General features: G+C 43.1%; 73 protein-coding genes, 1 tRNA gene and 1 other RNA gene. 44 read left to right on the plus strand and 31 right to left on the minus strand.

Features of this window, described 5'->3' with window-relative positions; genetic code table 11:
* The first annotated feature begins 128 nt into the window (after positions 1-128).
* A complete protein-coding gene (locus tag LLW17_RS13955; RefSeq protein WP_228230906.1) occupies positions 129-776 on the plus strand; it encodes a haloacid dehalogenase type II in 648 nt (215 codons plus the stop codon).
* On the opposite strand, the gene LLW17_RS13960 is transcribed toward LLW17_RS13955, so the two are convergent.
* From LLW17_RS13960 to aroC, 5 genes are all read right to left on the minus strand, one after another.
* Positions 773-1,906 (minus strand): phage tail-like protein, encoded by a 1,134-nt coding sequence (locus tag LLW17_RS13960; RefSeq protein WP_228230907.1) that lies wholly within the window; start codon positions 1,904-1,906, stop codon positions 773-775. The genes LLW17_RS13955 and LLW17_RS13960 overlap by 4 nt on opposite strands.
* 126 nt (positions 1,907-2,032) lie before the next feature.
* The gene (locus tag LLW17_RS13965) at positions 2,033-3,484 is read right to left on the minus strand and encodes a dicarboxylate/amino acid:cation symporter (RefSeq protein WP_228230908.1); all 1,452 of its coding nucleotides are present in this window, start codon (positions 3,482-3,484) and stop codon (positions 2,033-2,035) included.
* An 81-nt stretch (positions 3,485-3,565) separates the two neighbouring features.
* Entirely contained in the window at positions 3,566-4,018 is a 453-nt protein-coding gene (locus tag LLW17_RS13970; protein WP_228230909.1) for an RES family NAD+ phosphorylase, read from the minus strand.
* Positions 4,019-4,026: 8 nt separating this feature from the next.
* Entirely contained in the window at positions 4,027-4,440 is a 414-nt protein-coding gene (locus LLW17_RS13975) for an antitoxin Xre/MbcA/ParS toxin-binding domain-containing protein (protein WP_228230910.1), read from the minus strand.
* Between the two features lie 133 nt (positions 4,441-4,573).
* Complete coding sequence (gene aroC / locus LLW17_RS13980; RefSeq protein WP_228230911.1) at positions 4,574-5,638, minus strand: chorismate synthase; 1,065 nt, start codon at positions 5,636-5,638, stop codon at positions 4,574-4,576.
* A gap of 158 nt (positions 5,639-5,796) precedes the next feature.
* On the opposite strand from aroC, the gene LLW17_RS13985 reads away from it, so the two are divergent.
* A complete protein-coding gene (locus LLW17_RS13985; protein ID WP_228230912.1) occupies positions 5,797-6,621 on the plus strand; it encodes a UDP-2,3-diacylglucosamine diphosphatase in 825 nt (274 codons plus the stop codon).
* Here LLW17_RS13985 and LLW17_RS13990 read toward each other — a convergent pair.
* Positions 6,618-7,109 (minus strand): hypothetical protein, encoded by a 492-nt coding sequence (locus tag LLW17_RS13990; protein ID WP_228230913.1) that lies wholly within the window; start codon positions 7,107-7,109, stop codon positions 6,618-6,620. The two genes, LLW17_RS13985 and LLW17_RS13990, sit on opposite strands and share 4 nt — an antisense overlap.
* A 59-nt stretch (positions 7,110-7,168) precedes the next feature.
* Positions 7,169-9,490, minus strand: coding sequence for an ATP-dependent helicase (locus LLW17_RS13995; protein ID WP_228230914.1), 2,322 nt, complete (start codon positions 9,488-9,490; stop codon positions 7,169-7,171).
* Between the two features lie 248 nt (positions 9,491-9,738).
* Between LLW17_RS13995 and LLW17_RS14000 the strand changes: the two genes are divergently transcribed.
* The 6 genes from LLW17_RS14000 to LLW17_RS14025 are packed head-to-tail and all read left to right on the plus strand — an operon-like array spanning position 9,739 to position 15,766.
* The gene (locus LLW17_RS14000) at positions 9,739-10,284 is read left to right on the plus strand and encodes a DsrE family protein (protein ID WP_228230915.1); all 546 of its coding nucleotides are present in this window, start codon (positions 9,739-9,741) and stop codon (positions 10,282-10,284) included.
* Positions 10,285-10,316: 32 nt separating this feature from the next.
* Positions 10,317-11,600, plus strand: coding sequence for an amidohydrolase (locus tag LLW17_RS14005; protein WP_228230916.1), 1,284 nt, complete (start codon positions 10,317-10,319; stop codon positions 11,598-11,600).
* A 12-nt stretch (positions 11,601-11,612) separates the two neighbouring features.
* The gene (locus tag LLW17_RS14010) at positions 11,613-13,229 is read left to right on the plus strand and encodes an FMN-binding glutamate synthase family protein (RefSeq protein ID WP_228230917.1); all 1,617 of its coding nucleotides are present in this window, start codon (positions 11,613-11,615) and stop codon (positions 13,227-13,229) included.
* A 3-nt stretch (positions 13,230-13,232) separates the two neighbouring features.
* Positions 13,233-13,751, plus strand: coding sequence for a DUF7935 family protein (locus tag LLW17_RS14015; RefSeq protein WP_228230918.1), 519 nt, complete (start codon positions 13,233-13,235; stop codon positions 13,749-13,751).
* A gap of 11 nt (positions 13,752-13,762) precedes the next feature.
* Positions 13,763-14,275 (plus strand): DUF3124 domain-containing protein, encoded by a 513-nt coding sequence (locus LLW17_RS14020; protein WP_228230919.1) that lies wholly within the window; start codon positions 13,763-13,765, stop codon positions 14,273-14,275.
* A 24-nt stretch (positions 14,276-14,299) separates the two neighbouring features.
* Positions 14,300-15,766, plus strand: coding sequence for a potassium/proton antiporter (locus LLW17_RS14025; protein WP_228230920.1), 1,467 nt, complete (start codon positions 14,300-14,302; stop codon positions 15,764-15,766).
* A 58-nt stretch (positions 15,767-15,824) separates the two neighbouring features.
* Here LLW17_RS14025 and LLW17_RS14030 read toward each other — a convergent pair whose 3' ends face one another.
* Positions 15,825-16,748: a patatin-like phospholipase family protein gene (locus tag LLW17_RS14030; protein ID WP_228230921.1), complete on the minus strand. Its 924-nt coding sequence runs from the start codon at positions 16,746-16,748 to the stop codon at positions 15,825-15,827.
* Positions 16,749-18,818 (minus strand): M1 family metallopeptidase, encoded by a 2,070-nt coding sequence (locus LLW17_RS14035; RefSeq protein ID WP_228230922.1) that lies wholly within the window; start codon positions 18,816-18,818, stop codon positions 16,749-16,751.
* A 197-nt stretch (positions 18,819-19,015) separates the two neighbouring features.
* Here LLW17_RS14035 and recG point away from each other — a divergent pair, with 197 nt between their 5' ends.
* From recG to LLW17_RS14055, 4 genes are all read left to right on the plus strand, one after another.
* Positions 19,016-21,121: an ATP-dependent DNA helicase RecG gene (gene recG, locus LLW17_RS14040; protein WP_228230923.1), complete on the plus strand. Its 2,106-nt coding sequence runs from the start codon at positions 19,016-19,018 to the stop codon at positions 21,119-21,121.
* 120 nt (positions 21,122-21,241) lie between these two features.
* Positions 21,242-23,668, plus strand: coding sequence for a phenylalanine--tRNA ligase subunit beta (gene pheT, locus LLW17_RS14045; protein WP_228230924.1), 2,427 nt, complete (start codon positions 21,242-21,244; stop codon positions 23,666-23,668).
* A gap of 66 nt (positions 23,669-23,734) precedes the next feature.
* Positions 23,735-24,454, plus strand: a complete 720-nt coding sequence (locus LLW17_RS14050) for a hypothetical protein (RefSeq protein WP_228230925.1) — start codon at positions 23,735-23,737, stop codon at positions 24,452-24,454.
* Positions 24,455-24,958 carry a putative signal transducing protein gene (locus tag LLW17_RS14055; RefSeq protein ID WP_228230926.1) on the plus strand — a complete coding sequence of 168 codons (504 nt, stop codon included), beginning with the start codon at positions 24,455-24,457 and terminating at the stop codon, positions 24,956-24,958.
* Between the two features lie 4 nt (positions 24,959-24,962).
* Here LLW17_RS14055 and LLW17_RS14060 read toward each other — a convergent pair whose 3' ends face one another.
* Positions 24,963-25,502, minus strand: a complete 540-nt coding sequence (locus LLW17_RS14060) for a hypothetical protein (RefSeq protein ID WP_228230927.1) — start codon at positions 25,500-25,502, stop codon at positions 24,963-24,965.
* 45 nt (positions 25,503-25,547) lie between these two features.
* Positions 25,548-27,173 carry an ABC-F family ATP-binding cassette domain-containing protein gene (locus LLW17_RS14065; protein WP_228230928.1) on the minus strand — a complete coding sequence of 542 codons (1,626 nt, stop codon included), beginning with the start codon at positions 27,171-27,173 and terminating at the stop codon, positions 25,548-25,550.
* A gap of 186 nt (positions 27,174-27,359) precedes the next feature.
* On the opposite strand from LLW17_RS14065, the gene LLW17_RS14070 reads away from it, so the two are divergent.
* Positions 27,360-28,772, plus strand: coding sequence for a peroxiredoxin family protein (locus LLW17_RS14070; protein WP_228230929.1), 1,413 nt, complete (start codon positions 27,360-27,362; stop codon positions 28,770-28,772).
* Between the two features lie 91 nt (positions 28,773-28,863).
* On the opposite strand, the gene fsa is transcribed toward LLW17_RS14070, so the two are convergent.
* The 3 genes from fsa to ffs form a co-directional block, all read right to left on the minus strand.
* A complete protein-coding gene (gene fsa, locus LLW17_RS14075) occupies positions 28,864-29,520 on the minus strand; it encodes a fructose-6-phosphate aldolase (protein ID WP_228230930.1) in 657 nt (218 codons plus the stop codon).
* Positions 29,521-29,647: 127 nt separating this feature from the next.
* Positions 29,648-30,451, minus strand: coding sequence for an SDR family oxidoreductase (locus tag LLW17_RS14080; protein ID WP_228230931.1), 804 nt, complete (start codon positions 30,449-30,451; stop codon positions 29,648-29,650).
* 46 nt (positions 30,452-30,497) lie between these two features.
* Positions 30,498-30,597: signal recognition particle sRNA small type (ffs, locus tag LLW17_RS14085), an RNA gene on the minus strand.
* Between the two features lie 88 nt (positions 30,598-30,685).
* On the opposite strand from ffs, the gene LLW17_RS14090 reads away from it, so the two are divergent.
* The 5 genes from LLW17_RS14090 (at position 30,686) to LLW17_RS14110 (ending at position 37,628) form a co-directional block, all read left to right on the plus strand.
* Positions 30,686-31,744, plus strand: coding sequence for a glutaminyl-peptide cyclotransferase (locus tag LLW17_RS14090; RefSeq protein ID WP_228230932.1), 1,059 nt, complete (start codon positions 30,686-30,688; stop codon positions 31,742-31,744).
* Between the two features lie 8 nt (positions 31,745-31,752).
* Positions 31,753-33,300 carry a hypothetical protein gene (locus tag LLW17_RS14095; RefSeq protein ID WP_228230933.1) on the plus strand — a complete coding sequence of 516 codons (1,548 nt, stop codon included), beginning with the start codon at positions 31,753-31,755 and terminating at the stop codon, positions 33,298-33,300.
* On the plus strand, positions 33,301-35,799 hold the full coding sequence (locus LLW17_RS14100; protein WP_228230934.1) for an FIDD domain-containing protein: 2,499 nt from the start codon (positions 33,301-33,303) through the stop codon (positions 35,797-35,799).
* Positions 35,800-35,807: 8 nt separating this feature from the next.
* Entirely contained in the window at positions 35,808-36,140 is a 333-nt protein-coding gene (locus LLW17_RS14105) for a gamma-glutamylcyclotransferase family protein (RefSeq protein ID WP_228230935.1), read from the plus strand.
* 180 nt (positions 36,141-36,320) lie between these two features.
* Positions 36,321-37,628, plus strand: coding sequence for a hypothetical protein (locus LLW17_RS14110; RefSeq protein WP_228230936.1), 1,308 nt, complete (start codon positions 36,321-36,323; stop codon positions 37,626-37,628).
* A gap of 16 nt (positions 37,629-37,644) precedes the next feature.
* Here the strand turns inward: LLW17_RS14110 and LLW17_RS14115 are convergent, their stop codons facing one another.
* On the minus strand, positions 37,645-42,918 hold the full coding sequence (locus LLW17_RS14115; protein ID WP_228230937.1) for a DUF7379 domain-containing protein: 5,274 nt from the start codon (positions 42,916-42,918) through the stop codon (positions 37,645-37,647).
* Positions 42,919-43,154: 236 nt separating this feature from the next.
* Here LLW17_RS14115 and LLW17_RS14120 point away from each other — a divergent pair, with 236 nt between their 5' ends.
* From LLW17_RS14120 to LLW17_RS14150, 7 genes are all read left to right on the plus strand, one after another.
* Positions 43,155-43,856: an HAD family hydrolase gene (locus LLW17_RS14120; RefSeq protein ID WP_228230938.1), complete on the plus strand. Its 702-nt coding sequence runs from the start codon at positions 43,155-43,157 to the stop codon at positions 43,854-43,856.
* A gap of 85 nt (positions 43,857-43,941) precedes the next feature.
* Positions 43,942-44,994 carry a M28 family metallopeptidase gene (locus LLW17_RS14125; protein WP_434084786.1) on the plus strand — a complete coding sequence of 351 codons (1,053 nt, stop codon included), beginning with the start codon at positions 43,942-43,944 and terminating at the stop codon, positions 44,992-44,994.
* 93 nt (positions 44,995-45,087) lie between these two features.
* Positions 45,088-45,690: a GNAT family N-acetyltransferase gene (locus LLW17_RS14130; RefSeq protein WP_228230939.1), complete on the plus strand. Its 603-nt coding sequence runs from the start codon at positions 45,088-45,090 to the stop codon at positions 45,688-45,690.
* Between the two features lie 936 nt (positions 45,691-46,626).
* On the plus strand, positions 46,627-48,921 hold the full coding sequence (gene katG, locus LLW17_RS14135) for a catalase/peroxidase HPI (protein ID WP_228230940.1): 2,295 nt from the start codon (positions 46,627-46,629) through the stop codon (positions 48,919-48,921).
* A gap of 229 nt (positions 48,922-49,150) precedes the next feature.
* Positions 49,151-49,384, plus strand: coding sequence for a putative signal transducing protein (locus tag LLW17_RS14140; protein WP_228230941.1), 234 nt, complete (start codon positions 49,151-49,153; stop codon positions 49,382-49,384).
* 130 nt (positions 49,385-49,514) lie between these two features.
* Complete coding sequence (locus LLW17_RS14145) at positions 49,515-49,673, plus strand: type II toxin-antitoxin system HicA family toxin (protein ID WP_228230978.1); 159 nt, start codon at positions 49,515-49,517, stop codon at positions 49,671-49,673.
* Between the two features lie 57 nt (positions 49,674-49,730).
* Complete coding sequence (locus LLW17_RS14150; RefSeq protein ID WP_228230942.1) at positions 49,731-50,144, plus strand: type II toxin-antitoxin system HicB family antitoxin; 414 nt, start codon at positions 49,731-49,733, stop codon at positions 50,142-50,144.
* A gap of 199 nt (positions 50,145-50,343) precedes the next feature.
* Here the strand turns inward: LLW17_RS14150 and LLW17_RS14155 are convergent, their stop codons facing one another.
* The 4 genes from LLW17_RS14155 to LLW17_RS14170 all read right to left on the minus strand — a co-directional run bounded on the left by LLW17_RS14155 (position 50,344) and on the right by LLW17_RS14170 (position 53,954).
* Positions 50,344-51,513, minus strand: coding sequence for a hypothetical protein (locus tag LLW17_RS14155; protein ID WP_228230943.1), 1,170 nt, complete (start codon positions 51,511-51,513; stop codon positions 50,344-50,346).
* A gap of 153 nt (positions 51,514-51,666) precedes the next feature.
* Positions 51,667-51,742, minus strand: a tRNA-His gene (locus tag LLW17_RS14160).
* A 166-nt stretch (positions 51,743-51,908) separates the two neighbouring features.
* Positions 51,909-52,625 (minus strand): bacillithiol biosynthesis deacetylase BshB1, encoded by a 717-nt coding sequence (bshB1, locus tag LLW17_RS14165; protein ID WP_228230944.1) that lies wholly within the window; start codon positions 52,623-52,625, stop codon positions 51,909-51,911.
* Between the two features lie 153 nt (positions 52,626-52,778).
* Complete coding sequence (locus LLW17_RS14170) at positions 52,779-53,954, minus strand: trans-sulfuration enzyme family protein (RefSeq protein WP_228230945.1); 1,176 nt, start codon at positions 53,952-53,954, stop codon at positions 52,779-52,781.
* 123 nt (positions 53,955-54,077) lie between these two features.
* Here LLW17_RS14170 and LLW17_RS14175 point away from each other — a divergent pair, with 123 nt between their 5' ends.
* The 4 genes from LLW17_RS14175 to LLW17_RS14190 all read left to right on the plus strand — a co-directional run bounded on the left by LLW17_RS14175 (position 54,078) and on the right by LLW17_RS14190 (position 57,457).
* Positions 54,078-54,542: a GNAT family N-acetyltransferase gene (locus LLW17_RS14175; RefSeq protein ID WP_228230946.1), complete on the plus strand. Its 465-nt coding sequence runs from the start codon at positions 54,078-54,080 to the stop codon at positions 54,540-54,542.
* A gap of 111 nt (positions 54,543-54,653) precedes the next feature.
* Positions 54,654-55,454, plus strand: coding sequence for an MBL fold metallo-hydrolase (locus LLW17_RS14180; protein WP_228230947.1), 801 nt, complete (start codon positions 54,654-54,656; stop codon positions 55,452-55,454).
* Positions 55,455-55,612: 158 nt separating this feature from the next.
* The gene (locus tag LLW17_RS14185; protein ID WP_228230948.1) at positions 55,613-56,779 is read left to right on the plus strand and encodes a lactonase family protein; all 1,167 of its coding nucleotides are present in this window, start codon (positions 55,613-55,615) and stop codon (positions 56,777-56,779) included.
* Positions 56,780-56,920: 141 nt separating this feature from the next.
* On the plus strand, positions 56,921-57,457 hold the full coding sequence (locus LLW17_RS14190; RefSeq protein WP_228230949.1) for a Riean_0653 family protein: 537 nt from the start codon (positions 56,921-56,923) through the stop codon (positions 57,455-57,457).
* 150 nt (positions 57,458-57,607) lie between these two features.
* On the opposite strand, the gene LLW17_RS14195 is transcribed toward LLW17_RS14190, so the two are convergent.
* The 3 genes from LLW17_RS14195 to LLW17_RS14205 all read right to left on the minus strand — a co-directional run bounded on the left by LLW17_RS14195 (position 57,608) and on the right by LLW17_RS14205 (position 64,188).
* Positions 57,608-59,242, minus strand: coding sequence for an amidohydrolase (locus tag LLW17_RS14195; RefSeq protein ID WP_228230950.1), 1,635 nt, complete (start codon positions 59,240-59,242; stop codon positions 57,608-57,610).
* Between the two features lie 99 nt (positions 59,243-59,341).
* Positions 59,342-61,093 (minus strand): TonB-dependent receptor, encoded by a 1,752-nt coding sequence (locus tag LLW17_RS14200; RefSeq protein ID WP_228230951.1) that lies wholly within the window; start codon positions 61,091-61,093, stop codon positions 59,342-59,344.
* A gap of 77 nt (positions 61,094-61,170) precedes the next feature.
* A complete protein-coding gene (locus LLW17_RS14205; RefSeq protein WP_228230952.1) occupies positions 61,171-64,188 on the minus strand; it encodes a tetratricopeptide repeat protein in 3,018 nt (1,005 codons plus the stop codon).
* Between the two features lie 224 nt (positions 64,189-64,412).
* Here LLW17_RS14205 and LLW17_RS14210 point away from each other — a divergent pair, with 224 nt between their 5' ends.
* Entirely contained in the window at positions 64,413-65,096 is a 684-nt protein-coding gene (locus LLW17_RS14210; RefSeq protein ID WP_228230953.1) for a cell division ATP-binding protein FtsE, read from the plus strand.
* 84 nt (positions 65,097-65,180) lie between these two features.
* Here the strand turns inward: LLW17_RS14210 and LLW17_RS14215 are convergent, their stop codons facing one another.
* Positions 65,181-66,287, minus strand: a complete 1,107-nt coding sequence (locus LLW17_RS14215) for a hypothetical protein (protein WP_228230954.1) — start codon at positions 66,285-66,287, stop codon at positions 65,181-65,183.
* A 61-nt stretch (positions 66,288-66,348) separates the two neighbouring features.
* Between LLW17_RS14215 and LLW17_RS14220 the strand changes: the two genes are divergently transcribed.
* Positions 66,349-67,281: a glycosyltransferase family 2 protein gene (locus LLW17_RS14220; protein WP_228230955.1), complete on the plus strand. Its 933-nt coding sequence runs from the start codon at positions 66,349-66,351 to the stop codon at positions 67,279-67,281.
* 104 nt (positions 67,282-67,385) lie between these two features.
* Positions 67,386-67,904: a transposase gene (locus tag LLW17_RS14225; RefSeq protein WP_228230956.1), complete on the plus strand. Its 519-nt coding sequence runs from the start codon at positions 67,386-67,388 to the stop codon at positions 67,902-67,904.
* Positions 67,905-68,025: 121 nt separating this feature from the next.
* Here the strand turns inward: LLW17_RS14225 and LLW17_RS14230 are convergent, their stop codons facing one another.
* Entirely contained in the window at positions 68,026-69,036 is a 1,011-nt protein-coding gene (locus tag LLW17_RS14230; protein ID WP_228230957.1) for a glycosyltransferase, read from the minus strand.
* A gap of 111 nt (positions 69,037-69,147) precedes the next feature.
* On the opposite strand from LLW17_RS14230, the gene LLW17_RS14235 reads away from it, so the two are divergent.
* Positions 69,148-70,290 carry a glycosyltransferase gene (locus tag LLW17_RS14235; protein ID WP_228230958.1) on the plus strand — a complete coding sequence of 381 codons (1,143 nt, stop codon included), beginning with the start codon at positions 69,148-69,150 and terminating at the stop codon, positions 70,288-70,290.
* A gap of 2 nt (positions 70,291-70,292) precedes the next feature.
* On the opposite strand, the gene LLW17_RS14240 is transcribed toward LLW17_RS14235, so the two are convergent.
* The 3 genes from LLW17_RS14240 to LLW17_RS14250 are packed head-to-tail and all read right to left on the minus strand — an operon-like array spanning position 70,293 to position 73,643.
* Positions 70,293-71,588 carry an O-antigen translocase gene (locus LLW17_RS14240; RefSeq protein WP_228230959.1) on the minus strand — a complete coding sequence of 432 codons (1,296 nt, stop codon included), beginning with the start codon at positions 71,586-71,588 and terminating at the stop codon, positions 70,293-70,295.
* Complete coding sequence (locus LLW17_RS14245; protein WP_228230960.1) at positions 71,581-72,684, minus strand: DegT/DnrJ/EryC1/StrS family aminotransferase; 1,104 nt, start codon at positions 72,682-72,684, stop codon at positions 71,581-71,583. Before LLW17_RS14245 ends, LLW17_RS14240 begins: the two co-directional genes overlap by 8 nt.
* Positions 72,681-73,643, minus strand: a complete 963-nt coding sequence (locus LLW17_RS14250) for a GNAT family N-acetyltransferase (protein WP_228230961.1) — start codon at positions 73,641-73,643, stop codon at positions 72,681-72,683. Before LLW17_RS14250 ends, LLW17_RS14245 begins: the two co-directional genes overlap by 4 nt.
* 324 nt (positions 73,644-73,967) lie before the next feature.
* Here LLW17_RS14250 and LLW17_RS14255 point away from each other — a divergent pair, with 324 nt between their 5' ends.
* On the plus strand, positions 73,968-74,210 hold the full coding sequence (locus LLW17_RS14255; protein ID WP_228230962.1) for a hypothetical protein: 243 nt from the start codon (positions 73,968-73,970) through the stop codon (positions 74,208-74,210).
* A gap of 2 nt (positions 74,211-74,212) precedes the next feature.
* Entirely contained in the window at positions 74,213-74,488 is a 276-nt protein-coding gene (locus LLW17_RS14260; protein ID WP_228230963.1) for a type II toxin-antitoxin system RelE/ParE family toxin, read from the plus strand.
* Between the two features lie 52 nt (positions 74,489-74,540).
* Here LLW17_RS14260 and typA read toward each other — a convergent pair whose 3' ends face one another.
* Positions 74,541-76,337 carry a translational GTPase TypA gene (gene typA, locus LLW17_RS14265; protein WP_228230964.1) on the minus strand — a complete coding sequence of 599 codons (1,797 nt, stop codon included), beginning with the start codon at positions 76,335-76,337 and terminating at the stop codon, positions 74,541-74,543.
* Positions 76,338-76,853: 516 nt separating this feature from the next.
* Here typA and kdsA point away from each other — a divergent pair.
* Complete coding sequence (gene kdsA, locus LLW17_RS14270) at positions 76,854-77,669, plus strand: 3-deoxy-8-phosphooctulonate synthase (RefSeq protein ID WP_228230965.1); 816 nt, start codon at positions 76,854-76,856, stop codon at positions 77,667-77,669.
* A gap of 202 nt (positions 77,670-77,871) precedes the next feature.
* Positions 77,872-79,785: a TlpA disulfide reductase family protein gene (locus tag LLW17_RS14275; protein ID WP_228230966.1), complete on the plus strand. Its 1,914-nt coding sequence runs from the start codon at positions 77,872-77,874 to the stop codon at positions 79,783-79,785.
* A gap of 76 nt (positions 79,786-79,861) precedes the next feature.
* On the opposite strand, the gene LLW17_RS14280 is transcribed toward LLW17_RS14275, so the two are convergent.
* From LLW17_RS14280 to LLW17_RS14290, 3 genes are all read right to left on the minus strand, one after another.
* Complete coding sequence (locus LLW17_RS14280) at positions 79,862-80,761, minus strand: hypothetical protein (protein ID WP_228230967.1); 900 nt, start codon at positions 80,759-80,761, stop codon at positions 79,862-79,864.
* 17 nt (positions 80,762-80,778) lie between these two features.
* Positions 80,779-81,747, minus strand: a complete 969-nt coding sequence (locus LLW17_RS14285) for a DUF6624 domain-containing protein (protein WP_228230968.1) — start codon at positions 81,745-81,747, stop codon at positions 80,779-80,781.
* A 101-nt stretch (positions 81,748-81,848) separates the two neighbouring features.
* Positions 81,849-82,199: a DUF1801 domain-containing protein gene (locus LLW17_RS14290; protein ID WP_228230969.1), complete on the minus strand. Its 351-nt coding sequence runs from the start codon at positions 82,197-82,199 to the stop codon at positions 81,849-81,851.
* A 359-nt stretch (positions 82,200-82,558) separates the two neighbouring features.
* On the opposite strand from LLW17_RS14290, the gene LLW17_RS14295 reads away from it, so the two are divergent.
* From LLW17_RS14295 to LLW17_RS14325, 7 genes are all read left to right on the plus strand, one after another.
* Positions 82,559-83,230 (plus strand): hypothetical protein, encoded by a 672-nt coding sequence (locus LLW17_RS14295; protein ID WP_228230970.1) that lies wholly within the window; start codon positions 82,559-82,561, stop codon positions 83,228-83,230.
* Between the two features lie 27 nt (positions 83,231-83,257).
* Positions 83,258-83,557 (plus strand): winged helix-turn-helix domain-containing protein, encoded by a 300-nt coding sequence (locus LLW17_RS14300; protein ID WP_228230971.1) that lies wholly within the window; start codon positions 83,258-83,260, stop codon positions 83,555-83,557.
* A complete protein-coding gene (locus LLW17_RS14305; RefSeq protein WP_228230972.1) occupies positions 83,550-84,059 on the plus strand; it encodes a Coq4 family protein in 510 nt (169 codons plus the stop codon). Before LLW17_RS14300 ends, LLW17_RS14305 begins: the two co-directional genes overlap by 8 nt.
* Before the next feature lie 10 nt (positions 84,060-84,069).
* Complete coding sequence (creD, locus tag LLW17_RS14310) at positions 84,070-85,446, plus strand: cell envelope integrity protein CreD (RefSeq protein ID WP_228230973.1); 1,377 nt, start codon at positions 84,070-84,072, stop codon at positions 85,444-85,446.
* A 27-nt stretch (positions 85,447-85,473) separates the two neighbouring features.
* Complete coding sequence (locus LLW17_RS14315) at positions 85,474-86,271, plus strand: DoxX family protein (protein WP_228230974.1); 798 nt, start codon at positions 85,474-85,476, stop codon at positions 86,269-86,271.
* 67 nt (positions 86,272-86,338) lie between these two features.
* The gene (locus LLW17_RS14320; RefSeq protein WP_228230975.1) at positions 86,339-87,016 is read left to right on the plus strand and encodes a DUF1361 domain-containing protein; all 678 of its coding nucleotides are present in this window, start codon (positions 86,339-86,341) and stop codon (positions 87,014-87,016) included.
* Positions 87,000-87,371: a DUF2809 domain-containing protein gene (locus LLW17_RS14325; protein WP_228230976.1), complete on the plus strand. Its 372-nt coding sequence runs from the start codon at positions 87,000-87,002 to the stop codon at positions 87,369-87,371. Before LLW17_RS14320 ends, LLW17_RS14325 begins: the two co-directional genes overlap by 17 nt.
* Positions 87,372-87,930: the final 559 nt, after the last annotated feature.

Consider the following 87,930-nt stretch of genomic DNA (forward strand, 5'->3'; position numbering starts at 1 on the left):
CAACCTGCTCACAGTATGAGAGCCTCTTATTAAAGTATTGCTCATAGTGCCAAATTATAGATTTTTTCGCAATACTAAAGTTCTGCAATAAATTGCAGGGTTTTAAACCCTTACCTGAGACCAATAAAATGCCACAACCCAAACTCCTCCTTTTTGACGTAAACGAAACCCTGCTTGACCTCAAGCCCCTGGCACGGCGAATCAATACCACATTGAGCAACAATCTGGCTTTTGATCTTTGGTTTAGCAGTCTTTTGCATTACTCACTGGTGGAAACGACCACAGGAAATCACGAGGATTTTAGCAGAATTGCCAAGGCAACTTTTGAGATGACCGCTTTAAAATTTAAAAAAGTAGTACCCGAAGAAGAAATCGAGTCCATTTTGGGGTTGATAAAAAAACTACCCCCACATCCCGATACGGTAGAAGCTTTACAGGTTTTGAAGCAAAAAGGCTTTCGGCTGGCTGCGCTTACCAATGGAAATCCAACCGTCGCTCAGGCGCAACTCACTTTTGCAGAAATCAACCAGTTCTTTGAACGTATTTTTAGCGTGGATGAAGCGCGGGCATTTAAACCCAATCCAAAGCCGTATGTCTTCGTTCTCGATCAATTAAAGGTCAAAGCTCAGGAAAGTTTGATGGTCGCTGCGCACGGCTGGATATCACCGGCGCTAAGCGTGCCGGTCTTCAAACCGCATTCATTGCACGGGATGGTAAGTTCAAATATCCACTGGCCGAAGCACCTACCTTTGATTGTAAAGACCTCAAAGATTTAGTTAAACGTTTGTCCTGAATTGATAACTCCCGGGCTTTGGGTATCAGGCCCGTCCCAGTCAAAATCTGCATAGGCATTACCCGTTCCTATTAATTTTAAACTATAGCCTATGGGTACATCACCTGGCATGGAAACACCAATATCTGTAGCCGTCATTCCGGCTGCAGGCCCTGTGGTAGCTGTAAAACTTCCTTCGTAACTCAAAAACTGCATTACATTACCTAAAGGATCAACCAGCGCAATCCCATCAGGACCGTTTTGCATATTAAGCGGAATTTTCATCGTACCATAACCGGCCTGTTGATTTGGGATTGCTCCACTTAAAGCCACGGCTTTTATAATAGTTCCGTTTGAACCGTTGTAATGCACAATTTGATAGCCGCTAACATCTAATGCATTCCCGGCAACCTCAACGAATTCATCGGCAGTAATATCAGAACCCGTATTTTCGTAGCGAAATTCATTGATCCACAATTTCTGATCGTCATCAATGACACCTAATGTATGCGTATTTTGAGAACCTATTTGTGGTGTGCCATCACCCCCGGCTATACTCTCAATCGTAAATACGATGTTTGAATTTCCCTGAATAGCCGTATTGTCTAAATACGAAAAGGCTGAAGAGGTTGTAAAGCTGTCATAGCTACGCGAAACGGTAATAGTAACCGGCCCGTTTTGTACCAAATGGGTATAATCGCTAGCACTCACGGTAAGCACCAGACTATTAAAGGGCGAAGGGTTTTCAATAGAAAATGAAAGCGGGATACCACCGGAATTTTCGAGTATCGTTTGTCTGGCAGTGGTAAAAGATACTGTAGCAGACTCCGAAGAGGTACTTAAACAATAGACATTCTTAAACTGAATCCCATCCCACATTTTCAGGCAGCGCTCTACACCCTCTTCATTGTAAAAAACCACGAGACCAATATCGGCAAGCGTTGCACGTGAAGCAATGTCATTTAAGGCAGCAAGAGTGGAAACCCTTGGCGGCATCAGACCTCTAAAACCTCCGTCTGATGATTCGCTGCTGATCTCAAGCATAGAAGCGGGACTCGGTGTAGTGGTACCAATACCTACCTGAGCCTGAATTGAAAAACTTAATAACGCTAAAACGAGATAAAAAACTTTCATACCTACCTATTTAAGTCAATAAATGGTAAGTCAAGTTTTAAAGTTGTGTAGGGCCAACGTATAGGTAGTTGGGTATCACCAATTTAAAAAATTATTAAATACGAAAATCAGAAATTTTGTGTCTTCCTATTTTTCATTATCAACATCAAAAGCTGCATCAGGTTGTTTATCAGGATTGTAATTAAACAAGCCTTCACCTTTCGCGATTACGGAAGAAACCGTAGCATCACCGGTAACATTTACCACCGTTCTGCACATATCTAAAATACGATCTACAGGAAAGATAATCCCTATCCACGCCGGGTTTAAACCTACAGATTCTAAAACGATAATGAGCATCACCAGACCTGCACTGGGCACTGCCGCAGAACCTATAGACGCAAGAGTAGCCGTTAAAACAATGGTTAATTGCTGCCCTAAAGTCAAATCAATCATATGCAGTTGTGCCAAAAAGACCACGGCAACCGCCTGATACAGGCAGGTTCCGTCCATATTTACGGTAGCACCAATGGGAAGTACAAAACTGGTCACTTTCTTATCAACGCCCAGGTTATCCTCTACACATTCCATCGTAACCGGAAGCGTCGCAGCACTACTCGAAGTCGAAAAAGCAAGCGTTTGTGCTGGTCCCATCGCTCTGAAAAAACCGAAATAGGAAACCTTTCGCACAAATATTTTAAATATGAGCGGATAGATTACAAAAATCATCAGTGCCAAACCAAGAACTACTGTGAGTGAATACCAACTTAAACCTTTAAATATTTCGACCACTTTACCTATATCGTTACCGGCCATTTGACTCACGACACCGGCAAGCAAGGCGAAAACAAAAAACGGCGCTGCCTGCATTGTGAGGTCAACCATTTTGAGGAATACCTCCATAATACCATCAACCGCACGTGTTACGGGAGCCGACTTTTTAGGGTCGATAAACAGCATACTTACCCCGAAAAATAATCCGAAGAAAATCACTTGAAGCATCAGACCGTTATCGGCTAAAGAATTGAAAAAGTTATCGGGAACAATGTCTACCAGCGGTTGAAGGGGTCCGGCATCTTTAGTAGCATTGGCAGTTGCCATCTTATCATTTACTGAGGCATCCTGAAGCTCACTTCGCGAAAGATCTGAAATTTCTTTGGCCCGATCCATAAATTCAGGATCCTGTAAATAGTTGATTCCATCTTTGATCACATAGCCCTCATTGGCAGCCCAAATCTCATAACCAATACGGTTATCAATTCGGCTTTGCTCATCTACCAGTTTCCCGGGACCGATAAGGTTTACCAGAAAAAGTCCCATTCCCACTGCAAGGACGGTAGTAACCAGATAAGCCAGAAGGGTCTTCCCCCCCATTCTACCCAGACTGGCCGGGTCGCCCAGATTTGCAACACCACTTATAATTGAAAAAAGCACAAGAGGCACTGCGATTAATTTTAGCAAATTGATGAAGATTTCACCAAAAGGCGCGATCCAGTCGATGGTAAATTGGCTCCAGCCTAGTTTACTGGAAATTAATGCCCAAATAATACCCAGAACCAGACCTATTATAATCTTCCAGTGCAGTGCAAGTTTTTTCATGAATTGATGTTTAGTGTATTGAATTAGCCTTAAGGCGAAAGATAAACAAAAATCGATTTATTTTAAACCGATGCTTATGGATTAAGCCAATCTTTGATCCCAGAAATAATCTTCGGTCCTGACCAGAGAGACTTTTTTAGAGAATTCCGGGTGTGAGGTATTGATGATAAAATTGTATTCCTGGGGGATCACCGCTGAAGGCACTTTTAAAATCAGGCTGCGTTTAGAACGGTACCATTCTGAGCCCATTTGCTGCAACTGAGGGTAAGCGAATAGTCCGCGCCAGTTTAGCGGAAGCATTTCCTTCTTCAACTCCTCATAAAGCGAACTGTCATCTGCTAAAGAAATGACCATGACCTTGTAATGAGTTCCTGTTTGAATAGCCATACGGTTCACTACAAGCTCCAGAGAAGCCAATGCCCTGCTACCCGAGGTGTAAAGTACATTTTCCCCGGCCCGGTTCCATCGAGCTTCAGCTCCTGAACAGGTTAAAGCATTCGCGTAGTGTTCTGCCGAGATGCGATAGACTTCCATCTCAAAACTTAAACGTTATCCCCAAACTCCATCCCGGTAAGACGGTTGTCAATAAACTTCGTGCCGCTGTAGGTGTTTAAAAAACTGGATGGGGCCTTTTTATCAAAAAAGAAATTAGGCTTTTTAAGCCAATCTGAAAATGCTTCAAATGAACCAAAGACAGCTTTTCCGTGATTGAACAGGGCAATAAGCAATACAATCTTTTCCTGAACGTGATCTTTTATAACTGTATGATTGCTCTTATAATTTCTTAAGGTCTTAACGTTGACATTGAGCCATTCTGCAATTTCCGCCTCATTAAAATGGGCCATTTCCCGAAGTTTATCTAAGGTAGCAACATCAACAACGGTATGCTCCAGATAATATATAACCGCCGCTTCATTGAGCGCTAAGGGTGTTTTATCAAACTCTGTATAGCTCATAATCAACTTATTTACTCAAAAATAGGTATTTTTTCGTATCTATAAAAGCATTTTTACCTAAATAAATTGAACATAAAAAAACCTGAATGCTGCATTGCATTCAGGTTTTAAGGTTTTTCGTTGTCGATTCTAACTAGATCTTAGCCGCTTTGTTAATCAGCATATAATCTGCAAGTACCAGTGCAGCCATAGCTTCTACAATAGGCACCGCGCGTGGCACAACACAAGGATCGTGACGCCCTTTGCCTTGCATTTCGGTTTCGTTTCCTTCCTTATCTATGGTAGGCTGATTCTGCATAATAGTCGCTACCGGTTTAAAGGCAACTCTAAAATAAATATCCATACCGTTACTGATTCCACCCTGAATACCGCCGCTTAGATTGGTTTTGGTGCTTCCGTCTTTATTAAACAGATCGTTGTGCTCACTGCCCAGCATAGAGGCTCCGTGGAAACCGCTACCGTATTCAAAACCTTTCACCGCATTAATCGAAAGCATCGCTTTACCCAACTCTGCGTGTAATTTATCGAAAACAGGTTCGCCCAGACCCACAGGTACATTTTGTATCACGCACATTACCGTCCCGCCAATGGTGTCACCGGCTTTGCGTATTTCCTTGATTTTATCGATCATTTTTTCGGCGAAGGCCTCGTCGGGACAACGCACGATATTTGATTCAATCTTATCAAAATCAAGCTCCTGATAAGGCGTGGTCATACGTATATCACCCACCTGATCTACAAAAGCATTGATTTTGATATTTTTTAAAAATTGCTTGGCAATTGCTCCTGCCGCAACACGGCTAGCAGTCTCCCGTGCAGAAGACCGGCCTCCGCCACGGTAATCGCGTATTCCGTATTTCTGATCATAGGTATAATCAGCGTGAGAAGGACGATACGTGTCTTTTATATGGCTGTAGTCGTGAGATTTTTGATTGGTATTTACGATATTAAAACCAATAGGCGTCCCGGTAGTTTTTCCTTCAAAAATCCCTGAAAAAAAGTTCACACTGTCCGGCTCCTTGCGCTGTGTAACAATCTTAGACTGTCCCGGCTTACGACGTTCCATATCTTTATAGACCAAATCCAGATCGATCTCAACACCGGCCGGACAGCCGTCTATGATTCCTCCTATCGCCTCGCCGTGGGATTCCCCAAAAGTGGTAAGTGTGAATAATTTTCCGAAAGTATTACCTGCCATAACGTGTATTTGAGCGGCGAAATTAAAATGTTTTCAGCTAAAAGCCTTGTTATTAATTGCCTATTTGACCCTAAAAAGCTGAAAAGACTAAAATTATTTAATGCTCCCCTAATACTCAGGTAACACCAAATGAAGTAATTTGTTAAAAATCATATTCTTTGAAACGTAAAGTTGATCTTGTCATCCTCTCTGATGTGCATCTTGGCACTTATGGTTCACAGGCTAAAAACCTGGTAAACTACCTGCAAAGTATCAATCCTAAAACCCTTGTTCTCAACGGCGATATCATTGACATCTGGCAGTTTAGGAAACGTTATTTTCCCAAATCACATCTGCAGGTGATCAAAAAAATCATCTCGCTTGCTGCGAAAGGCACCAAAGTCTATTACATAACCGGCAATCACGATGAGAAGTTGCGCAAATTCAGTCCGGTGGAGCTGGGTAATATTTCGGTGCTTGATAAACTGGTTTTAAATCTGGACGGAAAAAAAGCCTGGATTTTCCACGGAGATGTATTTGATGCTTCGATACAGCACACCAAATGGATTGCAAAACTAGGCGGCTGGGGCTATGATTTTTTAATTGTGCTGAATAGTTTCATCAACTTCTGTTTGGTGCAACTTGGAAGACCGAAATATTCCCTTTCCAAAAAAATCAAGAACAGTGTAAAAAAAGCGGTGAGCTTTATCACCAATTTTGAAGATACCGCCGCCGAACTCGCAATCGAAAACCACTTTGATTATGTCATCTGCGGGCACATTCACCAGCCGCAAATGCGCGAGATAAAGACCGAAAAAGGTTCGTGCCTCTACCTCAACAGCGGCGACTGGATCGAGAACCTCACCGCTCTGGAATACCACAAAAAAACCTGGTCACTGATGGAATATGAAAAGCAAAATCTCGCTTTGGCTCAGGAAGACGAGTCGGTTAATACCGAGATTGACCCGATAAGTCTTTTGGCCTCCATAAAAATGATGAATTAATCCTCAAGTCTGGAATAGATGATTTTGTCAATACAATTTTCGGTTGGCCCACATGGAGGAAAATCGATGGTGAGTAGAGATTTATTTTCAGTAATCTCATAGCCCACAGCCTGGCGCTCTGAGATATCCCGAATATCCAAATCCTCAAGGGCTGGCAGATAAGCCGGTGTTCCTGCTTCTATGTAAAATTGTTTTGTTGTGAAAAAGATAATAGAATCTCTGGTTAACTCATAGTCCCCCGAAACCTTATAATCATAACCCAATAATTCATTGCTTTCTGAATTCCTGAAGGTGCTCACTCCTTCAAAAGTGCCGTCTCCTCTAAAGGTGTAGGTAAATCGATATAAAGTTGCACCTTCATCCAATTCGCTTCCGTTAAACCAGTCCCCTTTAAGATTGGCAGTTTCCGGGTTAATCAGATCCTGATCATCCTGATCGCAAGAGATTATAAATACAGCTAGAAGCGCAATTAAGATTAAATTTTTCATGGGTTGATTGATTAGATGTTCCCCACTTAGATACACGTATTCTCAACAGGTTGCGTAGCCTAGTCTAAAATCTTCAATTTCGCGAAGCGTAATAAAAGCTTCTTGATTCCGCCGGTCTGAAAACGGATTTCTGCCTTTTGATCCTGACCTATACCTTCAATACTCAAGACCTCTCCCTGCCCGAAACGACTGTGCTCCACACGCATTCCTTTAGACAGGTTATCATTCAAATCATCAGTCTGAATACCGGGAGTTGACTGAGGTCTTAATTTACGCAGCTTTTGCAATTGCTCTTCGGTAGGTTTACCCACTGTAGGAGGTGCGCTGCCCACGGGTTTCTTAAGGCGCATTTTACTTTTATCGGGTTCTCCAAAAATATCGCTGTCAATCATCGGCTTATAGCGATACGTATCTAGCGGTGTCTGGATATCCAGAAATTTCTCATCGATCTCTTCAATAAACCGGCTGGGTTCTGCATCGATGAGTTTACCCCAGCGGTAGCGCGATTCGGTATAGGTAAGATACGCCTGTTTCTCAGCACGGGTAAGTGCCACGTAGAATAAGCGACGCTCCTCTTCAAGCTCGCTGCGCGTATTCATACTCATCCCGCTTGGGAATAAATCTTCTTCAAGACCTACGATATATACATACGGAAACTCCAAACCTTTAGCCAGGTGAATGGTCATCAGCGAAACACGGTCCACATCGTCAATGTCTTTATCCATATCGGTCGCCAAGGCTACATCTTCCAGGAATTCCGAAAGGCTTCCGGTGGCATCTGCGATCTCTTTTTGTCCTTCCACAAAATCGCGCATCCCGTTAAGCAGTTCTTCAATATTCTCGATACGCGCAATCCCTTCGGGCGTTCCGTCTTTTTTCAGTTCCTGCAATAAACCGGTTTTTCGGGCAACCTCTTCGGCAACCACAAACGCATCGGCATTTTCCGCAGTAATCTGAAAACTGCGAATCATATTGACAAAGTTGTACAGCTTATTTTTGGTGCTTGAGTTGATTTTAATGTCCAAATGCTGAATATTTTCCATCACCTCAAAAATTGAACGCCCGTATTGCTTAGCAGCAATCACAAGACGATCTATGGTAGTTGCCCCAATCCCTCTCGCCGGATAATTGATGACCCGCTTAATGGCTTCTTCGTCGTTAGGATTGACCAATAAACGCAGGTAAGCGAGGACGTCTTTGATTTCCTTTCGCTGATAAAACGACAAACCACCAAAAATACGATAGGGAATTTCACGCTTGCGCAACGCATCTTCCATCGCACGGGACTGGGCATTTGTACGGTATAAAATGGCAAAATCACTATGCTTCAGCTGGTTGTTCATCTTATTTTCAAAGATGCTGCTGGCCACATAACGCCCCTCTTCCCCATCGGTCAGGGAACGGTGCACGATGATTTTAGGACCCGCATCATTTGCCGTCCAGACCACCTTATCCAGTTTGGTCTTGTTGTGCTCAATCACCGAGTTTGCCGCCTCTACAATGTTTTTGGTGGAGCGGTAATTTTGCTCCAGACGGTACACTTTTACGTCATCATAATCCCGCTGAAAGTTGAGAATGTTATTGATGTTCGCTCCGCGGAAGGCATAAATACTCTGGGAGTCATCACCCACCACACAAATATTCTGAAAACGATCTGCCAGTGCCTTTACAATCAGGTACTGAGAATGGTTAGTATCCTGGTACTCATCAACCAGAATGTATTGAAAACGTTTTTGATATTTTGCCAGAACTTCCGGAAAACGCGCCAGAAGTTCATTGGTACGCAGGAGTAAATCATCAAAATCCATCGCACCGGCCTTAAAGCAACGCTCTACGTACTCTTCATAGATTTGCCCCATACGAGGCTTTTTAGACATCGCATCAGCTTCCTGAAGTTCGGGGTTTTGGAAATAGGCTTTTACCGTAATCAGGCTGTTTTTAAAAGACGAAATGCGGCTGTGCACCTGCTTGTACTTATAAATATCCTTATCAAGTCCCATTTCTTTGATAATCGCCGAAATAAGCCGTTGCGAATCCTGAGAATCGTAAATCGTAAAGTTGGGCGGAAACCCCAGATGATGCCCTTCAATACGCAAAATCTTGGCAAAGACCGAGTGAAAGGTTCCCATCCACAGGTTTTTGGCCTCGCTGTTACCCACGATCGTGCCGATACGGTTTTTCATCTCCCGCGCGGCTTTATTGGTAAAGGTAAGTGCCAAAATATTAAAGGCGTCTACACCTTGTTGCATCAGGTAAGCGATACGCATCGTGAGTACCCGGGTTTTACCCGAGCCTGCACCGGCGATCACCATCATCGCGCCGTCTTTCTGTAAAACCGGTGCGCGCTGCGCGTCATTCAATCCTTCTAAAAGTGCCTCCAAAACATGTTCTTTTTTAAAATTTTTCTGCCTTTTTCGCAGGAGCGGAAAAATAAGGAAACTTCCCATTTTTGCGGTCTCGTTCTACATATAGTTATCAAAAAATTATCAAATAATGTCCGTTTATTTAAATGAAAAACACCGCAATCAGTCAATTGGAAAAAAACTGATTTTTCGTCAGTTCAGAAAATAAGGCTTTTAAGAATGGGTTCCCCACATTTTAAATATCTTTAAATCACTAAAGCACCCATATGCCATTTTACAAATCAACGATTCTCTTGTTTTTTAGTATCGCATTCGCGAAAACAACACAGGCCCAGCAGCTTATTTCAGGTCCATTGATTGAAGGATTTGGGGATACGTTTACGGTACCTGAAGCCAATTTAACTGCCGATCCTGAAAAAGTCTATAATGTCGTTTTTGACATTGCTCAATCTCCGGAAGATCCCGCCGAACTAAACCTGTATTTCAACACCGTTGCCCGTTTTTTAAATATGCATGCGGCTGCCGGTGTGCCTCAGCAAAACCTGAAACCCGTTCTGGTGGTTCACGGTAGCGCTACTTTTGACTTGCTAAAAAATGAGGATTACAGCGAAAAATACGGCGTTGACAACCCCAATCTTCCGCTTCTGGAAGCCTTTTACAAACTAGACATCCCTGTTATCCTTTGCGGGCAAACAGCCGGTAAGCGCAACATCCCTCAGGAAAAACGCTGGGAGCATACGCAAATAGCACTTTCGGCAATGACGGCTTTAATTCATTATCAGGATTTAGGCTATGCCCTAATTTCCTTCTAAATTCAAAAAATCAATTATTTAAAATAACAGATATGAAGAAACTACACCTTCTGGCCTTACTTGGTTTAAGCACGAGTGCTTTTGCCCAGTCTCCCGACAAGGAGCTTATGGCTGCAGCAGAATCTATAGAAGACCAGGTTATACAATGGCGACACGAGATTCATCAAAATCCCGAACTCAGCAATCGCGAATTTGAAACCGCAGCAAAAATTGCGGCGCATCTCAACTCTTTAGGTATAGAAGTACAAACCGAAGTTGCCAAAACCGGTGTGGTAGGTATTCTTAAAGGCGATCATCCCGGCAAAGTGGTTGCGCTGCGCGCAGACATAGACGCCCTACCGGTAACCGAACGCAATGATTTACCCTTCAAAAGTAAAAATACAGCCAACTTTCTGGGGAGTGAGACCGGTGTGATGCACGCCTGCGGGCACGACACACACGTTGCTATCCTGATGGGTACTGCCGAAATTCTTTCAAAACGCAAAGACAAAATACACGGTACGGTAAAATTCGTCTTTCAGCCTGCTGAAGAAGGACCGCCACCGGGAGAAGAAGGAGGTGCAGCTTTGATGATTAAAGAAGGAGTACTAAAAAATCCTGATGTGGATGCTATTTTTGGTCTGCATATCAACAGCGCTACGCCGGTAGGACAAATCAACTACAAACCCGGAGGAACTATGGCGGCTGTAGAGCGTTTCGTAGTAAAAGTAAAAGGAAAACAAACACACGGTTCACAGCCCTGGGGCGGAGTGGACCCTATTTACATTTCTGCGAAAATCATTGACGGATATCAATCAATCATCAGTCGGGAGTCCAATCTTTTGGTAGAACCGGCGGTGATTACTGTTGGCAAAATCACATCAGGTGTTCGCTTTAACATCATCCCGGAAGAAGCGGAACTGATAGGAACCGTACGCACACTTGATCCCGATATGAAAAAACTCATCATTCGTCGTATGACCGAAATGACCGAAGGGCTGGCTAAAACCTACGGAGGCAGTGCGACAATTGAGTTTCAAAATAACACAGCAATTACCTACAACGATGAAGAGCTTACTGCTCAAATGCTACCTACCTTGCAAAACGTGGCAGGAGCCGAAAATGTGAATCTGGTAAAAGCCACTACAGGCGGTGAGGATTTCAGCTTTTTTCAGGAAAAAGTGCCCGGCTTTTATTTCTTTTTAGGTGGAATGACCCCCGGAAACACCACTCCGTATCCGCATCACACTCCAGATTTTATGATAGATGATGACGGTTTGCTGCTGGGTGTAAAAACCATGAGCCAGCTTACCCTTGATTATCTGAATGCGCAGTAACTTTGAAAATGTATGACCGAATTTTTTGACATCCTAAAATCCATACCCTGGTGGGGATGGGTGCTCATCGCACTCGCTGTAATCGCTATACGCGATGTGTTTTTTAATAAGAAGCATATCATCACGCACAACTTCCCCGTAGTTGGGCACATACGCTATATGCTTGAGAGTATAGGCCCCGAGTTGCGCCAGTACATCGTTGCCAATAACCGGGAGGAGCTTCCGTTTAACCGTATTGAACGCGGCTGGATTTATGCTTCCGCTAAAAACCAAAACAACTACGAGGGTTTTGGTACCGATCAGAATATTTACGAAGCCAACTATATCTTCATCAATAACGCGATGATGGGCTTCCGCATTCCGCCCGATCATCCCAATGCCAAAAACCCGTATTTTCTGCCCTCGGCTAAAGTTATGGGGCTTTACAACAAGCGGCGTAAACCCTATCGTCCCGCTTCAATAATCAATGTATCGGCGATGAGTTTTGGTTCGCTTTCGGCACGTGCGATCGAGTCGCTCAACAAAGGTTGCAAACTGGCTCACGCCTATCACAACACCGGTGAGGGCGGACTCTCCCCCTATCACAAACAAGGCGCCGATGTGATTTTTCAGATTGGGACCGGGTATTTTGGGGTACGTGATGAAGCGGGTAATTTTTCGATGGAAAAACTGGTAAAGCTGGTTGAAGAAAATCCGCAGGTAAAAGCCATTGAAGTCAAACTTTCTCAGGGAGCTAAACCGGGAAAAGGCGGCGTGCTTCCGGCATCAAAAATCACTAAGGAAATCTCAGAAATACGCCATGTTCCTATGGGCAAGGATGTCATTTCGCCTGCAACACACACCGCTTTTACAGATGTAGAAAGCCTTGTTGAATTTGTAGAGGCCATCGCCGAAGCTACCGGTCTTCCGGTTGGAATTAAGGCAGCCATAGGTAAATTACACGATTGGGAAAAACTCGCCCAGATTATGGTGAAAACCAATAAAGGACCCGATTTTATTCAGGTTGACGGCGGCGAGGGCGGTACCGGAGCAGCACCACCCAGTTTTGCCGATCACGTTTCGTTGCCCTGGGTGTATGCATTTAGCGATCTCTACAAGATTTTCAAAAAGCACCACCTTACTGAACGCATTGTCTTTATAGGCAGCGGTAAACTTGGGCTTCCGGCGAAGGGCGCTATGGCTTTTGCTATGGGTGCAGATATTATAAACGTCGCCCGCGAGGCTATGCTGTCAATAGGCTGCATTCAGGCTAAAGCATGCCACAATAACACCTGTCCCAGTGGTGTGGCCACGCAAAACAAATGGTTGCAGGCCGGGATCAATATTGAAGATAAGGCGGTACGTACCAATTTCTACTTTAAAAATTTCCGGAAGGAGTTGCTTGAAATTACACACGCATGTGGTTATGAACATCCGTGCCAGTTGACTACAGAAGACGTAGATTTGTCCCTTGGTGATAAAAACCTGACCCAGACCCTGGCCGCCTGCTTCAGCTATAACAAGGTGGAAGTGCCGTTTAAATCGATGCAAGAACTCATTGATTGCCCGCATCTGGGAGGTTGCTACGACCCAAAAACAGGAAAAACTGAAAAAGAAATTCAACAAACACCTGAAAAAGTACGTTATTAATTTATGGACCAAATCCTGGAAATTGCAATTGCTGTAGGACCTGCCATTGTGGTAGGAGTTATCGCCTATTACTTTTTTGATTCTTTCCTGAAAAATGAGGAAGGCCGCCGCCGTTTCTTATTACATAAAGAAACTCAAAAAGACGTGCTCCCTTTAAAACTGCAGGCCTATGAGCGGTTGACCTTATTTTTAGAACGCATAAACCCCACTCAATTGCTCATACGCGTAAAACCGGTAACTGACGATAAGAAAGCCTATGTTGATCTGATCGCGGCAACCATCGAGCAGGAATTTGAACACAATCTTACGCAACAGATTTACCTGTCTTCAGAATGCTGGGGTGTGATTAAATCCTCAAAAAATGCGCTTATACAACAGCTGCGTAAATCTGTGGCAAAAAACGAAATCACCTCAGCCCATCAATTAAGGGAATATCTTATTCAGAATCCGGATGGGCAGGAAAATCCCACACGAGTGGCTCTGGACTATTTAAAAACCGAGGTCCGGGAACTTTTTAACTAAAACCGAAGTCTATGCGCGTTACTTTTTTCTTCATCCCGGTATTGCTTCTGCTTTTAGCCTGCGACAATACTAAACCTACTTCAAAGTCGCTTGATCCCATAAACTGGGAAAATCGCCGCATTGAACTGCCTGAAACCGATTCGCTTACAACCGCCAAAACCTATCTGGGTATTTATTCGGAGATCTATAGCACTTCAGAACACAACACCCACGACCTTACGGTTACGGTAAGCCTGCGTAATACCAGTGAAAAGGATACGGTGATTTTGACCAAAGGAGTTTATTACGATACCGCGGGTAATCCCATACGCACCTATTTTGATTTTCCCATTCAGCTAAAACCACTGGAGACTGTTGAAATCATCATTGAAGAAGGCGACAAAACAGGAGGCACAGGCGGCAATTTTATCTTCGACTGGCTTGATGATCCTGAAGTAACAGACCCGCTTTTTGAGGGAATTATGATCTCAACCCGCGGTACGCAAGGCCTTTCTTTTAGCGTACAGGGAAAACGTATCCAATAAAAAAATCCTTTATCAAGTCTCCAAATGAACCTAACAATAGAAAATATTGTTCTTGTAGGCTCTGTCTTACTATTAATTAGCATCATTGTAGGCAAGACCTCTTATAAATTTGGGGTTCCCACCTTACTGTTGTTCTTAGTGGTAGGCATGCTGGCAGGTTCTGATGGTATAGGCGGTATTCATTTTGACAACCCGCAAATTGCGCAGTTTATAGGCATCGTATCCCTCAATTTTATTCTTTTTTCAGGGGGTTTAGATACCAACTGGTCAACTGTAAAACCCATTCTTAGGGAAGGTCTTGCGCTCTCTACCCTGGGCGTTCTGCTTACAGCGGTTTCTTTAGGCCTTTTTGTGTATTATATCACAGACTTCACCATTTACGAAAGTTTGCTTTTGGGTTCTATTGTTTCTTCCACAGACGCAGCTGCCGTTTTTTCCATTTTACGGTCTAAGAGCCTGGCGCTCAAAACCAATCTGAGACCCACTTTAGAGCTGGAAAGCGGCAGCAATGATCCCATGGCCTACGTGCTTACCATCGCGTTTCTTTCTTTAGTAATCAATGAAGATCAGGGGCTGCTTTCGGTTGTACCCATGCTATTGAGGCAAATGATTTTAGGCGGGATCGCCGGTTTCCTTTTCGGTAAACTAAGCAAACTTATCATCAATAAAATCGAATTGGGTTTTGAAGGATTATATCCGGTTCTGGTAATTGCACTGATGTTTATAACCTTTTCTGCTACCGAATTTATTGGCGGAAACGGTTTCCTTGCTATTTACATCTGCGCAGTTTATTTGGGTAATCAGGATTTAATACATAAACAAACAATCCTTAAAATGTTTGACGGCCTTGCGTGGCTTATGCAAATCGTGTTGTTCTTAACCCTTGGCTTATTAGTATTTCCCACTCAGGTAGTTCCTTTCATTGGGATAGGTCTTATGATTTCCTTATTTCTCATTTTCCTTGCCAGACCCATAGGCGTTTTTATAAGCCTGATGTTCTTTAAAATGAAAATGAGACGCAGGTTTTACATCTCGTGGGTGGGACTGCGAGGCGCAGTGCCTATTGTGTTTGCTACTTATCCGCTGCTCGCGGGTATTGAGAAAGCGCATATGATTTTTAATATTGTATTTTTTATCTCGCTGACTTCAGTTTTAATACAGGGAACTACACTTTCAATTGTGGCCAGGTGGCTTAATGTAGGCCTGCCCGATGAAGAGAAACCAAAGCAAAATATGGCCGGTATGATATCTGAAATTCCTAAAACGGCAATGAAAGAAATCGTCATCAAACCCAGCTGTACTGCTGTTAATAAGAAAATAGTAGAATTGGGATTCCCTAAAAATGCAATCATTGCAATGATTAAACGCAATGATAAGTTTCTTACGCCGAAAGGTGCTACCGTAATTAATGAAGGAGATACTCTTGTCGTACTCTCAGAGGATGAAGAAGGTCTGGATGATGTTGTAAGATGTCTTAACAGCCCGAACTAGATATTATTTCAAAATCCTTCCGGAAAATTGACGCGTTCGGTTTATTCCCGGTCAGTGTTTATTCGGTTTCCGGAATTTGGCGCAACTTATTTTCCTGAGCCTGTTTTGCTTTCGCGGCAGCGTAATCCCAACCCTGCTGCCACCAGCTGCTCATTAATTTTTTGTTGAAAATCAGACTGTTTTCGGTAAGTTTTGAAGGCGTATAATACAGGTTAAGCGGCACATCTCTATTAATCGCAGCCAGCTTGCCCACGATCACATCATGGTATTCTACCTGATCCATTAAAAAGCCAAAGAGATTTACCATCAGCGAAAACGGATTCTTCCCCAGTACCTTGTTGTACTCCATATTCTCAGACTCCAGAATAATCGCGTCAACTTCAGTTGCCCCGCGGCGAATGGCCTCGCGTATAGGCACAATGCACCCAAAACCACCATCGGCATATTCAAAACCGTTCTTATTAACCAGACTCATAAAGGGCACGTAGTTGCAACTTATCCAGATCCACTCACAAAAATCGTCGTACTCCCAGTTTTTAATAGACTTGTATTCTACCGTGTTTTTAGTGAGGTTTGAGACCGTAACCACCACATCTGCGGTTTGCCTTTTAATGTCTTCAAACTCTGCTTTAGATAAATTCTTGCGGATGTTTTTAAGCAGATTTTTGCTTTCACCAAAAGTGCGCTTGCGCTTTATAAACTGCCAGACGGTATTCCAGTAGTTGATAGAAACGTATTCCCGGTCGCCCTTTTTCTTGATATTAAAAGGGTTAACATTAAAAATAGTGTTTTGGTTAACCTGAGTATAGACCTCGTATGCCCGCTTAATGTTATTATTGGCAAGTTGTGAAATAAGCAAACTCCCGGTTGAAGTACCCAGAAACAAATCATACTTATGACCCTGCTCTTCAATAAGATGTTGAGCCACACCACCTGCATAGGCTCCTTTACTCCCCCCTCCGGAAATAACTAAAGCCCGCATTTAGAGTAATTTTTCATTAACCAAAGCCTGCTCTTTTGGATTGTCAAACTTCAATTTCTCCAGTTCTTTGCGATAATCCGGGTTTTTGACCACCTCATCTAAAATCGATTTGCAAGCCTGCGCAAAACGCCAGTTGTGATGAAAACAGGCCTCAACCAGATTGGCCAGACTTTTGGGTTCATACAACTGCAATTGGTATAATTTTTCGAAAGCGTTTAATCGGGTCTCAAACGCATAGCGATCACCCGTAAATCGGGTAAGCCTAAAGAAATGATCGCGTATGTAAGCTTCCTCATAATCTAAAGTAGAAATAGCCAGAGCCAGCCATAAAATTTCAACATTATGATCTGCAAAACCCTGCACGCCTTTCATCTTGTCTAAATACGTGTGACGGTCTGCCGGAAAGGATCTCCACAAATTGAAAAAAGCGTATTCCCGGGTGAGATACGAATCGTCATTGAGCAAACGCTCGTAATTCACTTTCATAAATGCCGGCACATCGGTGATTGTCTCGGCAATAGCCTGCCGTACCCAGGCATTATTCGTATAAAACGCCCGCTCATAAATACGCGCTGCAGATGAAGCCGGCACTTTAGCCAACTGGTAAATAACTTCCCGACCGCTGTACTTATCAGGCAAAGCCAAAAGTTCAAACAACTTGTTCTGTTTTTGACCAAAAGACTGAGCTCGCAGGGCTACCACGCGTTTATAGCGCTGAATCACCGGTGAGTCTTTTAGCAGTTCCTGAGCCTCAGCGTATGGAAACTCGGTTCCCTCAAGCCAGGTCCCGGCAAAATCCATCAGATCTTCACCGCTTGCCGCACGGGCCTCGACCAGAAAATCTTCGGTCTCCACGTTGCTAAACTTATGCTTGTCTAAATAATTTTTTACCGCGGTTTTAAAAGCCTCATCTCCTATTTTATTGCGCAAAGCGAAAAGCGCCCAGGCTCCTTTTTGGTAAAACGTAAGCGAGCTCGCATTGGGATTGAGCAACTTTTCGCCTTTACCCTGCTTGCTAAGCGCCTGAAGCTGCTCTGCAGACTCGTAAAGCTTCCAGTAAAACTCATCATCACCCAGAAATTTTCGCTCTGCGAGTAAAGCATAATAGGTAGCAAAACCTTCCTGAAGCCAGTGATGCATTCCGGAGGTTTCGGTCACATAATCGCCAAACCATTGATGGGCGAGTTCGTGCGCATTTACACTCACATAATTGCGGTCTGTAAAACCGGTACGGTCTACCACATACTGATCGCTAAAAATAGTCGCGGTGGTGTTTTCCATCCCCGCATACAGAAAATCCTTTACCGGAATCTGCTTATAATTGGGCCAGGGATAGGGTACCCCTATTTCCTCTTCGAAATAATCAAAAATATCGTCGCTGTAGCGGTAGGTGGTCATCACCTTCATAGAATCTTCCGGATAATAGTACAGCTCTATCGGAATCCCGCTGTCTGACGCACGCTTTTGCTTTCGGTAATCACCCAGTACAACGGCAACCAGATAACTCGACATAGGCTCAGACATCTCATAATGCCAGATAAACTTCTCGCCGCTTTCTTCCTTTTCCTTTAAAACACCGTTTGCCACGACTTCCTGACCGGGATAGGCCACGATACTCAGGTCAAACTCAATCTTATCGTTCATATCATCGATACTGGGCAGCCAGTTTGAGGTGTATTTGCCCTGACCCTGCGTCCAGATTTGCTGAAAACCGCCGTTATTTACAAAATAAAGAGCCTTGTCCGGTTTAGCGGTGTACTTGAGTTTAAGGTGATAGGTCTGCCCTTTTGCGAAGCTTTCGGTAAAAATGATACGCCCCTCATCGGTATGTGTGCTCACGAGTTTATCGTTAAGCAGCGACTCATAGCGCAGAATATTTTTTGCATCGAGATACACAAAATCGGCATCGTCGAGCATGGTAAATTTGATTTCCAGATCGCCGCTTACGGAAGCTTCGGCAAAATTAAAGTCGAGCAAGGCATAGATACGTTCAAAATCTACTGTTTGCGTTTGCTGGCCATACCCTGTGCTTATCAAAAGCGTGGCGATAAGCGAAAAAAACCATTTCATCAATACATCAATTTATAAATCTGTAACACAGATTGGATTAGACAGGTATTCTTTTACGCAGTTGCGAAAAGCTTCTTAACTGTCATTTTTAGTTAAAACCAGAATTGGCTGCCAAATTAAGGATTTGATTTTAAAAGCGCTTGTTTAATGCGGGTGAATACACGTATAAAATTGAGACGTTTTATATATTCGTTGCGATGAACGCGGGCAAACTACAAACACCTATAGATTACCTGAAGGGCGTAGGCCCCAGCCGGGCCGATTTGCTGCGCTCTGAGCTGGGCATTCACACCTATCAGGATTTGCTCAACCTCTTCCCCAACCGCTACATCGATAAAACTCAATATTATACCATAAACCAACTGCAGCCCACCAGTGCAGATGTGCAAATCATAGGTAAAGTGACCCACATCAAAACCGTGGGCGAGGGCCGCTCAAAACGCCTGGTCGCTACCTACATTGATCAAACCGGAGCGATGGAACTGGTGTGGTTTAAAGGCCTGAAATGGATACGCGAACGCCTTAAAATCAACGTGCCCTATGTGGCTTTTGGCCGGGTACAGCGTTTTGGCAGCACCTACTCGATCGCACACCCCGATCTCGAACTGCTTGAAGAACACGAAAAGGGATTGCGGGCGGCGATGCAACCCGTTTATCCTTCCACCGAAAAACTGAGCAATCGCGGCATTACAAACCGGGTGATGAACGGGCTGATGCAAACCCTGTTTCAGGAAGTACATAAAGAACTGGACGAATCGCTGTCGCCGGGAATTATTGAAACCCTCAAGCTGATGTCGCGCAAAAAGGCTTATCTCAATATTCACTTTCCGCAGAAACAGGAAAATCTGGCACGGGCGCAATTCAGGCTGAAGTTTGAAGAATTGTTCTTCATTCAGTTTCAATTACTGGTTAAAAACCTGCTGCACAAGAAAAAAATCAAGGGCTATGCCTTTGAACATATAGGCGAAAACTTTACCGAGTTTTACAACAAACACCTGCCTTTTGAACTTACAGAAGCTCAAAAACGGGTGGTAAAAGAAATACGCAACGATCTGGGCAAGCCCGCACAAATGAATCGCTTATTACAGGGCGATGTAGGTAGTGGAAAAACCATAGTTGCCCTACTCACCATGCTCATCGCTATAGACAATGGTTTTCAGGCCTGCCTGATGGCGCCCACCGAAATATTGGCTATTCAGCATTATCAGGGACTTAGCGAATTGTGTCAAAAGCTGGACATTAAAATCGCCTTGCTCACCGGTTCGTCAAAAACCAGAGAACGCCGCGTGATCCACGAAAGTCTTGAAGACGGCTCGCTACACATTTTAATTGGAACCCATGCCCTGCTTGAAGATAAGGTGCAGTTTAAAAATCTGGGACTGGCGATTATAGACGAGCAGCACCGTTTTGGCGTAGCCCAGCGCAGTAAACTTTGGCACAAAAACGATTTGCCTCCACACATTTTGATCATGACCGCAACGCCCATTCCCCGCACGCTGGCGATGAGTGTTTACGGTGATCTCGATGTTTCGGTGATTGACGAACTGCCTCCCGGAAGGAAAGCCATTAAAACGGTACATCGGTATGATAACAACCGCCTGAAAGTCTTCGGTTTTATTAGGGATGAAATCAAAAAAGGCCGCCAAATCTACATCGTTTATCCGTTGATTCAGGAAAGTGAAGCGCTTGATTATAAAGATTTGATGGACGGTTATGAAAGCATCAGCCGCGAGTTCCCGATGCCCGATTATCAGATTTCTATCGTTCACGGCCAGATGAAACCCGACGATAAAGACTACGAGATGAACCGTTTTGTAAATGGGGAAACCCAGATTATGGTTGCCACCACCGTGATTGAAGTAGGCGTTAATGTTCCCAATGCTTCGGTGATGGTGATTGAAAGTGCTGAGCGTTTCGGGCTTTCGCAGTTACACCAGTTGCGGGGACGTGTAGGACGTGGTGCAGACCAGAGTTATTGCATTTTGATGACCGGTCACAAACTTTCGGAAGACAGCAAAACCCGTCTGCAAACAATGACCCGCACCAATGACGGTTTTGAAATCGCAGAAGTAGATCTTAAACTGCGCGGTCCCGGCGATCTTATGGGAACCCAGCAAAGCGGAGTTCTCAACCTGAAAATCGCCGATATCGTGAAAGATAACGAGATTATGAAAGCCGCCCGCGGTTATGCTTCGGCCGTTTTGAAAGAGGATCCACAATTACAAAAACCCGAAAACCTGCCCATTCGCCAGACCTACGCAGCCCTGATGAAATTTAAAAACATCTGGAATTACATCAGTTAGCCGGTATTAATTCTGAATTCAGAATTCAGAATTCAGAATTATTTGAGTTCTGTATTTTCGATAACTCAGAGTGCCAAAAAGCGGTGTAAATAGTATATTTGCCCTTTCTAAAACAAAGGCATGCAAATAAGTTACAACTGGCTAAAACAGTTTTTAAATATTGATTGGGAAGCCGAAAAAACCGGCAATCTCCTTACCGATTTAGGTCTTGAAGTTGAAGGTATTGAAGACTTTCAGAGTGTAAAAGGCGGACTTAAAGGTATCGTGGTAGGCCACGTGCTTACCTGCGTTAAGCACCCCAATGCAGACCGTTTAAAACTGACCACCGTTGATATTGGCGATGGCGAACCCGTGCAGATTGTTTGCGGCGCGCCAAACGTTGATGCAGGTCAAAAAGTACCTGTAGCTACTGTGGGCACAACCTTGTTTGATGATAAGGGCGAAGCCTGGAAAATCAAAAAAGGAAAAATACGCGGCGAAGTGAGTAACGGAATGATTTGCGCCGAAGACGAACTCGGACTTGGCGAAAGTCACGACGGTATTATGATTCTTGATGACGATCTTGCCCCGGGCACTCCCCTCTCTGATGTTTTTGAGGTTGAAGATGATTTGGTTTTTGAAATCGGGCTTACGCCTAACCGCGCCGATGCGATGAGCCATATGGGTGTTGCACGCGACCTGCGTGCCGGCCTCATTCAGCTGGGCAAACACCCGGAATTCATTACCCCATCCACGAGCTCCTTTAGAATAGATAACCGCACCCAGAAAGTAAGTGTTGAAGTACTTGATGCGCAAAAGGCTCCACGCTACTGCGGGGTTACCATGACCAGTCTTACCGTGAAAGAATCTCCGCTATGGATGCAAAACCGCCTGAAAGCAATAGGGCTTACGCCGAAAAATAATCTGGTCGACATTACCAATTACGTTTTACACGAACTGGGACAACCGCTTCATGCTTTTGATCTTTCTAAAATCGCCGGAAAACAAATCAATGTAAAGACTGTAGCTTCGGGTACTAAATTTACCACTCTTGATGGCGTAGAACGCGAATTAGATGCAGAAGATCTGATGATTTGCGATGCCGAAAAACCACTGTGTATTGCGGGTGTTTTTGGCGGAGCAAATAGTGGTGTTACCGAAAATACGACGTCCATATTTCTGGAAAGTGCGTACTTCAATCCGGTAAGCATTCGTAAAACTGCAAAAAGACACGGCCTTAATACCGATGCGTCGTTCCGATTTGAACGTGGCATTGACCCAAGCATTACCGAATATGCGCTGATGCGTGCCGTATTGCTCATTAAAGAATTAGCCGGCGGTGATGTAACCAGCGATGTTGTGGATATTTATCCCAAAAAGATTGAAGACCATCAGGTCATCTTAAACTTTGAACGGGCTCAGAAGCTTATTGGGGAAGAAATTCCGAAGGAGACCATCAAGTCTATTCTATCTTCATTAGACATTAAAATCAACAACATCACTGAGTCTGGTATCGGGATGACGATCCCCGCCTATCGTAACGATGTGACCCGGGAAGTAGACGTTATCGAAGAAATCCTTCGGGTTTACGGGTATAATAAAATCAAGTTTAAAGCAAAGTTGAATGCTTCCGTTTCTAAAACCAGCCGTTTTGCCGATCATAAAGTGCAGCAAATCACAGGAAGTTTACTGGCGTCTCTTGGATTTCACGAGATCCTGAACAACTCGCTGACCAATCCGGAATACGCTACTTTAAATGAAGCTTACAAGGAGGAACACAGCGTTAAGATGCTCAATCCGCTAAGTACCGATCTATCGGTAATGCGCCAATCGCTTTTATTTTCGGGTCTTGAAGTGGTTGCCTTTAACAGCAACCGCCGCCAGTCTGACCTCAAGTTGTTTGAGTTTGGCAAAAGCTATCATCAGTTTGGTGACAAGCGTGAAGAATACAAGCATTTAAGCTTGCTTCTGTGCGGAAAACAAAACCCGGAAAACTGGTATCAGCAACAGCAAAACACTACGTTTTTCAACCTGAAAGGAATGGTTGAAGTGGTGCTCAACAGGCTGGGCATAAAAGACTGGCAGGTTAAGCCGGTTAAAAGCAATGAATTCTCGGAAGGTCTTACTTACACCCTTGATAAAAAACCCGTGGTACATTTTGGACTGGTTGCCAAAGCCGTTCGCAATCACTTTGACATTGATCTCGAGGTGCTGTACGCAGATTTTAACTGGGACACGATTTTAGAACTTATTGAGCAAAACAAAATAAGCTACGCGCCTATTCCTAAAAACCCTGCAGTGCGTCGTGATTTTGCACTCCTGCTGGATAAGCAGATCAATTTTGAAGAAATCTATAATGAAGCGTACAAAACCGAAAACAAACTGCTCAAAAAAGTAGCCCTGTTTGACGTGTATGAAGGGAAAAACCTGCCTCAGGGCAAGAAGAGTTATGCGGTAAGTTTTACGCTTCAGGATGAGTACAAAACCTTAACCGATGCGGAAATTGACAAGATCATGAGCAAACTTCAGAAGCGTTTTGAAGATGAACTTCAGGCAGTTCTGCGTTAATACTTTAGCATTTATAAGGTTGTGATTTTGGGTGTTATTGGTTAATTTTAGCATAAAAAGAAAAAGATGCTGTTAAAGAAAACCAATATTCACGATAAACTGTATCGTGAAGAATTTAAGAATGCCGAAAAGGGCCTTATAAGCTGGGTTACCGGTTTTATAAATAAAAGCGAAAGTGAGAACGAGCGCATTTTAAACAATCTTGCATCAGAATCTTCTGAAGATGCCGTGAAGTTTAATTTTGACCTGCTGCAATCGGATCGCATTTTTCACGAAAAGAGCATAAAAAAGATTTGTGTAGACTATCGTCTGCGATTTCTGGATTCCCGATATTTTAAAGGTACATTTCCGCAGGAAGCCCTTTCAGAAATAAGCCGTCTTGAAAACGAACATGAGATAAGCCTGAAGGGTTTTAAAATCATGGCGCCTTCCAAGATGTTTGTTTTGAGTAAAACAGACGATCCCTTACTCTTTGCTCCAATGGGCAACGGCTATTATTACCTTATACACAAATGGGGAAATGATTTACATCCTTTACGCAAGTGGATGATGTGGCCTTTTAAGAACTTTGAAAACCTTATCTTCACGATACTCCTATCCAGTGTCGTGGCTACGCTTTTAGTTCCTGATGGTTTGTTTACCAGAAAACAGGATTTTAGCCAGGATGTGATGGTATTCTTTTTTATGTTTAAATCTATCGCCGCCGTGGTTCTGTTTTATGGTTTTGCTCTGGGCAAAAATTTCAATACAGCAATCTGGCGTTGTCAGTATGATAAAGCCCAGTAAATGATCACAGACTCAAATTATGAACGCGTTTACTCGGGTTCTGAAATCAATGCAAACTACCTTAAAACCTATCTGGAAGACTCGGGGATAAAGAGCATTTTGCGCAATGATAAGGAAAGCGCGTTACGCGGAGGATTTGGAAATTATGAAAGTGAAGTATTGCTTTTTGTTGAAAAAGAAAACCTGATAAAAGCAAAACATCTGGTCGAAAAGGCTTTTGCAGAAGAACAATACAGCGATAGCGAACTTGAGGCTGAAGCATCACAGAGCCGCCTGGAAGAAGAAGGAAACGTAAGCTCAGAAGGAAGACCGCTTATTCAGAAAGGAGAAAAACCACAGCGTTCTAAATGGAATTTGCTTATAAACGCAGCACTTCTTATCTATTCACTATGGAGACTTTACCCACTTACGCAGGGAGAAGAGCTGTCGACTTTCAGGATATTTTTGAGTGGTTTTATTGCTGCGATAAGTGCGTTTGCACTCATCAATCACTTTAGAAAGTAGGTCTTTAATCGTTCAGATTGAGGTACGTCCCCGAATAATTGCCGTAAATGACTTCGTCGTCATTTCGGGTAAAGCTAAAATCAAGGGAAATTTCTGATGCTGTAATACGGTTAATCACCACCTCTATTGCTACTGCCTGTTCTGCAGTTACCTGGTAATTTAAAATCGCGTCACCGCGGCTGTAGCTCCCTTCAGAAATAGTTCCTTCCACAAAGAACTCGTAATCCACCGCGTTAGTGTAGGTAACCGCTTTGATAACATCATCAGTAAGCGCAAAATATATCGCGGTAATGTCATCCAGATCTTCCCCGGAAGTCATTTGAGCCGTAGTTTTATTGAAGAAATTGAAACCTATTTTTGAAGGTTCGTCGCTTTGGGTATTTTCATCAAAAATCCATAAGGTTTGCATATCAAACAAAATCCCGTCAAACACAAATGCATTTACGGGATCTTCCAGATTTTCTTGTGTAGCGGCGTCATCGTCAGATGAACAGGCTATACCTAAAGAAACAACTAAGATTAAAATAAGTAACCTGATTTTCATAATGGCCTTCCTGATTTGGGATCGAGAAGGCCAATATACTAAAATTTAGGCCTCAACAGCATACATTTGGTTACGCTGTTCCTTGATCTTAGGATCGCTCATGTAGTCATCAAATGACATATGGCGGTCTATCACACCTTTAGGCGTAAGCTCTACGATGCGGTTACCAACGGTTTGAGCAAACTCGTGGTCACTTGTCGTAAGCAATATTGTGCCTTTAAAATTCTTGAGACTATTATTGATTGCGGTAATCGATTCCAGATCCAGGTGGTTTGTAGGTTCATCAAACATCAACACATTTGCACGCTGCATCATCATTCTGCTTAACATACAACGCACTTTTTCACCTCCTGAAAGTACATTAGATGTTTTAAGCGCTTCCTCGCCTGAGAAAATCATTTTTCCTAAAAACCCCCTCAAAAATACTTCCTCGCGTTCCTCTTCGGTCTTGGCATATTGACGTAACCAGTCTACCAAAGTCAAATCGTTTTCAAAATATTCCTGATTATCAACCGGAAGATACGATTGGTTTGTAGTTACACCCCACTCGTACTTACCTTCTAAGGCTTTTTGTTTGCCGTTTATGATTTCGTAGAAAGCCGTAGTAGCCCGGCTGTCCTTTGAATACACCACAACCTTGTCGCCTTTAGCCAGATTGAGGTTAATGTTTTTAAACAGAATCTCCCCGTCAATAGATGAAGCCAGTTTTTCAATATTTAAAATCTGATCGCCGGCCTCACGTTCACGTTCAAAAATAATTGCAGGATATCTTCGGCTTGAAGGCTTAATCTCATTTACATTGAGTTTTTCAATCATCTTTTTACGTGAAGTAGCCTGTTTACTCTTGGCCACGTTTGCGCTAAAACGACGGATAAATTCTTCAAGTTCTTTCTTCTTTTCTTCGGCTTTCTTGTTCTGCTGTGCACGCTGACGGGCGGCTAACTGAGAAGATTCATACCAGAAGGTATAGTTTCCGCTAAAATGGGAAATCTTACCAAAATCAATATCTGAAATGTGCGTACAAACCGCATCCAGGAAGTGACGGTCGTGCGATACCACAATCACACAGTTATCGTAGTTTGCCAAAAAGTTCTCAAGCCAGTTGATGGTCTCGTAATCGAGGTCGTTTGTAGGCTCATCCATAATCAATACATCAGGATTGCCAAAAAGTGCCTGAGCCAAAAGCACCCGTACTTTTTGTTTACTATCAAGATCCTTTACGAGATTATAGTGTAAATCTTCGGTAATCCCAAGACTTGAAAGCAATGCAGCGGCATCACTGTCGGCATTCCAGCCGTTCATTTCCTCAAACTCAACCTGAAGTTCTCCTATTCGGTCTGCATTTTCATCAGAATAATCGGCATAGAGCGCATCTATTTCCGTCTTGATTTTAAAAAGGGGCTTATTCCCCATAAGCACGGTCTCCAGAACCGTATGCTCATCGTAGGCGTAGTGATCCTGTTCTAAAACAGACATACGCTTCCCGGGCTCGAGATGCACATGACCACTGGTAGGGTCTTCCTTTCCTGAAATAATTTTTAAAAAGGTAGATTTTCCGGCGCCATTTGCACCTATAATACCATAACAATTACCCTGAGTAAAGGAAACATTAACCTCATCAAACAACACGCGCTTTCCAAACTGAACAGATAAATTAGATACTGATAACATAGTCAAACCTCTTTTTAATTAAGGCCGCAAAAGTACAGCTATTGCCGTAAAAGATGAAAGATTAACTTTTTAATTCTATGTTTTAACTTGTAATTAACAAGGTAAAATCTACAACACGGCTACATTTAGCCTCCAATAGCCATCAAAGTAATTTTTACTATCCCTAAACTCAAGACCTGACTTCCTATGATTGAAAAGTTACTTTTCTTCATACTTATTTTATTATTAGCCGGTTGCGGCAGTGATACTCCTAAAGCTGACACCGGTACGTATCTGGGTGGCGAGGTGGTGAACCCGGTATCGAATCATGTGATTCTATCTAAAGATGGTATTTTTCTGGACAGTATTTCTTTAGATCAAAACAATCGCTTTTTATATCAATTCAAAAACACTCCAAAAGGCATTTATACTTTTGAGCATAATGAAGAGCAGATCGTATATATTGAGCCGGGGGACAGCCTTTTGCTTCGCGTAAATACTTTTGAGTTTGACGAAACCCTGACCTACACGGGTTACGGTGCTTCTGAAAACAACCTGCTTATCGAATTTTTCCTGAAGAATGAGGAAGAAAACAACCTGATGATTCAACGGGAAATCTACCAGCAGGATCCGGCGACTTTTAGCCGAAGTATTCTGAGTTTTAAGAATGAACGTCAGGACATGCTTGATGAATTTTTAAAAAGTCACGATGTAAGCGATGATTTTGAAAGCATAGCGCAAGCCCTTGTAGATTATGATTATTATGCCAGGCTTGAAGTCTACCCGATGTCGCATTTTGGGGTAGATCGCGTTGACTTTATCAAATCCCTACCCAACTCGTTTTACGATTACCGTAAAAAAGTAAACTTCAATGAAGCCAAATTTATAGAGCTTTATCCCTACCAGCGGTTTTTATTCAATTATTTCAACCAGGCTGCCTTTAGAGAATACTTCACAGAAGAAACTTACAATCCGCTGTCGTTTACCCACAACCTGCATAAGCTGCGTCTCATTCAGTCTGAAATCAAAAACGACTCGGTAAAAAGCTTTTTACTAACCCGTACGATCAAAGACTATCTGGCGAACAGCAACGATAAAAAAGGAGGCGAAACGCTATACGAAATGTATATGAATCAAATTCCTTCGGAAGCAGATAAGAAAGAAATTCGCGATTTATACACGGCAAATAAAAAGATCGAAACCGGAAAACGCATTCCCGATGAGCAATTGCTCACGCTGCAACAGGACACGGTTACTTTTGAAACCAGCATAAAGAAACCGGCATTTATTTTCTTTTGGTCAAACAACAATAAAACCCACGCTAAACGCGCCCAGCAACTGGCAGAAAGTTACCTGGAAAAATTTCCGGAATTCACGTTTATGGCTATTAACGTAAACGATGATTACACCAGCTGGAAACGCAGTATTGAGCGCTATGACTTTAAACCTCAAAACCAGTTTCTGTTTACGGGGGATTACAATCAACTGGTAAAGGATCTGGCTTTAAGCTCTACCCTTAAAACCTTTATTGTAGATCAAAATGGTTTTATCATTAATGCGCACACGAATTTGTTCAGCACAACTTTTGAAAGCGAACTGCTTACAGCTTTGAATAAGTAATCCTGAGGTTTTTTAATCTGAATTAACCCAATAAAAAAATCGCCCGTCTTGATTTAAGACGGGCGATTTTTTATTCTGAAAGAATGGCTTTTTAGCTATTCCCTTTTTTATAGTCGGCTAAGAATTTCTCCAGACCTATATCGGTAAGAGGATGACTCAAAAGACCTTCGATTGACGAAAGCGGCCCGGTCATTACATCAGATCCTAACTTGGCGCAGTCAATAACGTGCATCGTGTGACGGATTGAAGCTGCAAGGATTTCAGTCTCAAAAGCATAGTTATCATATACCAGACGAATGTCTGCGATAAGCTGAAGACCATCTGTAGAGATATCATCAAGACGACCTAAGAACGGAGATACATAAGTAGCACCTGCTTTAGCTGCAAGCAATGCCTGCCCTACTGAGAATACAAGAGTACAGTTTGTACGTATCCCTTTATCACTAAAGTATTTTAATGCTTTAACACCATCTTTAATCATTGGTATTTTAACTACGATTTGCTCGTGTAATGCAGCAAGCTCTTCACCTTCCTTAACCATTCCGTCAAAGTCTGTAGAGATCACCTCTGCACTCACATCACCGTCAACAAGATTACAGATGTCAACATAATGCTTAAGAATATTTTCTCTTCCGGTAATGCCTTCTTTAGCCATCAATGATGGGTTCGTGGTTACACCATCAAGTACGCCCAGATCCTGAGCTTCTTTAATCTGATCAAGGTTTGCGGTATCAATAAAAAATTTCATGAGGATATTTTTGGTTTATCAATTGTTTTATGGTCAAAATTAAGCAATTAAAACTTGAATTTTCGTAAAGTTACGTTATTATACAAATTAAGTGTTAATGTTACATTTACGTATTAATTTGGAACTTTTAGAGCTTGTAATGGTTCAACAGCAGTCGCTCATAGCTTTTACCGGGCAACACACCTTTTAAAAAGGTAGAAAAGCGTTGCATAAAAGCCCCCACTTTATAGTCTACCTGTGGTTCTTTGGTATTGATAATTTCGAAAACGGCTTTAGCCATAAGCATAGGATCCTCCCCTTCATCTACGTGCTCGTCCATCAAAGCTAAAGACTTCCCGTAATTGGACGCGTAGTCTGAATCTTCACGCAAAGGAGCGTGATAACGACCGGAAGCGATATTGGTTGCAAAATCTCCCGGCGCCACGTTAGTCAGCTTAACATTAAATTCCCTGAGTTCCATACGCAAAGCTTCGGTGGTTAAACTCAAAGCCCCTTTGGTAGCTGAGTACGCACTGCGATAGGGCAAGCCCATATAACCAGCAATAGAAGTCACATTGATAATTAAGCCCCTGCGTTGTTTACGCATGGTGGGAAGAACTGCTTTCATCACCGCAATAGGACCAAAATAATTAGTCTCAAAAACCGACTTCAATTCCTCTTCCGGGATTTCCTCAAGCGGACCGGTTATACCTTTACCGGCATTGTTTATAAGTACATCAATAGTGCCTTCCTGCTCTAAAACAGTGGCAACGGCAGTTTTTATAGTTTCGGTTTTCGTAACGTCAAGTGCTACCAGATTGACCCCGTTAAGCGTTGAAGATTTTGGATTACGACTGGTACCATAAACGGTAAAACCTTTGGTAACCAAATATTCAGCGATTGATTTACCAATGCCTGAGGAGGCTCCGGTGATCAGGACAACTTTTGACATAATGTGCGTTTAATGGCGAAGAATTTACGCAAATATAAGGCATAAAAAAAGGCAAGCTACCTACATCACACCGCTACGACCATCTACCCTTGCTGCGTTCCCGCCCTGGGGGAATTCGACAGGAGCTGGTTGTGTAGGACTTGCCGGGTGCAAATATACATTACCTATCTGCTTTGCCAAAGGTTTTTTAAACTGAATTTATTGATTTAACTTCATCCCCAAATTCCAAAACACATGCGCATTTCTAATCTTCTCGTTATCTTGTCTTTAGGCATCTTCTTAGTCTCCTGCGGAAACGGAAAAGATCTCACCAAAAGTTTTTCGATCGTTGTTGACAAGCCTTTAGAGAGTTTAAAAAACGGCGAAAACATCACGATAAGCCTTAAACCAAAGGGTGATATTGTGCTTGATTCGGTAGTTTATCAGCTCGACAATACGAGAATAGGCAGCCAGCCGGGACTCGAGGCCCTTTCCTATACCCTTAATGAACAAAAGCTCGGCAAAAAGCAACTGCAGGCAACCTTATACGCAGGCGATAAAACCGCTGTTCTTAACGAAACGCTCATTTTGCTGTCTTCAGAAACTCCCGTGCTGTATACCTACGAAATAGTCAATACCTTTCCGCACGCCAAAGAATCGTATACACAGGGACTTGAATTTCACAAGGACAGCCTTTATGAAAGTATTGGGGAGTATGGTAAATCGGCCCTGCTTAAAACCGATTTGCAAAGCGGAACAATTCTAAAGCGCATTGATCTTGACAAAACGTATTTCGCCGAAGGCTTAACTATTTTAAATGAAAAATTGATACAGCTAACCTGGCGTGAGAAAATGGGTTTTATTTACGATCTCGACAGCTTTAAAAAAACCGGAAGCTTTCAATATGGTCAAAGTAAAGAAGGATGGGGCCTTTGTAATGATGGTAAAAACATCTATAAATCTGACGGTACCGAAAAAATCTGGATTTTAGATCCCGAAACCTATGCCGAGACCGGCTATTTTGAAGTGGTTGACAATAAGAAAGTACGCTCCAAGTTTAATGAACTCGAGTGGGTTGAAGGCAAAATTTATGCAAACAGTTATCAGTTTGACAGCATCACTATAATCAATCCCGAGACCGGTGCTATTGAAGGCGTTGTCGATCTCAGATCACTCAAGAAACAAATAGGCTCTATTACCGATGATGCTAATGAAGTACTCAATGGGATTGCCTATGATTCAAAAAATCAAAAGCTTTATGTAACCGGCAAACACTGGGACAAATTATTTGAAATACGCATTTTCAAAAAATAAATTGAAGCGTGAAAAGTCAATTCGCATTTCTGTATAAGACTTCGCTCTTCCTTGTAGCACTTGTGAGTTTAGCATCGTGCAGAGATGATTTTGAGCCCGAGCGCAGTACAGGAAAACTCGAATTTTCAAGAGACACCCTATATCTCGACACGGTTTTTTCAAATATTGGCAGCAGCACCTATACCCTTAAAGTTTTCAACCGCAGTGACGCGTTTATACGTATCCCGCAGGTAGGCCTGGCCAGGGGTGAAAATTCGGCATATCGCCTCAATATTGACGGCCGTGCCGGAAAAGTTTTTAATGAAGTAGAAATTTTACCCCGCGACAGTATTTTTATTTTTATAGAAACCACGCTAGATGCTCAAAATAATGATCAGCTTATCTACACAGATCAGATTGTTTTTGACGCTGAGCCTTACACCCAGAAAGTCGAACTCGTGACCCTTGTGCAAGATGCTGAATTTCTTTTTCCAGGTAGAAATGCCCAGGGTATTAAAGAGACTTTACAAATAGGGATTGATGAAGCGGGCGAACCCATCCTGATAGAAGGTTTTGTTCTTGCTGACGATCAATTGCGCTTTACCAATGAGAAGCCTTATGTTATTTACGGCTACGCCGGAATCGCTGACGGAAAAACTATGATCATCGAGGCAGGAGCACGACTGCATTTTCACGACAACAGCGGCATTATTGTGGGCAATGGCGGAAGGATTGAAGCTAACGGAAGCTTAAGCACGGACCCGGAAACCTTAGAAAATGAAATTATTTTAGAAGGAGATCGTCTCGAGCCCGAGTATGCTGCTGTGCCCGGACAATGGGGTACCGTCTGGTTTACACCGGGAAGTACCGGGCTTCTGAATTATGTAACCCTAAAAAACAGCAATCTGGGTATCCTGGCAGATGGTAATACCGGCAATGCGGAAGCCGATATCCAATTGAAAAACACGCAAATCTATAACAGCGCTCTGGTAGGTCTATATGCCGTTACCGCTTCTATTGATGCTGAAAACCTGATAGTAGGCAATTCGGGGATTTCCAATCTGTGGATCAGGATGGGCGGTAGCTACAGCTTTACGCACAGTACCTTTGCTAATTATTGGAATCAAAGTTTTCGCAACACCCCGGCCGTACAGATTGACAATTTTTTGGAGACCGAAGATGCCCTGCTTACTTCAGGCCTAACAAAGGCCGATTTTGTAAATTGCATCGTTTACGGTAACAGATCTGAAGAATTGGGATTACGGTCTATTGAAGCAATACCTTTCAATTTTTCATTCAGTAACAGTCTAATTCGGTTTGATGATCGTTTTGGTGAATTTTCGGCTTTGCCAAACTATGACTTTACAGATACAGCTAAATATCAAATGATTAAACGCAGTGAAGATCCTGATTTTGAAAACACAGCAACTAACGGGTATCGTATAGGCTTAAATTCTGCTGCCCGGGCATTGGGTAATGCTACAGGAGCTGCTCGCGTACCCCGGGACATTAGCGGTACAGAACGCAACAACAACCCGGATGCCGGGGCTTATCAGGCTACAAATCTTGACAATTAGATGCTCAAAAAACTAATTTATACCGCCATTTTTACGCTTAGTCTATTAAAAGCGCAGGCGCAGGCTCCGGAGCTTGAAGCTACCGGAGACCAAATCTACTGCCCCGGTTCTGAGATTTCAATCGTCGAAGATTTTACACTGACTAATGCTTCAGGTACGGCAATAAACGCGATTTATGTTCAAATTTCAAGTGGCTATGAGCAGGGCCGTGATTTTTTGCGTTACAATGGGAGTAATACGGCAATAACCCCCAGTTTTACAGCTTCCAGCGGTAAATTACAACTTAGTTTCCCTTCTACTTTGACTCCTGCTGAGATAGAAACAGCCATAAAAAACGTAGGTTATCGCAGTACCAACACCAACGTAAGCGGCATTAAAGAAATTTCGATCACCATTGGCGATGCCAACTATTTACCATCAACCGGACATTACTATAAATACTTTCCGGATGCCGGAATCTCCTGGGATGCAGCCCGTGCTGAGGCTGAGACCGAAGATTATTACGGCTTAACCGGTTACCTCGCTACCATAACAACTCCAGATGAAGCCCAGCTTGCAGGAAAACAATCTAGTGGAAACGGCTGGCTTGGGGGTACAGATCGGGAAACCGAAGGCGTCTGGAAATGGGTTACCGGACCTGAAGGAGCTAACGGCGGTTTGATATTCTGGAACGGAGGAGCTAATGGCTCAACTCCCAATTACGCAAATTGGAACGTCAATCAGCCTGATAATGCTCACGGCGGGGACGGTGAAGACTATTTACACGTTACAGCTCCCAGTATTGGCAACCCGGGGTCCTGGAATGATTTGCGGCTAAATGGTGATCCTTCGGGAGATTATCAGCCTCAGGGATTTGTAGTAGAATTTGGTGGCATGCCTAACGATCCGGTTCTTAAAATAGCTACCTCATCACAAATACGGGTTGCAGCTGTAGTAAGTACTACCGGCGACACCCGTTGCGGTCCGGGCGCAGTAAGCCTGAATGCTCAGGGAACCGGGGGAGAACTTCATTGGTATGACAGTGCCACCGGCGGAAATCTTCTGTTTACAGGGGCCAACTTCACAACCAACATAAACACAACAACCACTTTTTTTATCGCCGCAGAACCCGCGGGCTGCACTTCAGGCAGCAGGCGCTCGGTTCAGGCTCTTGTACTCGAGCCGGTGAATGTTGCTGCCCAAATTGATGTTTTTAATTGTGATGAAGATGGTACTCCTGACGGTTTTACAGTTTTTAACCTCAACACTATTGCCGCAGATATCTCAAATTCATCTTCTGAAACGGTAATTTTTTATACAAATCGCACAGATGCCGAGAATAATGACACTACAACCAGAATCAGTTCTTCAGACTACGACAGCAGCGCTGGCAATACACTTTATGCCCGCACCCAAAATACGAATGGTTGTTTTGGGATAACCCGGGTAAATCTGGAAGTTTCGACCACCTCCTTTCCTTCCGGTTTTGTTTATGATCTTGCTAATTGTGATACCGACGGTGCTATTGACGGCTATTTTGACTTTGATCTCAATGAGGCCACGCCGGCAATGCTGGCCCAGTTTCCGCAAGGCAGTAACCTGAGTGTTTCGTATTACCGCACCCGGGATGAAGCGCTTCTTGATCAAAATGAAATACCTCTTAACAACCCCTACCGCAACGAGACTGCAGATGAGCAGGTTGTTTACGTTCGGGTTGAAGACAATTCCGGCAACCGCTGTTATGGAGTAGGACCCCATTTAAGATTGCAGGTATTACCCGTACCTGAATTTGAAATCTTCAATGAAGGTCGTTTTTGCAGTACCGCTGCCTCATATACTCTCGAAACTATAAATGCACAGGGCTCCTACAGTTACGAATGGCGTGATGAACAGGGTATTTTATTGAGTACCGAATCTTTTGTAGTCGTCACGACTCCCGGAATTTATACCGTTAGCGCCGGCAACGGGGCGTGTGTCTCCGAAACTCAGCAAATTGAAGTCATCGCCTCTGAAGCCGCTACGCTTAGCACCGAAAATATCGAAGTAATCAGCGAGGGCGAATTTAATACCGTACGTATTATTAATAGCGCCAATCTGGGTCAGGGCGATTATGAGTTCGCTCTGGGAGATGAGCTGGGACCCTATCGTGACGAACCCCTTTTTGAACGGGTTACTCCGGGATTTAAAACCCTATTTGTTCGGGATAAAAATGGATGCGGTATCAGCAGTATTGAAATCCCCATACTGGGTTTTCCCAAATACTTTACGCCAAACAACGATGGTTATCACGATACGTGGGAGCCACTTGGGCTTAGTACACAGGACTATAGCGCAGTAAGTATCACTATTTTTGATCGTTATGGAAAACTTCTAAAAGCGCTTTATGGCTTTGGCGAAAGCTGGGATGGTACCACCCGTAATCGCGCGCTTCCTTCAGACGATTACTGGTATCGAGTAGAACTTACCGATTTAGATGGGGTGGTTACTCGTTTTAACGGCCATTTCACTTTAAAACGTTAGAATTGAAGATGGAAACCCTTCGGCTCTTTTCATACGGAACCCTTCAGCATAGCGATATACAGCAAAATTTGTTTAAGCGGAAACTGGAAGGTACGGCCGATAAAATACTGGGGTATAAGTTGGGAACCATTACCCTTCCTGAAAATCACCCGAATGCGCAAACCTATTTTATAGCTATTTATACCGGTGATGAAAAAGATATTCTCGATGGAATTTGCTATACCATAAACGCATCAGAACTAAGTCTGGTCGATGACTATGAAGGACCCGCATACGAGCGTGCAACGGTTATTTCAAATTCGGGCAAAAAGGTTTTGATTTATAGAAGACCGATACACTAGTTTTAAATCTTAGTAATTTTTCTTCGATATATATAATTTTTGCTTATATCGATCTTTTGGTGTATTTTTTTTAACAATAAAATAGACCATATTCCGCTTTTTAGGCTCAACTACACAGAATGCATTTTTTTTCAGGTTTTCAGAAAAAACACCATAGATTCGTTGTAAAATCAACCAAATATGCGTCTGTTTCTCTCTTTTTTCAGCCTGTTTTTTGTTCAATTTGTCATTGCTCAAACTAATAGCCATCTTGATGCTCAGGTTTCGATTTCCCTTTCTGAGGAAACCTTTGACGCGGTTTATGTTCTGAAAAATTTACCGGTTAATTCGCAAAAACTTTCCTTTAAGCTTAATAAACATTTTAAAGTAAAACAGGTTTATTTAAATAATGACCCGATAGCCTCAAGCAAGTATCCGCAAAATTGCAACGACTGCCTTACTCACAATATCAATATCAACAGGCCTCTGAACAACCTCGATCATTTGAAGATTGAGATATCCGGAAAAATAAAAAATCTGGAAACCGATAAGGATGTGAGACGCCATAAAGGAGAAGTTGTGCTCGTAGATGGGGTGCTTCTGGCCGGTGCTAATGATTACTGGTACCCACAGGTGGTGCGCACCAGCGGTTCCCTTTCTGAATATATTAATCCGTTTAATATGACCTATTCGATCACGGCAACCTGTGCAGACTGTGATCAAATTTACCTGGGTAAGGGAACGCCAAAAAACAGTGGAGCAACTTTCAGCAATGACCGCGCCGAAGGAGATATTACATTGATTGCAGGAACTTTTGATTTTAAGGAAGGTACCTATGCCAATTACATCAATGTTTCCGATACTGATATTCAAAAAATACAAACACGCTTTTCAAAAAGTCAGCAATTTCTGGAAGAATTCACACAGTTTACCGGAAAACAAAGCAAAACAGTCTATGCCCAACTGGAATCGCCCATCTATGGCAATGAAGCCAATTACAATACCATCGTAAATACCTCAGCCAAAGTAGACCTTAATAAAGTGGATGAAAACCTCACCGAGGATACGGCGTATTATTACTTCGCCAGCAACTTTGAGCCTAAAACTAAACTTGACCGGCTGTTTTTACAGGCTTTGGCTAAATATGCGCGCATTAAATATCTCGAGACCAATAATCGCGTTCAGTATGATCGCCTAACCGGAATTGTACAGACTGGTAGTAGGGCTGAAAAACCGGTGGAATCTCAATCACAGCTTCAGGCATTACTCATTACACCGGGTCAATTTTTAGAATTGGAACAACGCATTGGTGCCGAAGAAATGCAAAGCTTCCTTAAGAACACCTTTCAGAATTTAGCATACGGGAAATCGAGCTATGAGGCCTTCACCGAAAGTATCGCCAGTGTTAATACGCCCAACACCAATCTGGAAGTCCTGATAACACGGGTTCAGGATCAGTTTAAACTACGAGCTGCCGAACGCAATACCGATGTGCTGGTAGGTTTTTAAACCCTTCTGGACGGCTCTATTTAAAACGCAATAACGATTCTTTCACCTTAAGCAGACTGCTCGCTTTTTCTTTTGGTATTACCGACTCGTGACTGAGCAGAAAGTCGAGCTGCGCAAGTTCTATGCGTATTTGACGCGAACTGTGTAAAATCTGGAATGCTTCAGCAAAGCGCTTATTTAATTCGTCTAAAATAACCTGATCTCCCCCCTTTTCACTATTAACCAGGAGCATACCGAAGCTCACTTCGGTCATTCCCAAAAGCACCGAAATATCGAGGTCTGCGGGATCTACATCATCCAGGTGTTTTAAAAAGTCAGACAGATAGGCAAAAACCGGTTTTTTGGTGTACTTATTCAATTGATTTTTTAGATTACCCTTGCCGTAAGCTTCGAGCAGATAGCTTAAAAACACAATGTTTGAGAACGCGTCAAGCGTTTTACCGTCGTATGGGTTTGTGCTGTTATCGTAAGCTTCGGTATAGTAATCAAGTGCTGTTTGCAGGTATTGCAATTGCTTTTCCCCTTTTTCGTGCATCGACGCAAATTTGTAACAGTTGCCCACAATGCCCAGCCTTAAAGTGGTCTTGCCAATAAGGGCCAGCTTGGTTACCAGATCGAGCTCTTCCTTCCGCTCTGCGGCATCTTTAGAGAAATTCAAAGAGCGTAACAGACAAAAATGCTCTAAAACCTTCATCGAAAAATTAGCATCTTCGAGAGTCAAAACCGCCCTGAACGTATCTAAAGCCTCAGCGGGCATATCGAGCTCATCGTAAATTAAAGCCTCTTTCTCTCTGATCACACCGTCGATCAGGTCATTTCGACTGGCATTTTCAAGAATTTCATCAAGCTTGCGCTTTACTGTTTTAGGATTAAAACTGCTGTGACGTATAGACGCATAAAGGTTTTCAAGATCTGTATACACCTGCGAACTCAGGACATAATCAAAGACTTCTTCTTTTTGCCTTACGTGCTCAAAAAACTTGTAATGTTGATTCCCGTAGCATTGGTAAGCACCCCAGGTATTGGTATGCCGATGGTTTTGATAGCATTTTTTACGCGCCATTTGTACAGCTTCGCCAAATTCATAACCGGAAAGCATACGACTGTAAAATTCTTCTGAGAAAGTTTCTGCGGCGGCGTCATCAACAGCCCAACCGGTCACAATGATGGCCTTAACCCCCATGGCGATAAGTTGGGTTCCTATATTGGCCGCCAGTTTGTAACGCGAGCGCATGAAGGCATCATCGGTAGCATTTAAGGTTCCCGAAAAGCAGCAATTGATAAAAACAAATTCGGGCACATAGCTCAATTGCTTGATCATGGCAGGGTCTATACAGATGCCGTTACCAATGGCTATGCCCACCCGGTTATTTGCAGGATCGTAAAGCCCATGACCTGCAAAATGCAACAGTTTATATTCATTGGTATACAATTGCAACATAATATCTGTAGCATTGCTATTAAGCAACGGAAAGGTCTCAAATCCCGCATTTTTAAGCTTATCATTTACCATTTGTGCCTCTGCTTTTGCAGCAGCCAACTGGGGCAGTGATGCCTCATTATAAATAGGATCGCCTATGATAAGCGTCTTGTTGCTCACGCTGCGCAACTGGTTACTCTCATAATCTGAAGTCAGCAACTGGCGTATGAGTCCGCTGTTTACGGCTGCCGGGGTTTCATCAGACTCAAAATCATGAAACAGCTCCCAGGGGAACTGAGCCGCTTTGAGATCGAGTTTAAACAAAATATTGTTTTGATTGCGGATGATGGCTTTAAACTGATTAGGAATGAGTAATTCAAACAGGGTTTTAGAAAGCCGCTTATCCCACGCCGAACTGCGCGACATCTGCTCCAGCAGAATACCTACCTGTTCCAGACCGTTGTGCACTTCCTCTTCTTCTACCCGCGCCAAACCGCTTGACGAATTGTAAGCAAAACCGGTAATGCGATCGCCATCACAAATGCTTTTTACATTAAAATGATGCCACCAGTCTTCAGACTCATCTACAAATGCACGCCTTTTTTTGGCTCCCTCCTTACGCTCTATACCTTTTATGAGCTCAAAATTAAAGCGGTTATCAGAATTTTTGAGCCTGCTCAACGCCCAGTAGGCCTGGCTCGCCAGCGACTCGTAATGGTTTACAAATTCTATCTGAGTTAGTTCCTGTAAACCTTCCCCGTGTTCTTTTATAAACCGGTTGGCGCTGCTTACACCCAGTAAAATTCCCTTGATAGAATCTTCGATTTGTAATCTTCCGTAACCGGTACCCATCAGGATAAAGGAGATTCCCTCGGCATAGGATTTGGCTTTTGCCAGGGTATAATTATCGCGCATAAACATAGCGTATTTAAGTGCCGCCATCTCTACCGTTTTGGCCAGCAGATAATGGGTAAGTTCCTGCGAATTGCCCAGACCGCACACAATCGCTCCCCGCGGATTGGTATTCAGGTTAAAAAACACCTCACTCTCCCCTATCTTGCCGGGATAATATCCCATATCGTAGCGCTGCATCAGACGGCCATTGAGGTAGTTATCGAGCGCTTTTTCGGCACTGTGCACACCGTCGTTATTAAAATGCCCCAGCATTACGGGGTATCGGGAAACTTTAAGGTCAGCATTAATAACGGCAACATTAAGCATGGTGCGCTCAGGCTGGGTAGATTTTCGAGCCGGTTCTATACCAAACAATACATCGCCTACCAGATTGAGGTTATTGCCCGGTGCAGGTACTGCGTGTACTTCACTGATGACTTCACCGGCGCGGGAGATGGGTTTGGTTTTGAGTAACCTATTGGTTTTACCTTCAAGCAGAATATCAACAATACCGTCGTAAATCCTGGGATCATTGGCGAGTTCGCCGTGTGAGGTATGCGTATAATACACGTTGTCTTTTGGAATGCGCGACGGGATGCCCGTTACCCAGGTTACGCTACTGTCGCCCGCTGTGGTTGCGAGGTAAACCAGTTTTTTCTTATTTGAAAGAAAACGCGATTCGGTCTTATAATCATAAACCGTTTGCTCCGCGTGACCGGCCACATAATACACCTCTTTGAGGTCATCTTCGGTTAGATGTGTAACAAAATCCAGGACAGAATCGCGGTATTTTTTAAACTGATCCAGATCTTTTTTAAGCGGAATAACCATAGGCTCGGTACTTTCCGCTTTGCGGTCTTTCCAGAACTGCGAGTCCCAGAAGGGGCGTTTGCTATTGTTTTCAATAGGAAGTAATTCAAATATTCCCGGAAATTCCCTAAATACCTGAAGCAACTCTTCCTTAGAATTTTTAAAATCGATCATCGCCAGCTGCTTCACCCGGCTGCTGTGACCGGTGAGCACTTCCATAATCAAATACGAACCCAGCCAGGGCGTGCCCAGCATCACAAATTTATTGGCGGGTTTTTCGATAAAGCGTTTCCAGACGGGCGCAGCGTCCATCATAAACTGGCGTACTACCAGACCACCCATAGAATGGGCGATGATGTGAATGGGCTGGTTGTAAGTGTCCAGTAAATGCTCCACCTTTTTAGCTAGTTGGGCTGCAGAACCTTTCACGCTTTTACGCCAGTCAAACGGAAAGGTGATCACATCGTGCGTTTTAAGCAGGTGCTTTACAAAGTCATCGTAGTATTTTTTAATCACGCCCGAAGCTTCCACCCCGCTGGTATTGATTTCGAGATCGTCTTTAATTGCTCCTCTGTTTAATTCCCTAAAATCAATCCACTGCGGATTGCCGTTGTGATCGAGACTCGAACCCATAATCCCGGGAAGCAAAATGGCTATGCGCTTATTGCCGCTCACGTGCTCGTAATGCACACCTTCCATAGAAAACATGCTGAGCAATACCCCACGGTTACCGGCTCCCGAAAACTTCTGGGAATAAAAGCCCGCCTGACCACCCGGCGCCGTAACAGCAGCCTGCAGAATGGCGTCGCAGGTATTTTGATTGCGGAAGTAGTTGAAATGATTGGTGCTTCCGTCTTTCGACAGAAAGTATTGAATACCGCCCAGACGAGGTGCCCCCTGCTCCATACGGTCTGAATCGACCACCAGATCGTTTGCCTTCCAATAAAACAAATTGGCCAAAATTACCTTAAGCGAATCGCCCAAGTGCCCTCCCACTTCGGCATCGCCGGCAATCACATACAAATCATTGGCGACCGCGCTTCCTGAAAAGTTCAGCATTTTTTGAAAGCTGCTGTCGGGCACCATACTATACAAACCGGGCATTGCCTCGTGATTGGCTTTCTGTTTTACCACTTCGAGTAAAAACAGTTTTACGGTATTGTAAACCACGTTGACCTGTGCCCCCACAACCAAGCCCAAAGCATTGAGCAGTACATTGAGAAAATGATCTGTTCTGCGCGAAAGCAGGGTGGTGCCGCTGGCCGGGGCTGCTACCCGTATGACCTTGCGCACTTCAATTTTCTTTTTCCGGGCAATGGTGTTGATCTTTTTCATCAACTCAAAAGCTTCGGGATCTTCTTTTGTCATCATCCCCAGTTCGAGATCACTAAAGCCAACCACTTCATTACGGTGATCGCATTTGGCCAAAACATCAGCGACAAGTCCGCCGCGGGAATGGCTCAAAATTTCAACACTAACAGACTGGTCTACGTGTTCTAAAAAGTCGAGCGCATTTTGCAGCGGACTCACAGAAAGCGTACGATGATCAAGCGCAAGGATTCCTGCATTGTACTGGCGCATCAACTGGTCCCAAATAGGACTCTGCCCGAGGCGCAATTCAGCGAAAGCGGCAAAGGTATTAGACAAGGTGTCGTGTATAAGCAGCAGGTAGGCTGTGCTGGCAGGAGCAATTTTGGCCACCGGCATATATTGAAAGCCTGCATCAAGCTTGTAAAGTCCGGGCTGTGGCATCGCCCGCTTGTCGTAGGCAATCGCCAGATTTTTTGCAGAAGTCTCGGCAGCAGTGCCCAGTGTTTTAGCACGAATAAGTTTTAAGGTTTTAATCACCACGCTACCAATAGCTCCCCTGGAGGCCTGCTTTCCGGTAACCTGAGGCTCAAAAACAAAAACTTCTCCCGAGCGCTTACCCGAAGCAGGTGCATTGTAAATTTCTTCAATATCCAGAGCATTGCCTATCCATTGAGTTTGATCAGAAAAGGTGAGTTCAATAATATCATCATCCTTCAGTTCGAGCTCAATACGCCGGTTTTCGGCGCGGCTTTTTTCGAGCTGTACCGCGGTGACCACTTCAAATTCTGAAAACTGGGCGGTTTGTAGATTTAATTCTTCGGCGATTAGGGTTCCGTAAACGAGTGCTTTGGTCATGATTTGCTGAAATTCTGATAGTTGTGAACTAAATGTACCTAAAAGACCCATTGCGAAGCACTTACCGTCCTGAATAAGGGGTAAAATCCCCGCCCACGTGCGGGAAAAAGGCGTAGTCTTTCCGGCGGGACTACGCGATTTCCTTACATGTTGATTTGAATAATGGTATTTTTGAATTTGAACACGTGAATTTTTCCGCAAAGCGGAAGCATTCCACGCTTATAAAAAGGATAACTGTGCAAAAAGATAAGCTTACAAATAGCATCCGTACACGTGCCCTCATTTTTGATATGGACGGCACGATGTTTAACAATATGATGATTCACCATCGCGCCTGGCAAAAAAAACTCAGCGAACTGGGGCTTGAGATGACGCTGGAAGAAGTAAAGCGAGACATTCATGGCGTTAATGAAGAAATCATCAAACGTTTGTTTGGCGATCGCTTTAATGAAGCAGAGCGCAGGCAAATCGCCTGGGATAAAGAAGCTGCCTATCGCGAAATTTATGCCGATAAAATCAAGCTGCTTCCGGGATTACAGGCTTTTTTAGACAAGGCCAAAGAACTAAAAATCCCTATGGGCATAGGTACTGCAGCTCCCGGGGAAAATGCTGAGTTTGCCATTGAAGCGCTTCAGCTTGAGATCTATTTTAAAACCGTTGTGCACAGCGATATGGTACAACGAGGCAAGCCCGATCCGCAGGTTTTTGAGATGGTAAGCGCAGAGCTGGATATTCCGCTTGTGGAAAGCCTGATTTTTGAAGACAGTCCTACCGGTGCTAAGGCTGCTGCAAACGGTGGTTCCAAATCGGTCATTCTTACCACCACACACACGCCTGAAGAATTTGAAAGTATTGACCGTATCCAACATTTTATGCAGGATTATGAGCAGGTCGAGCTGGCGGATGCAGGAGCAGGCTGGTTTGAATTGCGCTTTTAAATCTTCCATTCGCTAAAAAAATGCTAAGCCTCTCAAAATTGTTGGCTAAAAACGTATTTTTAACGCTTTAAATTGAAAAAAACTTATGAAAAAAGTACTCTTGCTGGGCGTTGTACTCAGCTGTATGATGTTTGTAAAATGTGGACCAAAAGTATCCAACACGACTTCTGAGACGTCTGAAAAATCTACACCGCTGGCTGATGTGGACCCTATGCCTTTTGCTGAAAGTATTACGGCAGACGAACTGAAAGAAATGCTGTATGTATATGCTTCAGACGAGTTTGAAGGTCGAAATACCGGCGAACCCGGACAGAAAAAAGCTGCAGAATGGCTTAAGAATTTTTATGTAGAGCATGGCATTCCGTCTGCTCAGGAAGACAGCTATTTTCAGATTGTACCGGAGAGTTTCTTTCGCGCCGGAAGCGGGATTAAAGCTTCTGAAAACGTAGTTGCCTTTATTGAGGGCAGCACCAAACCGGAAGAATACATCGTAATCTCTGCCCACCTGGATCACGTGGGTGTTCGTGAGGATGGCGAAGTTTTCAACGGGGCTGATGATGACGGTTCTGGTACCGTAGGCGTTTTAGAAATAGCCGAAGCTTTTAAACAAGCCGTTGAAAAAGGATACAGACCACAGCGCTCTATCGTGTTTTTACACGTAACCGGTGAAGAAAAAGGATTATACGGTTCGCGTTATTACGCCGAAAACCCCATTTTCCCTATCGCAAATACCGTTGCCGACCTTAACATTGATATGATAGGCCGCGTTGATGAGGCGCATAAAGACAATGAAAATTACATTTACCTGATTGGTTCAGATAAATTGAGTACCGAACTCGATAGCATTTCGACTGCGGTAAACAACAAGTATATGAACATTAATCTGGATTATACCTATAACGACGAAAATGACCCAAACCGTTTTTACTACCGTTCTGACCATTACAATTTTGCCAAGCAGGGTGTACCCATTATCTTTTACTTTAACGGAGTACACGAAGATTACCACCAGGTTACCGATACCCCTGATAAAATCAATTACCCGATGCTCGCCAAGCGTGCGCAACTGGTATTTTTAACCGCCTGGGAACTTGCAAATCGTGCAGAGCGCATAGTTGTTGACAAAGAAGTTAAATAACTAGCTTAATTTTTAAGAATTGAAGCCCTTAAGCAATTTGTTTAAGGGCTTTTTTTATGAAAATCTGTACATTTAGAATTCAAGACGAAAACCGTGAAACACTGGATTGACCCTCAATTAGAACTGGTAAACGAAATAGTAAAACTGGTTCCCCTGAGCCCGGAACATCGGGACGACCTGGTAGAAGCCGCGACAGACGGAAAACTGTGGGAGTTGTGGTATACTTCAGTACCTGATGCGTCGAAGATTGACGACTACATCAATCTGGCGCTTGATGAACAGTCTAAGGGTTTGGCTAAGCCTTTTACGGTAGTCGACGCCAAAACCGGAAAGATCATTGGTTCTACCCGATTTTGTAAACTCCAACCTCAACACCGCAGGCTCGAGATTGGCTATACCTGGTATGCAAAGCGCTATCAGCGCACCAGCGTAAATACACACTGTAAATTATTGCTTTTACAATATGCTTTTGAAAATTTGGACTGCATCGCCGTCCAATTTATGACCGACTGGTTTAATCTAAAATCCCGTGAAGCCATCGCACGCCTGGGTGCAAGGCAAGATGGTATTCTGAGGCATCACCGGCTTAATAAAGACGGAAGCTACCGCGATAGCGTAGTATTTTCAATCACCAATACCGAATGGAGCGGCGTTCAAAAAAATTTGCTGCTAAAACTTCACAGCTATAACCCATAATTCATGTATCAAAGAATAGCCCTGCTTCGCGGAATCAATGTAGGCGGTCATCGCCTTGGTAATTCAGAATGCTGAGTTCAGAGTGATGAGTTATTCGTATTTCTAATTTTGTATTTATCAGGACCGGGAGTGATGCGACCTAAGGAGCATCGTATCGAAGGGTCAACTTACAAGCTCTGGCTTAGATACAAATTTCACTGTGCTACGCTACGCAAAATTCACTCAGCCAGCGCTTTTGTAATCCTGAATGCAGAGTGATGAGTAATTCTGTATTTCTAATTTCTGATTTAACAGTCCCCTGAGTGATGCGAGCCTGTGAGCTTCTAATCGAAGGAAAGGGCTGGGGATGGATGTAATTTTGAATTTTAAAGCTTGAGCAGTGCACCAATCAGATGTGATTTCTCAGTCGCTTGGGCTCCTTCGAAATGACTGCTAACAGCAAACTGAGACTGCTGACTGATGCTGAATGCGGAGTTCTTTGTTCTCTGTTCTTTGTTCTATGTTCTATGTTCTATGTTCTTTATTCTTGAATTTTGAATTTTGAATTTTGAACCTTGAATTCAAATAACTGTCCACTGAGACTGCTGACTAATTCAGAATGCTGAGTGATGAGTTAGGAGTTATTTTGTATTTCTAATTTCGTATTTATCAGGACACTAGTTACCGCGCAATTGTATCGCGCGGTAAGCAGCCAAAATTAAATGATCCCCTATCACAGTACGATTGCGGCATGGGGTTCGTTAATTCGAATATGCTCTTACCCCAACTTTAATTAAAGTTTAACGCCCTCTTAAACGCTTCTCCTTCCAAGAACCGATAACTTTAAAAAGACGTAGTCCTTCTTATCTTTTACAGCTGTAAAGCGGTTTTTTAATCCTTTTGATAGAGAGACTTGAGCGGGCTGCGTAAATTCTATAAACTAAACCAAAAATTGTTATGAAAGACATTGAGAATCCGCAAGGGCTTAGTGAGTGTCCCTTTCGAGGCACGCGTATTGGCGGCGCATTGGGCACCGCACCTCAAAATGAAGACTGGTGGCCGCAACGCCTTCCGGTAGATTTACTGCATCAGGAACAGCCCGTAGCAAACCCGCTGCGTGACGAGAATTACAAGGAGGCTTTTAGCAAAATCGACTATGAGCAACTCAAAAAAGATATAAAAGAATTACTGGTCTCCTCTAAAGACTGGTGGCCGGCCGATTATGGCAACTATGGTCCGCAGATGATTCGTATGGCATGGCACTCTGCCGGTACGTATCGTATCGCAGACGGTCGCGGCGGGGCTTCACAGGCGATGCAACGCTTTGCACCTATAGGATCCTGGTGGGATAATGGTAATATCGACAAGTCGCGCCGACTCATCTGGCCGATTAAGAAAAAATACGGAGCCGCACTCTCCTGGGCCGATCTTATCGTACTAACCGGTAATTGCGCTCTGGAAATTATGGGCTTCCCTACTTTTGGTTTTGGCGGCGGACGTCGTGATGCCTGGGAACCTGATCGCGGTACCTATTGGGGACCGGAATTCTGGGATGGGAAATATATTGACGAAATACCCAAAACCACAGATCATAAAGGCCATCCGGGCGAAATGGTCAATAATAATTTACGCTGGGTAGGTGGTCCTAAAGACGAATACCACGATTTAGAAAATCCGCTTGCAGCCACGCATTCCAATTTGATTTATGTAAATCCCGAAGGACCGGGTGGTAATATGGATCCTATAGATTCTGCCCGAAACATTCGCGAGTCATTCAAGCGTATGGCGATGAACGATGAGGAAACCGTGGCGCTTATTGCCGGTGGTCACGCCTTTGGTAAAAGTCACGGAGCCGTACCTGCAGATAAAATTGGCGCAGCCCCCGAAGCTGCACCGATGCATCAGCAGGGTTTTGGCTGGCATAACCCGGTAGGTTCTGGTAATGCCGAGTTCACCTCTACTAATGGAATCGAAGGTTCGTGGACCCCAAATCCTACACAGTGGGACAACGATTACCTCACAAACCTCTTCAAGTTTGAGTGGAAGCAAACCAAGAGTCCGGCAGGTGCCGGGCAGTGGACTCCTGTAGATCCTGACGCGCCTAAAACGCCGGATGCGCACCTGGATAAACATGAAGATCTGATGATGATGACTTCAGACATCGCGCTTAAAATGGACCCCGAGTATCGTAAAGTCTGTGAGAAGTTTATGAATGACTTCGACTACTTTACCGAAGCTTTTTCAAAAGCCTGGTACAAGCTTACGCACCGCGATATGGGGCCAAAAGACCGCTATCTGGGACCCGAAGTTCCTGAGGAAGATATGATTTGGCAGGATCCCGTTCCGGTAAGAGATTATGAACTTATTGATGCTGTGGATATCGCAGCTTTAAAAAAGGTTATTCTTGACAGCGGATTGAGCGTTTCGGCGCTGGTAAACGCTGCCTGGTCTGCTGCTTCGGTATACCGTCACAGCGATAAGCGTGGTGGAGCCAATGGTGCCCGCATCGCTTTAGATCCACAGAATAACTGGGATCTTAACCGTCCGGCTGAGCTTAATCAGGTTTTAAATACTCTAAAAGGAATTCAATCTGATTTTGCGAGCAAACTTCCCGGAAACAAGCAGGTTTCGCTAGCCGATCTTGTGGTTTTAGGCGGTTGCGCTGCAGTAGAAAAAGCGGCTAAAGACGCTGGTTTTGATGTGGAAGTGCCTTTTACTCCCGGTCGTACCGACGCCACGCCGGAGCAAACCGATGTGGAAAGCTTCGACTGGCTGAAACCGGTATCAGACGGATTTAAAAACTATCATAACGACAAGGTAGGTTATAAGATTCCTGCAGAGCGTATTTTCTTAGATCGTGCGCATTTGCTCAATCTTTCGGCACCGGAATGGACTGTGCTTACCGGCGGACTTCGCGTTTTGGAACAAAACTTTGATCATTCGAAACACGGAGTGTTTACTGAACGTCCCGGTCAATTGACCAATGATTTCTTCCAGGTACTCACAAGTATGGATTATGAGTGGAAACCTCAGAACTATGAGGAAACCCTTTTCAACATCAACGACCGCGCTACCGGAAGCACCAAATACACCGCGACACGTTGCGACCTGGTTTTTGGTTCTAACGCGCAGCTGCGCAACCTTGCCGAAGTTTATGCCGCAGACGACGCTCAGGAGCGTTTTGTAAACGACTTTATCAAAGCCTGGGACAAGGTAATGATGCTGGACCGTTACGACGTTAAAGACGAATAAGGCTAAAAGCCCTTTAATTAAATAATGCCCGATAGCTTTAAAAGCTATCGGGTATTTTTTTGCTTGATCTCTTGTATAAATTGAAAATAAGGAAAGCCGTAAAATAAGGCGTTTAATTCGCTATCTTTAAATACAACCTGAATTGCTTTCGATTGTAAGAACTTCTCTTTGAATTATTTTAAAATGCTAACGAAAGACATTAAATCAGACCTTAACAAAAACTGAAATTATGAGCGATTACCAAAAACTATTGACCAGTAGCTCCATCATCATTAATAGAGCCGCTTTTCTGTTAGATCAGGAAAATATTCAAACGCGTATTAAAGACCACGTAGAATCTGCCCGCCTGGGTGGTTTTGGAGTACCCCAAAATGACGTGGAATTATACGTACCACAATCAGATTTTGAAAAAGCTCAGGATATTATTGAAAAATCCGATTTAGATGCTGAATATAATGGGTAACGCTCATCACGTTACGGCAATTAATTATGTGATATAATTCCCCAAGAAGAATTAATTATTTTCATAACGTTTTTGTTATATAACAATTTTGTTATAGTTTTAAATCATGAAATCGAGTTCTTTGATAAAGATGATTGAAAAAGACGGATGGTATATTGTAAGGACTAAAGGCAGCCATCATCACTTCAAGCATCCTGAGAAAGCAGGATTGGTTACTATACCGCACCCCAGGAAAGATATACCAAAGGGAACTGTAGAATCAATCCTTAAACAGGCAGGACTAAAATAAACCTTCCCTTTCTATCATTGAATTAGACATCGGTAAAAGACCATAAACAAGAATATTATGAAAATCCGGCAAATTAAGGTTTACATTGAGAAAGGTGACGACGGAACATACTGGGGAACTACTCAGGAAGAAGTAGGCCTTGTGTCTGCTTTTGGAAACACTTTAGCAGAACTTAAGAAAAATTTAAATCAGGCATTTGAAGATCATCTTGAGGTAGGCCGTGAATTAGGTGAAGACTGGGTTGATCACTATAAAAATGGCTATGAATTTGAATATAAAGTGGATTTGGAATCGTTTTTTGAACTGATCCCGGAAGTCAAGATTTCAATCATCGCAGAGAAAGCAAAAATCAATAGTTCATTGCTACGTCAGTATAAGACCGGTAAAGCTTCAGCCTCTGAAGACCAGGTCAAGAAAATTGAAAGAGCTGTTCACGAACTGGGCAAAGAATTACTCTCGGTAAGTTTTTAAATGATCAATTGAAACTGAGTTTATTACAAAATAGATCAATTACCTAAACCATTCAACCTTAGGTTACCGAGCGATTAAATTGTGTGGTGGTTAGTTAGAATTACAATCTCAATCCCTTCCATAAAACAAAAACCTATATAGCCAACAATAATAATAATAATAATAATAATAATAACAATAATAATAATAATAGTTATAGCTACTGCACCCGAATTTCGTTAATCAGAATATCCTTAAAAAGTAGTTTTAAGCTTTCGCCCGAGTCGTAAACCATTTGTTCGTTTGTGGGGAAAGGTACCGGCCGGTTGCCCAGAAGTGGCAGCATTTTAGGGTCAATGGCTTCTTTATCACCTGTGTAAGTTGCGTAGATGTGGTTAAAAATAAAGCCGTCGTTCAGCGGAAATGTGGCCTCCAACTGGTTTGTGTTTAAATCGATCAGGTCTACCTGAGCTGTGATCTGTGTGCTTTTAGACTGCGTAAACTCGTGAATATCGGCACGCAGGGTTTTAAATTTATCAACCTTGATATCATTACCCAGACTGTCTTTTTTTACGTTTCCGTTTTTGTCTAGCACATAGTCAAAAACATCTTTCACCTTTTTTTCCTGTTTTAAAATACGCTCCTTCACCAGCTCGGGACTAATCTGAATCCCTCTAAAACTAAGGATCAGGTCATAATCGTAAGCCAGATTTTCGATCTCGCGATTGTGGTATTGCACCCAGGGTCTGTTGAGTTTGTAGGTGTCTATATTCAGCAAATCGTTCTCCAGTCGGGCGGGAATCGCCATCTCCGTCTCATTAACCAGCGCCAATCGTACAAACGTGGTGCCTTTGTAGCGTGCATCTTCCAGTAAAGCCGTGGTATTGGCATAACCGGGATTGATTTCTTCCAGATAAGCGAGGTCGTCGTAGGCCAGACGGGCATCGGCTTTGGTTCCGTTTTCGAGCAGTTGTGTACTTGATTCAATCAGGTGTTTAGAAAGGTCGTTTTTGATACTGATAATCGCATCCGAATAGTCTGTAAAACTGAATTTCGTGCCCGGTAACGGCAAAATGGGTCGTATACGATCCTGTCTCAGACTCAAACCGGTAATCAGGGCATAACGTTCCCGGAGTGTATTGGGATTGTCTTCCTTTTCCAAAAAATCCAAACGGCGTTCATCGCGGTCCACAGCTTTTACAAAAGCATCTTTTAATAAAGCGATATAGGGTTCTTTACGTTCCGCCGATTTATTGACACGCAGGTTATCAAGCGTTTGTACAATTACCTGATCGTAATTGCCGCGGGCAAGGTCTTTTTCAGATTTACGCACGCCGCCACAGGCGCCAAGCAAAAGCGCAGTTACCAGTAATAGGCCAAAATTTTTCATGAATTGCAGTATTTGGGAGGCGCCAAAGTACTAAAAAATGTTAACACAAAATGTTTTGAAATACTTCTTGCTGTAGACTATTGCTCGTTTCCATTGAATCAAAATCCTTTAAAACGAAAAAATCCCCACGTTTCCGTGAGGATTTTTCTTTCCGGGTGGAAGATCGGTCTCGAACCGACGACCTCTTGAACCACAATCAAGCGCTCTAACCAACTGAGCTACAACCACCATTTAAAAAGCATATTTCGCTAGCGATTTATGCGGCTGCAAATGTAATGCAAATCCATATTATGAGCAATATTTTCTGATAAAAAAATAAAAGCTCATTTAACTTTAAGCCAGATCGTCTACTTCCGAGATTGAAACAGGCTCCAATTTCAAACTCGCAATGCGAGTTAAATCAGGTCAAAAATAGAATCAACCGCGGGATAGCGCTCTACCGTAAAACCTTCTGCATAATCAGTGCCTATGAGTCGGCCCAGATCCCGTGCCCGGTATTTGATGCTTTCCTGAAAGTTTTTACTGCTTATAGGGGTATTGTCCTCCCCTTTCGACGGATCATAAAACTGAGAGGAATAAGCCATCACAGCTTCCATCTTTTGATCAATAAAACCGGTGATATCTACCACCACATCGGGCTGCAGGTTTTTCCATTGTATGTAATGGTACACGTTTTTCGGTCTCCAGGGTTCCTGCGGTTGTCCGTCGAGGCTGGTTTCAATCTTCTTGAGGCCGCTGAGAAAACAGGCGTCACTGGCGAGCTTGCTCCCGCGACCGTGATCGATATGCCGATCATCAATGGCGTTGCACAACACAATCTCGGGTCTGTATTTGCGTATGATTTCAATAATACGCAATTGGGACTCGCGGTTGTTTTCAAAAAAGCCGTCAGCCAGAGCGATATTTTCGCGGGCACTAAGCTTTAATATTTTCGCAGCATCTGCGGCTTCCTGGTCCCTGATCTCCGCCGAACCGCGTGTTCCGAGTTCACCCCGCGTCAAATCAAGCACTCCGGTTTTCTTACCGCGACTTTGTTCTTTGGCCAAAACACCCGCACAGGACAATTCTACATCATCAGGGTGTGCGCCAATGGCAAGTATATCTAATTTCACTATACGTTACGTATTAATGGTTATTTGGTGGAATCGTGGAATCGTGGAATCGCGGAATCGTGGAATCGTGGAATCGTGGAATCGTGGAATCGTTTAAGTATAATCTTTTCACTTTCTACTTTTCACTTTCTACTTTTCACTTCTCACCTATCTTTAGAGACTAAAATTCAAACTATCCTTAACCACCTTTTCCAGTGCCTGCTCGAGGTCTGCGATCAAATCCTTTCGATCTTCAATACCTACCGAAAAGCGAAGCAAACCGTCATTTATTCCCTGATGTGCACGTTCTTCGGCACTCAACAAGGCGTGCGAGGTTTGCGTGGGAGACAAAATGGTAGATTCCACCCCGGCAAGGCTCATAGAGGGCTTAATCAGTTTCAATTCCTTTAAAAAAGCTTTAGCATCCAGCTCGTCTGCGAGTTCAAATGAGAGCATTCCACCAAAACCGCGCATCTGCTTTTTAGCCAGCGCATAATCGGGGTGCGACTTTAAACCGGGATAATACACCGCTTTTACGTGACCATTTTGCTCCAGCCACTTTGCCAGTTTTTTAGCGTTCTTATTCTGCTGCTTTACTCGAAGCACAAGCGTCTTAAGACTCCGTTCCAGCATCCACACGCTAAAATCACTCAGGCTACCACCTAAGTTTTTGGCTTTATGCCAAATCTGTTCCATATGTGCATTTGAGGCCGCAACAGCGCCCGCCAGAATATCACTGTGCCCACCCATATATTTAGTCGCCGAGTGGATGATGATATCGATGCCAAATTCCGCCGGATTCTGATTTACCGGCGAGGCAAAGGTGTTATCAATCATCGTTATAATGTCGTTTTCTTTAGCCAGATCGGCAATCATTTGCATATCGGTCACCGTCATTAACGGGTTTGACGGGGTTTCGATATACAGCACTTTGGTGTTTGGCTTCAGGGCTTTTTCAAAATCTGTGCGCTCAAGACCTTCGGTAAAACTGTACTCGATTCCCATCTTAGAAAATTCCTCTTCTACCAGATTGAAGGTTCCGCCATAAAGGGTTTTCTGCAATACAATATGATCTCCCGCATTTAAAAAGGCCAGAAGCGCGGTGCTCACTGCCGCCATCCCGCTGCCAAAAATCATTCCGGCTTCAGTACCTTCAAGAGCCGCAATTTTTTTTGCGAGCATTTCCTGATTGGGTGTATTAAAATATCGTGGGTATCGCTTTACTTCAACATATTCATAGGCGTAAGAAGTCGACATATAAAGCGGCGAAATCGCGCCTTTAAACTGCTTGTCTTCTACCTCGCCCACGTGGGTGCAAATGGTGTTTTTTCCGAATTTTGAGTGATTCATAGCCTTTTTAATTGAAGCTGTGAATTTACAAAAAAGCCAAAGGAATACGTTTGACTTTGCGCTATAAATCGGCTGGAAAGCCGGCTCTATTGATACTATATTTGCAAAACCGAATTCAACACGATGCCTACATTAGTATTTGATACCTATAAACCCGACTATGCAGAAGCTTTTAAAGTCCTCAATTTGCACTGGCTAAAGCAGTATTTTGTAGTGGAACCCCACGACGAGGAAGTTCTGAGCGATCCTGAACGTTTTATCCTAAAACCCGGCGGAGAAATTATGTTCGCAAAAATCGCAGATCGGGTAGTCGGCGTTGTAGCCCTGATGCCCGATGAAAACGGAATTTTTGAACTCACTAAAATGGCGGTGGATAGTGACTTACGGGGTCAAAAAATCGGTCAGCAATTGCTTCAGCATACACTGAATTTTGCCCGTCAAAAAGGATTAGACGCACTCATTCTGTATTCAAACCGAAAGCTTGAAAACGCGATTTACCTGTATCGAAACCATGGTTTTGAAGAAATCCCGCTGGAGCAACCCAATCCCTACCTGCGGGCAGATATCAAAATGAGAATCAGTCTTTAAGCAGTATTCGGCACTATGAGCTTCCGGAATTGCAGTTTACCATTTCTTTAATACGCTTTCTTTCAATTTCTTAGTTTCTTTAGGGTATTCTAAACCTAAAACGCATTAAAAATGAAAAAAATTCTACTAACGGCTTTGGTAGTTACCACGCTATTCAGCTGTAAAAACGAGACCAAAAATCAGGAAGAAGTCACAACCGAAACGGAAGAAATGGCAATGACTGAAGAATCTGAAATGGAAGCCGCTTTTGATATCACTCCTATTGAACATGCTACGGCCGTGTTTACGCTGGGAGATGCCGTTTTTTATATTGATCCCGTAGGCGGCGCCGAAGCTTTTGAAGGCCAGCCAGCTCCCCAGTATATTTTGCTTACCGATATTCACGGCGATCACTTAAACCAGGCTACGCTTAAGGCTGTGGCTAAACCCGACACCAAAATTTTTGCTCCTCAGGCGGTTTTTGATCAACTAGAAGGCCCCATTCGTTCGCAGGTTACGGTGATGAATAACGACGATACGCAAAGCTGGGATGGATATACCCTGACTGCTATCCCAATGTATAACCTGCGTGAAGAGGCTAAGCAGTTTCACGTAAAAGGCCGTGGTAATGGTTATGTGCTGGAAAAAGACGGCACGCGCATCTATTTCTCTGGCGATACCGAAGACATTCCTGAAATGCGCAATCTGGAAGACATCGACAAGGCTTTTGTATGTATGAACCTGCCGTACACAATGACTGTAGAAAGCGCAGCAGATGGTGTGATTGCCTTTGCTCCAGATGAAGTATATCCGTATCACTTTAGAGGTCAGGGAGGTCTTAGCGATACCGATACATTTAAAAGCATCGTAGACTCGGCCAATGTAGGCACCGAGGTCATAATGCTCGACTGGTATCCCAATAAATCAGAATAAACCACTTCGTGGCAAATCTACAAGGCTTCCGTAGAAAAGAAACCTTTAATTCCAAGGCAAACCTCTCAGTAGCAAACCCTTTGGCGGAGCCAATAAGATCCCAATCGCACCGGTTGGGATTTTTTTGTTTTGGACGAAAGCTTGGCAAAAAAGTGTAAATGCGTACTTTTAAAATCGATAAACGCAATTACCTTATGAAAGCACCTCTTTTCGCTTTAAGCTTTATGCTATTCTTTTCATGTAAAAACACCGAAACCAAAACCGAATCTGTTATGACCGAAACTCCACAAGAACATTCAGAAGGAATGCCTTTTTATATAGGAACTTATACTAACGGCGACAGTAAGGGTATTTACAAAGCGGTTTTAAATGCTGACGGAAGCCTTACTGAACCGGTACTTGCTGTCGAATCTGAAAACCCATCTTTCCTGGCTTTTTCTAAAAATAAGGACATCCTTTTAGCCGTAAACGAAAATGAAAACGGCAGCATTGAATCGTTTCAGGTTGATGGCGATGAATTACTTGGAGTTAACCAAAGCCCTACCGGCGGAGCCCATCCCTGTTTTGTGGCGGTTAATGACGATGAATATGTGCTGGTTGCCAACTATACCGGAGGCAATATAGGCCTGCTAAAACTTGACCCCAAAGACGGAAGCCTTTCTGATCTACTGGATGTGGAACAGCACGAGGGCAAAGGCACCACTGAACGGCAGGAAGGTCCGCACGCGCACTCCGCCTGGTTTATTCCCGATGGCAGCGGTATCATTTCAGCCGACCTGGGAACCAATCAATTGTGGTTTTCAAAAATCAATACCGAAACCAACAAACTGGAACCGGCCACTACTCAAAAACTCGATTTACCAGAAGGTGCAGGCCCAAGACATTTGGTCTTCCATCCTAATAATGATTTTATCTACGTGCTAAACGAACTCGATAATACCATCAGCCAGATTCAGAATGAAAACGGAAACTACAGCGTAGTAAGCTCCTTCTCTATCCTTCCGGAAGGTTTTGCTGAATACAGTAAAGCAGCAGATATTCACGCGAGTGCAGATGGTAAGTTTATTTATGCGTCAAACCGCGGTCACGACAGCATCGCCATTTTAGAAGTTATGGAAGATGGAAGTTTAAAACTTGTCGCTAACGAACCTACAAAAGGAAAAGACCCACGTAACTTTCAAATTTCACCGGACGGAAACTTTATTCTGGTTGCTAATCAAAACGGAAACAACCTGGTTTCCTATAAACGCGATGCCAAAACCGGATTAATGAACTTTATTGCTGAAGTTGCAGCGCCTGCACCGGTTTGTATTTTGTTTGAGTAGCCTTTGCGTAATGGAAATAAAATTATTCGGTAATTAATCATAATGAAATCTACCAGTAGCATAGATTAAGCGGTGTTTTAACTTACAATTCTTGAAATTCAGTTTTGTTATATAAAAGGATTTATTTATATCTCAGACATTATGAAACATAGATTCCTTTACCTCTTTCTAATATTCACATTATTAGCTTGTAAAAATGATGATGATAATACGAATGGTGATCCCTTATCTCAATTACCAACCGAAACACAAACGGGAGAAAATACATTTGGATGTCTTTTAGATGGAGAGCCTTTCATACCTGGCGGTGGAATAAACCCATTAGATTGTGTTTACCAATTTGTTAATGGAGGATACTATTTTTCTGTCCAAGGGAGTAATATCGATGGAGATAATTTCGGAAGAAGAATATCAATTGGGACTGAGAATTTGGAGTTAAGTGAAGGATCTACATATCAGCTATTAGAAGAAGAGGATGGCAAGGCAAATGGCACTTTCTTTTATTCTACTCTAAAAAGCGACACTTCAATAAATAATTCTGGAGAACTAACTATTACAAAACTTGATACCGAAAATCAAATAATTTCTGGAACATTTTGGTTCGATGTAATTCATCCATATACAAACGAAATAGCTAAAATTCGAGAAGGCCGTTTTGACATGCAATATTCCAGATAGAACAAATTCAATTAAAAATAACACTTAGTATCATATATACTATTTTACAAATTAGTGATACTAGACCCTATTTTTCAGCTCAAAACCTTAGAAGTTCCAAACTCTTATAATCCTGAATAGCAATAATAATGATAATATCTTCCAAAGACACTACTTCACCTGCTTCCCGCCCAACCAGGTTTGATTTACTTTTAAATCTGGGATCTCATCTTCAGGAATGGTCATCAAATCGGCATCCATCACGATAAAGTCTGCAAATTTACCGGGCTCGATGCTTCCTTTCTCCGCTTCTTCAAAGTTGGAAAAGGCCGCCCAAATGGTCATCCCACGCAACGTTTCTTCGCGGCTCAGCGCATCTTTCATTTGAAAACCACCTTCAGGGTATTGCATCAGATCCTTTCGGGCTACCGCAGCATAAAAGGTATAAAACGGATTCACCTGCTCTACCGGAAAATCAGTTCCCAAAGCGATGATTCCGGCTTCATCAAGCAGTTTTTTATAGGCATAAGCGCCCTTCATTCGGCGCTCACCCAAACGATCTTTTGCCCAGTACATATCACTGGTAGCGTGTGTAGGCTGTACCGATGGTAAAATGTTTTCGTCAAAATAATTGAAATCTTCAGGCGAAATCACCTGCGCGTGCTCAATCTTCCAGCGACGGTCTGACTGATCTTTCAGGGCTTCGGCGTAAGCTTTTAAGATCACCGTATTTGCTGAATCTCCAATAGCGTGCGTATTCATTTGAAAAGCTGAAGGGGCTAACTTTTGCGCCAGGCTGTAAATGCTGTCAACCGGAGTCACCATCGCCCCGTAGTGACCTGCCCGGTCTGAGTAGGGTTCGCGTAAGGCTGCACCGCGTGAGCCCAAAGCCCCATCTCCATATACTTTTACCGAACGCACATTGAGTTTATCGGTCTTTAGAATACCATGTTTGAGGAAATAATCTACATCTGCGGGCGTGTTACTGATCATCGCATACATACGCATATCGAGTGCGCCTGCTTTCTGTAAACTGTCAATCAAAAAAATAGTCTCCTTATCTAAACCGGCATCGTTAACCGTGGTCAACCCGTAATTAAAACAGTATTCCTGAGCATCCTGAAGGGCGGCAGTTGCCTGTTCACGGGTCATTTGTGGCATAATGGGCGTGATCAAATCCATAGGATTATCAACCAGTACGCCGGTGAGTTCGTTGTTTTCCTTCACAATCTCCCCACCTTCCGTGATGGTGGTGTTGTCTATTTTTGCAAGATCTAAAGCCTTTTGGTTTACCAAAAGCGCGTGCCCGTCTATACGCTGCAATACGACCGGAGTATCGGGAAAAAGTGAATCCAGCTTGCGTTTGTTAGGAAATGCCTTGTCTTCCCAGTCGTTTTGATCCCAGCCTCTTCCGTAGATAAAGTCAGAAGGTTTTTGAGCCTGAAATTCCTGCACCCGTTGTACTACTTCGTCAAAACTTTTAGATCCGACTAAATCTACGTTTTGCAACGAAGCGCCAAACCTAAAAAAGTGGCAATGCGCATCGATGAAACCGGGATATACGATTTTGCCCTGAAGATCTATAGTTTCAGTCGCCTGGTATTTCGCCTGAATGGAGTCGGTTAGGCCAACAGCTACAAACTTATCTCCTCTGATCGCAAAGGCCTGAGCTTTTGAAAACTCAGCGTCTACCGTGTAAACCGTGGCATTTATAAAGATTTTATCTACCGCCGTTTTGGCCTCAGGCTTGTCGTTACAGGCAGTTAGTAAAATAGAAAGGAAAATCAAAAACAGGAAATTGCGCATAGCTGAAATTTTTACCGAAAGTACAAATTAAGACATCAAAGCCTAAAACAAAAAAACTCCTTTTTAAAGGAGTTTTTTTTTATGATTAATTAAGATTTTTTACCAATCAAAGCGGTACGTGGCACCTGCCATTCCCTGAATACCCTGCACCGGGTAATTGACCCAGCGTTGGTAATTGTTACCCAAAGCATTGTTTACGCGCACAAAAAACGACAACTGCTCGTTGAAGCGATATCCCGCGTGAGCATTGGCATCAAAAAACGAGTCTAAAGTCACAACCTGAGGGTTACCACCTCCCAGTGCAGGACCGTAAACATTAACCTCATCATTGCGTTCGCCTACGTAAAACAGGGTGACACCGGCAAACCAGTGCTCGTCAATTTGATAATCTGCAAAAAACGAAGCTTTAAAGTCGGGAAGGTTCCAGGCTTCAGCCTCTGTTTCGGTCTCATAAGTAAAGACTTCTCCGTTAACGCGCATTTTCAGATTGCTGTTTACGTCAAAGTTGAGCTCCCCGAACAAAGACAAGGTGCGTAAATCGTCATTGATTACGCCAAAGGAGTTCCCGAACTGATAATTATCTGTACCCAGATTACCGTTATTGTCATCAAAACGCGCATTGTTTTTATACAATAAGCGGTTGTTCTGTGACAGATAGCTGGCGCGCAGGTTATAGCTCATCGCGCTGCTTAGTTTCCCCTTAATCCCTGCATACAGATCGTATTTCTGATCGGTAGGAGAAATGGAATCCAGCGTAGGTGATACAAACGGATTTTCGGTTGCAAGCTCCTGATAGCTGTTTTGCATCAGTCCCCCTTCAAGCCCACCATAAGCGATGAAGTACTCATCAACCACGCGATAGGAAGCACGAACTGCCGGGTAAATATTTATATCGGTTTCCGGTGCATTTGGAGTAAAATGCGCTGCTGCATTGATACCTAAATCAAGCGTTAAATCATCTTTCAACACCTGAATGCTGGGATTGGCGCTTACGATTAAATGGCTGTATTCTATTCCTGCGGAATTTTGATAATTGCGATCAAAGCTTCCATCTACATAATCCAGTTTCAGATCCAAGCTCAGCTTTTGACCGGCAACGGGCAACTTAAATTCAGGTTTAACGATTGCTCTGATTTCACCTGACTCATAATTATCACCAAAATAACCCACACGAGCGTAAGCTTTTTCGAAGAAACCGTCATTAAAAGCGATGGTTCCGCTAAGCCCTGCCTGAAAATAATTATGCGTAGGGTTGATCAAATCGAGCATAGTAGGCATTGCCTTGACATCATCGGCCACACCATACCAGTTGTAAGATTTATGACCCAAATCCAAATCGGTATTCAGCGTAAAATCACGGGTATTAGACGTGTAGTTCAGGTTCAAATCGGTATCGTAAAAGAAATCGTCAAGCACTACGCCTTCAATATCCCCTTGCGACGAATTGTGATTGAGGTACACTCCAAAATTAGAATCGCGGTCTATCTCCCAATTGCTGTAAAATTCAGCCAATGCCGTGGTATAGGTACCGAAGCCCAAACGCACGTAATTGTCATACAGCTTGATTCTCTTTGATTTTTCAATCTGCGCCGCCTGCCCTTTCGCCGGGGTAAAAGTCGAAGCTACCGGCACCGAAAAAATACCGTAAGTCACTTTCTTCTTAGCCATATTTACCGAATCATTCAGCATAGGGGTTGCCTTGACCTTAAAAGCATCACCAATCTCAGGCGTGTAGGGTTTCACCACATTTACCACTTCGGTGCCCAGGTTGTCTTTGTCCTGGGCTTTTGCCTGGTACACACCAAATGTCAAAAGGATAAAAAAGCAGAATTTATATTTTGTATTGATCATTTTCGTTTTATTAGGTTTCTGATTCAAGATTTAAAATTCAAAATTTTGAATATTGAATCTTGAATTTTAAATCGCGATTAGTTTCCATCCAATGAAGAATTAGTCTGCGCCTCAGCGGCTTTGATGCGGGCGAGTTCCTGCCTGGCTTTGGCAACTACTTCGGGATAATCGGTAAAGTTGGTAATTACGTTATCCAGAATATACGTCGCCTGATAGGCATCTTTAAGTTCGTAGAAATTTTTAGCCATCAGTACCAAACCTTTAGCGCCGTATTCTTTATACCCACTAAAGTCTTTCGCCAGTTTCTGTACCGAAGCATTAGAACCTTTGTAATCGCCGTTTTGGTTTTTGAAATACGCATCATAGTACAGTGCCTCGGCTCCGAGTTCGCCTGTCGCGATTTTTGAAACCTCAGCATACGCTTCGGCAGCGCGGCGCTCGTTACCGGTTTGCATCGCACTACGTGCGATAATCACCTGAGCATCACTCTTCACATTGTTGTCAATCTTGCTATTTGCCAAAACTTTTTCGGCATAAGCCACAGCATTGTCATACTGCTTGAGCTCGTAATACGACTTCATCAGGTTACTCTGCGCGAAAATGGTATTCTGCGGAATATCTGACTCGTTTTCCAAACGTTGCAGGACAGGGACTGCCTCAGCATATTTGCGTTCGCTCAGGTATACCTGCCCCAAACGGGCCAGAGCCTGCTCGGTAAACTCGCTGCGTTCTTTTTCGATCACATAGTTGTAATGCGGAATGGTCTTGAGGTATTCATTTTGACCAAAATACAACTGACCAAGGTAAAAGTGTGCTTCCATAGCGCGTTGTCCGTTTGGATATTCGCGCAGGTATTTTTCAAAATTTTGAATCGCCTGAGGATTGTTGCTTCCTACCAGTTGTTTTTCTGCGGAAGAAAACGCAGCATCATCCAGTTCTGAATCTTCCACCGAAATATAATCGAGGCTGTTTGCCCAACGCCCGTAGGCATCTACCTGGCCGTTATCGATATAAATCAGTTTTGCGGAAGCAACCGCCTGAACGCCTTCGGGAGTACCGGGATAGTTTTCGGCTACGCTTTTAAACAAACGTAAGGCCTCATCGCTACGGCCGGTATTGTCATAAATCAAAGCTTTTTTAAGTTGGGACTTGGCAGCGAACTTGCTTTTTGGAATTTCGCGTACCAGACGATCATAGGCCTGAATACCGCGCTCGTTGTCGCCTGTGGCCACATAGGTATTCCCGAGTTCGTAAAGCGCGTCATCACGGTAACTCGACTGAGGAAACTGATTGGCAAAATTGCTCAAAGCTTCTATTTTTTGGGCGTTTCGGTCTACGAAACCGTAACTGATAGCCTTCTGAAACGTAGCATAATCGCGTTCTACACCGGGCATCGCAATAGCCTCATTATAGGCTTCCATCGCAGGCCAATACTTGCTGTTGATAAAGTAGCTATCGCCCAGACGCATATAGGCATCAGCCTTACGCACATTATCATTGGAGCCACTCTTCACATAACGCTCAAAATAATTGGCCGCCTGATCGTAATTTTTCTTTTTAAAATAAGCATAACCCAGATTGTAAGCCAGATCACCATATTCGGGCAATGAGCGGGCTGCACTGCTTTGCTCAAACTGCTTAAAGGTAAGCAGGGCCTCATCAATACGATTGATGGTGTACTCGCTTTCGGCTTTCCAATACAGGGCGCGGGCGGTAAATTCCGGCGAAGCCGAAGCTTTCAGAGATTTTTCAAAATTGGCAATCGCTTCCTGATAATCGCCGTCATTATACAATTCAATCCCACGATAAAATGCTACTTTTTGATAAGCTTCCTGATCCTGATAATTGCGGTTGCTTACCAACAGGTCCATCGCAGCTTTGTAGTTTTTGGAAGTGATATAGGAATCAATCAGCAGGGTTTCCAGTTGCTGACGCTGGGGTGCATTAGGATAAGCTTCCAGATAATTCCCAATCGCCTGCGGAGCCGGCTCGTACGCATTACCAATCTCGTAACTCAGTTTGGCGTAGTTGAGACCGCTATCTTCTTTGATTTTGGGCTCAAAATCCATTTGATAGGCATTGCGAAATGCATTCAACGCCTCCTGCTTTTTGCCGGTTTGTAAATACGCATCGGCTAAATGATAATAGGCGTTTTGGGCAACGCTGTTTTTACCGTCTATAATTTTGTTGAATTCGCTAATGGCATTATCAAAATCGCCCTGCTTGTAATAGGCATAACCCAGCTGATAGTAATCTGTATTGCTCCATTTGCCGCGTTTTCCTTTATATTCTTTAAGGTAGGGTAAGGCTTTGTCAAACTCCCCCAGATTGAAATAACTCTCGCCGATAATTTTGTTGAGTTCAGACTGCTCATTGCGGTTGGCTGTGGGCAGTTGCTCTTCCGCCAGGCGGATGGCTTCTCTGAAATTTCCCTGCTTAAAATTAAGATCGGCTTTAAAATAACTCAGGTCTTCGCGGGTACCTTCTTCGGCCTCCACTTCTTCAAAAAGCTGACTTGCCTCCTCATAATCGTCGTTTTCGTAAGCCATAAAACCTTCGTAATACTTGGCCTGAGCTCCGTATTTTTCAGAATTGCGCACGCGACTGAAATACACTTTAGCCTCTTCCGGACTATTAGACTTCAGGTGCACATACCCCATATTGAAGTTGTACTTCTCCATTTCGGCCCAACTTAAACGGCTGATATCTACCTGCTCATACCAGCGCTTGGCGGCAGAGTATTTCCCGTTTTCGAAGTAATAATCAGCCACATCTTTATAGGCCGAATTGCGCTTGGTGCTGGTGGGGTACTCTTCCACAAACTTCTGCATGCGCGCATCTGCCCCACTCTGATTGAGTCGCACTGCGGCGTTTGCGATATAATACGCACAATCGCCCTCAATCGTCGGGTCGGTTGTCTCCTGCTTGATTTCGTTAAAAAGTGTCTGAGCGGCCAGATATTGCTTGCTGTTGTAGAGCGTAAGCGCCTTGTCGTATTTGGCCAGATCGTTTGTAAAAGCTTCAGTCTGCTGGGCTGCAGCCGTTGCGCCGGTTAGAAGGATTACCAGAGCGGTAAACACATATTTTTTAATCATAAATATCAGATTTGATAGCAAAGAGCCTAGTTTCGGGTATCTGAAACAAAAGCCTGCTTCACATACTAACGCTGCAAAACTAGGATAATTATATCTAGCGCAAGGTCCTTAAAAAGAAGTTCTGCCCGCTTATTTTGAACGACTTTTCAACAGATTGATTTTTTATCAAACACAAGAAATAGTGTACTTTTGATCGCGTACACCACGTTATCTTAGAAAAAACTATGTCACAACCGGTCTTAAAGCTGCACAACGCTTCTATTTTTCAACGCGAAAGCCTTATCCTTTCAGATGTAAGTCTTACCATCAACAAAGGTGAATTCGTGTACCTCATTGGGAAAACCGGAAGCGGAAAAAGTAGTTTTATGAAAACCCTTTATGGTGATTTGCCCCTGCAACAGGGAGAGGGTACGATTGTAGACTACGATCTCGCAACTCTAAAGGAAAAGCAAATTCCTTTTTTACGCCGAAAACTGGGCGTGGTGTTTCAGGATTTTAAATTGCTGAATGACCGCACGGTTAAAGAAAATCTCAAGTTTGTACTGAAGGCGACCGGTTGGAAAGATCATTCGCAGATGGACACGAAGATTGACGAGGTACTCGATAAAGTGGGCATGAAGACCAAAGGTTTTAAATATCCCTATCAACTTTCCGGTGGTGAGCAACAACGCGTTGCCATTGCCCGTGCTTTGCTCAACGATCCTGAGTTAATTTTAGCTGATGAACCTACCGGAAACCTGGATCCGCAGACTTCGGTTGAAGTGATGGGTGTTTTACAGGAAATCAACAAAAACGGAAACACGATTCTGATGGCCACGCACGATTATGCGCTGCTCTTGAAATACCCTTCTAAAACCCTGAAGTGCGACGGCAATAAGATTTTTGAAGTGGTGCAAAAAACCATTTAGCCCGGTAAACCGGAATTAAAAATTTACCTATTCAGACCATTTTTTTCTCAATAAGTCGCGTAGAATATTTTTAATTCAGCATGCTTACGAAAAAATGCTTTGCTTAATTTTTTGAGCATTTTTGCGATTATTGAAAATGCCGTCCAGGAGCTTTTGGCGCTTTTCAAATTCGGTAAAGGGTTCAGAACGTAAATCCCTCACTTTTTCCTGAATGGCTACTGCCGAAGTACACAGATGACTGGCGGCCAATGCTTCCGGCTCATCAATCACATTTTCATTAACGATACAATGCCTGCTCTTAAACAGCGCGTTCATCACTTTTAATTTGGTTCCCGATCGCTGAAAAGACAGATTTAAAGTAATGTGTGCACGAGCTAGAAGAGCATCGAGTTTTTGGGCAGTTTCAATAGGCTCAAAGCTTATATGTTTATAATTTTTAATCTTTTTTTGAATTACTTCCTGACGAAAACTCCCTGCAATAACCAGCGGATAATCGACCTCTTTAAATACGTCAATTAAAAAACAGGCGGTCTTCAAATTATCAGCTACGGAAAGATTGCCATGGTACAGAGCAAATTCACCAAACTCAGAACATTGTTGAACAATTTCATTTTCGTGAAAAACGGGCACATAGACCGAAGTATTCAATTGAGAATAGTAATGCTGCTCGTGATGGGAAAGGGTAAACAGGGTCTGAGGCGACTTAAGACATGGTTCAAAACTCTCAAATTTACGGGCCTCCCAGTTATAGATCAGGGCTTTCAACGGATTATTAATCGCATTTGCCAACCCCCGATAATACTGCTGTTCGATATTTTGAATACGCAGATAAACCGCTTTGCTATTGCCTAAACCATTCACAAGCATTGCTGCAGATTGCAAACCCTGAAGCAAAACCGGTGCGTCAGATTGCGACAATCTTTGAGTAAGCAGCCGGCTTTCCCGGGTTGCCAGTGCAATGGGTTTTTTGGAAAATAAGGCCTTAAAACGCGATGTTTTGGGATAGCTATAAACCGCATCACAAATAGACTCCACCACTTCAAAATCCCGTCTGGTATCGGTAAAACAATGCAATTCGATCCCAACTCCCAGACTTGCAAGAGCCTTGATTTGATAAAATACATCAATGACTCCGCCATAGTTGAGCGGAAACGGATTATCAAAAGCGACAATTTGCAATTTTTGAGTCATCGGCGATCGGGAATGCTTTGGGCGTGGTGAGAATCCCTATTTTTGATTAAAACTAAAGCTTTTGATCCGGTTTTCTGTTATCATCCCCGTTTATAACAAGGCTAATTTTGTAGCCCAAACCATCCAGTCGGTACTGGCGCAAAGCTTTACGGACTATGAAATCATTCTGATCAACGACGGCTCTACCGATAAGAGTCTGCAAGTTCTTCAAACTTTTAACGCATCAAATATCAGACTGATCAATCAGGAAAATCAGGGCTTAAGCGCAGCGCGCAACAAGGGGATTGCCGCAGCCAAAGGTAAAATCATCGCTTTACTCGACGCAGACGATCTTTGGGAACCGCAACATTTGCAAAGCCTTTATGAGTTGAGTCAAAAATTTCCGGAAGCTAAATTATACGGCACAGCCTACGCTGAGCTATTGACCGACGGAAGCCGCGTGTCTCCAAAAATAAACCTCAAAACAGCAGACCCTCAACTTTTGCTTCCTGATTTTTTTGAAGCCTCCCTTTTTCAGCCTCTGGTACCTCCTAGCAGTTTTGCCTTTCAAAAAAACATAATCGAATCTACTGGTGGTTTTGACACTCAAACCACCTGTTTTGAAGATGTTGATTTTTACATCAGAGCGCATCTAAAATTCAAAATGGCTTACACAACGCAGGCCACGATGCTTTACCGCCTTGAAAGTGAAAACCAGATCACAAAAGGCAGGTTGCACAGGAAGCAAATGCCGAATCTGCAAAGCTATCTCAACGAAAATCCCAATCACAAAAGTTTACATACCTACATTCACCGGCATTGGTATTTCACCTGCAACTATCTTAAAACGGAAGGTGCACAAGAACATTTTAAAGCGATGCGCAACAAACTGGACACGCGATACCTAAACCCACAACAACGTCTGCTACTCGCTCTCCCTGCCCCTTTCTTACGAGGCTTAAGAAGCTTTAAAAACCGGTTGCTTAAAAAAGGATTTCGGGTTACGAGTTTCTAGGTTGAATTCGAATATTCAGAAATGGACAAGGCAGTGGATTTTTGATTAATTTCAACGTAAATAATTCATCGATAATTATTTAAATCGATTTGACTTTATTTAAAATGGATAAATACAAAGGCAAATACCGCAATGAATCTGCACGCCATCCTACCTGGGATTACGCGAATGCAGGTCTTTATTTTATTACCATTTGCACCCGTCACCGTAAACACTTTTTTGGTGAAATCAATCTGGGAAAAATGGAATTGTCAGACATTGGAAAAATTGCCGAACAGGAATGGTTAAAAACATTTGAAATGCGTCCCGATATGAATTTATGGATGGGTGAATTTGTGGTGATGCCCGACCATTTTCACGCCGTTATCGGAATTGGCAAAAATGAATTCAATACCCAAAACACATCACGCCCGAATAAATTTGGCCCACAATCAAAAAATCTGGCATCCATTATACGTGGATTTAAAATTGGGGTTACCACAAACGCACGAAAAACCAATCCCGATTTTGCGTGGCAATCCCTATATCACGATCGCATTATCCGAAACGAAAAATCGCATCTTGCCATTTCAAATTATATTGAAAACAATGTACGTAATTGGAAAAAGGATAAATTGAACTAGCGCAATGCGCTATTAATAATGTACGGTCGCAATACATTGCGACCCTATTTCTGGATGCAAATCATTGCATCCCTTCCAAATCGAATGCAAATCATTGCATCCCTTCCAAATCGGATGCGAATCATTGCATCCCTTCAATAAACGCTTTCCACAATTTATTGACCTCCTGATGATCGTAAAGGGCAATACTGGCCTGTGCGTTTTCGCGGTATTGATTTAATAAATCGGTATCGCCTGCCAATTGATTTAACGCGTTTTTAAACGCCTCAAAATCCTGATGGGGTACGAGGATTCCGTTGGTACCGTCTAACAATTCAGCCGGACCTGTGGGGCAATCGGTAGAGACCACCGGAGTGCCACAAGCCAAACTTTCGAGCAACACGCGGGGAAAACCTTCAAACTTGCTGCAAAAGGCAAAAAACAATGCGCCGGCAAAATAGGTTTCGGGCTTTTTGACAAAACCTTCAAAGTGTACGCGATCTTTCAGTTGTAGTTTTTCAACCTGCTTTTGAAGCCTTTTTAATTGAGGACCCTGACCCAAAATACGCAGATCAATTTGTTTACCGGGCAGTTCACTTTCGGCGTAAGCCTTAACCAGCTTATCAAACTGCTTGTGATCGTACAGTCGACCTGCGGTTACGATGTATGGATTATCAAATTTTTTGGCCTTTACCTTTTTGTATTTTTCAACCGAAATACTATTCGGAATCACATGAACATGTTGAAGACCATAACGCTGCTCAACCAGCCGCTTCATAGCTTCGGTGAGTACACAAATGCAATCATTTTTAAACAGTAAGCGAGTCGCCGAAGCACTTTTGGGAAAGTAATAATGGAGATTGGCGCTGCGCACCATATAAACCGGTTTAAAGTTTCGGTACAGCAGTTTTTTGACAAAATATTCTTTAACCGCACTTTTTCGAAAGCGAAAATCAAGCACATAATCAATCGCTTTTAGCTCCAGAAATTCACGCGTAATGCGCAACCTTCGGTATTTATCTAAAGGATCATTCAACTTGTTTTTATACAAACCCAAATTGAAAAGTTCGCCGCTATGCTCGTAACCGATCTGGTCTGTAATCGAGATGATAAACACTTTATTCTCTATTTGGGTAAGCTGTGTACTAAGCAAGGCAGCCGAGCGTTCTGCTCCTCCCCCGGCGAGGGATTCAACCAGAATAGCGATATTTTTAGGGATGGGTTTCAGGGATTATGTATAATTTCGGCTTAAGATACTAAATAGATGAGAATTTTACTCGTAGGCGAATACAGTAACCTGCATAACAGTCTGAAAACGGGTTTACAAAGCCTGGGGCACGAGGTTACGCTCGTGAGTAGCGGTGATTCCTTTAAAAAATACCCTTCAGATGTACTGTTACAGGCCCGGCGTATCGAAGGTTTTACTCCGCTCAACTGGTATCGGAAAGCCTTGTTTCGGTTTACAGGTTTTGACATCGCCAATATGGAAATAGGCTATCGGGCGATGGATTTTCTCTTTGATCAAAAACCGTATGACGTCATCCAACTCATCAACGAATACCCGTTTAAGAGTGCGTATTTTATGGAACGCCGCGTGATCGAACGCCTGCGTGCCCTGACCAAAAAACTGGTGATTTTAGCCTGTGGCGATGATTATGTGTACCTGAATAACCTTGACAAACTGCCACATCATCCCGCATCGCAAAACCCGGAAATTCATTTTCCATACAGCGTAAAATACCTCACACCTGCCCATAAAAAATACCACGAGTTTGTCTTTGCTAAAAAAGATGCGATCATCAGCACCGATCTGGATTATCATCCTGCCTACACAGGCAAACCTGATTACCTGGGAATGATCCCAAACCCGGTTTGTGTGGAAAAACTGGAGTTTAAACCCAACACCAGTCTAAAGCCAATCGTTATTTTCCACGGGATCAATCAGACCAACTACTATAAAAAAGGCAATGACTTTTTTGAGGCTGCCTTACAACAGATTCAGGAAAAATATGGGAATCGCGTTGAGGTACGCACCGCTCGCAGCCTCCCTTACACCGAATATTTAAGGACGTACGAAGATGCGCATATCGTTCTCGATCAGGCTTACGCACTTGATCAGGGCTATAACGCGCTTGAGGCAATGGCGCGGGGCAAAGTCGTGTTTACCGGAGCCGGTAAAGCATTTTGCAAAAACTATAATTTGGAAAAAAACGAAATCGCCATACATACCGTTCCTGATGTAAGCAAAATTATAAAGGATCTGGAAGCTTTGATCGAAAACCCTAAACGTATTTTGGAAATAGGCCAAAACGCCAGAACTTTTATCGAAAAACATCACGATGCTACCGATGTTGCCGGACGATACCTCAAAGCCTGGGAGCAGATCAAAGAACGAACGGAAACATAAAATTAATGATTAGCCCTCCCGAATAATTTCTTTCTGAATAGAATCACCACCACCAGTAAATACAGGGAATAACTCAGCAAATGCGCCATCCCGGCACCTACAAATCCGTAGCGGGAAACCAGCCAGACACTGCTGAAATAAATGATGCTAAGCGAAATAAGTTGCGTAATCACAAAGGTTTTCACCATGCGTTTAGCAATGATCTCATAAGCGATTACCAGACTCGCCACACGCACCAAATCCCCAGCCAGTTGCCAGATAAAAATAGGCTGCATCTCCAGAAATGAGGCATCATAAACCAACCTAACGATAAAGCCTTTTAGCAAAAAGATTGCGACAAGCCCCAAAGCAAAAAAAGGCAGAATGCTCCTGTAAAAGTCGGTCGTGACTTTGCGCAGATTTGTTTGGGTTCCGGAAGTTGCGAGTTTGGGCAAAACGTACAAGGTGAGGATGCTCGTAGCAAACATCAGGTAATAATCAGAAAGTCGCAGCATCCCGTCCCAGTATCCCGCATTTTCGATTCCGTCTGTCTCGATGATGTATTGCCGTATCGCAATATACACCCAGGGTGCGGCAACCGCCGAAAACAAACTCATAAACGCATAAGAACCCAATTTCTTAAGCATGGAAGCATCTATTTTTAGATGGAATAGCTCTTTCGCCTTCGCGAAATACTTCCTTAGAAAAAGCAGTGTAATACCCAAAGCAAGCACGCCACTTAAAAGGAGAGCCAGCATCGCTCCCCAGATTGAAAACCAAATAATCAAGACTGCTGACAAAAACACGCCTGAAGCATTGATACTCATGTTTATGAAAATCACCTTACGGAAATCTCCCAGCCCGTTGAGGATGTTCAGTAGTAAAGTTTGTAAAGTAAAAAGAGGCAATACGATTCCTGCAAGACGTATGATTAACGTGTAATCTTCGGTATCTTCAAAAATTAAGGCATTAAGATCCGGAGCGGCAATCACCACGATTAAACCCAAACCTAGCGAAACTAAAAAAGGGAGTTTTAGTACGGTGGCGACGAGTTTATATAGCGCTTCGGGTTGTTTTTTATACGTGGCGGTATATTTAATCACCCCATTGCTAACGCCCAATTGCCCCAGGCTTTGCAACGAACTCATAAAATTACGCAGATCGCCCAGCAAGGCCATCCCTGACGCACCCACATACACCGCAATAAGTTTAGACGTGATGAGACCGCAAACTACCCGTATCGCAATACCCGCACTATTGAGCGAACCCACTTGCAATAGGATATTTTGGGCGAAAAGTTTGCGAACAAACCTAAGCATGATATGCGTTTAGAACGGTAATCACCCGGTTTACTTCTGCTTCAGTAAGAGCAGGATTTAGCGGAATACTCACACAGCTTTTTGCAATTGCTTCGGTGACCGGAAAACTCAAATGATTATAGTTTTTAAGTGCTTCCTGTTTATAAGGCGGCACTTCGTAATGAATGGCAGAACCTATTCCGTTTTGGTTTAGATACGCTAAAAAATGATGGCGGTTTTTGACCAAAACCACAAAAACATAAAACACGTGACCTGCTGACCCATCAAAAAAAGGCATCCGGATTTCCGCATTTTGAATCTCCCTTAGATACCGGGATGCAATCTGACGGCGCCTGTTATTCTGGGCATCGAGATCATTTAGTTTTTCATCTAAAAACATGGCATGCAGCGGATCAAGCCGTGAATTGAACCCGATTCTGGAGTTATACTGAGCATCCTTACGGCCGTAATTGCGTAAACTTTGAATAGTTTTCGCCAGTTTTTCATCTGAAGTAGTAACCGCCCCGGCATCACCCAGGGCTCCGAGATTTTTAGTGGGATAAAAACTGAAGGCTGCGGCATCGCCAAAACTGCCGGCTTTTTTATCGTTCACTACTGCCCCGTGTGCCTGGCTGGCATCTTCAATAAGCAGCAATTGGTGTTTTTTAGCATAGGCTGAAAGCGCTTCTATGGGTCCCAACTGTCCGTACAAATGCGTCACCACAAGTGCCTTTACCGAAGCATCAGGCTCCCCGATTTTATCAAGATCTATATTAAAGTATTGGGTTTCGGCTTCCACAAAAACAGGCTTTAATCCGGCCTGAATGACCGCAAGCACCGTGGCGATATAACTGTTCGCGGCGAGCAGGACTCCGTCTCCCGAAGCCAGTTTCCCTTCTACTTTATAAGCCTCAAAAATGAGCCGAAGCGCATCAAAACCATTACCCGTACCCACGCAAAAATCAGTGCCGCAATACCGGGCAAAAGCATTCTCAAAATCACTTACTGCCTCACCCAAAATATAGGTTCCGCTACCCAAAAAATCTTCAAAACGCTTTTTAAAACGCTGCTCGTAAGGCGCATTTACCTGCTTCAAATCTAAAAACGGAATGTTCATAAATCGAGCTTTAACGTGTGTTGCAAATAAACCTGAGCGCCCAGTTCTTCCTTCTGTTTGATGAGTCCGAAATTGTATGCTTCATCACGGCTGCCCTGCACGGTCCCCATATCAAAAAAGCGATATCCTGCATCTTTATAATCCTGAATCAGGTTCACAAACAGAAAATCCATCGCGCGAAGTTTTTCACCTTCGGGCGTGGTGGCGCCGTACTGGGATTTTACCACGTCTTCCGTTAGAAACAAGGTAACCCCGGCAAGCAGGGTTTCACCCTGATAACAATTAATCTGCTTGATGTTGTAGGGAAACTGCTTTTTAAGCAGCTCTATTTCGGCCAGACTGTGCACAGGTTCGGTATCAAATTTACTAGCCAGGCGTGGTTTTAATACGCCATTCCAAAATCCGGCAAAATCGGCTTCCGCATAACGTAAACCGCGATCCTCTGCCTGTCGTGCACGCCGTTCTTTGGTAGTATGAATAAAATAAGGGCGGTTATAATCGATTCCAAAATTCAACTGACTTCTAACGACCTGCGCACCGGCTTCCAGCAATAGATGCTCGAGTTCGTAAGCCGGCTGCTGCATATAAAACTGCGGAATCAATTTGATTTGGAAATGCTGAAATCTTTCCGTTTTTAAGTATTTCAGCAAAGCTTCCACAACCTGTTTTGTTTCCGCGAAAGCGATACCTTTTTCCAAAATTAGTGCGCCATAGGTAAGCCCCTGATGACTATACAGGTTAGCCCCTTCCCGGTTAGCCGGAAGCACCGCAATCACTTTTTCATCCTTAAAAAAAAGGAGGCTGTGATCTTTAAAACGCTCGCCGTGGTAGGCAATAAAAGCACGTGAAAATAAAAAGCTGGTGTTTTTAACGCCTTTGTTTTTAGAGCCCATCAATGAGGCCACAAAGCGATCCCAGCGGGATTTATAATCGGGAGTGTATTTAGTTACGCTTATCAAGTTTTAGACTTTGGTATGGGGAAAGTACAAAATTTAATGAGAGAAGTTTATTTCAAAAAAAACACCTCCCGGAGGAGGTGTTCGTGACCTGTATAACACCCTAAAATTATACAGATCGTAATTTTTCGTAAACCAACCGACTCACCGCATTTCTTCAGTAAAACGGCTACGTAAATGGTGTGTTTAACTGTATAGACTACAATTAATCAAAAAGGTTGCGTGAGATTTTCTATTTTTTTTTTAAAGTTGAAATAACCAATAAGGGCAATTCTCAGGCGCGCTCTAGGAGATTAAAACTTTTAGTTAACTTTATAAAAAAATGACATGGGAACGCAGGAACTTAAAAAACGTATTAAATCTTATGTAGAAAGAGGCGATGACAAAGTACTCGCAATCGTACATGGGGTTTTCGAGAATTATTATCAGGATGAAATTGTGGCTTATTTTCCCGATGGAAGCCCAATGTCGCGTAAAGAATACAATATGCAGCTTGAAAATGCAGAGGATCAAATAGGACGTGGAGAATTTAGTTCTATTGAAGATGTAGAAAATCAAATTCCCGATTAATTATGTCCCTCCAAGTTGTCTGGCTTAGACAGGCCATTGACTCCCTGAAAAACATTTTAGATTATCGTTATAAAGATATTCCGTCTGCGAGAGCGATTGTAAAAAGAGACATTTTAAACGCTTCCAAAGGAATAACATTTCCTGAGCAGTATCAGCAAGACGAAATTAATGCAGATTACAGAAAGATACTAGTTAGGGATTATAAGCTACTTTACAAAGAAATAGATGGCGTGATTTACATCAGTAATGTCATCTGCACTAAGGCTTCACTCCAATAAAAAAGCACCTCCGCCGGGAGGTGCTTTTTACAATAAACAAAATCTCAGACGGTTAAACCGACTTGTTACGCTTACGTTCGTTTTCGGTTAACAATACCTTACGCAGACGCAAATGGTTTGGAGTAACCTCAACATATTCATCTTTTTGTATGTATTCTAAAGCCTCTTCTAACGAGAATTTGATAGCCGGTACAATTTTGGCCTTATCATCTGCTCCAGAAGAACGTACGTTTGATAATTTTTTGGTCTTGGTGATATTAACGGTCATATCATCCTGACGGCTGTTTTCACCAATTACCTGACCTTCGTAGATATCCTCACCCGGATCAACGAAGAACTTACCACGATCCTGTAGTTTATCAATAGAATATGGGATAGCAGTACCTTTTTCCATAGAAACCAGCGAACCGTTGTTACGACCCGGGATATCTCCCTTAAGCGGCTGGTATTCTTTAAAACGGTGTGCCATAATCGCTTCACCTGCAGTGGCAGTAAGCAACTGGTTACGTAAACCGATAATCCCTCGTGAAGGAATTAAAAACTGGCAAACCATACGATCACCTTTGGCTTCCATACTCAACATCTCCCCTTTACGGATAGACACCATTTCTACCGCCTTACCTGAAACTTCATCCGGCAGGTCAATAGTCAATTCTTCAATAGGTTCGCATTTAACCCCGTCAATTTCCTTGATGATTACCTGCGGCTGTCCAATTTGCATTTCGTAACCTTCACGACGCATTGTCTCGATCAATACCGAAAGGTGTAATACCCCACGGCCAAATACCATAAACTTATCTGCACTGTTCGTTTCTTCTACGCGAAGTGCCAGGTTTTTCTCAAGCTCTTTCCATAAACGGTCTTTGATGTGACGCGAAGTCACAAACTTTCCGTCTTTACCAAAGAATGGCGAATCGTTAATGGTAAATAACATACTCATCGTAGGCTCATCGATAGCGATGGTTTTCAATCCTTCCGGATTCTCAAAATCGGCAACGGTGTCTCCAATTTCAAAACCTTCAATACCTACAAGAGCACAAATATCACCTGCCTGAACTTCGGCTACTTTCTTACGACCAAGTCCTTCAAAGGTGTGTAATTCTTTAATTTTTGCTTTTTTGATGCTTCCGTCACGCTTAACCAGCGATACGTTCATCCCTTCTTTTAAGATACCGCGTTGTAAACGTCCTATGGCGATACGCCCTGTAAATGAAGAGAAATCCAGAGAAGTAATCAGCATCTGGGTGGTACCCTCTTGAATTTTAGGAGAAGGAATATGCTCCATCACCATATCTAGAAGTGGCTCAATGTTTTCCGTTTGATTTTCCCAGTGGTCACTCATCCAGTTGTTTTTAGCCGAACCATAAACCGTAGGGAAATCTAGCTGCCATTCTTCGGCACCCAATTCAAACATAAGGTCAAAAACCTTCTCGTGAACTTCTTCAGGAGTACAGTTTTCTTTATCTACTTTATTAATAACCACGCACGGTTTAAGACCCAGGTCAATAGCCTTTTGCAATACAAAACGCGTTTGTGGCATAGGCCCTTCAAAAGCATCAACCAGCAATAATACGCCGTCAGCCATATTGAGTACCCGCTCAACCTCACCACCAAAATCGGCGTGACCCGGAGTATCAATAATGTTAATCTTGGTGTCTTTATAGATAACCGAAACGTTCTTAGAAGTAATAGTAATACCGCGTTCACGCTCCAGATCGTTATTATCCAGAATCAAATCACCGGTGTTTTCGTTTTCACGAAACAACTGGCAGTGGTACATAATTTTGTCTACCAGGGTGGTTTTACCGTGGTCAACGTGCGCGATAATCGCAATGTTTTTAATATTCATAAGTAGCCCTTATTTTAAGGGCGCAAAGATACAGTTAATTCGCGGACTTTTAAGCACTTATTTCAATTATAATTTGGGCGGCTTGCTGCTTGCGTAAAATCCTCTAAAAAATTGAAAATCAACCACAAGCAGCAACCGGGCTATACGCTCTATCTTTTTTATTAGCAGCTTTACCTAATGCGCCAAAAGGCGCAGGAAGCCTCTCCTAACAAAAAAGGATGCCGCTGCTATCCCTGCCGCAAGCGGTTGCAGGCTACAGGCTCAAGGTTTGCTTGTTTCTTGTTTTCTTTTTTCTTTTTTCTTTTAAAAGTTAATTGGAATTCATTTTACTTCGGTTTCTGTTTATTCCCTTTTTTTTTTTTGTAATTGGTAGTTGTCTTCAACAATAGGTTCTCGACTGCGCTCGAACTGACAACACGTTTTACTTCCTACTTTTTCACTTTTCACCAGTAACAATTAACCCATAACATTTAACTATTCCCAATAACTTATCTTTGCAGCTTTAAATAAGAACCGATGAAACTTTCCAATATTCCCCAGATTAAACATACAGACACCAATAACTTTTTCCTGCTTGCCGGGCCCTGCGCCATTGAAGGCGAGGAAATGGCGTTGCGCATCGCCGAAAAAGTAGTGGGCATAACCGATAAACTGGGAATCCCCTACGTTTTTAAAGGAAGTTTTAAAAAGGCAAACCGCAGCCGCATCGATAGCTTTACCGGTATTGGTGATGAAAAAGCGCTTAAGATTCTGCGTAAGGTTTCAGAGACTTTTAAAGTCCCAACGGTGACCGACATTCACGTAAACGAAGACGCAGCTATGGCTGCCGAATATGTAGATGTGTTACAAATTCCGGCCTTTTTGGTCCGTCAAACCGACCTGGTAGTCGCTGCTGCCGAAACCGGCAAAGTAGTCAACCTTAAAAAAGGTCAGTTTATGAGTCCGGAGGCGATGAAACACGCCGTTACTAAAGTGACCGACACCGGCAACGAGAACGTCTGGATCACCGACCGCGGTACGATGTTTGGCTATCAGGATCTTATCGTAGATTTTAGAGGCATCCCCACCATGAAGCAATACGCACCAACCGTACTTGATGTTACCCACTCCTTACAACAGCCCAATCAAAGCAGTGGCGTAACCGGCGGCCGACCTGAACTTATAGGTACAATGGCAAAGGCCGGCATCGCAGCCGGTGTTGACGGTCTATTTATCGAGACCCATTTCGACCCCGCAAATGCGAAGAGCGACGGTGCCAATATGCTCGACCTAAGCTTACTGGAAGGATTGCTTACCAAACTGGTGGCGATACGTAAAGTGGTTGCCGGGTAAAATTTAACAGACTACGAATAGTTCAATTTAAAGGATTGCTAAGACTCTGGTTTTGGCAATCCTTTAATTTTTAACAGCATATTTTGCCGCATTTACGTTCTGCTCTGCTCGTTCCGTCCTGCTTTAGTTTTCTTCTCAGGTATCAAAAACAGCTATGTGAAGAATTCTTTTTATTTTTAATCACAATCAAAAAACATTTAAAATGAACTATTTACGCATCTCCGCACTAGCCTTAACCACCCTGGCTGTACTTTCCTGTACAGACGAACCTGAAAAAACTCCATTAACAATGGGTAATCTCGAACTTTCAGAAAGCAAGCCGATGCCCGGCGACAGTTTGAGCCTTTGGTATACACCTGAACAAACAGAAGATTCGCTCGATATAGAAGCATTTTACGCCTATACCGTAAATACTAAAAGTTATCCCCAGGATATTGATCTGGTCAAAGACGGAGAGCGTTATAAGGGCAGTATTGCCATTCCCGATTCGGCACAGGGTCTTATTTTCAATTTTAAAAATGGAAAGGACTACGACTCCAATGAAGAGCAGGGATATACGCTAAGCCTGTATAACGAGGCAGGTGTACCCGTTGCCGGTTCTGAAGCCGGAATCGCCTTTTATAAACTCGCTCAGGGCAGTTATTACGGTATGAAAACAACACCAGACTCTACTTTGGCTGCCATTAACCGCGCTCTTGAAAAGAATCCCGAACTTAAAAACGATTGGTTCACGATACAGATGCAGGTAATGAATCAGGTAGATGCTAAAGCTGCCGGAGTGAAATTAGATGAAGAACTCGCCGCGTACTCCCAAAAACAGGAGCTTACAAAAGAGGAGTATCAAAACCTGATTACGATACATCAGATCAAAAGGGATCAGCCCAAAACCGATTCGATTCAGGCGATTTTCATTGAAAAATATCCTAAGAGTCAAATTGCTCAAAACGCTTATGTTTCTAAAATGCGTGGTGCTCAAACTCCCGAAGAAAAGCTTGCAGTACTTGAAGAATTCAATGAAAAGATAGGAACTGAAGGCACTCAGAAAAATTTTCTATACCGCAGTTTAGCTGATGCATACCTCAATGCAGGAGATACCGAAAATTTCAAAAAATATATGGAGATGGCCGGTGACGATTTATCTAAAGCCTCAACCCTGAATAATATCGCCTGGGGCTACGCCGAAAGCGGAGAAAACCTCGCACTGGCGGAAGAATTGTCTAAAAAATCCCTTGCTATCATTGAGACTGAAAAATCAAAAAAACCGGAGTATTATACGGCCCGCCAATATGCGAACAACATGAAATCTACCCGGGCTATGTACTCAGACACCTATGCCCTGATCCTGTTCAAGCAGGGTAAAGTTAAAGAAGCTATCGCTGTTCAGGAAGATGCCGTTGCAGATGGTGCTGCCCCTGATGTTAGTGAGCGCTACATTCAGTTTCTGGCAGCAGATGAGCAATATGACAAAGTTTTTGAAAAAGCCTCTGAGCTGGTTAAAGAGGGTAATGCTACCACAAAGACCAAAGAATATCTGGCTACTGCTTACGCCAAAACAGAACAGGAAGAAGACTTTAAAAGCTACCTAAGTTCTTTGGAGCAAGTCGCTCAAGATAAGGCTTTAGCCGAACTGAAAAAAGAAATGCTTGATGAAGAAGCACCTCAATTCCGCCTTAAAAACCTGGAAGGTGAAGAAATCGCTCTGGCCGATTTAAAAGGAAAAACGGTAGTTCTCGATTTCTGGGCAACCTGGTGCGGACCGTGTAAAGTTTCCTTCCCCGGAATGCAAAAGGCAGTTACCAAATATGCCGATAATAAAAATGTAGAATTCCTCTTTATAGACACCTGGGAAAGCACCAGCGGTGAAGCCCGTGAAAAAGGAGTAAGTGATTTCATCAAGCAAAACAACTACACCTTTAATGTATTGATGGACACTCCTGAAGAAGAAGGCAGTCGCAAATACGACGTGGTTTCAGCCTATGAGGTTGACGGTATTCCCACCAAGTTTGTGGTTGGCCCCGACGGAAAAATCAAATTCAAAGCTGTAGGTTTTGACGGAAATACAGACGGTCTGGTTGAAGAACTTGATATGATGATCGCACTGGCTGCGGGGCAGTAGTTCGTAGACGTTAGAAAATTAAAAAATCCGTGTTTGAATATCAGACACGGATTTTTTTTTATAGCTCAACTACTTCTTAATCAAGTATCCATTGCAGCAGGCCGTCCTGATCAACAATAGACCAACTGTGCGGATTTCTGCTTCCGTCTGCCCTATATCCCTTATCCTCAGTCGTAATAAGTTCTACGTTATCGTAGCCTTTAGCGGTCAAAAACTCCGATAGCCGCTCCAGATGAAAAGCATTCATTTGCTCATAATCAACTCCCATATTCTCTTTCCACCAGGTTTTATCGGGCTCTGTATAAAAACGGATTTTGGTATTTTCTAAAGCTTTCAAATTCTGAAAGTTTTCGGTTTCATAGACAAAAGCGCTGTACGTTTCGTAAGGACCGATCTCCTCATCAGGATTTCCCAATTGCGCATTAAAAAACTGAAGCATAAAGGCGCTTTCTCCGGCCGCAGCGGGTGAGAAATTACGCGCTACATTTTGTTTGGCAATACGATAGAGCGCTGCAAGATCTACCGGAGCATCCACAGCAAATACTCCGGCAGGTTTAATTCCATAGGATGTATTTTCCGTTAGATAGTTACTTATTATCAATGACAAGGCTCCGCCGCTAGACAATCCACCGATATAAACCGCATCATCAGTCAGGTTATTTGAAGTGATTAGATTCTGAAGCATCTGTGCCAATTGCGCCTTTTCTTCCTCCTGTAAAAAAATCTTACGATTATAGTTCAGATAGGCCACGGCTACATTTTTAGACAAGGCTAAATCGGTTATGGGGTACTCGTTTTCAATACCCACAGCGTTTTCTCCAAATCCACCAAACAAAATAAAAACGGCATCCGTTTGTTGGGGTTTGTAGAGTGTATAATCTGCAGTAGTTAAAGCTTCGGCTTCCTGCGCTGTACTTAAAGCTGTAGTTAAAATCAGACACAGAATCGGGAGTAGATTTTTAAAATGTTTTTTCATTATTCGTTTATTTAAAATTATTCGTTTTTATCCGGAGATTTCAAGCTCCGTTTATAGGCCTCTAAATCCCATTCCATATCAAAATTAGAAAGGTAAGACGCCATCGGATCAAGCCCTATTGAAGCTCTTCGCTCATCTACGTGATCGGGGTCAATCATCCGAGCGACAAAAGACTCTCCGGTTTCTGTGCGGCCCACCTGACTGCCGTAAATTTGAGGCCTGTCGTTACGTATCTCAATGCGATCCTGTAAAAGAGCTAAAAAATGAGGCGGAGTGTTTCCTTCTAAAACAGCTTTTTGCAGTAAGGGCAGGTAGTTTTCCTGTATTTCAAGATCAGAATGCTGAATAACCAAAAACAAGGTCATATTACCTTCGTCGCCCAGCACATCAGAGCCTAGCCAACCACGTTCATCCAGAATGCGTTTCACTTTGATCAAATTAATGCTGTCTACCCGGTCTACTGTTTTCCATTGAGTTTTTACTTCTTTTGACTGCCAACCGTGTTGATCTCCCAGTGCTCCAAGCTTTTTTCTGACGCTTTGATCACTTTGATGAACACTATCTAAGACAGCTACCAGTGGTTTATCCCAGTATTGCTCTACCTCCTCCCTATTTTGCTTCACACGTGCAAGAATTTCATCCCAGCGGGTATCACTATGTAAATTGGCAAGGTCAGTATCCTGAGAGATATGAGCATAGTTTTTATACCCATCCGGTTTAGAAATGACAAATAAGTGTTCAAAAGCTTTATCTACCTGGTTTGCAAGTGCCCAGGAACATGCAGCATTATACCGATCAGCAATCTGTGTATCATCTCCGGTCAGATTAAAAGCCTTTTCATAGGTAACGCCAGACTCCGAATACTTTTGGGACTGATAAAGCCTGTATGCCTCAAGAATTAAATCATCATAGTTTTTTGTTTCCTGACTATACGATGCAAAAAAACTTAAAAACAGCGCAGTAATTTGTAATCTAACAATTCTCATATTTCTTAATAGGTAAACCCAAATGATATAGGTTAATAGGAGTAAGTTAGAACATTCCGGAGTTAAACGCTTACGGTTTTCCTTATTTTCTCAAAAAAATCTTAACTCTCCAAAATAGCCCTGAGCTGCTTCAAAAACACAATCACTAGTTCAGCATCAATATCTTCCACCTTATGATACCTCAAAGAGCGTAGCCGTTTCCGGTTTTCACCGGCTATTAAATGATTGTCGGGATCATCAAGGTCTGTTCCATAAACAAAGCTCAAATCCACAAAACGTTTCCTAAAATTCAAAAAACAGAACATTTTTCCATTCAAATAATAAAACGGCAAATGCCATTTATACAGCAACTCAGCCTCGGGAGCTGCATGCTCGATAATCACCTGCAGCTCCAATAAAATACTTTTAAAAGGCTCGGGTTGAGAAAGGATATAGTTTTCTGCAGGATTCATAGCTGTAATTTAAGACTTGTTTCGGGTTTTCGGTTTTCGGTTTTCCTAAGTTGTGAAAAAAAATGGAATCATGGAATCGTGGAAGAAAAAACAAGAACTCCAATTGAATACAAATTTTTGAATTTTTTAACCTTGAATCTTGAATCAATCCAACTGCCCACTGAGACTGCTAACTAATATTATATTCATCCGGACCCTGAGTGCCGCGACCTAAGGAGCGGTGTATCGAAGAGTCACCTCTTAACTCATGTCACCAAACGATTTGTTCTCTGTTCTCTAAATCAAAAATTTCGTATTTCGTATTTCGTATTTCGTATTTCAACTATTTTACTTTACTTTGCAATTCAAAGTACTTTTGTATGGAAACCAGAAACTACCTTCAGGATATCTCTGAAATTAAAAATATGATGAATCGCTCCACGCGGTTTATGTCCATCAGCGGACTATCGGGAATTCTAGCCGGTGTTTACGCACTGGCTGCATCAGCCTATGCACACTATCGCCTGAGTACAGTTCCCGAATATCAAAATCAATCAGCCTTAGGTGAATATATTACCGACTTTATCATTGCCTATAATCTTTTAGGAGATTTATTGCTCACGGCATTTATAACCTTAATTCTGGCTGTTGCTACAGGCGCTATTTTTACGGTTCGTAAAGCCAAAAAACTCAACGAAGACATCTGGAATCCGGTTTCGAAGCGGCTTCTGGCCAATTTCACGGTTCCATTAATCACAGGCGGACTTTTTTGCCTGGTGTTGCTCCAATACGATATCGTAGGTCTTGTCGCACCGGCTACCCTAATCTTTTACGGCCTGGCACTCATTAATGCCAGTAAGTTTACGGTGGGTGACATCAAATATCTGGGTTTGGCCAATGTTCTAATCGGTCTCGTAGCAACCCAGTTTGTGGGATATGGTTTGTACTTTTGGGCGCTGGGTTTTGGTGTGTTTCACATCATTTATGGCGCTATTATGTACCGCAAATACGACCGTCCCACCCCTAACCCCTCCCAAAGGGCGGGGAACTAGTAAGCTCTAAAACCGAATCATAGCACCTTGAAAAACATCATTCAACATATCAACAAAGCCTTTGACCATCGCATTCGCCTGGGTATTATGAGCGTTCTCATGGTGAATGATTTTGCCGATTTTAATATGCTGAAGGAACTGCTGGGCGCCACAGACGGCAACATTGCCAGCCACACCAAAGCCCTTGAAAAAGAAAATTACATCAAGGTCGAAAAATCATTTATTAACCGAAAGCCCAATACGCGCTACATCGCCACCTCTGCGGGTCGCGAAGCCTTTACCAAACACATTGAAGCTTTAGAAAAACTGATCAACCCAAATGACTAAATCTATTTTTTTATCTATTTACTTTGAATTTCAAAGTACTTTACTAATCATAAGAGAACTCGTTGTAGGCGCCTCATTCGATCTTACCAGTCGGGTTTACGTGCTGTTTAAGCGTAATAAACCCTGGGGTATTTCGCGAAGCGAGCTCCTTCTGTATCCGCCGGAAAGTCTGGGTTTTCATCTGGGATGTTTTCTGCTCAAACAGCATTTTGAACCTCAGCCGCACTGCGAAAACCACGACATTTTCCACATACTCACCGGTTATGAGACCGATACGGCTCAGGAGATCGCGCTTCAGTTTTTCCTGTACGGTAACGGCAAACGCAGTCCGTTTTTGCATCTGGCGATGTTTGCCGGCATCATTCTTTTTCCCGATCAGTATACGCTTTTTCGCGAAGCCTATCACAAAGGCGCACGAGCCAAAAGTCTGTTTGATCTGGACTATAAACCGCTTTTGACCCATTCCATTTATCAATTCAAAAATCAATACCTCAACACTTAAAAATCATCTTATGAACACACCAAATTCACAGCCGCCCAACAAATTCATCCAATGGATCAAAAGCTCCATCACCGCCCGAATGTTTATGGTGGGCTTTCTCACGCTTATTTTGCTCATTCCGCTATTTTTTGTTCAGAACCTGATCGAAGAACGCGCCCAGCGGCAGCAGGAAGTGGTTGCAGAAATCAATGAAAAATGGGGAGAGGAAGTATTGGTTTACGGCCCCGTTCTCAAAATCCCATATACCTTACCGGTCAAGAAAACAGTGCAAAACCCCGGAACCAAAACCTTTGAAACGCTTGTGACCGAAGAAGAGCATATCGCTTATTTCTTTCCCGAACAACTCAATCTGAAAACGCAGGTAAATCCGGAAATTAAATCCCGAAGTATTTATAAAACCACGGTTTATAATTCAGAGACGCATTTTGAAGGCAGTTTTGCCGTACCCGATTTTAGCGATGCACCCGGAGAGCCGGTACAAATTCTATGGGAAAAGGCACGGGTGCTTTTTCAGACTTCCAATTTAAAAGGCGTCAACAAGCAGGTAAAGATTAACCTCAACGGAACTTCCTATTTATTTACATCGAAATTTGAACAGCGTGTTGGAAAAAGTCTGGATGCGGTTGAACTGTTTATGATGGAAAGTACGGCGATCAAACCCGAAAGTCTTCCGCAGGAATCAAAAGTGAGTTTTACAATGGACCTTCACATTAACGGAAGTCAGCAAATACAATTCATCCCCATTGGTAAAACCACCGAAGCGCAAATCACTTCAGACTGGGAAACCAATAATTTTACCGGAAACTTTCTGCCCTACAATCAGGATAAACTGGAGGGCAAAGGCTTTGATGCCAAATGGCGGGTGCTTGATATCAACCGCCCCTTTCCGCAGGAATTCTTTATCAGCCTACCCACATTAAACGCCTATGCTTTTGGGGTGAACTTTATGATTCCGGTAGACGAATACCAAAAAAGTGAGCGTACGGCTAAATACGGCTTTCTGGTCATAGGTCTTACTTTTCTCATTTTCTTCCTCATCCAAACGCTGAGCAAAATAGGGATTCATCCGTTTCAATACCTGATGATTGGGCTGGCGCTTATTATGTTTTACACGCTGCTGATTTCGATTTCAGAACACAGCAATTACCTCAACGCCTATCTGGTTGCGAGTGTGGCCGTCGTACTGCTGATTTCGCTTTACGCCCGAAGTATTCTCAAGAATATCAAGTTCCCGGTTTTTATAGGGCTATCCCTTACGCTCCTGTACAGCTTCATCTACGTGATCATTCAGCTTGAAAGTTATGCACTGCTGGTAGGAAGCATCGGCCTGTTTATCATTCTGGCGCTGGTGATGTATGTCTCGCGCAAAATTGATTGGAATTCTTAATTTAATTCCACCGAAACCAAACAGCTTATGAACGGTCCATTCCTTCATTTTTATAAAAAGGTGCGAGTCAATTTTTGGCACGCCCTCTTTTACCTCTTTTGCAGATGCACCCTGGCTCTGGGTTTTATAGTTGCCGGCTACGTTAAGATTATCGGCGAACGATTTGCCAGCGGCCTGGACATCAGGCATCCTATGGGCGCGTACCTGGAGGCTTTGCACCATACGGAATTTTACTATCCCTTTATTGGTGTGTCCCAAATTCTCGCCGGTATTCTGCTGGTCATCAGACGCACAGCACTGCTGGGAGCTCTACTCTATTTTCCGATAATAGTCAATATTTGGGTGCTCTCCTGGGCGGTACGTTTTGAAGGTTCGCTGGTTACTTCGACCCTCATGGTTTTGGCAAATCTGTATATTCTGCTCTACAATTATGACCGACTCAAATTTATACTGCCATTCGGTGAAAAAAGCCTAAACTATGTACCGCGCATTTCACTCAATGAAGCTGAAAAACGTAATGCAGCCGGGAAGCATGTGTCGTTTCGCTATAACCTGAATCTGGCCAGCTTGAAATCACCTTTGGTTTCCAAAAAGTTTCCGTGGGGATTTTTGTTGGTAGTAATCGTAACTTTTGTAATTACCGTCTTCGCTTCTAACCGCCTTTTTGAACTGATGCCGCGTAACAATTATTATGATTGCGTAAGCCGACTCGAAAAACGAACTCCTGAAAAAGCCGGTTTCGATTTTTGCAATTGCATTCACAATCAGGGAAAAACCCTTGACACCTGTTTGGAAGAGTATGAAGCCGTAAAAGCCAAAAATTGAAATGCGGTTTGCTCTTTACAAGAGCAATAAGGAATAACAAATCAGTAATAATGAACATTAAACAACTATGAAAAATTTCATTCTCAAAAAATACACGACATTAAAATACCTGCTTGCCACACTGCTATTGTGCTTTTTCCTTTTGGTATTTCGCATCAAAACCACACACGACTATTTCGGTCTCTTCCTGGTGTGGAATCTCTTTCTGGCCTTTATCCCGCTGGGAATTGCCTGGTATGCGGAAGCGCAGGAACGGCTTGAAAAGCAGAAGCTTCAACTTTTTACAGCTTTGGCTGTCTGGCTGCTTTTTCTACCCAATGCCCCTTATGTCATTACCGATTTGATTCACCTGTCGTATAGTCCGGAGGATTGGCTCTGGTATGATCTGGTTACGATTAGTGTTTTTGCACTGCTGAGCCTGTATTTTGGTTTTGAATCTATACGCGTCTGGCGTAAATTGTTGGCAACACAAATCGCGGCTAAATGGGTCAATCTAGCAACTGTTGCGGTGCTTATCCTGTGCGGTTTTGGTATTTATCTGGGCAGATTTATACGTTTTAATTCGTGGGATGTGGTGACCAATCCGCTGGAGCTTCTATATACCATTGCGCAATATCTCATTAATCCCATTCAAAACCACAGAGTATGGATTTTCACCCTGAGTTTTGGGCTATTGCTTAATGCAGGCTACTTTAGTTTTCAGTTTTGGTTAACCAAAAAACAAAACCATGATTCCACGTGCTAAGCGGTTGTATTATGTGATTGGTTTTGTGATCCTTTTTGGTATTGAAGCGGCAATTGCTATGTATTTGAAAGGAGGATTCATTCGCAGTTATTTGGGTGATTTACTGGCGGTCATTCTGATCTACACCTTGATTATGAGTTGTTCGCGTCTTGCCGTTAAAACAGGGCTGGTTCTCACCGCTTCAATCGCGTTACTGGTCGAAGTGCTTCAGCTTATAGATCTGACTCAGTTTTTTGAAGGCACTTACAAACAGGTAGCCACTTTGGTTTTTGGCAGTCACTTCTCCTGGATTGACCTGTTAATGTACGCATTGGGGATGTTGGCGGTTTATCGGTTGGAACGGGTGAAAGGCTGAATTTTTATTGTTATTGAAAGAAGTTTTCGGTTTTTGTTTTCGGTTTTCGGTTTTCGGTTTTCCTAAGCTGCGAAAAAAGTTTAATCGTTCAACTGTGTAATCGTTGAATCGCTTGACGGTCAAGATTCCTCGCCATAAATTCTTAACTGCTTGAAAGCTGATACGACCTTGTAAATGCAGAATGTAGCTTGCAGAATTAAGAGTTATTGCTGGTTTTGAATTCACGACCCTGAATCCTGAACCCAACTAACTGCTAACTGTGACTGCCTAATGAGACTGCTTGAAAAATTCTGAATGTAGAATGCAGAATTAAGAGTTATTGCTGGTTTTGAATTTACGACCCTGATTCTAGAACTCAACTAACTACTAACTGTGACTGCCTACTGAGACTGCTTGAAAAATTCTGAATGTAGAATGCAGAATTAAGAGCTATGAGCATCCCCCAAAAATTAGGACAGTAATTTAAGTTCCAAAATAACTTTAAATTTACTGTTTTATGACACGAAGAAAATTCACACCCAAGTTCAAGACCAAAGTGGTTTTAGAAGCTCTCAAAGAG

Origin of the sequence: Leeuwenhoekiella parthenopeia (assembly GCF_020782115.1) — a bacterium.
Lineage (GTDB): Bacteria > Bacteroidota > Bacteroidia > Flavobacteriales > Flavobacteriaceae > Leeuwenhoekiella > Leeuwenhoekiella parthenopeia.

What these genes read in the sequence shown, in the direction of transcription:
- LLW17_RS13955 (WP_228230906.1), top strand. Translation starts at nt 129, where the DNA reads ATGCCACAACCCAAACTCCTCCTTTTTGACGTAAACGAAACCCTGCTT.
- LLW17_RS13960 (WP_228230907.1), bottom strand. Translation starts at nt 1,906, where the DNA reads ATGAAAGTTTTTTATCTCGTTTTAGCGTTATTAAGTTTTTCAATTCAG.
- LLW17_RS13965 (WP_228230908.1), bottom strand. Translation starts at nt 3,484, where the DNA reads ATGAAAAAACTTGCACTGCACTGGAAGATTATAATAGGTCTGGTTCTG.
- LLW17_RS13970 (WP_228230909.1), bottom strand. Translation starts at nt 4,018, where the DNA reads ATGGAAGTCTATCGCATCTCGGCAGAACACTACGCGAATGCTTTAACC.
- LLW17_RS13975 (WP_228230910.1), bottom strand. Translation starts at nt 4,440, where the DNA reads ATGAGCTATACAGAGTTTGATAAAACACCCTTAGCGCTCAATGAAGCG.
- aroC (WP_228230911.1), bottom strand. Translation starts at nt 5,638, where the DNA reads ATGGCAGGTAATACTTTCGGAAAATTATTCACACTTACCACTTTTGGG.
- LLW17_RS13990 (WP_228230913.1), bottom strand. Translation starts at nt 7,109, where the DNA reads ATGAAAAATTTAATCTTAATTGCGCTTCTAGCTGTATTTATAATCTCT.
- LLW17_RS14000 (WP_228230915.1), top strand. Translation starts at nt 9,739, where the DNA reads ATGCCATTTTACAAATCAACGATTCTCTTGTTTTTTAGTATCGCATTC.
- LLW17_RS14005 (WP_228230916.1), top strand. Translation starts at nt 10,317, where the DNA reads ATGAAGAAACTACACCTTCTGGCCTTACTTGGTTTAAGCACGAGTGCT.
- LLW17_RS14010 (WP_228230917.1), top strand. Translation starts at nt 11,613, where the DNA reads ATGACCGAATTTTTTGACATCCTAAAATCCATACCCTGGTGGGGATGG.
- LLW17_RS14015 (WP_228230918.1), top strand. Translation starts at nt 13,233, where the DNA reads ATGGACCAAATCCTGGAAATTGCAATTGCTGTAGGACCTGCCATTGTG.
- LLW17_RS14020 (WP_228230919.1), top strand. Translation starts at nt 13,763, where the DNA reads ATGCGCGTTACTTTTTTCTTCATCCCGGTATTGCTTCTGCTTTTAGCC.
- LLW17_RS14025 (WP_228230920.1), top strand. Translation starts at nt 14,300, where the DNA reads ATGAACCTAACAATAGAAAATATTGTTCTTGTAGGCTCTGTCTTACTA.
- LLW17_RS14030 (WP_228230921.1), bottom strand. Translation starts at nt 16,748, where the DNA reads ATGCGGGCTTTAGTTATTTCCGGAGGGGGGAGTAAAGGAGCCTATGCA.
- LLW17_RS14035 (WP_228230922.1), bottom strand. Translation starts at nt 18,818, where the DNA reads ATGAAATGGTTTTTTTCGCTTATCGCCACGCTTTTGATAAGCACAGGG.
- recG (WP_228230923.1), top strand. Translation starts at nt 19,016, where the DNA reads ATGAACGCGGGCAAACTACAAACACCTATAGATTACCTGAAGGGCGTA.
- pheT (WP_228230924.1), top strand. Translation starts at nt 21,242, where the DNA reads ATGCAAATAAGTTACAACTGGCTAAAACAGTTTTTAAATATTGATTGG.
- LLW17_RS14050 (WP_228230925.1), top strand. Translation starts at nt 23,735, where the DNA reads ATGCTGTTAAAGAAAACCAATATTCACGATAAACTGTATCGTGAAGAA.
- LLW17_RS14055 (WP_228230926.1), top strand. Translation starts at nt 24,455, where the DNA reads ATGATCACAGACTCAAATTATGAACGCGTTTACTCGGGTTCTGAAATC.
- LLW17_RS14060 (WP_228230927.1), bottom strand. Translation starts at nt 25,502, where the DNA reads ATGAAAATCAGGTTACTTATTTTAATCTTAGTTGTTTCTTTAGGTATA.
- LLW17_RS14065 (WP_228230928.1), bottom strand. Translation starts at nt 27,173, where the DNA reads ATGTTATCAGTATCTAATTTATCTGTTCAGTTTGGAAAGCGCGTGTTG.
- LLW17_RS14070 (WP_228230929.1), top strand. Translation starts at nt 27,360, where the DNA reads ATGATTGAAAAGTTACTTTTCTTCATACTTATTTTATTATTAGCCGGT.
- fsa (WP_228230930.1), bottom strand. Translation starts at nt 29,520, where the DNA reads ATGAAATTTTTTATTGATACCGCAAACCTTGATCAGATTAAAGAAGCT.
- LLW17_RS14080 (WP_228230931.1), bottom strand. Translation starts at nt 30,451, where the DNA reads ATGTCAAAAGTTGTCCTGATCACCGGAGCCTCCTCAGGCATTGGTAAA.
- LLW17_RS14090 (WP_228230932.1), top strand. Translation starts at nt 30,686, where the DNA reads ATGCGCATTTCTAATCTTCTCGTTATCTTGTCTTTAGGCATCTTCTTA.
- LLW17_RS14100 (WP_228230934.1), top strand. Translation starts at nt 33,301, where the DNA reads ATGCTCAAAAAACTAATTTATACCGCCATTTTTACGCTTAGTCTATTA.
- LLW17_RS14105 (WP_228230935.1), top strand. Translation starts at nt 35,808, where the DNA reads ATGGAAACCCTTCGGCTCTTTTCATACGGAACCCTTCAGCATAGCGAT.
- LLW17_RS14110 (WP_228230936.1), top strand. Translation starts at nt 36,321, where the DNA reads ATGCGTCTGTTTCTCTCTTTTTTCAGCCTGTTTTTTGTTCAATTTGTC.
- LLW17_RS14115 (WP_228230937.1), bottom strand. Translation starts at nt 42,918, where the DNA reads ATGACCAAAGCACTCGTTTACGGAACCCTAATCGCCGAAGAATTAAAT.
- LLW17_RS14125 (WP_434084786.1), top strand. Translation starts at nt 43,942, where the DNA reads ATGAAAAAAGTACTCTTGCTGGGCGTTGTACTCAGCTGTATGATGTTT.
- katG (WP_228230940.1), top strand. Translation starts at nt 46,627, where the DNA reads ATGAAAGACATTGAGAATCCGCAAGGGCTTAGTGAGTGTCCCTTTCGA.
- LLW17_RS14140 (WP_228230941.1), top strand. Translation starts at nt 49,151, where the DNA reads ATGAGCGATTACCAAAAACTATTGACCAGTAGCTCCATCATCATTAAT.
- LLW17_RS14145 (WP_228230978.1), top strand. Translation starts at nt 49,515, where the DNA reads ATGATTGAAAAAGACGGATGGTATATTGTAAGGACTAAAGGCAGCCAT.
- LLW17_RS14150 (WP_228230942.1), top strand. Translation starts at nt 49,731, where the DNA reads ATGAAAATCCGGCAAATTAAGGTTTACATTGAGAAAGGTGACGACGGA.
- LLW17_RS14155 (WP_228230943.1), bottom strand. Translation starts at nt 51,513, where the DNA reads ATGAAAAATTTTGGCCTATTACTGGTAACTGCGCTTTTGCTTGGCGCC.
- LLW17_RS14170 (WP_228230945.1), bottom strand. Translation starts at nt 53,954, where the DNA reads ATGAATCACTCAAAATTCGGAAAAAACACCATTTGCACCCACGTGGGC.
- LLW17_RS14175 (WP_228230946.1), top strand. Translation starts at nt 54,078, where the DNA reads ATGCCTACATTAGTATTTGATACCTATAAACCCGACTATGCAGAAGCT.
- LLW17_RS14180 (WP_228230947.1), top strand. Translation starts at nt 54,654, where the DNA reads ATGAAAAAAATTCTACTAACGGCTTTGGTAGTTACCACGCTATTCAGC.
- LLW17_RS14185 (WP_228230948.1), top strand. Translation starts at nt 55,613, where the DNA reads ATGCGTACTTTTAAAATCGATAAACGCAATTACCTTATGAAAGCACCT.
- LLW17_RS14190 (WP_228230949.1), top strand. Translation starts at nt 56,921, where the DNA reads ATGAAACATAGATTCCTTTACCTCTTTCTAATATTCACATTATTAGCT.
- LLW17_RS14195 (WP_228230950.1), bottom strand. Translation starts at nt 59,242, where the DNA reads ATGCGCAATTTCCTGTTTTTGATTTTCCTTTCTATTTTACTAACTGCC.
- LLW17_RS14200 (WP_228230951.1), bottom strand. Translation starts at nt 61,093, where the DNA reads ATGATCAATACAAAATATAAATTCTGCTTTTTTATCCTTTTGACATTT.
- LLW17_RS14205 (WP_228230952.1), bottom strand. Translation starts at nt 64,188, where the DNA reads ATGATTAAAAAATATGTGTTTACCGCTCTGGTAATCCTTCTAACCGGC.
- LLW17_RS14210 (WP_228230953.1), top strand. Translation starts at nt 64,413, where the DNA reads ATGTCACAACCGGTCTTAAAGCTGCACAACGCTTCTATTTTTCAACGC.
- LLW17_RS14215 (WP_228230954.1), bottom strand. Translation starts at nt 66,287, where the DNA reads ATGACTCAAAAATTGCAAATTGTCGCTTTTGATAATCCGTTTCCGCTC.
- LLW17_RS14225 (WP_228230956.1), top strand. Translation starts at nt 67,386, where the DNA reads ATGGATAAATACAAAGGCAAATACCGCAATGAATCTGCACGCCATCCT.
- LLW17_RS14235 (WP_228230958.1), top strand. Translation starts at nt 69,148, where the DNA reads ATGAGAATTTTACTCGTAGGCGAATACAGTAACCTGCATAACAGTCTG.
- LLW17_RS14240 (WP_228230959.1), bottom strand. Translation starts at nt 71,588, where the DNA reads ATGCTTAGGTTTGTTCGCAAACTTTTCGCCCAAAATATCCTATTGCAA.
- LLW17_RS14245 (WP_228230960.1), bottom strand. Translation starts at nt 72,684, where the DNA reads ATGAACATTCCGTTTTTAGATTTGAAGCAGGTAAATGCGCCTTACGAG.
- LLW17_RS14255 (WP_228230962.1), top strand. Translation starts at nt 73,968, where the DNA reads ATGGGAACGCAGGAACTTAAAAAACGTATTAAATCTTATGTAGAAAGA.
- LLW17_RS14260 (WP_228230963.1), top strand. Translation starts at nt 74,213, where the DNA reads ATGTCCCTCCAAGTTGTCTGGCTTAGACAGGCCATTGACTCCCTGAAA.
- typA (WP_228230964.1), bottom strand. Translation starts at nt 76,337, where the DNA reads ATGAATATTAAAAACATTGCGATTATCGCGCACGTTGACCACGGTAAA.
- kdsA (WP_228230965.1), top strand. Translation starts at nt 76,854, where the DNA reads ATGAAACTTTCCAATATTCCCCAGATTAAACATACAGACACCAATAAC.
- LLW17_RS14275 (WP_228230966.1), top strand. Translation starts at nt 77,872, where the DNA reads ATGAACTATTTACGCATCTCCGCACTAGCCTTAACCACCCTGGCTGTA.
- LLW17_RS14280 (WP_228230967.1), bottom strand. Translation starts at nt 80,761, where the DNA reads ATGAAAAAACATTTTAAAAATCTACTCCCGATTCTGTGTCTGATTTTA.
- LLW17_RS14285 (WP_228230968.1), bottom strand. Translation starts at nt 81,747, where the DNA reads ATGAGAATTGTTAGATTACAAATTACTGCGCTGTTTTTAAGTTTTTTT.
- LLW17_RS14290 (WP_228230969.1), bottom strand. Translation starts at nt 82,199, where the DNA reads ATGAATCCTGCAGAAAACTATATCCTTTCTCAACCCGAGCCTTTTAAA.
- LLW17_RS14295 (WP_228230970.1), top strand. Translation starts at nt 82,559, where the DNA reads ATGGAAACCAGAAACTACCTTCAGGATATCTCTGAAATTAAAAATATG.
- LLW17_RS14305 (WP_228230972.1), top strand. Translation starts at nt 83,550, where the DNA reads ATGACTAAATCTATTTTTTTATCTATTTACTTTGAATTTCAAAGTACT.
- creD (WP_228230973.1), top strand. Translation starts at nt 84,070, where the DNA reads ATGAACACACCAAATTCACAGCCGCCCAACAAATTCATCCAATGGATC.
- LLW17_RS14315 (WP_228230974.1), top strand. Translation starts at nt 85,474, where the DNA reads ATGAACGGTCCATTCCTTCATTTTTATAAAAAGGTGCGAGTCAATTTT.
- LLW17_RS14320 (WP_228230975.1), top strand. Translation starts at nt 86,339, where the DNA reads ATGAAAAATTTCATTCTCAAAAAATACACGACATTAAAATACCTGCTT.
- LLW17_RS14325 (WP_228230976.1), top strand. Translation starts at nt 87,000, where the DNA reads ATGATTCCACGTGCTAAGCGGTTGTATTATGTGATTGGTTTTGTGATC.